The sequence below is a fragment of the Paraburkholderia kururiensis genome (assembly GCF_034424375.1).
Lineage (GTDB): Bacteria > Pseudomonadota > Gammaproteobacteria > Burkholderiales > Burkholderiaceae > Paraburkholderia > Paraburkholderia kururiensis_A.
The window spans coordinates 1,660,090-1,774,649 of record NZ_CP139965.1 but is presented as its reverse complement, the minus strand read 5'-3'; the positions used below and the strand labels follow the sequence as shown (position 1 = coordinate 1,774,649).

The window sequence follows — 114,560 nt, the reverse complement described above, 5'->3', positions numbered from 1 at the left end:
CGGCGCGCCCGACAGCAGCGCGCTGATTTCGGCGTGGCTCACCGCATCCGCTGCGTAGGTGAACGTGCCGCGTTCGTGCATCTCGCGCGCGGCGCGCAGGAACGCGCCGTATGCCGCGCGTGCAAGCGACCCGCCCACGCTGATCCGCTTCACGCCCAGGCCCTCCAGTTCGGCGACGCTGAGCACGGCGCCCTGCAGTCCCATCAACACGTTGACGGGCCGGCCGAGCGCGCCCACTACCGTCGCAATGTCCTCGCGCGAGCGCAGGCCCGGCGCGTAGAGCACGTCGGCGCCGGCTTCCTCGTAGGCCTGAAGGCGGCGAATCGTGTCGCGCAGATCGTCGCGGCCATGCAGATGATTTTCGGCGCGCGCCGTCAAGGTGAACGGGAACGGCAAGGCGCGCGCCGCCTCGACGGCCGCGCGCACGCGCTCGACGGCGAGGTCGAACGGGTAGATGGGATCGTCGGCACGGCCGGTGGCGTCTTCGATCGAGCCGCCCACCACGCCGGCGCCGGCCGCGAGGCGAATGGTCTGCGCCGCCGTTTCGGGCGCATCGCCGAAACCGTTCTCGAGGTCGGCGCTCACGGGAAGATCCGTGGCCGCGGCAATTTCCGCGAGGTGCACCAGCATCGGGTCGCGGCCTACGGCGCTGTCGGGCACGCCGCGCGAAAACGCGTAGCCGGCGCTGCTGGTGGCGAGCGCCTTGAAGCCCGTCACGGCCAGCAGCCGTGCTGAGCCGACGTCCCAGGGATTTGGGATCACGAACGCGCCCGGCGCTTCATGCAGGGCGCGCAGGCGCCGGCCTTTTTCCGCCTGGGTGACGGAGTCGTGTGCCGATAGATGAGCGGGGCGGCTCGCGGCCCCGTCTTCCGAAGGTCCGGTTGCCTCGGTCGTCATGATGTTTGTCCTTATGAAGTGAACGCCGCCGGCGCTTGCAGCGGCACGGCGGCAGTGGCACTGCATGCAGTCATGCACTTCCGTGCACGTTGGCCACGTTTCGTACGTCGGACGCGCTCAGCCTCAGCTCTCCAGTTTTGCGTCCATCGTGATGGTGGCGTTCAGCACCTTCGAGACCGGGCAGCCCGCCTTCGCGTCCGCCGTGGCCTTCTCGAATGCCGCCTTGTCGCCGCCTGGAATCTTCACGGTCACGTCGAGATGCACGGCGGTGATGGCAAAGCCCGCGTCGGCCTTGTCGAGCGTGACGGTGGCAGTCGTGCCGATGCGCTCCGGCTTGATGCCGGCCTTGCCGAGTTCCGCGGACAACGCCATCGAAAAGCAGCCGGCGTGCGCCGCCGCAATCAGTTCCTCAGGGTTGGTGCCGATGCCGTTTTCGAAGCGCGTCGAAAACGAGTACTGGGTGTCCTCGAGGACGCCGCTATCGGTGGAAATGGAGCCCTTGCCGTCCTGCAGGCCGCCTTGCCAGACTGCCGATGCCTTGCGCTTCATCGCACTCTCCAGTGTGTGCCGCGCCGGCGGGACCCGTCTCGCGCAAGCGATGCCCGCCGCAGCGGTCGCGCCCCAAAGAAGCGGCGCGGGCATCGATCGCAGGTACGCACGCCGGCGAGCGTGGGCGCGAACCGGACTTCATCATAGGCGGTTCTTCCCGATGCCGTGTTTTCGGTGCACGCTGCAAAATCTTTCCGGTCGGTCCGGCTTCGCGGGGTCCTGCACTATTCTGCGAACGGCAGTGCGTCCTGCCCCTGGGCGCGCATCTCGAAGACGTTCAGCGTCATCGCCACCAGCGCGTAATAGCCGAGCAGGCCGACCAGGTTGATCACCGCTTCATGGCCGAAGCGCGTCACCGCCTTCGCGTAGGTGGCATCGGACACGCGCTTCGTGTCGTAGAGTTCCGACGCAAAGGCGTGGACCAGCGCGTCGTCGGGATCGTCGAACGTGGGGGTTTCCCCCCGACGCAGTGCGTCGGCAAGCGCGGGCGGCACCCCGGCCTCGAGCGCGATCGGATAGTGGATGGACCACTCCGCCTGCGCACGCCAGCGCGCCGCCGTAACCAGAATCGCGAGTTCGGAAAGCCGCAGCGGCAGCCCTGTCCGATAACGGCAAAAGGCGCCGAGCCGCTGCGCATGTTGCGCCAGCTCCGGGCTGTGGATCCAGCCCAGAAACGGGCCGTTGAGATTGCCGCGCGGGCCGGAAAGGATCTCGTCGAGCACGGTGCGCTGTGCGGGCGTCGCTCGCGAGAGATCGAATGCAGGAAGACGTTCGCTCATGAATTGGAGTGCCTCGACTGGAAAGATTGGCTTCGCCTGAACCGCGCCACGTCCCATCCGCGAGCGGCCTGCCGCTGCATCATGCGCTGCGGTTCAGCAGGTGCCGGTCGCCATGCCGCTCTTTCGCAACGCGGCTTCGACTGCATCGGCGAGGCGCTCGACGATGGTGTCGATATCGGTGGCCGTGCAGATGAACGGCGGTGCCAGCAGCACATGATCGCCGCACCGGCCATCCACCGTGCCCCCCATGGGATACACCATCAGGCCGCGCGAAAATGCCTCGCGCTTGATCGCGGCATGCAGCTTGAGTGCAGGATCGAATGGCGCTTTCGATGCACGATCGTGCACCAGTTCGACACCCACGAACAGCCCGCGCCCGCGCACGTCTCCCACGTACGGATGCGCCGCGTAACGTTCGAGCAGCCGGGCGCGCAGTTGCTCGCCTCTCGCCTGCACGTTGTCGAGCAGGCGTTCCTCCGCAATCACGCGCTGCACTTCCAGTGCCGCCGCGCAGGCCGTGGCATGACCGATATAGGTATGGCCGTGCTGAAAGTAGCCGGTGCCGCCCACGATGGTTTCGTAAATGCGCTCGCTCGCGAGCAGCGCGCCGATGGGCTGATAGCCTGCGCCGAGCCCCTTTGCGATGGTGAGCAGATCCGGCGTGACGCCGTCTTCCTCGCAGGCGAACAGATGGCCCGTGCGGCCCATGCCGCACATGATCTCGTCGAGAATCAGCAGCACACCATAGCGGTCGCACACGGCGCGGATCTTGCGGAAATAGTCGCGCACCGGCGGCACGGCGCCCGCTGTGGCGCCCACCACCGTTTCCGCGACGAAGGCCGCTACCGTTTCGGGACCGAGTTCGAGAATCTTCTCTTCGAGTTCGTCGGCAAGACGCTGCGCGTAGGCGTCGTCGGTTTCGCCGTCGCGCCGTTCGCGGTAAGCGAAGCACGGGCTCACATGGTGGGACTCGATCAGCAACGGCAGGAACGGTTCGCGCCGCCAGGCGTTGCCGCCAATTGCGAGCGCGCCCAGCGTGTTGCCGTGATAGCTCTGGCGCCGCGCAATGAAGCGGCGCCGCGCCGGCTCGCCGCGTTCCACGAAGTATTGGCGCGCGAGCTTGAGCGCGGCCTCGATGGCCTCGGAGCCGCCGGACACGAAATACACGTGCCCGAGGCCTTGCGGCGCCGCGGCAACGAGCCGGTCTGCCAGCGCTTCGGCAGCCTCGTTCGTGAAGAACGAGGTATGCGCATAAGGCAGTTGCCGCGCCTGCTGTGCGATCGCTTCGATCACACGCGGATGACTATGGCCGAGGCACGAGACGGCTGCGCCGCCGCTTGCATCGATATAACGCTTGCCCGTGGAATCGATGATCTCGATGCCCTCGCCCGCCACGGCGACGGGCAATGGCTGCTTCGGCATGCGGTGAAAGACGGTCGACATGTGGCTCCTCCAGTGCATTCGCTCACTGTTTCACAACATTTGTTGCGAAACACAGCATAGTCTACAACACCGGAAAAAGCGAACGCACCTGTAAGCCGCCCAGCAAAAAACAGCGGCCGAGCGCGGTCATACCGCGAGCGGCAGCGCCGCCGCAAAGCGCGTATGAGAGAGGAAAGCGAAAACGGATGAAGTGCGAGGAAGGGAAAGTCGAACGCGCCCCGTCAGGGTACGTAGTCGCCCTTCGCGTGCAACGAACGTTCTGCCTGTTCGAGCTGCTCGACGGCGCCCGCACCTTCCAGCGCGAGCAGATGCGCCACCAGCGATTCGGCAATCGCGGTAGCCGCGACGAGCGACGGAAAGAACGAAGGGCTTTCGTGCGAGAAGATCAGCAACTTGTCGGCATTGAGCGCGATGGGCGACACCGCGCTGTCGGTAATCGCGACCAGCTTGCTGCCCTTTTCGAGCGCTGCCTCGGCCACGCGCACCGCTTCCACCGAATACGGCGCGAAGCTGATCACGACCGTCGCGCTGTCGCGATCGATGGCCCGCAGCTGCATGTCGAGCGTGCCGGCTTCGCCCGTGAGCAACGAGACCGACGAACGGAAGAACCGGTAGCCATACACGAGCCCGAACGCCACCGCGTAGCACGACCGGTAACCGGCCACGTACACGTGGCGCGCACGACGCAGAATGCGTGCGGCCTCGAGCAAGGTGCGCTCGTTCTGCGCGGCCGTGACCTCGAGATTGTGCTGCTGCGCGACGAGCAGATCGTGGGCGAGCGAGTGTTTGGCATTGCCCGCAACGAGCGAGCGCGCACGGCTCGTGAGCGGCTCGGGCCGCGTGCGCACGCGCGCCACGAAGAGCTCGCGCATCTCGTTCCAGCCCGGAAAGCCGAGCTGCTGGGCAAGCCGCACGAGCGAGGCCGGCTGCACCTGCGCGCGATCGGCGACCTTGCGCATGGAGAGCACAGCCACTTCGTCGGGATGATCGAGCAGAAACGCCGCGCCCGTCTGGAATTGCGGGCTCAGTCCGGCAAAGCGGGCACGGATCAGAACGGCGAGCTGGTCGAAGGTATCGGGCATGCGGCAATGGCGAGGTGGCGGCGGCAACGAATGGTATCACCGGGGCATCGGGCGGCACGCAACGCAAAGTGCGTGAGCGGCGTCGGGTTGCGCCGCCCGTTCCACCGGAATACGAACGCGCCGCTAGAGCACCGCGACCACCTTCACGTCGCCCTTGTCCGCCGATGCCACGACCTTGCCGTCCATCCGCCTGAACACGATGGAGACCGAGCCCTCGCCCACCTGCAGATCACCCACCTCGATCCAGTCGATGCCCTCGGGCAGCATGGGCTGCTCGATGCGCACCTCGCGGCTCGCCGCGTCGATCGTGATGCCCAGACACGCCTCGAGCATCATGAACGGCGAGCCGGCCGCCCAGGCCTGCGGCAGACACGCGACGGGGTAAGCGGTAGGCGGCTCGCCGCGGCGGCGCGGAAAGCCGCAGAACAGCTCGGGCAGCCGCATGTCGAAGGTAACCGCCGCTTCGAAGAGCGCCTGCAGCAGCCGCACGGCCACCGCCTTGCCGCCGTAGCGCACAAGGCCGCGCGCGCAGAGCGCATTGTCGTGCGGCCACACAGACCCGTTGTGATAAGCCATCGGATTGAAACGCGGCTGGCCTGCGGCCAGCGTCCGCACGCCCCAGCCTGTGTGGAACAGCGCGGAATCGAGCGCATCCACCACCTGCTTGCCGCGCTCGGGTGAAGGCAAACCGAACGCGAGCAGATGCCCCGCATTCGATGCGAGCACGCGGCACAGTTCGCCGTGGCCATCCAGCGCAATGCCGTAGAAGCCCGACTCGGGCATCCAGTAGCGTTCCTCCACGCACGCGCGAATCTTCGCGGCGCGCGCGGCCCACGCCGCAGCTTCTGCGCCGAGGCCGCGCAACGCGGAGAAGTGCGCCATCGTGTCGAATGCCGCGGCCGCGTAGGCCTGCACCTCGACGAGCGCGATCGGCCCTTCGGGAAAGCGGCCGTCCGCATGGAACACCGAATCGTGACTGTCCTTCCAGCCCTGGTTCGCAAGGCCGCCTTCGGACTCGCGCTGATAGTCGAGCAGCCCGTAGCGATTGCGCTCGCACACGCCGGCCACCCAGTTCGCCGCGCGTTCCAGTGCGGGCCACAGTTCGTCGATCAGCGCGAGGTCGTGGGTGCGGGCCGCATACGCGCCCGCCAGCACGATGAAGAGCGGCGTGGTGTCCACGCCGCCGTAGTACTGTGCGAACGGCACTTCGCCCGTGGCCGCCATCTCGCTCTTGCGCATTTCGTGGATGATCTTGCCGACCGCCGCGTCGCGAAACGGCGAGTTCTCGCGCGCCTGGTGCTCGGCCTGAAAGCGCAGCACGCCGCGCGCGAGCGCGGGCTGCATCCACAGGCTCTGCAACGCCGTGATGACAGCGTCGCGGCCGAACGGCGTGGAGAACCATGGAATGCCCGCATACGGATACGGACCGCTCGCGAGGTCGGTCGTGAGGAGGCCCAGGTCCGCGAGCGAACGTTCGATCCATGCGTTGAAGAGCGGATTGCTGGAGCGCACGCGCGCCGTCGTGCGCCTGCGCTCGCGCATGACGAGGTGGGCATCCACCATCGCCGCGCGTACCGCGGCGCGGCCCACGCGTGGGCGTGCGGCATCGATCTGCGAGAGATGCGCTTCGCTCACGAGATGCGTGGGCTGCACGGGTCCGGCGCTCGGCGTGTCGTGCGGCGCGTCGGGCAACGCCTCCACGTGCACGGAAACCGACAGGTAGATCGACACGCAGGCCTGCGCGGGCAGCCGCACCGAATAATCGGCGCGGTCGCCGAACAGCTTGTCGGGCGCAGGCGAAAACGCAATGCGCACGCGCCGCGCCACGCGGTCGAGCCCGATATAGTCGAGCCGCACTTCGTCGTTCTCGATGCGTGCGGGCTCGATGCTGCCGCGCTTCTCGCGCTTCAGGCCACGCACTTCGAACATGTCGCGAAAGTCGCTCGCGAACGAGATGGAGAGCGGCACGACAGCATCGCTCGTGCCATAGTTGGTGAGTTCGATTGCCTCGTTGAGCACCGTGCCCGAGAGCACGCGCACGCGCTGCACGTGGATCACGCCCTCGGGCGTGCTGCTGCCGCCGAGCGGCGGCAACGGACGGTTGGTGAGATGCGCGGTGAACGCCGTGTTGTCGTTGCTGACGCTGCCCGAGAGCAGCGACGGCGCGCGTCCGCCGAAGGTGAGGCGCAGCGACGAGAGTACGCGCGTGTCGTTGACGAAGAGGCCGTCGTCGTGGCCCGTGATGTCACCCAGCGAGTCGTTGACGATAAACGTGTCGCCGGACTTCAGCACGTGCTGGGTCATGCTCGCGACATGCGCGGTCTCTGTCGGGATGAACGCGCCGTCCGCATCCTGCTGGGGAGACGGGGCGTGGTCCACGCCCCCCGCGTGCGTTACACCGCCGAGTGCTTCTGGATCCTGCATTGCATCGCTCCTGTGCCGTGTCTGCCGGATAGGCCGCGTGCACCGCGTTGAGCGGGCGCACGCCGCCGATTGTAGAGGCTTCGAGCAGGAGGAGCGATTTTGGTTCAGAGCGCAGCGTTGCTGCCGCGATTACCGCTTCGCGATCGGCTTCGCTTCGCGCGGCGTTGCACCGACGAACAGCTGGCGCGGACGGCCGATCTTCTGCTCGGGGTCGGCGATCATTTCGTTCCACTGCGCAATCCAGCCCACCGTGCGTGCCATCGCGAAGATGCAGGTGAACATCGAAGTCGGAATGCCGAGTGCGCGCTGCACGATGCCCGAATAGAAATCCACGTTCGGGTACAGCTTGCGCGACACGAAGTATTCGTCTTCCAGCGCGATCTTTTCCAGCTGCATCGCGAGCTTGAAGAGCGGGTCGTCGTGCAGGCCCAGTTCTTCGAGCACTTCGTGGCACGTCTCGCGCATCAGCTTCGCGCGCGGGTCGTAGTTCTTGTAGACGCGGTGGCCGAAGCCCATCAGCTTCACGCCCGAGTTCTTGTCCTTCACCTGACGGATGAATTCAGGGATGTTGTCGGGCGAGCCGATCTCTTCGAGCATGTTGAGCGCCGCTTCGTTGGCGCCGCCGTGCGCGGGGCCCCAGAGACATGCGATACCGGCCGCGATACACGCGAACGGATTCGCACCCGACGAACCCGCGAGACGCACGGTCGAGGTCGACGCGTTCTGCTCGTGGTCCGCATGCAGGATCAGGATGCGGTCCAGCGCGCGCACCAGCACGTCGTTGACCTTGTACTCCTCGCACGGATTCGAGAACATCATGCGCATGAAATTCGCGCTGTACGAGAGGTCATCGCGCGGATACACGAACGGCTGGCCGATGCTGTACTTGTAGGCCATCGCGACGAGCGTAGGCAGCTTCGCGATCATGCGAATGGCCGACACGTCGCGATGACGCGGGTCATTGATGTCGAGCGAGTCGTGATAGAACGCCGACAGCGCGCCCACCGCGGCCACGAGAATCGACATCGGGTGTGCGTCGCGACGGAAGCCCCGGAAAAAGAGATGCATCTGCTCGTGGACCATCGTGTGGCTCGTGACGGTCTTCACGAACTCGTCCTTCTGGGCCGGGTTGGGCAGTTCGCCCTTGAGCAGCAGGTAGCAGGTTTCGAGGAAGTCGGCGTTTTGCGCGAGGTTGTCGATCGGGTAGCCGCGGTACAGCAGTTCGCCCTTGTCCCCGTCGATGTACGTAATCGCCGAATTGCATGCCGCCGTCGACATGAAGCCCGGGTCGTACGTGAACTTGCCGGTCTGGCCGTACAGTTTGCGGATATCGATGACGTCCGGGCCCATCGTGCCCTTGTAGACGGGAAGCTCGATGGTCTGGTCGCTATCGGAAAAGCGCAGCGTGGCGTGCATGTTCGATTCGTTCATCTTCGGAGTCCTTGGTTGCCGGGGCATGAAAGACGCGGTGTGCCGTCGCGCGGGTTGCGGCGACCTGCCGCGGCTCTGGCCTCGCATTCTAAGACGAGGGGCGGGTGAAATTGACGCTGTGCAACACAACAAACCGTCTCGGGACTCGCAATACTTGAAGCAAGCTGACTGTAAGCGTGTCGTGCCTTGAAGGGGAAGCGCGCGCCGGCGCTCACACGCCGTGCTCCGGCACCCTCGCCTTTACGTCCGCGATAAATGCATCGACGTAGCGATTGAACGCCGCGGGACGCGCGAGATTCATGCCGTGCGAGGCGCCCTGCACCGTCTCGCGCCGCGCATCGGGCAGCCATGCGTGGAGCGCGTTAGCGGTGCGCCGGAACATGTCCGGGCTCTTTTCGCCATCGATCAGCAGCACGGGACAACACACGCCCGCTGCGTCCGCAGGCGTATAGGCCGGCAGCGGATCGCGAAACTGGCGGGCGAGCGTGTGGGCATTGTCCGTGGCCATGGTGCGAAACGAGGGGGTGCTTTTGGCCCAGAAGCCCGGGCGGCTTACCGAATCGACGAACAGCTGCAGCCCGGCATCGACGTGGCCGTCCTCGATCAATTGTGCGGCGCGGGCCCGCAACGCATTGACCGTTTCCGGCAGTCGCGCGGGCGCGCGGCCCTCGATCTGCAACGGGCCGCCCGGGTCCGCGAGCGTCAGCGTGCGCACGTGCTGCGCATGCCTGCGCGCGAAATGAAACGACACGCAGCCGCCGCGCGAGTGGCCCACCACGTGGGCCGGGCCGGCACCGAGGCGCTCCACGAACTGCGCCAGTTCGTCCGCGTGGCCGCGCCAGCTGAAAGGCACGGCGCTCTGCCGGTCGGCGTCGGGCCAGTAATGCGTGAGACTCACTGCCACACAGCGATAGCGGGCGGCAAGGCCGTCCAGTTGCGGTTGCCAGTAGCGGTAATCGCAGAGCGAGCCGTGCACGAACAGCAGCAGCTCGCCCGTACCGGCCTCGACGTAGGGCATGCGAAGGCCGTTCGAAAGCGGAACGAAGGACGGCGCGAGCGCGGCGCGGGCAAAAACGGGACGTTGATTCACAGGCAAGAGAAACGGGGCCGCAGTGAGTGCAGCGAACGCAGTGGATGCAGTGGATTCAGACGCCCACTGAAAACGGCCGCCGGTACGATGAAGGAACCGCGGATTGTCCCATGGCAGCCTGCGGCGCGTGCGAAGCGGTTTTCGTCGTTCGTGCTTTCGTCGTTGTGTAGAGGCTTCTGTTGCGTGTGCCTGTGCCCTTGCCGGTGCGCCGAAGGCTTATTCGAACGCGTACTCGTCCAGCACCTGGCCGGCCACGCCGGCGCCGCGCACGGCGCAGGTCAGCGGCTCGTCGGCGATTCGCACCGCCACGCCCAGTTCCGCCGCGAGGCAACGGTCCAGGTTCGCGAGCAGTGCGCCGCCGCCCGTGAGCACGATGCCGGTACTCGCGATGTCGGTGACCAGCTCGGGCGGCGCATTTTCCAGCGCGTCCTTCACGGCGCCGATCACCTGCTTGAGCGGCGACACGATCGCGTCGGCCACGTCGTGATTGCTGAGCTCGACGGTGCGCGGCAGGCCATCGTCGAGGCTGCGGCCGGTCGCGTTCATGCGCTGCCGCGGCACGTCGCGCATCGCCGAACCGATGGTCTTTTTCACGTGCTCCGCCGTGGGTTCGCCGAGCAGCACGCCGAACAGGTTGCGCACGTAACTCACGATCGCCTGGTCGAACTGGTCGCCGCCCACGCGAATCGAGCCGCTGTACGCGAGTCCGCCCAGCGCCACGACGCCGACTTCCGTGGTGCCGCCGCCAATGTCCACGACCATCGAACCGGTGGCCGACGCCACCGGCAGCCCCGCCCCCACCGCGGAAGCGAGCGACTCGCCGATCAGGTTCACCCGCCCTGCGCCCGCCGCGACGGCGGCCTCGCGGATCGCGCGGCGCTCCACGTGGGTCGCGCCCGCCGGCACGCAGATCGTGAACGATGCGCGCCGCCCGAAGAGCCGGCGCTGCTGGGCCATGTCGACGAACTGGCGAATCATGTGTTCGGCCGCGGGAAAGTCCGCAATCACGCCGTGGCGCATGGGCCGCACCGTTTCGAGGTTGACGGGGGTTCGGCCAAGCAGTTGCTTCGCTTCGCTGCCCACCGCCGCCACGCGCGCTTCGCCGGGCGCCGCGTGTTTCTGGAAGCACACCACCGAGGGCTGATTGAGCACGACGCCTTCGTCGGGCGTGTAGATGAGCGTGTTGGCCGTGCCGAGATCCACGGCCACGTCGTGGCGGAACAACCGTTTCAGGAAGGAAGGGTGCGACGTTGTTCTGGCCATGTGTAGGCTCGGCTCGTGTCGTCGACCGCCCCGCCCGGGCGATCGGGATCGTCGCCGCCCTGGCGCGCCGCGTGGTGGCGAACGCCGCGCTACATCACACGCCGGGCGGTTCCTGCTGGCCATGACGGCCTATTGGAACCGTTAACGGCGCAGGGCGCGGCAAACTTTAGCCACGCCAAAATAATTTGGCATCCCGGAATGTTTCCGCGTATTTCCGTGGGGCGCACGGAGCACGTCTCCATGCGCGCCGCCCCCTTCCTACAGGGTCGAAAAGGCACGCGCCAACGCCTCGCGGCCCAGCATGGCGCCCTGCGACGAAATGGTGTGGCCGACGCCGGGCAACGCATAGGCGCCCACGGCGAAACCGGCGTCGCTGAACGCATTCGCGGCACGTTCGAGTTCGGCGATGGGAATGACGCCGTCCTCCATGCCGTGCACGAGCGTGAGCGGCGTACGGCTGCGAGCCGTCACCGGCACGGCGAGCCGCCCCGAGTAGGCAACCACGGCCGCCGCGCCTTCATCGTGCGTCGCAGCGTGATAGAGCGACATGATGGACCCTTGCGAAAAGCCGACGAGTGCAAGCTGACCGAAATCCTGCAATGCCCAGTGCGCGAGTTCCGCACGCAACATGCGCTCGAGTGCAGGCCAGGCGGCGGCAACACGCTCACCCCGGCTGCTTTCGTCGATGTCGCGCAGGCTGAACCACTGGCGCCCACCGAAGCCGCCGTCGAACGGCTCGCTGCCGTCGAACGACGCCCACGCGATGTCCGGCGGCAGCGCACCGCGCCATGCATCGGCGAGCGGCACCAGGTCCTGGCCGTTGCTGCCTACGCCATGCAGCAGCACGACGAGCGCCCGCGCGGGCGCATCGGCAGGCGCGAGGCGCCAGCCGTGTTCGAACGATTCCCAGTTCATTGCAATCCCCTGCATGTGATTTCGCAGCATGGTCTGCCGACTCATGCCGGGCTCGTGCCCCGAACGGAGCATACCGCGCGTTTCAGTGCAGGTGCCGTCTGCAGTCGCACGCCGCCGGCGACCTGACGTGTGCCGGCGGCGGTCCCCAGCGCTGCACACCACGCCGACGCGCATTTCCGAATGCAGGTAAGCTTGCCCCGATTCGCCTCTTTCGCAGCACCTTGCCGCATTCCGCTGCACGCCGTCGCGCGTTCATTGCGCATGGGCGCGTGTCGTGTCGGCGCTTTGTGTGGGCGTTCTGTGCCGATATTGCGCGTCAACCCACGCTTCTGACCGCTGTCGAGGCCGGCTTCCTGGTTCGGCTGCGCGCCGCGTTATCGGTGCGAGCCGCCGTCCGGCCCGTCGACACATGCGGCCCGATTTCCGGAGATTTCGCTTGAACTCGCCACGGACTGCGTCTGCCACGCCGGCCACGCCTTCGCCAGCTTCCGCGCCGGCCGCCCCACCGCCGCTCGCCGGCGGCCAGCTCGTGCTCGCGACGATTGCCGTCGCGCTCGCCACGTTCATGAACGTGCTGGACACGTCGATCGCCAACGTCGCGATTCCGACCATATCCGGCGACCTCGGGGTTTCCGTCGACGAAGGCACGTGGGTCATCACGGTGTTCGCCGCCTCGAACGCGGTGTCGATTCCGCTCACCGGCTGGCTCACGCAGCGCATCGGCCAGGTAAAGCTGTTCGTGGGCGCCATTCTCATGTTCGTGGTCGCGTCGTGGCTGTGCGGCGTCGCGCCCAGCCTGCCGGTGCTGCTCGCCGCGCGCGTGCTCCAGGGCGCCGTGGCGGGACCCCTGATCCCGCTCTCGCAGGCCATCCTGCTCGGCTCCTGGCCGAAGGAAAAATCCGCGACCGCGCTCGCGCTGTGGGCCATGACGGCGACCGTCGGGCCTATCGCGGGGCCCGCGCTGGGCGGCTGGATCACGGACAACTACAGCTGGGCCTGGATCTTCTACATCAACATTCCGGTCGGCATCTTCGCCGCGGCCGTTACGTGGTCCATCTACCGCAAGCGCGAATCGCCCACGCGGCAGCCGCCTATCGACGTGGTGGGGCTCGGGCTGCTCATCACCTGGGTGGCCTCGCTGCAGATCATGCTCGACAAGGGCAAGGACCTCGACTGGTTCAATTCGCCGTTCATCGTGGGGCTGGGCGTCACGGCGCTGATCGGCTTCGCGTTCTTTCTGGTCTGGGAGCTGACGGAGGCGCACCCCATCGTCGACCTGCGGCTCTTCGCGCAGCGCAACTTCCTGGGCGGCACGGTCGCGATCTCCGTCGCGTATGCCGTGTTCTTCGGCAATCTGGTGCTGCTGCCGCAGTGGATGCAGGAGTACCTGAACTATCGTTCCGTCGATGCCGGTCTCGTCACTGCGCCGCTCGGCATTTTCGCGGTGATTCTCGCGCCCGTCATGGGACGCGTACTGCCCCGCTCGGACGCACGCATCATCGCGACGCTCGCGTTCGTCGGCTTTGCCGTCGTGTTCTACATGCGGTCGCGCTACGTGATCGAGATCGACACGTGGCATCTCGTGCTGCCCACGCTGCTGCAAGGCATTCCGATGGCCATGTTCTTCGTGCCGCTCACCGCGATCATTCTCGCGGGGCAGCCGCCGAACAAGGTGCCGGCCGCAGCCGGGCTGTCGAACTTCGTGCGCGTGTTCTGCGGGGCCATCGGCACGTCCATTTCCACCAACGCCTGGAACAACCGCACCGTGCTGCACCACGTGCGTCTCACCGAACAGGCGACCGTGGACAATCCGCTCTTTCGCCAGCAGATCGAATCCACGCAGGCGCTGCTGAACCTGAGCCGGCCGTCGGCGAATGCGCTCTTCGAGTTCACGGTGAACACGCAGGCCGCGATGATGGGCCTGAACGACATCTTCTACGTCTCGGCCATCATCTTCGTGCTGATCATTCCGTTGATCTGGATTACGCGGCCGGCAAAAGGCGGAGGCGGCGGCGGGGACGCAGCCGGGGCGCATTGAGGTGCAGCTTCTCGCCGGCTCCGTGAAGTCGCGTGCCGGCACGCGACTTCAGCGGAAATATCGTGCAGGCGTCTCGCCCAGTGCATCGCGAAACACGGCGATGAACGACGACACGTCGTTGTAGCCCACTTCGAGCGCCACCTGGGTGACGCTGGCCCCCGCGCCCAGCTTCTCGAGCGCCACGAGCAGCCGCAACTGCTGGCGCCACTGGCCGAACGTGAGTCCCGTTTCCCGGGCGAAGAGACGCGCGGCCGTGCGCGCCGTCACGCCGGCCGCTTCCGCCAGTTCATCGAGCACGCGGGAATCTGCGGGATGTGCAACGAGCATGTCAGCCACGCGCCGGATGCGTGGATCGCGCGGCAGGAAGAGCGAAAGCGGCATGACGGCAAGCTGCGGCACGCGGTCCAGGATGACCTGCACGAGCCGCGCCTCGGCACCCTCTTGCGCATAGCCCACGCCGAAGATGGCCGCGGCTTGCAGCAATTCGTCGGTCAACCGGTCGATGGCGACCACGCAGCCCTGGGCCGGCACAAATGCCATGGGCGGCACCGCGGCGGCGCCCGGCACACGCGGCGGTTCGCCTTCGGCGTAGAGGGTGTGGAGAGACAGCGGCGCGGTGGACGAGAGCCGGTGCAGCACGCCCGGCGGCACCCAGACCGCGTGCCCGGGCGGCGCCACCCAGCGCGCGGACTGCGTGTGCACGGTTAACACGCCGCTGCCCGAGCGAATCAACTGGGCACGCGGCTCCGCACGCCACGGCACTTCGCTGCTCTCATGCCGTTGTTCGAGCACGTAGACGGCGCGCACTGGCGCCGGCTGATCGCGGCTTTCCATCATGCTGTCCGTTTCCCCGGATCAGGGCGGGAACAAACCAGATTAGCACAGCGCCCACAGGACGAAACCCCGCCGCAGCGGGCGGCAGCGACTGCTGCAGTGCGGTCCCGACTACAATGCCGTCCCACATTGTCTGCACTCAATTGCCTTGCGCTACGCTGCGCCCTGCCCTCAATGCAGGTGCCGAAGCGGCCTGCACGATCCAGCATCCGACTGTATTCGCCTTCGCCCGATCTTCGTCCTCATGAACTACACCCCGATCCTCGAGCAGATTCGCCACGACGTGCAGCCGTACCTCGGCACCGGACGCGTGGCCGACTACATTCCCGAACTCGCACGCGTCTCCGGCGACCGCTTCGGCATGGCCGTCGTGACGATCGACGGCGAGGTGTTCCGCACGGGGGACGCCGACACGCGCTTTTCGATCCAGAGCATCTCCAAACTCTTTGCGTGCACGCTCGCCTTCAAGCTGCTCGGCGATGACCTGTGGCGCCGTGTGGGACGCGAACCGTCGGGCACCGCGTTCAATTCGCTGGTGCAGCTGGAAGCCGAACATGGCAAGCCCCGCAATCCGTTCATCAATGCAGGTGCACTTGTGGTGACGGATGTGCTGTGCCGCCGCTTCGTGCAGGCGGAAACGGCATTGGTCGAGTTCATCCGCCGGCTTTCGGGCGAACCCGGCATCGATTACGAGGCCCGCGTCGCGGAATCGGAGCTGCAGCACGCGCACCGCAACCGCGCGATGGCGCATTTCATGGCGAGCTTCGGCAATATGGAAATGCCGCCGGAAGCCGTCATCGAGGCGTACTGCCGCCAATGCGCGATCTCGATGAACTGCGTGGAACTGGCGCGGGCGGCGCTTTTCCTCGCCAACGGCGGCGTAGTGCCGGCCACCGGCGAACGGATCCTGGACGCCAGCTCGGCCAAGCGCCTGTCGGCCCTCATGCTCACTTGCGGGACTTACGATGCGGCCGGCGACTTCGTCTACCGCGTGGGTCTGCCGGCAAAGAGCGGTGTGGGCGGCGGCATCGTCGCCGTGCTGCCGGGCGAGATGGCGGTATGCGTGTGGTCGCCCGGGCTGGATGCGAACGGCAATTCGCTGGCCGGCGTGCAGTCGCTGGAATGGCTGACCACGCTGACGGGTCGGTCGATCTTCTGACCGTTGAGGCGTAAGCGGTTCCGGTCGATCGATTGCGCCGGGTACAGGCGTTTGCACGCGCTTCGTTCAGCAGCACGCGCCGGGCGCTCATCGCGCCGAACACCGCGGCGCCCCTGGAGCCGACCGGCCGACGGGCGGGCCAGGCCGCCAGCTTGTTGCGCCGCTTCGCCCCGTTCACGCAGAGCGCCCAAAGCCCCGCGGTTCGAGGACATTCCCGCGCTCGCTTCAACCTGCCGCGATCACGAGCGTCCCTGTCGCCACGAGCGCACCACGCCAGAGCCAGTCGAAGTTGATCCAGCCGCGGCGCAATAGGCCGAGCCCGAGATACTCGTAGGCCGCGAGCGCGACTGCCGCTGTCGTGCCGAGCGTGGCGAGCGTATGAAGCGCCGTGAACTGCAGCGAGACTTCGAGCGGATCGAGTACGCCATGCAGCGTGCCGCACGTCGGCAGCAACGCCGGCATCAGCATGAGCCCTGCGCCATGCAGCGTCGCCATCACCGCCGACCACGCCGCGAGCCCGACGAAGCCAGCCGTCATGCCCACACGCACGCGATGCCGGTGGCCATATACCTGCTGCCACGCCGCCCACGCGATCAGCGCGGCGCCCAGCATCCAGTGCAGGCGCGAGAACGGCAGCCACGCATCGAGTGCGGCCGCCGAGCTCATGAACAGCAGGATCGACGCCGCATGGCCCAGTGCGATGGGCGGCAGCGCCATCAGCAGCGCACGGCGGCTGCCGCGCTGCAGCCCGAGCGCCGTCGCGAAGAGCCAGCCCATGGCGGGATTCACGCCATGAAAAACGCCGCTGCCGATCACGGCAGCCCAGATGGCCCAGTGCGTGGCGAACAGGCCGCTCACGATGCGCCCTGCACGCTCAGGGGTAGCAGTACGAATCGGACGAACAGTCGCCGCCCTCCAGCCGGATCTGGTGCGGCCGATGCGACTTCGGCCACTCCAGCAGGAAGCGCTCGTCGAACGCGATGCCGCCGTCGGGCGCGGCGTCGAGCTTCACCATCCAGCCGTCGATGCCCTCGGGATAGAACTGCTCGTCGATCGCGCCGTAGAGCGAGTTCGTGAAGTACACGCGGCGGCCGTCGCGGCTCACCTCGACCATCTGCGGCCCGCCGTTGAGTGCGCGGCCCGGCGCGCCCGGATGCGCCGCGCGCGAAACGATGCCGCCGATGCGCACGCTACCCGCAAGGCGCGCATTCTCCGGATCGGAAACATCGTACTGGCGCAACTCGCCCGTGCCCCAGCACGCGACGTAAAGAAAGCGGTCGTCGAGCGAAAGGGCGATGTCCGTGACGAGCGGAGGCACGGCCGCGAAGCTCTTCAGCATGGGTGGGAGCCGGTCGGGTTCGGCGGGTTCGGCCGGAATCTCGATGATCTTGCGCGCGGCCCAGCGGTCGCCGTCCAGATACCACTGCCAGATCGACGCGGACAGGTCTTTCAGACTGATCACGGAGTTCACGAAGCCATAGGGCCGCGTGGGATTGTGGGCGGGGCGCAGCTCGAAGACGAGCTGGTTTTCCACGCCGAAATCGAGCACCTGTTTGTGCTGCCGCGTATGCAGGTCCCAGAAATGCAGGCGATGGCCGTACTGGCCACCCAGCAGCACCTCGGGCACCAGACCGTTTTCGAAGCTTGCCGGCAGGCCCCATTCGCTCGAAACGAGCGTGTCGTAGCCGAGATGCCACCAGCCGTCGTAGGCAAGCTGCTGCGGTCCGCGATCGATTTCCCACTGGCCGAGAATCTCGAAGCTCTCGTGGTCCATCAGGAAGATGCCGCCCGGCGCCTCGCCCTTCGCATTCGCGAGCGCGGTGACATAGATGCCCTCGGGACCGCAATGCACGGTATGCGGACGCGTGTAGCCCGCGCGTTGCGCGACGGTGTCGGGTTCGTGCACGCGCACGATCTGCGGGCGACGTGCATCGGGCTTCGTATCGACGATATGAATGCGCGACGAACGCAGCCCCGGCACGACGAGATAACGCCGCTCCGAATGCGGATGCGGCGCGTTGGGGCACAGACACGAACTACAGGCGTTCCAGCCGAAGTGATGCAGTTCATCACCGACGTTGGGCATCGGCAACCGGTGCACGATCTGGCCGAACTGCGCTGAGCCGGGATCGAGATCCACGACGTCGAGCGTGTCGGGTACGGTACGCGTGGGATCGAAGGCCGCGACGTACGCCAGCGTTTCCTTCGGAGCGTCGCCTGCCATACGGGCGGATGGATAGAACGTCGGGTCCGGCTTCCAGGTTGCCATGTCAGTCCCCTCCTCATTGAGGCCCTATGATGCACCCGCATGCCGCGCAATGCCACGCACGCGCCGCTGGTTCCGCGAACGGAAATGCCTATACGCGAAGGCGGAATGGGGCGGCGCGACGACACGGCCGACCTCGCCGTCAGACGCGCCCTTTCCACGGCACGAGGCGCCGCTCCAGCGCCCGCATTCCAAGATCGAACAGCCAGGCAATGGCGCCGATCAGCACGATGCCCATCACCACCACGTCCGTGCGCAGGAAGCTCGATGCATTGAGCACCATCTGGCCGAGCCCCGCCGTGGCCGCCACCATTTCGGCGGCGACCAGCGTGGTCCAGCCGAAGCCTGCCGCAATGCGCAGGCCGGTCAGTATCTCCGGCAGCGCCGCGGGCAACACGACGTGGCGCACGATCTGCGCGAAGCTGCCGCCCAGCGAATACGCCGCGCCGATCTGCTCGGCCGTCGCGCTGCGCACGCCGGCGCGCGCGGCCAATGCGATCGGCGCGAAACAGGCGAGATAGATGACGATGATCTTGGCCGTCTCGTCGATACCGAACCAGATCACCACGAGCGGCAGATACGCGAGCGGCGGCAGCGGCCGGTAGAACTCCAGCGGCGGATCGAGCAGCCCGCGCGCAACGCGGCTCACGCCCATCAGAATGCCGATGGGCACGGCCGTGACCGCGGCAAGCGCGAACGCGCCGAACACACGCACGGTGCTCCACGCGAGATGCGTCGAGAGCGGCAGGCCGCCTTGAATGCGGCCGTGCCACGCGTCCGCAAAAGCGCGCAGCACGGCTTCGGGCGTGGGCAGAAAAAGCGGCGGCAGCCAGCCGAGATGCGTGGCGAGCCACCATGCGAGCGCGAGTGCTGCAACGGAGGCAGCGCTCAACGCCAGCGTCGGACCTTCGCCGGGCAAACGCCATGGGGTCGAGCGTCGCCGTGCCGGCCGCAGGCGCCCGATCTTCGCAGCGCGCCGCGCCGGCACGTCGCGATCCTGCACGCGATCAGCCTGCGCCCAGGCGGCCTGCCCATGCGTGGCGAGCATCACGTCGCCCGCTCGTTCGTTCGAAGCACTCACCACGCGCCCTCCTCCTGCTTCACGCCCGCATGCAGTTCGCGCACCAGCCGCTCGCGCCACGCGATGAATTCGGCCGACGACTTCACCGCCCGCGCATCGCGCGTTTCCAGATAGCGACGTGCGAACGGAAGCGTGTAGCTGTGCGCGATACGCCCGGGCCCCGCCGTCATCACGACGAGGCGCGTCGCGAGAAAGAGCGCCTCTTCGACGCTGTGCGTGATGAAGAACACCGTCTTGTGCGTGCGGTCCCAGACGTCGAGCACCAGCTCCTGCATCGACTCGCGCGTCATGGCGTCGAGCGCGCCCATGGGTTCGTCCATCAGCAGCACGCGCGGATTGCTTGCCAGTGCGCGCGCAATGCCCACGCGCTGCTGCATCCCGCCCGAAAGCGTATAGACGCGGGCATGGGCCTGTCGGTCGAGTCCGACGAGCGCGAGCATCTCGCGCGCCCTGCGTTCGCGTTCCGCTTTCGGCACGCCCTGAAAACGCAGGCCCAACGCCACATTGTCGAGTACGTCGAGCCACGGCATCAGCGCGTATTTCTGGAACACCACGCCGCGATCCGCGCCGGGCCCGTTCACCGGCTGGCCATCGATGAGCACTTCGCCCTCGGTCGGCGTAACGAAGCCCGCGATGCAGTTGAGCAGCGTGGTCTTCCCGCACCCGGACGCGCCCAGTGCCACGACAAATTCGCCCGTCTCGATGCGCAGATCGACGTCCGCCAGCGCCATCTCACTCTCGTCTTTGCGCGGGTCACCATAGGCCACGGCGAGGCCGCGAATCTCCAGCATGCTCATGGCGTGCTCCATGAAGACGCGTTCAATGCGCCACCGCCCGTTGCACGAACTGCGGATCGACGCCGGCCGAGTAATCGGGCAACACGTTCTGGATGGTGCCTTGCGTCTTCAGGAACGCCGCCGTCGCGGCCAGCGACTTCGCCGCGCCCGACTGTGCGCCGCCGCCCAGCCACGCATTCGAAGCCTGCTCCGCGGGCGACGGAAACGCGTAGAGCGCGAGGCTTGCGGGCACTTCGTCGGCATTGGCGCCGGACTCCTTCGCCACCGCGGCCACCTGCGGCGAGGCCGCATCCCACGTGTTGCGATGGGCGCGATAGTTCTCGTCGGCGGCGGCCAGCACCTTCACGAAGCGCGTCATGAATTCGGCGTTGTCCTTCGCGAAACGCCGGTCGACCACGAAGCCGTCGAAGGTCGCCTTGCCCGTGGACTGCGCCACCTGGCCCGACGTAATCAGCACCTTGCCGCTCTTCTTCACCTTGGCGAGCACCGGGTCCCAGATGTAGGTGGCGTCGATGTCGCCGCGCTCCCACGCCGCGGCCACTTCGGGCGGACGCAGGTTGACGATCTTCACGTCGGCGGGATTCACGCCGGCGTTCTGCAGCGCGACCAGCGTATGGAAGTGCGAGGTCGACACGAACGGCACGCCGATCTTCTTGCCCTTCAGCTGCGCGAGGCTCGTTACGCCCGAACCGTTGCGCACCACCAGCGCCTCGGCGTCGTTGATGTTGTCGAGAATCCAGAAGAGCGAAATGTCCACGCCTTGCGAGAGGCCCGCCGCCACCGGGCTGGACCCCGCTTCGCCGAGTTGCACGGAGCCCGACGCAAGCGCACGAATCACGTCGGCACCGCTCGCGAGCTTGCGATACGTGACCTTGTAGCCGGTCGCCTTCTCCACTTCGCCGGTGGCCTGCGCATAGCGCCACGGCACCACCATGTCCTGGTAGGCGATCACCACTTCGCGCGTGTCGGCTTGCGCCGCGGTCGTCAGGAAAGCCGGCAAGGCAACCAGCGAAACAAGCGCACCTGCACGCAGCAGGGCACGGACAATACGGTTCATCCATTCACTCCGAAAAATAGGTACAGGCGTGCAGGCCGTCGATTATGGACGGCTGCACGCGCGGCGCTTCTAACTTATTGTCAGTTGCTAATCAGCCCGCGAGGCGCTGCTCGCGATGCCCGTCAGGAGGCCGAAGCCGCACGCACGTCGAATGCGCCGCCGGTCTGAACGCCGCCGGACGTCGTCACCGGCGTCTTGCCCGGCAGCAGCGGAAACACGAGTTCCGCGAAACGCCAGGCTTCTTCCAGATGCGGATAGCCCGAGAGCACGAAACGCGTCGCGCCGAGCGCCGCATATTCCTCGAGCCGTGCGGCCACGGTTGCGGGGTCGCCCACCAGCGCGGTGCCGGCTCCGCCGCGCACGAGGCCCACGCCCGCCCACAGGTTCGGGCTGATCTCCAGCCGGTCGCGGCGCCCGCCGTGCAGTTGCGCCATGCGTCGCTGGCCCTCCGAATCCATGCGCGCGAAATTCTGCTGCGCACGCTGGATGTCTTCGTCGCTCAGCTTGCTGATGAGTGCGTCGGCCGCGGCCCATGCTTCCTCGTTCGTCTCTCTCACGATCACGTGTAGCCGCACGCCGAAGCGCACCTCCCTTCCGCGTCGCGCAGCACGTGCCCGCACGTCCGCAAACTTCTGCGCCACGGCGTGAGGCGGCTCGCCCCAGGTCAGGTAGGTATCGACGTGTTCGGCGGCAATCTCGTGCGCAGCCGGCGACGAGCCGCCGAAGAACAGCGGCGGACGCGACGGCTCCGCGAGCGCGAGGTGATTCTTCGCCTTCTCCACGCGGATGTATTTGCCCTCGAAATCCACCTGCTCGCCCGCGAACAGCCGTCGCCACACGGTGAGGAATTCGCCCGCGTGGGCATAACGTTCGTCGTGGTCCAGAAAGATGCCGTCCGCGGCCAGCTCCGTCGCGTCGCCGCCGGGCACGACATTGAGCAGCAGACGTCCGCCCAGCGCCTCGTCGAGCGTGGCGGCTTGCCGCGCGGAAGCCGTGACGTTGCCGAGCGACGTGCGCAACGCGACAAGCAGCTTGATGCGCCGCGTGACGGGCGCGAGGCTCGCCGCCGTCACCCATGGATCGAGGCAACTGCTGCCGGTAGGAATCAGCAGGCCGTCGTAGCCGAGTTCCTCGGCGGCCACTGCGATCTGCCGCATGTAGGCGTTCGAAGGCGCACGCCCCGAATCCGATTGACCCAGATAGCGCGTATCGCCTGAAGTCGGCAAAAACCAGAATATGTCGAGACTCATGAGGGGCTCCCCGAAAGATGTTGGACGCCTCCCACACGAGGAAGCGGTTCGGAAGCCATTAGATCAGCCGCAGGTAATGCGCCCTACTAACGATGTGGAAAATGCATATTCCGCGGGGCTTCTGCGGCCGCCGTACGGGGCGAGGCGGGCTCATGCGGCGTATGGTCGCGCACTGACGGCCCGTTGCGTTCGTCGCCTTGTCGCGAAGACGCCGTCAGTCGCGCCCGGCCTTGCCGATCCACGCCGCGCTCGCCGCGTCGCTCGCGCGAAAGGCGGGGAACCTGGCGCCCAGCTCCGCAATGGTATGGATGTCGTTCTTCACGAGGTCGTCGCGTGTGATCAAGGTCGGCTTCACCACGATGCGATGACCGGGGTCCTCGCCTGCGACCAGCAGCGCCGCGGCCCGCACGGACACGGCGCCCACCACGGCCGGGTTGGTCGCGGCGGTCGCCACCCACGGGCTGTTCGGCGCGCGGATGGCTTCGATGTCCGCCGTCGAGATGTCGGCACTGTAGATGCGCAGCTTCGTGCCGAGATTGGCTTCGTCGGCGGCCAGCTTCGCGCCGCGTGCGAACTCGTCGTATGGCGCGAACACGACGCGAATCTCCGGATGCGCACGATAGGCCGCGGCCGCCTGGTTCGCGACCGACTGCGCGATCGGGTTGTCCACCGTGCCCCAACGCGCCTTTTCCTGCACGCCGGGATGCGCGCTCTTGAACGCGCGCCATACGGCATCCCGCCGGTCGAGCGGCGCGAACCCCGCCACGTACACGTAGCCCGCGGAAAACGCCGCGCCGTTGTCCTTCACGGCCTGGTCGAGCAGCAGCGTGGCCAGATCGTGGTCGCTCTGTTCGATCTGCGGCACCTTCGGGTTGGCCAGATCGACATCGAACGCAACGACCTTGATGCCCTTGTCGAGCGCGCGCTGCACCACGTCCTTCAGCGACTCGGGCAAGCCGTGATTCACGATGATCGCCGCCACGCCGAGACTGATGGCCTGCTGGATCTGCTCGCGCTGCTCGGCCGCGTCCTGGCGCCCGTCGTAAATGCGCAGGTCGATACCGAGCGCCTTCGCCTGCTTCTGCGCGCCCGCTTCATACGCCTGGAAGAAATCGCCCGTCGAGAGATAGTTGACGAGCGCGATTTTCACGCCGCCCTTGTCGAACGGCGGCGGTGCCCCGGGAATGCCGGCGGCACGCGCGCCGGCCGTCCATCCGAGCGCCGCGGCCACCACCATCCACCCTGCTGCCGCACGCCATGTCTTGCGCACCACGCGCTGAGCCAGCCCGCTTGCCATGATCGGAATCCCCTTGTTGTTCGGCGTGTTTCGTTCGATCCATTCGACTGCTCAGACCACGGGCGCCACCTGCGCCGAGCGATAGCGGGCCCCCGGATGCGGCGCGGCGAGGCGTGCGCCGCCGCCGTGCAACTTCTCGCGCAACGTGCCGCGCGCATATTCGGTCTTGTAGGCGCCACGGCGCTGCAACTCAGGTACGACGAGTTCGACGAAGTCGCTGAACGTCTCGTGCGTGAGGGCATAGGCGAGGTTGAAACCGTCCACGTCGGTTTCTTCCACCCACGATTGCAATTCGTCTGCCACCTGCGCCGGGTCGCCCACCGTCAGCGGCCCGAGGCCGCCAATGCCGCCCCACTTCGCGATCTCGCGCACGGTCCAGACGCGCGTGGGGTCCGCGCTCGACAGCGCTTCCACCGCCGACTGCACGGCGTTGCTCTCCACATAGCGCAGCGGCTCGTCGAGGTCGTACTTCGAGAGATCGATACCGGTCCATCCCGACATCAGCGCAAGCGCCCCTTCGTCGCTTGCGTAGCGGCGATAGTCGGCATGCTTCGCATGCGCTTCGGCTTCGGTGCGGCCCGTAATCACGGTGTGGAGGTTGAAGATCAGCACGTCGTGCGGATCACGCCCGAAGCGCTTCACGCGCTCGCGAATGTCCGCGACGAATGCCTTGAGCACCGCGCGCGACGGCGCCGCAATGAAGATGCATTCGGCGTGCTGCGCGGCGAAGTCTTTGCCGCGCTTCGACGCGCCGGCCTGATAGAGCACCGGCGTGCGTTGCGGCGAGGGCTCGCACAGATGAATGCCCGGCACGTCGAAAAAACGCCCGCGATGCGCGATGGGATGGACCTTCGCGGGCTCCGTAAACACGTGCCGCGCGGCATCGCGCACCACGGCATCGTCATCCCAGGAAGACTCCCAGAGCTTGTAGCAGACTTCGAGGTATTCGTCCGCCAGCGCGTAGCGTTCGTCGTGATTCGCCTGCGACGGCAGACCGACATTGCGCGCCGCGCTGTCGAGGTACGACGTGACGATGTTCCAGCCCACGCGTCCGTTAGTGAGGTGGTCGAGCGTGGACATGCGACGCGCGAACGGATACGGGTGTTCGTACGAGAGCGAGCACGTCACGCCGAAGCCGAGATGCTGCGTGACGTGGGCCATCGCGGAAACGAGCAGGATGGGATCGTTCACCGGCACCTGCGTGGCCTGGCGAATCGCAGCCTCGCCGCTGCCCTGATAGACGTCGTAGACGCCCAGCACGTCGGCAATGAAAAGGCCGTCGAACAGGCCGCGTTCGAGCAGTTGCGCGAGTTCCGTCCAATAGCCGAGTTCGCGATAGCGCCACGAAGCGTCGCGCGGATGCGCCCAGAGGCCAGGCGACTGATGCCCGACGCAGTTCATGTCGAAGGCGTTAAGGCGAATCTGTCTGGTCATGTCTTGTCCATGCACGCGGATGCGACGGCTCGCATCAATTCCATGGATGCCGCGCGGGCTTCACGCCGTTGAGGTAGTAGTTGCCGACGAGGTGGTATTTCCAGCGCACCGGATCGTGCAGCGTGTGCGTGCGCGCGTTGCGCCAGTGGCGATCGAGGTTATGCTCTTCGAGCGTGGCTTGCGTGCCGGCCAGTTCGAACAGCTTTTCGCTCGCGAGCAGCGCGATTTCGGTGGTGAGCACTTTGGCCTCGCCCACCGCGACCGAGGCACGCGCCACGTCGTCTTCCGTCGTGACACGTTGCGCGGCGATCTCGTCGAGCGTGCGCGCGGCGCGTTCGAGCAGCGCATCGGCCGCATGCAGATCGATATGGAGCCGGCCGACCTCGCGCACCGTCAACGGGTCTTCGCTCGCACGCTCGACGTTGCTGTCGATCCACGGACGCGAGCGTTCGCGCACGAAGCGCAGCGTGTCGGCGAGCGCCGCGTGTGCAATGCCCGCATCGATGGCGGCCTGAATGATCTGCGAGAGCGGACCGTTCAGCGTCGGCTCGTCCGACACGCGATGCGCGGGAAACACGTGCGACGCCGGCACACGCACGTTATCGAGCACCACCGTGCCGCTTGCGGTGGTGCGCTGGCCGAAGCCCGACCAGTCGTCGATCACCGTGAGGCCCGGCGTGCCCTTCGGGATATACGCAAGCCATCCCTTGCGGTCCTCGTCGAGCCCCAGCACGGGCACGTAATGCGCGAAGAGCGCGCCGGTCGAATAAAACTTCGTGCCGTTCACGACGTAATGGCCGTCGTCGCCGTTCCTGTCGCGCGTCACGCGGGTCTTCAGGTCGAGCACGTTTTTCGTGCCCTTTTCGGAGAAGCCGTTGCCGAAGCGCTTGCCCGCGAGAATCTCTCCGAAGAAATGGCGCTTCTGTTCATCGGTGCCCGTGAGTGCAATCACGTCGACCAGGCCGAAATGATTTTGCGGCAGCTGCCCCAGCGACGGATCCGCCGCTGCAACGATTTTCACGACCTCGACCAGCGTCTGGTACGTCGCCCCGGCTCCGCCGTACGCCTTCGGTACCGTAATAGCCCACAGTCCCGACTGCGAGAACCATTCGATTTCCTCATGCGGCAGGCGCCGCTCGCGATCCCGTTGCGCAGCCTCTTGCGCAAGACGCTCTGCAAGCGCGTGCGCAACGGCCAGCGCTTCCGCGTCGCTGCCGATCACGTGTGCGCCGTTTGCCGCTTCAGCTACGGTGCCCGCGCGCAAGGCCTCCGTTTCGTCGATTGTTGCCATCGGTCGGCTCCGCTGCAATGAGTGTCCGCAGAATTTATCAGCGCGCCGCTCGCGGCCCAAACGAAGGTTTGGAACATCGTTATTCCTTCGGATAGCCAATGATCGTTTTCACCGCAGCCGATTTGCAAATCGTCGGAGTTTGCATATCGATAGCGTCAATCGTTGGTTTCAATCGCGGCGGATCGTTGCGTAGAGTCGTTCCGGATTGCGCATTCCTTCTCTGTGGCCTTTCACTCTCGCATCCGACATCACGACATGATTCACCGCACACGCTTCTCGCCCTATTCTTCTTCGCGCCGCACCCGTGGCGCCGTCGCGCCACTTGTGCGCCTCGTCACCGCCGCCGCGCTGAGCCTGATGGTCATCGCACTGCCCGCCCATTCCGAGGGCAACGCAAGCGCCGCAAGCAGCGATAGCGCGATACCGTCGCTCAAAGGCAAGCGCATCGGCATCACCGCCATCGGCACGGACCACTACTGGGATCTGAAGGCCTACCAGGGCGCGATCGACGAGGTGAAACGGCTGGGCGGCACACCCATCGCGCTCGACGCCGGCCGCAACGACAACCGCCAGATTGCGCAGATTCAAACGCTGATCGCGCAAAAGCCCGACGCCATCATCGAGCAGTTGGGCACCGCTTCGGTGCTGGAGCCGTGGCTGCAGAAAATCCGCCAGGCCAACATACCGCTCTTCACGATCGACACCGCGTCGCCCTCCAGCCTCAACGACACCACCTCGGACAACTTCTTCATCGGCGAGCAACTCGCGCTGAAGCTCGTCAACGACATCCACGGCGAAGGCAACATCCTCGTGTTCAACGGCTTCTACGGCGTTCCGGTTTGCGCGATCCGCTACGACCAGTTGAAGGCGGTGCTCAAGTACTACCCGAAGGTCCACATCATCGAGCCCGAGTTGCGCGACGTAATTCCGAATACGGTACAGAGCGCGTATGCGCAGGTCGGCCAGTTGCTCACGAAATACCCCAAGGGACAGATTGCGGCGATCTGGGCCGCGTGGGACGTGCCGCAGGTGGGCGCCACGCAGGCCGTGGACGCGGCGCACCGCAGCGAGATCAAGACCTACGCGGTGGACGGCAGCCCCGACGTCGTTTCGCTCGTGAAAGACCCGAAATCGAGCGCGGCCGCCGTGGTCGCGCAACAGCCCGCACTGATCGGCAAGACCGCGGTGGACAACGTCGCGCGCTACCTTGCCGGCGATCGCAGCCTGCCGCCGTACACCTACGTGCCGTCCATTCTCGTCACGAAGGACAACGCCGCGCAGTTGCAGCAGGCGCTCGGCCAGATCGCCGCGAAATGAACGCTGCAAAAGGAGCACTGCGATGAACCCGCCGAAGGGCTCGCCGAACGGCACGCCCGCTCACGCGCCGGCCCTCGCGCTGCGCGGCATCGTCAAGCACTTCGACGGCGTACCGGCGCTGCGCGGCGCGTCGCTCGAGGCGGCTCCAGGCACCGTGCATGGCCTGATCGGCCAGAACGGCGCGGGCAAGTCGACGCTCATCAAGATTCTTGCGGGCATCCACACGGCAGACGCGGGGACCGTCACCGTGCACGGCGAGCAGCAGCCCGCGGGCGTTGCGCCCAGGGGCATCGCGTTCATTCACCAGGAGCGCCTGCTGCCGCCTACCTCGACCGTGGCCGAAGCGCTCGCGCTCGGCCACGAGCCCGCGTTCGGCCCGCGCGCCGCGGGCGTGCTGCGCATGCTCGATACGCGCCGGCTGAAACGGCAAGCACGCGAGGCACTGCATACGCACTTCGGCATCGACCTGCATCCCGACCGCCTGATCGGCGAACTCACCGTAGCCGAGCAACAGATCGTGCAGATCACGCGGGCACTCGCGGGCGAACCGCGGGTGCTCGTATTCGACGAACCCACCGCGGCACTCGTGGCACGCGAAGTGGATCGTCTTCTGCACACCATCGCCACGCTGCGCGCGCGTGGCCTCACCATCCTCTACGTGTCGCATTATCTGGACGAAATCGCGTCGATCTGCGATACGGTCAGCGTGCTGCGCGACGGCATCGACGTCGCCCACGTCGATGCGCGTACGACGCCCACGGAATCGCTCGTCGAGGCGATGATCGGCGCGCAGCAGATCGCACCGGCGGCAGTCTCGGCGCGTACGCCGGGCGACGTCGCGCTCGACGTGCGCGGGCTCGGCGCGCCCGGCCGTTTCGAAGACGTGTCGTTCGAGGTGCGGCGCGGGCAGATCGTCGGCGTGACGGGGTTGCTCGGCTCGGGCGGCAAAGCGGTGCTGCGCGCGCTATTCGGCCTCGAGCGCGGCACGACGGGCACCGTGAGCGTGGCGGGACGCACCGTGCGACTACGCCGCCCACCCGACGCGGTACGCAGCGGCATCGCGTTCGTGCCCGAAGACAGGCGCGCGCACGGCGTGGCGGGCTCGCTCTCCGTGCGCGAAAACACGACACTCGCCAGCCTCTCGCGCATCAGCCGCTTCGGGCTGCTCGCGAGACAGCGCGAAACGCAGCTCGTGCAACGACTCATCGCCGCGCTCGCCATCCGCACGCACAGCGCGGAAACGCCGGTACGGCAGCTATCCGGCGGCAACCAGCAGAAGGTGGCGCTGGCGCGCTGGCTCAGCCGCGAATCGACGGTCTATCTGCTCGACGAACCGACGGTCGGCGTCGACGTGGGCGCGAAGGCGGAAATCTACCGGCTGCTCGACGAACTCGTGCGCAACGGCGCCTGCGTCCTGCTGTTTTCGAGCGACCTGATCGAACTTGTGGGCGTGACCGATCGCATCCTCGTCATGAAGCGCGGCCGCATCGTGCAGGAACTCGTCTCGCACGAAACTGACACACAAACCGTTCTTGCGTGGGCAAGCGGTGCGCGCGAGACGACCCTGCAAGAACGGGAGGCGGCATGAACGTGCCGTCCTCCCCTACCCGTTCGCTGGCCGATGGGCACACGTTGCCCGGCATCGGCCCCGGACGGGCACATCGCATTCGTGCGAGGCTGCGCGACCCGCAGTTCTGGCTGCGCGGCAGCGCGCTGCTCGCGTTCGCCATCGTGGTTACGGCATTCGCGCTCACGTCGCCGCTGTTTCTCACGGTCGCCAATCTCGCCAACGTGTTGCAGCAGTCGGTGGTAATCGGGCTGCTCGGCTTCGGCCTCACGATCGTGTTGATTGCAGGCGGCCCGGACCCGATCCGCGGCGGGCTGGACCTTTCGGTCGCGGCCAACCTCGGATTGTGCGCGGCCGTCTTCGCCGTCACGCAGCGCGACGGGTATCCGGCCCTGCTGTCGGTCGCGTTGACGCTTGCCACAGGCGCGACGGTGGGCGCGTTGAACGCGGTCGCCGTCATCGCGCTACGCATCGTTCCGCTGCTCGCGACGCTGACCACGATGAACATCGCGGCGGGCTTCGAACTCGTGCTGACGCAGAACACGCCGGTCCAGGCGAACGGCACTTTGCTCGCGTATCTGCTGCGCGACGGGCCCTTCGGCGTGCCGCATCTCGCGTATGCACTGCTGCTCGCCTGCGCGGCATTCACGGTACTCGTTCACGAAACGCCCTTCGGCTTGCGCCTTGCGGCCGTGGGCGCCCATCGCGACGCCGCACGGGCGGCCGGCATCCACAGCGCGCGTTATGTCGCCGCCAGCTACGTGCTGTGCGGTATCGCTGCGGCGCTGGCCGCGCTCGCGTCGGCGGCGCTGTTGAGCGGCAGTTCGCCCGGCGCCGGCGACAATCTGCTCGCAGTCGTGGCGGCTGCCTTGCTCGGCGTGGTGTTCTCGCGCCGGCTCGTGCCCACCATTCCGGGCACGCTGTGCGCGGTGCTGTTCATCGGCGTGATCGTCAACGGGTTCCAGCTCGACAACCTCTCGAGCTATTACGTCAACGGTGTGGAAGGCGTCCTGATCCTGTTCGTCGTTGCGACGACGGCAATCGTGCGCCGCCGGCATGGCAGGAGCAGTGCATATGATTGAGCGCCTCTCGCTCGCGTCGCGCCTCGCCGGCCTGCGACGCTTCGCGCTCGTGGGGGCGCTCGTCGTCGTGATCGCTTTTTTTGCCGTGTTCGCACCGGGCTTTGCGCGTGCCGGCAACCTCGCGGACGTGCTGCTGAACAACTTCGCGCTGCTCGCCATCGCGGCGCTCGGCATGACGCTCGCCGTCTCGCTGGGCGCGGTCGATCTGTCGCTCGGCACATCGATCGACGTAGCCAGCCTCGTGTTCGTGCTGCTGTGTGCGCACCACGTCGATCTGTTTGCCGCGGCGCTCGGCGCCCTTGCCGCTGCGCTCGCGACGGGCGCGCTGAACGCGGTGCTGGTGGCGCGCATCGGCATCGCGCCGTTCCTCGCCACGCTCGGTACGTTGTTCATCGGGCAGACTGTTCAACAACTGGCAACGGACGGCGGACAGCCGGTCTATCTGCTCAACGTGGCCCTGCCGCCGCTCTTCGGTGCACTCGCGCACGGCAGCATCGAAGGCGTACCGGTGCCGCTGTGCATTGTCGTCGTGCTAGCACTCGCGTTGCATGTTGCGCTCGCGCATTCGGTGTTCGGCCGCCAGCTCGCAGCGCTCGGCGCGCAGCCTGGCGTGGCACGTCACGCGGGTCTGCCGGTGCCGGCTATCGTGAGCGCGGCGTTCGTTGCGAGCGCATTGCTCTATGGCGTGGTCGGACTGCTCCTGTCTTCGATGGTGAAGGCGTACGTGCCGCTCGCGGGCAATGGCTATCTGATGAATGCCATTGGCGCCACGTTCATCGGCACCACGCTTTCCACGACGCATCGTCCGAGCGTGGCGGGCACGTTGCTGGGCGTGTTGCTGCTGAGTCTCGTGGCGAACGGGCTGCTCCTGATCGGCTGGAATTTCTATTGGCAACAGGTGGCCACCGGCGCCGTGATTCTTGCCGTGCTGGCGATCAGCTTTGCGCAACGAGGCGCACGGTACGCATGACGTGCAGACGCGATGCGGCGCTGACTGCGCCTCTTGCGCCCGTCATGCATGCGCGTCGTCGCGCTTGCCCACACCGAACGTAAACGCCAGCGCGCCGACCAGCAAGGCGCCCTTGATGAAGTCCTGCATGTAGTACGGCGCATTGAGCATGGTGAGTCCGTTGAGCAGCACGCCGACGAACACGGCACCGATCACCGTGCCGAACACATTCGGCCGCTTCGCGGCGCCCACCGCATAACCCACGAGCGCGGCCGCGACGGCATCGAGCAGCAGCGAGTGCCCGGCGCTCACGTCGCCGCGCCCCACGCGGGCCGCAATCAGCACGCCGCCCAGCGCCGCGATGGCCCCCGATGCCACATAGGCCGCCACGCGATAGCGCGCGGTGGGCGCACCGGCGAGCCGCGCCGCGGTCTCGTTGCCGCCGATCGCGTAAAGCACGCGCCCCCAACGAGTCGTCTCCATCACCACGCAGGCGAGCACCGTCAACACCGCGAGCACGATCACGGGCAGCGGCACGACGTCGAGCACACGCAAGCGACCGAGCGCGAGAAACGCGGCCGGAAACACGCCGCTCGTTTCGGTGCCGTCCGGCAAGACCGTGCCGGTGGAAAGCGAACGTCCACCGGTCGGAATGAGTTGCAGCCCCGCGAGCAGAAACAGCGTGCCGAGCGTGGCGAGTTGATCCGGCACGCGCAGCCGCGTAATCAACAGCGCATTGAAAAGCCCCGCCGCCATACCGAGCGCAATACAGGCCGCCACGGCCCACCACGCGCTACCGTGCCAGACGACGAGCACGTAGCTCGCGGCCATCTGCGCCGACGCCGCGATGCTGCCCACCGACAGATCGAAGCCGCCCACGGCCAGCGTGATCGTGACGCCGATGCCGAGCAGCGCGGTAATCGAAATTGCCTGGAGAATGCTGAAGAGATTGTCGACGTTGAGAAACGCGGGTTGGGCCATCGCGAACACGACGACAAGCGCCGCGAGTGCGCACAGCATGCCGCTTTTTTCCAGCTGTCTGCGCCATGTCTGCATGCGCGACACGGGTGTGACGGCAGCGGACGGCGGGGTGGTCGGGACAGTGGCGGCCGGGTCGCCGGCGGGCAAAGGGGTCTTCATGGGCTCACAGAGCGTGGACAGGAACGGAGGGCTCGGCGTGCACGACAGGCGAGCCGCGATCGAAATGCACGATGCGGTCGGCCACCTGAAGCGCTTCATCGAGATCGCTGACGAACACGAGCGTCGCGCGCGACGATGCTTCGCTGCGCAGCAGGCGAACGATGTCGGCACGCGCGCCGGCATCGATGCCCTGGAACGGCTCGTCGAGCAGCAGCAGACGCGCGGGCTCGGCATGCCAGCGCGCCAGCGCAACCTTCTGCTGATTGCCGCCGGACAGACGCGAGGGACGGTCGCCCGCGCCACGACAGCGAATGCCGAAACGTTCGATTGCCTCTACTGCCGCCTGTCGCTCGCGCCACGTGCGGACGAAGCCGTTGCGAAACCAGCGCGACATGAACGGAAAGCCGATCGTGCCTGCGATCGTGGCGAACGGAACGCTGTCGGGAAAGAGCGTGGTGCGGCGACGATCTTCGCCGAGCATGAAAACGCCTGCGCGGATGGACTGTGCAGGCGAACGCGGCTGCCAGCGCAGGCCGTCGAGCGTGATCTCGCCGTCGCTCGCATGCGCTGCACCGAACAGCGTGCGCGCAAGGCGTGACTTGCCACTGCCCACCGGTCCGACGATGGCGACGATCTCCCCGCGTCGTACGTCGAGATCAAACGGCGCACTCGCGGGCGTGAGACGCAGACCGCGCAGGCTCAATACCGCGCGCGTGTCGGCGCTGTTGGGCGTCTCATGCGTTTCATGCAAGCGTTGCAGCGGCCGCCCGAGCATCGTTTCGAGCGCCGCGTGAAAATCGATGGGGCGTCGCGCGTCGCCTACGACGCGACCGTCGCGCAGCACCACGACGCGATCGGCGATACGCCGCAGGTCGCGTTCGCGATGCGAGACGAGCAGCGTCGCGACGCCCTCGTCGCGCAGCCGTGCGATGAGCTCGAACAGACGATCCGCTTCTCCCGCGGAAAGACTCGCGGTGGGCTCGTCGAGAATCAGCAACGCCGGATGCGTCGCCATCGCGCGCGCGATCGTCACCTGCTGCTGGGCCGCAAGCGGCAGTGTTCCGAGCGGCGCATCGAGATCGACGGCGAGCCCGATACGCGCGGCCCGGCGCGCTGCCTCGGCACGCCGGACGCGCGCGGGCACATACCAGGCGGACGAGCCGCCGCAAAGCCGGTCGAGCAGCAGATTGTCCGCGACCGGCAGGTTCGGCACGACCGCGTCCGCGATGGACTGATGCACGGTGGCGACACCGCGTCGCGCCGCATCCTGCGGCGACGACGGATCAAACGGTGCGCCGCGCAGCGCAAGCGTGCCGCGATCCGGCAGATAAACACCGCTGAGAATCTTGACGAGCGTCGACTTGCCCGCACCGTTCGCGCCCATCAAAGCGACGACTTCGCCGGCGCCGATAGAAAGATCGACGTGATCCAACGCGATGCTGGCGCCGAAGCGCTTGCCGATACCGACGACATGCAGAACGGGAAATGGCATCACGCGGCGCAAGGGCGAACAAAAGAGAACGTCGTGGCACTGCAGCTGCGTGCGCAGACTGCGGCGATATCCGCGCACCCTACCGCGCTTCGCGGCCGGCGGACAACGAACGAATGCTGATAAAGATGTGATGGGCGGCGCGGTGCAGGCGCCGTCAAGACGCTCGCTCGCGGCCGGGAAAAATGGAAAAAGCCCCCTGCCGGTCTATCGGCCATGAAGTGCCTCAAAGGTTGGATCGGGCGGCAACTTTTTGGGGGCAGTCATTTCCGCGGGCCAGGTTGTGTGCGCCCACCGCCACGAAAAACAGTTTGACAGACGCTCTTACGATATATATCTTAAGATACGTTTTACGACACTCCTAAGGAGCAACCTCATGCGTCATCATCCGTTTTCCCGGCACGGCGGCGCCCATCCGCTTCGTGACGGCTTTTCGCTTCATGCACTCTGGCACGCCATGGGCCGTCATCATCACCGCCGCGGCGGCATGTTCTGGGGCGAAGGATTCGGCGGCCCGGGCGGCTTCGGCGGCGAAGGCGACGGCTTCGGACGTGCACGAAAATTCACGTCGGAAGACCTCCAGCTGCTGCTGCTCGCCCTGCTCGCGGAACAGCCCAGCCACGGCTATGAACTCATCAAGGCACTCGATGCGCGCTCGAACGGCTTCTATAGCCCGAGCCCCGGCATGGTGTACCCGGCACTCACGTACCTGGAGGAAGTGGGTTACGTCACGGTGCAGGTGGAAGGCAACCGCAAACGCTACGAGCTGTCCGATGCCGGTCGCGTCTATCTGGCCGAGAACCGCGAACGTGCCGACCTGATGCTCGCGAAACTCACGCATATCGCTCGCAAGATGGACATCATGCGCCGCGCGTTCGCGGGCGAAGAAGCACCCGACACCACCGAAGGCGGCTGGGTACCTGAACTGGTGGAAGCGCGCCGCGCGCTCAAACATGCACTATTGCGCCGCTCCGACGCGACGCCCGACGAACAGCGCCGCATTGCCGCCATCCTCACCCGCGCCACGGCGGAAATCGAGCAAGGCGGTCAGCGCGGCGGCCAGCAGGGCGGAAATCCTGCCGACGACATCTGAACGCCAATGCACCCACTCCGGAGCGCTTCATGCAAGAGAATGCAAATCTCGACGTAGTACGTGTCCGCTATCCCCTGAAGTTCCGTTTAGTGCAGGTCGCGCGAGTGCATGCGGTCACGCCCTCGCTGGTACGCGTCACGCTGACGGGCGAGGACCTGCACGGTTTCGAGTCCGCCTCGTTCGACGACCACGTCAAGGTCTTCTTCCCGGCACCGGGCGAAACCCAACCCGCCGTACCCTCCGCTGGACCTGAAGGCATCGTCTGGCCCGAAGGCGTACCCCGGCCTGTTGCACGGGACTACACGCCGCGCCGCTTCGACCGCGCGGCTCGTGAACTCGACATCGAATTCGCGCTGCACGACGCGGGGCCGGCCTCGGCCTGGGCGGCGCAGGCGAAAGCCGGCCAATACCTCGGCATTGGCGGTCCGCGCGGGTCGATGGTGATTCCAACGGGTTTCGACTGGCACCTGCTCGTCGGCGACGAGACTGCGCTGCCCGCCGTCGCCCGCCGGCTGGAAGAACTGCCGCAAGGCGCTCGCGCGGCAGTTGTGCTGGAAGTAGCTAATCCGTCCGCACGCATCGAGTTTCGTACGGCCGCCAACGTCTACACAGTCTGGCGTTACCGCGACGAGGCATGGCGCGGTGATGCATGCGGGCTGGTGGAAGCCGTGCGCGAAACTTATCTGCCGCCCGGCACCGGCTTCGTGTGGGCGGCGGGCGAGTCGTCGGCCATTCGCGCCGTGCGCGAATATCTATGCAACGAGCGCGGCATCGACAAGAAGCGCATTCGGGCGTCGAGCTACTGGCGCCGCGGCGCGCCAGCCGTACACGAGTCGATCAACGACTGAGGGTTCAGCGGCGCCCCCTATGTATTGAATGGCCTGAGCCATGCGCGCAGATGAACGCACGGCGCCAGGCCACGACACGCAGTAAAGTTCAGGCGCGACGGCGTGCCCGCACGGCCTCGGCGAGTTCCTGCAGCACCGGCTCCGTCTGGCTCCAGCCGAGGCATGCGTCGGTAATCGACACGCCGCGCTTGAGCGGCACGCCGGGCTTGAGGTCCTGGCGCCCTTCTTCCAGGTGGCTCTCGATCATCACGCCCACAATGCGACGCTCGCCCGGAGAGAGTTGCAGCGCCAGATCGTGAGCCACGTCGCGCTGACGCAGGTGGGACTTGTTCGAGTTGGCATGCGAACAATCCACCATGACCTGCTCGGGCAGTCCTGCCGCGCGCAGCACGGTGCAGGCTTCGGCAATCGATGCGCTGTCGTAGTTCGGCCCCTTCTTGCCGCCGCGCAGAATCACGTGCGTGTCTTCGTTGCCGCGCGTTTCGAAGATCGCGGCCATGCCCATCTTCGTCATGCCCATGAACGCGTGGCTCGCGCGCGCCGCGACGATCGCGTCCGCGGCGATCTGCACGCCGCCGTCCGTGCCGTTCTTGAAGCCGATCGGGCAGCTCAGGCCGGACGCCAGTTGCCGGTGACTCTGGCTTTCCGTCGTGCGCGCGCCAATGGCGCCCCATGCGACGAGGTCCGCGATGTATTGCGGGCTCAACAGATCGAGAAACTCCGTGCCCGTGGGCAGGCCCAGCGCGTCGATGTCGAGCAGCAGCCGGCGCGCGGCACGCAGGCCTTCGTTGATACGGAAGCTGCCGTCCAGCCGCGGGTCGTTGATGTAGCCCTTCCATCCCACCGTGGTGCGCGGCTTCTCGAAGTACACACGCATCACGATCAGCAGTTCGTCGCGCAGTGCGTCGGCGCTGCGCTTCAGCGCGTGCGCGTACTCCATGGCCTGATCGTGGTCGTGAATGGAGCACGGCCCCACCACGGCGATGAGACGATCGTCGCGCCCCTTCAGCACGTTCGCAATGGCCGCGCGGCTGGCTTCCACGAGCGTCTGCGTCGCCTCCGGCACCGGCAGTTCGTCGAGCAGCAGCGCCGGCGAAATGAGCGGACGCACCGCGCCGATGCGCACGTCGTCGATGCGGGTGGTGTCCTGGGTGGCGTCGGCCACGCCGGCTTCCTGATCGTGCTGCGGGTTGTCGATGCGCGTCACGGCATGCTCCTGCGGATACGAAGAATGGTGGAAAGCCCCGGATTATCTCACCTCGCGCGCCCCAAAGCGCCTCGCCGCGGCAACGCACGCAATGCGTGCGAAAACCGCTGCGACCACGCGTCCCACCCCTTCCGGCAATTCAAGGGCCGGAGCACGCGGGCGCACCTTGCCGGGCAACCCGGTATGCAGAGACGCAAACGCAGAAACACGCCGCATGGAAAATACTCACGCGATCACGCTTCAGCAACGTCGCGTTGCTGCCGATATCAAAGCCATACAACAACCATGGATATGCGCGACGTCCGCCTTGGAACACCTGTTTCAGTGCCATGCCGCAATCCGCTTTCTGGGAGCCAGCATGTTTGTCGCCATTGGATGGGTGGTCGTGATTGCGTCCGTCATCGGCAGTTTCGTGGGCGTGGGAGGGCATCTGCCCGCGCTCGTGCAACCGTTCGAATTCCTCTGCATCTTCGGTGCCGCCGTGGGTGCGTTCGTGGTCAGCAATCCTGTCTCCACGCTTCGCAAAACCTTGAAGAGCCTGCCCGCGTGTTTCAAGGGCCCCGGCTACTCGAAGGAAAAATATCTCGAACTCATTGCGCTGCTGTACGAGCTGCTTCAGAAGGCGCGCAAGGACGGCATGATGGCGCTCGAAGCGGACGTCAATGCGCCCGAGGAAAGCGCGATTTTCCAGAAGTACTCGCACGTGCTTGAAGACCATCATCTGCTCGACTTCATCGTGGACTATCTGCGCATGATGTCCACGGGCAACGTGAACGTGCTCGAAGTGCAGGACTTGATGGACGAGGAACTTGCCACGCATCACGCCGAGTCGTCGGTTGCGGCGCAGGCCATCCAGAAGATGGCCGACGGCCTGCCCGCGTTCGGCATCGTGGCCGCGGTGATGGGCGTCGTGCACACCATGGGGTCCGTGGGTGCGCCGCCGGCGGTACTGGGCGAGATGATTGCCGGCGCGCTCGTGGGCACCTTCCTCGGCATCCTGCTTTCGTACGGCTTCATCGGTCCGGTTGCGGACCTGCTCGGTGCGCGCGGACGCGCCGAAGCGAAACCGTTTCAGTGCGTGAAGGCCGTCCTGCTCGCGTCGTTGAGCGGCTATGCCCCCGCGATTGCCGTGGAGTTCGGCCGCAAAGTCCTCTTCACCGCAGACCGCCCGAGCTTCCAGGAACTCGAAGACGCCGTGCGTGCGACGAAGTCGCCCAAAGCGGCCTGACCTGCGCGGAGTCACGCATGGCGACGAAACCTTCCGGCGGCAACAAGACCTCGCAGCGCGAAGAGCTGGCGGCCATCATCGTGCGCCGCGGGCGGCGCCACGAAGAACACGCGCATCATGGCGGGGCATGGAAGATCGCCTATGCCGACTTCGTGACGGCGATGATGGCGTTCTTCCTGCTGATGTGGCTGCTCGGCTCCACGTCGAAGTACGAAAAGCAGGGTATTGAGGATTACTTCAATACGCCGCTCTCGGTCATGCTGGGCACGAGCGACGGCTCCGGCGCCTCGCGTCCCAATGTCGTGCAAGGCGGCGGCCGCGACCTCGCGAACACGAAGCCCGGCGACGGTGCACAACAGCAGCCGCAACCCGCTGCAGCCCGTGCGGCATCGGTTGCGATGCCCACGCAGGCCGATGCGGAAAAACTCAAACAACTGAAGGCGAAGCTGTCCGCATTGATCGAGCAAAGCCCTGCGTTGCGCGCGTTCAAGGACCAGATCCGCATCTCCATTACGAACGAAGGATTGCGCATCGAGATCGTCGATTCGCAGAACCGGCCCATGTTCGCCTCGGGCAGCGCGAAACCGGAAAGCTACGCGACCACGATCCTCATGCAGATCGGTTCCGCGCTCAACGACGTGGAGAACCGCATCTCGATTGCGGGCCACACCGATGCCGTGCCCTACAGCGGCGGCACGGCCGGCTATTCGAACTGGGATCTGTCGTCGGATCGCGCGAATGCGGCACGCCGCGCGCTCGTGGCCGGCGGCATGCGCGAGGACAAGTTGCTGCAGGTGCGCGGCCTCGCGGACGTGCTGCCGCTCGATCGCAACGTGGCCGACGAACCCACCAACCGTCGCATCAGCATTCTCGTGCTCAACCACGCGGCGGAGCAGGCCTTCTTCAGCGACGGCGGACGCACGACCGTCAGCGGCGGGCAACCGTTGAGCCTGCACGGCGCGAGCGCCCCGGCAGTCAGTACCGCCGCGGTCGCGCCGGCAACGACTCAATAAGTCTCCAGATGCAGGCGGCCTTCGCGGACAGGCGCGGCCATAGCGTGACCCACGCGAGGCCGTGCTGTCCCGCGATGTCTTGCAGCGTTTGCAGGACGCCTTGCTCCATGCCCTTCAGACCGCACACGTAGAGGTAAGTGTTGGCATCCCTGAGCAGTTGCGCGACGTCGGCGGCGGGCTCGTGAAAACGCAGGCTTTCGTTGTGCTCAAGCCCGGCATCGCACCGCTCGATGCGCTCGTCGACGAATTGAAGGCGTTCGTGAAGGAACGGCTCGCGCCTCACAAATATCCGCGCGACATCCCATTCGTGGACGACCTGCCGAAGACCGCAACGGGTAAGATTCAACGGTTCAAACTGCGCGAACTGCTTTGAGGTGCGTGTTCATGTCCGTTATGTCCGATCCCACGAGCGTCCTGCCCGGCGTCGCAGATCACGCGTTCGCGGCATTGCCGGCTACCCGCTCGCACGGCCCGCTGCGTATCGAATACCGTTGGCTCAATGCGGAGCGGCGCGATGCGCCGCTCGCCGTCTTTCTGCACGAGGGACTCGGCTCGGTCGCGATGTGGAAGCAGTGGCCGCAAATGCTCTGCGATGCACTGGGTTTTCGCGGGCTGGTCTACTCGCGGCCCGGTTACGGCAAGTCCACGCCGCGTCCCGCGGAAGTCAAATGGCCCGTCGAATTCATGCACCAACAGGCGCGCGAGATTCTGCCGGAATTGCTCGACACCCTCGGCGTCGGTGCCGCGCAGCGCGAACGCATGTGGCTCGTGGGTCATAGCGATGGAGGCTCCATCGCGCTGCTTTACGCTTCGGCTTTCCCGCAGGCGCTTGCCGGTGCGATCGTTATCGCGCCGCATGTGATCGTGGAGCCGGTTTCCGTCGAAAGCATCGCGAAAGCGAAGACCGAATACGACGAAGGCAACCTGCGCGACAAGCTCGCGCGTTATCACGACGACGTGGACTCGGCCTTCTTCGGCTGGAACGATATCTGGCTCGACCCCGCGTTTCGCGCATGGAACATCACGGCGGCGCTGCCGCGCATTCGCTGCCGCCTGCTCGCCGTGCAAGGCCACGACGACGAATACGGCACCATGGAACAGATCGATGCGATCCAGCGTAGCGTCGCGCACGCACGCCTCGTGAAGCTGTCCGACTGCGGACACTCGCCCCATCGCGACGCGCCTGCTGCGTTGAATGCCGCGATCGCGGACTTCGTGCGGCACGAGCACTGACAGGAACGCGCCATGCACCCCACTACGATCATCGAAACGCCGCGTCTCGTTCTACGCCCGCATACCGTCGACGACTTCGAAGACAGCCTTGCGATGTGGTCCGACCCGCAGGTGACGCGCTATATCGGCGGCAAACCGTTCAGCCGCGAAGAAGTCTGGGCACGGCTGCTGCGTTACGTGGGGCATTGGGCGCTGCTCGGCTTCGGCTATTGGGCCGTGCGCGAGAAGGCCACCGGAAGGTTCGTGGGCGAGGCAGGCTTTGCGGACTTTCAGCGCGAGATCGACCCGCCATTCGACGGCACGCCCGAGATCGGTTGGGCACTTGCGGCATGGGCACACGGGCAAGGTTATGCGACTGAAACCGTACGCGCCGCGCTCGCATGGGCCGACGAAAAATGGCCCAACGCACAGACCGTCTGCATGATCAGCCCTGCCAATACGGCATCGATTCGCGTGGCGAGCAAGTGCGGTTATCGCGAAAGCGGCAGCGTACTTTATAAGGAGCGGCCGGTCACCGTGTACCGGCGCGCGTCCGGAGCAACCTAGAACAGCGCGGCCTCAGCGCTGCCTTCACACTCCTTCTTCCAGCACGAGCAGGTTGTCGTGTGAAAAACCCAGCGCCACAGGTTGTCCGCGTTCGGGCAACCGGCGCCCTGGGTCGTTGAACACGTCGAGCGAGAGCACGGCCTCGTTCACGCGCGCGCGAATCCGCACGACAGAGCCGAGAAAGTTCACGTCTTCCACCGTGGCTGCCAGCGTATTGCGGCCCGGCGCAGGCGCTTCGAGCACGATGGCCTCGGGACGCAACGCGAGCAGCCGCTTCTTGCCCGCATCGTCCGAGGCGAGCGCGCGCGTCGTGATGAGTTCCTGGCCGTCCACCGCCATGCGGCCCGTCGCGGGATCCACCACGTGCCCTGTGAGGATGTTGAGCGTGCCCACGAACGAGGCCACGAAGCGCGTGCGCGGAAAGTTGTAGATCTGCGCAGGCGACCCCACCTGTTCGATGCGCCCTTCGTTCATCACGACGATGCGGTCGGAGATGGAGAGCGCCTCCTCCTGGTCGTGCGTGACGAAGATCGACGTAATGCCCAATTCGCGCTGCAACGTGCGAATGTCTTCGCGCAATGAGATGCGGATTTTCGCGTCCAGTGCCGAAAGCGGTTCGTCGAGCAGCAGCACTTCGGGCTTGCCGGCCAGCGCGCGGGCCAGCGCCACGCGCTGCTGCTGACCGCCCGAAAGTTGCCACGGGTAGCGCGCGGTGAGTGCGGGCAGCTTGATGAGCTGAAGCATCTCGTCCACGCGGCGGCGAATTTCATCGCCCGACTTGCCCGCCACACGCAACCCGAAGCCGATGTTCTCGGCCACGGTCATGTTCGGAAAAAGCGCGTACGACTGGAACACCATGCCCACGTTGCGCTGGCGCGTGCGCACGTGCGTCACGTCGCGACCGCCGATGCGAATCGTGCCGCGCGTGGGCGTCTCGAAGCCCGCGATCATGCGCAGCACCGTCGTCTTGCCGCAGCCCGACGGCCCGAGGAACGTGACGAACTCGCCGCGTTCGATCTGCATGTCGAACTGATGCAGCGCCGTGTTGGTGCCGAAGGTCTTGTGCAGGTTTTCGATTTCGAGAAATGCCATGACTCGTTGCCTTGCTGGATCGGTTGCGTTGCGGCGTCAATGGCCGGGTGCGCTTGCGGCGCGCGCCGAGCCGAACACCTGGATCAGGCCCATGGACGCCCACGTCACGACGAACGCGATGATGGCGAGCGCCGACGGTTCATACGCACGGTTCGCGCCGATCAACTGCAGATACGGACCGAACGCGGGCCGGTCGAGCAGGCTCGCAATCGTGAACTCGCCCATCACCACGGCGAACGTGAGGAACGCGCCGGAGAGAATGCCCGAGCGGATGTTGGGCAGGATCACGCGAAAGAGAATGGTGGGCCAGCCCGCGCCCAGGCACTCGGCGGCTTCGGTGAGCGACCGTACGTCCACGGCGCGCAGGCCGGTATCCACTGCGCGATACATGTAGGGCAGCGCAAGCGTCACGTAACCGCATACAAGCAGCAGGTCGGTGGCGCGTTCGTTGCCCGTGAGCGGCAAGATCGAACTGCTGTTGTAGATGCGCAGATAGCCGAACACGATCACGATGGCCGGCACCACGAGCGGCAACAGCGTGATGAACTCCACGACGGGCCGCAGCTTCGGCAGACGCAGCCGCACCCAGTACGCCGTCGGCACCACCAGCAGAATGCCCACCACGATGGTGAGCAGCGCCATCAGAATGGAATAGCCGAACGAGGCCTGAAAACGCGGATCGGCCAGCACCACGCGATACGCGTCGAGGCTATAGGTATCGCGCCGCATCCGCAGGCTGAATTCGAAGGTTGCGATGAGCGGCACGAGAAAGTACACGGCGCCGACGATCATCGCCGTCCATGCGCCTACGCGCGATTGCGTCTTCATCGGCGCCCCCTTTCTGCGCGTGAACGCAACCAGATATAGCCGCCGTTCGAAAGACCGGTGACGAGAATCATGCCGAGCGCGAGTGCATACCCGAGGTTCTGGTTATGCAGCACGTCCCCGCGAATCTGCGCATAGAGCAGGATGGTCACGATGTTGAGCGAGCTGCCTGTGAGCGCGTAAGCCGTGGCCACGGCACCAAACGAATTCGCGAAGAGCAGCAGCGTGGCGCCGAGCACGCTGGGCCACAGCACGGGCAGCGCGACGTAACGCCAGTACTGCCAGGCGGTGCCGCCCAGCGAATCGCAGGCCTCGCGCCATTCGCGTTTCAGGCCGTCGAGCGCGGGCGTGACGATCAGCACCATCAGCGGAATCTGGAAATACAGGTACGTGAGCGTGAGCCCCCAGAAACTCAGGATGCTGAAGCCCGTGGCGTACAGATTGATGCCCACGTATTTCTTGAGCAGAAACGTGACGAGACCCACGCGGCCCAGCGTGCAGATGAACGCGAACGCGAGCGGCACGCCGGCGAAGTTCGACGCGACGCCGGAAAACGTCATGAGCGTAGGCCGAATCCAGCGCGGCAGCTTGCCGTGCACCGCGGCCCACGCGAGCAGCGAGCCGAGCACGGCCCCGCCCGCGGCCGACGCCGCGCTGACCTTGAAGCTGATCCAGTAGGCGTCGAGCACGCCTTCCTGAAACAGCTGCCTGAAATTGTCGAGCGTGAAATGGCCCTGCGCGTCCTGGAACGCACCGACCATGAGAAACGCGGTCGGCAGAATCAGAAACAGCACGGCAAAGACGAAAAACGGCACTACGCCGATCCAGCCCAGCAGCCCCGAGGCCTGTGCCGGACCGACCTGCGGCGCCGGCGCAGGCACGCCCGGAACGACGAGTTCCGGCGACCCCGGGCCGAGATCCTGTGAAGCAGCCATCAATGTTCCCCGAGAAGGCGGCCCCGCGTGTGCGGCGCCGCCTGGTCGCAACGTCGGTTACTCCGGTTACTTCACGTTGGCGCCGACAGCCGCGTCCCACTGCTTCGTGATCGTGTCCTTGTACGCGTCCTGTTCGGCGAGCGTCGGGAACACCGCAGCCTTATAGGCGGCAGCCGGCGGCAGCTTGTCGAGCAGCGCCTGCGGTACCTTCTTCGCCGCCACCAGTTCGTTGTAGCGGATGGGGTGGCAGTAACCCGTGAGCCAGCCGATCTGGCCTTCGTCGGAGTACAGGTACTCCATCCACAGCTTCGCGGCGTTCGGGTGCGGCGCGTAGGCGCTGATGGCCTGCACGTAGACGCCGGCCACGACGCCCGTCTTCGGCACCACGACGTGCACCTTCGGATTGCCCTTGAGCGTGTCGCGGTCAGCCAGCGCGTTGTAGTCCCAGCGCACGATGATGGGCGTAGTGCCCTGCGCGAGCGAGGCCGCCTTGCCGATCACCGGCACGAAGTTGCCGCTCTTGTTCAGGTCGGCGAAGAATTTGAGGCCGGCCTTGTCGGCGGCGGCCACGTTGCCCTTCGTCTGCGAGAGGCCCGCCGCGAACACGGCCTGAATGGCCTGGTTCGCCGTACGCGGATCGCCCGCGAGCGAAACGGCATTGCGATAGTCGGGCTTGAGCAGATCGCTCCAGTCGGCCGGCACCTTGTCGATCATGTCGCCGTTCACTTCGAACGAGAGGACGCCGTAATAGTCGCCGTACCAGTAGCCTTCGGCGTCCTTCGCCGAATCGGGAATCGACTTCCACGTGGACACCTTGTACGGCTGCAGGAGGCCCGCGGCCTTCGCCGTAGGACCGAAGGAGAGGCCCACGTCGATCACGTCCGGCGCCTGCGGTCCCTTGTTGCCCTTGTTGGCCTTGATGGCTTCGACCTCGTCGCCCGAGCCGGCATCCGGGTTCAGCTCGTTGATCTTGATGCCGTACTTCGCCTGGAAGGCGCTGATCATGGCGCCGTAGCCGCACCAGTCATGGGGCAAGGCGATCACCGTCAGTTGCCCTTCCTGTTTCGCTGCGGCGACGAGCGCGTCGGGCGGCGCAGCCCATACCTGCGTCATGCCCGTGGCCGCAACCAGTGCGGCGGCCGCTACAGCCGACATCGAAACAAAACGGCTTGACCTCGTGCGGTTCATGGTGTTTCCCATCCTCTGCCGAAATTGCTGCGTTATGAAAAATTGCAGAAAGACCGCAGGCGGCTCCCCTCGCCGCGTCTGCGCGTCTCCGCCCGCCTGGTGTTCTGTCAGGACGTTGCGGGCGGCGCGCCCGATGGTAGCGGCGGAATGCGTCAAATTCGTGTCACGCAGGGACAAATGCGCGATGCACAGAGGTCGTGCTCACAGCACGGTGCCCGGTGTGAGCGAAGGCTAATTTCAAATGCACAAATATGCAAGTCCACAAAAAAATACAACGAAAAAACGCGGCTCGTACAGGTAAGCTACGCGTGCTGCGGCCCGCTGTTCGCCGCCCCACTTCAAGACAGAGTACCCACCCAATGTGGCAGGAAGACCGTCATCAGAGAATTCGCACGCTGCTCTCCACGCTGCACCGCGTTTCGACGGAACGCATCATGGCGGAGCTGGGCGTTTCGCGCGAAACCGTGCGGCGCGATCTGCTCGACCTCGAAGCCATGGGCGAGCTGCGCCGCGTGCATGGCGGCGCAGTGCGCCCCGCTGACGAAGCGCCCATCGACGAGCGCGCCCATACGCGCGTGAAAGCGAAGAGCGCCGTGGTGAAGGCGGCGACGGGCATCGTAGCGAGCGGGCAGACGCTCTTCGTGGATGCGGGCACCACGACGTCGCTGCTCGCCGAGCAATTGGCGAAGCTCGCCAACCTGACGGTGGTCACCAACTCGATCGACGTGGCGCTCAAGATGCGCGGCGCAAGCGGCGAGGCCGAAGCACCCAATGAAGTGATTTTGCTGGGCGGGTCCATCAGCAATCGTGCCGCTGCCACCATGGGGGCCGCCACCGTGCTCGATATTCACCGCTTTCGCGCAGACCTCGCCCTGCTCTCGCCCGTGGGCATCGACGCGCGGCACGGCGCGACCAACTACGATCAGGGCGAAGCGGACGTGGCCCGTGCCATGGTGGCCAATGCGGACCGCGTGGTCGTGCTCGCCGACTACAGCAAGATCGGCCAGCGCAGCCGCATTACGTGGTGCCCGCTCGAAAGAATCGACCTGCTCATCACGAACGCAAAAGCCGCGGAGGCAGCGGGCTTTGCGTCGTTGAAGCGAAAGTTGAGGCGCGTGCTGCTGGCCTAGTGTCTGAACCCGGCGCCTACGTTTCGCCCAGGTCCGCAAGCGGATGCACGTCGCGGCGCCACGGCGACGAAATGAAGTGACGCACGCGTTCGGGCCGAACTTCGACAAGCGTGGCCGGTGCCCAGCGCGGGCGCCGGTCCTTGTCCACCAGATGCGCGCGCACACCTTCGCAGAAGTCGCCGTCTTCGATAGCGCGCGTCACGATGCCCAGCTCCATGCGAAAGCACTCGGCCAGCGTCATCTGCCGTCCGCGCAGCAGCGCCTCGCGCGTCACGTAGAGCATGGTGGGCGAATGCGTCGTCAACGCGTCGTAGGTCGCTTGCAGCCACTGGCGTATTTCGCGCGGTGCCTCGCGCGCCAGGTCCTGCTTCAGTGTGGCGACGATGCGGTCCACGCCCGAACGCCGGTCGAAGTGCCGCAGGATCGACTGCGTGTACGGCGTGAGCGCCGCGTGCGGAACGATGTTGCAAGGCGGCTCGAACACCCGCCGCAGCGCATGAAGCAAGTCGCCGTCGTGCGGCATGCGCTGTAGCCTCTCTTCGAACGAGGCGAGCCATTCCGCAGGCACGCAGAGATCGGCCAGTTGCAGGCGCAACGCATCGGCGCCCGAAAGCGTCGCGCCCGTGAGGCCCACGTACAGTTCCATCTCCGCCGGCATCACGGCGAGAAAGCGCGTAGCGCCCACGTCGGGCAGAAAACCGATGCGCGTTTCCGGCATCGCGAGCTTCGAGCGGTCCGTGACGATGCGCAAACACGCGCCCTGCCCGAGTCCCATGCCCCCGCCCATGACGATGCCGTCGAGCAACGCGACCACGGGCTTCGCAAACGTGTGGATCGCGTAGTCGAGCCGGTATTCGTCGATGAAAAACTGCTGCCATGCGGCGCTGGTGTCGGCATCGCGTTGCCTCGCGAGCGCATACAACGCGCGCACGTCGCCGCCCGCGCAGAAGCCCTTTTCGCCCGCGCCCCGCAGCACGACGGCAACGATCGCGTCGTCGTTGCGGCAACGCTCCAGCAGCGCGGCGAGTTCGCGAACCATCGCATGCGAGAGCGCATTGATGGCGGCCGGCCGGTTCAATGTGATCACCGCGACGCGATTCACCACGCGCAACGCCACCTCGGGTTCAGCGTCAGGTGCGCAATTCAAAGGACTCGTGGCCTGCACCGAAGCCTCGCGAAGTGCGCTCATCGTGCCGTCTCCGCTGTACTGTCCCTCACGCCGCTCCAGCGCGGCTTGCGCTTTTCGAGAAACGCATTCACGCCCTCGCGTTGATCGGGATGATCGAACAGGTCGACGAAGCGCTCGCGTTCCACGGCCAGCGCCGCCGCGCGCGGCACGCCGTTGCGCGCCTGGTGGATCAGCTGCTTGCTGAACGTGACAGCCTGCGGACTCAGCGTCGTAACGCGCGTGCCCATCGCCAATGCCGCTTCGCGCGCCGCGCCCGTTTCCACCACCTCTTCCACGAGACCGATACGCAACGCGGTCTGCGCGTCCACGCGTTCGCCCGTGAGGATCATTCGCTTCGCCCAGCCTTCGCCCACGAGCCACGGCAACGTCTGCGTGCCGCAGCCGCAGCACAGCAGACCCACCGCGGTCTCAGGCACGGCGAGTTGCGCATGCTGTTCGGCGATGCGCACGTCGCAGGCCAGCGCGCATTCCAGTCCGCCGCCCATCGCATAGCCGTTGATCGCCGCAATCACGACGGGTCGCGCGTTCTGCAATGCTTCGAATGCCGCGCCGAAACGCGCGGCCGCTTCGTGTGCCACGTGCCTGTCGCCGTCGGCGAACGTGTTGAGGTCGGCGCCCGCGCTGAAGAAGCGCGGGCCATCGCCCGTGATGACGAGCGCACGTACGCGTTCGTCGGCATTCAGCGCTTCCACGGTTCGCTGCAATTGCAGCAGGCCTTCAGGCGTGAACGCGTTCGCAGGCGGGCGCTTCAACGTAACGAGCGCGACGGCACCGTCGTGGACGTAATCGAGCTCGATCATCACGCGTCCTCGCCGGTGCGATACAGCTTGATGATGGACGAGAAGTCGAGCCGCCCTTCGCCGCGGCTGCTCATCGTCTGATAAAGCTGCTGTGCGAGCGCCCCCAGATACACCGGTTGATGCGCCGAACGCGCGGCGTCCGTGGCGAGGCCCAGGTCCTTGAGCATGAGGTCCGTGCCAAAGCCGCCCGTGTAGCCGCGCGACGCGGGCGCGGTTTCAATCACGCCGGGAAACGGGTTGTACGTGTCCGAACTCCAGCAGCGCCCCGTCGACGTATTGATGATGCCCGCGAGCACCCCGGTATCGATGCCGAGCGCCGCGCCTAGCGACATGGCCTCCGCCACGCCCGCCATGGTGATGCCGAGCAGCAGGTTGTTGCAGATCTTCGCGACCTGCCCCGTGCCCGTGTCGCCGCAATGCACGAGGTTCTTGCCCATCGCCGACAAGACGGGACGCACGGCTTCGAACGCGGCGGCGCTGCCGCCCACCATGAAGGTCAGCGTGCCCGCAGCGGCGCCGCCTGTGCCGCCCGAGACCGGCGCATCCACGAACGGGTTGCCGTGCTCCGCGGCGAGCGCCGCGAACGCCTTCGCGCTTTGCGGATCGATCGTGCTCGAATCGATGATCGTCACGCCCTTCGCAATGCCGGCCAGAACGCCGTCCTTTCCCGCGAGCACTTCGCGCACATGTGCGGCGGCGGGCAGCATCGTGATCACGCATTCCACATCCGTAGCTGCGAGCTTCGGCGACGCCGCCGCCTTCGCGCCCGCATCCACGAGCGACTGCACCGCCTGCGCGTTGAGGTCGAACACGTTGAGCGCGTGCCCCGCTTTCAGCAGATTGCGCGCCATGGGCGCGCCCATGTTGCCGAGCCCGATAAAGCCTGTTTTCATGGCCTTTTCTCCTGTTTGCGGTTCAGCGCAGGCTGATGGTGGTGTTCACGCCGTCGCTCGTGGTGGCGTCGTCGAACCAGCGCGCGGTCACGGTCTTGGTCTGCGTGTAGAACTGCACCACCTGCTTGCCGTAAGGGCCGAGGTCGCCCAGCTTCGAGCCGCGCGAACCTGTGAAGCTGAAGAACGGCACGGGCACCGGAATGGGAATGTTGATGCCCACCTGCCCCACGTCGATTTCGCTCTGAAATTTGCGCGCCGCCGCCCCACTCTGCGTGAAGAGGCCCACGCCGTTGCCGAACGGATTGCTGTTCACCAACGCGATGGCCTCGTCGAGCGTGGGTACCGTCATGACGAGCAACACCGGGCCGAAGATCTCGTTGCGGTAGATGTCCATGCTCGTCGTGACGTTTGAGAAGACCGTTGGGCCGATGAAGTTGCCGTCTTCGTAGCCCTTCACGCGCACGCCGCGCCCATCGAGCACAAGCGCTGCGCCCTGCTTCACGCCCGATTCGATCAGGCCCAGAACACGCGCCTTCGCCGCACGCGACACAACAGGCCCAACGTCCGTGCCCGGTTCGTGGCCCGCGTTCACCTTCAACGCCCTGGCCTTTTCCACGAGATCGGGCAGCCAGTCTTTCGCCGCGCCTACGAGCACGGCCACCGAGGTCGCCATGCAGCGCTGACCCGCCGCGCCGAACGCAGCGCCCACGAGCGCGTTGATCGACTGCTCGCGATTCGCATCGGGCAGCACCACGGCGTGATTCTTCGCGCCCATCATGGACTGCACGCGCTTGCCGTGTTCGCTGCCGAGGCGATAGACGTGCGTGCCCACCGCCGTGGAGCCGACGAACGAAATCGCCTTCACGAGTTCGTGCGTGCAGAGCGCATCGACCACTTCCTTGCCGCCGTGCACGACATTGAGCACGCCCGGCGGCACGCCCGCTTCGAGCGCGAGCTCGACGAGTTGCATGGTGGAGAGCGGGTCCTGTTCCGAGGGCTTCAACACGAACGTGTTGCCGCAGACGAGCGCCATCGGGAACATCCAGAGCGGAATCATCGCCGGGAAGTTGAACGGCGTAATGCCCGCGCACACGCCGAGCGGCTGGCGCAGCGTGTAGGTGTCCACCGTGCCCGCCACGTTTTCGAGGAACTCGCCCTGTTGCAGCGTGCCGACCGAGCACGCGTGCTCCACCACTTCGAGCCCGCGGAAGATGTCGCCTTCGGCATCGGGCAGCGTCTTGCCCTGCTCCGCCGTCAGCGTCTTCGCGATGCGCGGCATGTGCTCGCGAATCAGCGCCTGGTACTTGAGCATGATGCGCATGCGCGCACCCACCGGCGTGTTTTTCCATGTGGCAAACGCGGCGTGCGCGGCGCGAATGGCGGCGTCCACTTCGTCCGTCGTCGCGAACGGCACGCGTGCCAGCACATCCTGCGTGGCCGGATTCACCACGTCGCGCCATTCGGTGGTTTTCGAGTCGACGAACTCGCCGCCGATTAGCAGTTTGACGGCGGGCGGTGCATCGGATGACGAAGCAAGCGAAGCGGAAGATGCGGAAGGAACGGCGCTCATGCGGTGTCTCCTGTGCGAGAGTGGTCGCCGCGCATCGACTCGCATGCGGCGGCGCCTGAAGATGAAACGATGTGAAGTCGTGACGAAGCCGCGCGAGCACGGCCGTGCGCCGCTTCGTCAAGCATCAACGCAGATCGGGAAAGTCTTCTTCCCAGTACTCGCCGGGCAGGCGTTCTGGTTCGGCGGGTCGCTCCTGCTCGCGGCGCCGCAGCTCCACGCGGCGGATCTTGCCGGAGATGGTCTTCGGCAGATCGCTGAACTGCAGGCGACGAATCCGCTTGTACGGTGCGAGTTTTTCGCGCGAGAAGCGAAATACGCTGCGCGCCAGTTCGGGCCCCGCCTCGAAGCCCTGGCGCACAGTGACGAACGCCTTGGGCACGGAAAGGCGCAACGGGTCAACGCTCGGCACCACAGCCGCCTCGGCAATCGCCTCGTGCTCGATCAGCACGCTTTCGAGTTCGAACGGGCTCAACCGGTAATCCGACGACTTGAACACGTCGTCGGCGCGGCCCACGTAGACGTAGTAGCCATCGTCGCGGCGCAGTGCCACGTCGGACGTGTGGTAGTAGCCGTTGCGCATCGCGTGGTCCGTCGCGTTCGCGTTGTTTGCGTAGCCCGTCATGAGACCGAGCGGACGCTGCGCAAACGGCAATGCGGGCAGCGCGATTTCGCCTTCGCTCACGGGCTGATCGTCGGCATCGACGAGTTCCACCTTATAGCCCGGCAGCGGACGGCCCATGGACCCCGGCACCACGGGCTGCCCCGGCGAATTGCCGATCTGGCAGGTGGTTTCGGTTTGCCCATAACCGTCGCGGATCGTGATGTTCCAGGCGCGGCGCACGCGCTCGATGATCTCGGGATTGAGCGGCTCGCCCGCGCCCACGATCTCGCGCAGCTTCACGTCGTACGACGCGAGCGGCTCCTGCACGAGCATGCGCCACACGGTTGGCGGCGCGCAGAGCGTCGTCACGTTGAAACGCACGAGCACCTCGAGCGTTTCGCGCGGCACGAAGCGCGCGTAGTTGTAGACGAACACGCACGCCTGCGCATTCCACGGCGCAAAAAAGCAGCTCCACGCATGCTTGGCCCAGCCCGGCGAACTGATGTTCCAGTGCACGTCGCCCGGCATGAGGCCGATCCAGTACATCGTGGAAAGATGCCCCACGGGGTAGCTCTGATGCGTGTGTTCGACAAGCTTCGGCTTGGACGTGGTGCCCGACGTGAAATAGAGCAGCAGCGGGTCGGTCGCGCGCGTGGGGCCGTCTGGCACGAAATGCGGCGAGGCCTCCCCGGCATCGGCCAGATCGAGCCAGCCTTCGCGCCGCGCACCCACGGCAATGCGCTTCACGCTCGCGTCGATCGAATCGAACTTGGCAAGCTCCGCGCCGTCCACGACCACGTATTGCGCGCCGCCCAGCTGCACGCGGTCGCGCACGTCGTCGGACGAAAGCTGCGTGGTGGCGGGCAGCACCACGGCGCCCAGCTTCATGGCTGCGAGCATCACGTCCCACAGCTCCACGCGATTGGGCAGCATCAGCAGCAGACGGTCGCCGCGCCCCACACCCACGCCGCGCAGATAGTTCGCCATGCGCGAAGAGCGCTCCGACATCTGCGCATACGAGAGCTTGAGGCCCTCGCTGTGCGGGTCGTCGACGATCCACAACGCCGGCTGGTGATTGCCGCGCGCGACGACGTCGAAGTAGTCGAGCGCCCAGTTGAATGCGTCCATCGCCGGCCATGCGAACTCGCGATACGCGCGGTCGTAATCGGTGCGATGGCGCAACAGCAGATCGCGCGCCTCGATAAACTGCTTCGCTGCAGCTCCGTCGTTCATCGTCGTCTCCTGATCGGCGCGAATGTGCGCTCTGTGCCGCTTATTGTGCGCCCGCGTGGGGTCGTTTAGGGTGGCTAAGGTCTATTTTGAGGCCTTTTTTCAAGGCTCTTTCTTCTATACGTGGCGCGCGATCACCATTCGCTGCACCTCACTCGTGCCTTCGTAGATCTGCGTGATGCGCGCGTCGCGATAGTGACGCTCCACCGGATAGTCGGCGAGATAACCGTAACCGCCGTGAATCTGCAGCGCCTTCGAACACACCTCTTCGGCCAGTTCGGACGCATAGAGTTTCGCCTGCGACGCCTCCGAAAGACACGGTTTGCCGGCCGTGCGCAAGCGTGCCGCGTGATGCACGAGCAACCGCGCGGCGTTGAGGCGCGTGGCCATGTCCGCGAGCATGTTGGCGATGGTCTGATGCTCGCGCAACGCCTTGCCGAACTGGATGCGCTCGCTCGCGTAGGCACGGGCCGCGTCGAATGCGGCGCGTGCAATGCCCACGGCCTGCGCCGCGATGCCGATACGCCCGCCCTCCAGATTCGCGAGCGCGATCTTGAGCCCCTCGCCACGCTCGCCCAGCAGGTTCGCCTGCGGCACCGCACAATCGTCGAGCGAAACGGGACACGTGTCCGATGCGCGAATGCCCAGCTTGTGCTCCGGGCGGCCCACGTTGAACCCCGGCGTGCGGGTGGGCACGATGAAGGCCGAGATGCCGCGCTTGCCGAGGTCCGGGTCCGTCACCGCGAACACGATGGCCACGCTCGCGCGCGCACCGTTCGTGACGAACTGCTTGCTGCCGTTGAGCACCCACTGGCCGTCGCGCAACACGGCGCGCGTGCGCAGGTTGTTGGCTTCGGAACCCGCCTGCGGCTCGGTCAGGCAAAACGCGCCGATGGTGCGTCCCGTGGCCAGATCGTGCAGGTAGCGGTCTTTCTGCGCCGGCGTGCCGAAATTCAGGATGGGCCCGCAGCCCACCGAGTTGTGCACGCTCATCATCGTGGCGCACGCGGCGCAGCCGGCGGCGATCTCTTCGAGCGCGAGCGCATACGCCACGTAGTCGGTGTACGAGCCGCCCCATTCCGCAGGCACCATCATGCCGAGCAGGCCCAGTTCGCCCATCTGCTCGACCACCTCGTCGGGCAACGCGCCGTCGCGATCCCATTGCGCCGCGTGAGGCGCGAGACGTTCGGCAGCGAATTCGCGCGCGGCGTCGCGGATCATGCGTTGCTCGTCGGTATAGAAATCGTCCATCGGCTGGCTCCTGTCTGTTCGATGCCGGTGCGGCGTGCTTGATGCCACGCCGGATGCCACGCTGAATGCCGCGCATGCGCGAACATGGCGCGCGCTGTGCCGGCGCTTTAAACTGTCTCGCCCTCGCGCGGGCCGCCGTGTTCGCGCCGTGGCGCCGCTTGATGTGGTTCCGGTTGGGAAGGAGTGTAGGCACGCGCGTGCGCCGCTTCGATGCCCGCTTCGATCAATCGGCGTGAGCGGATTTGCCATGCCGCGGGCGCCCGGCGCGCCCATGCAGACCTTGACCCGAAGACGATGAAGAAAAACGAAAAAGGCACGATCTCGATGAGCCTCGTGGAGGAAACGCTGGCGCTCGCGCGCGCACGCGGACTCGACGTGCTGCCGCTCGTCGCGGCCGCCGGGATCGCCCCGCAGATGCTGGCGTCGCCGAAGAGCCGCGTGTCGTCGGCGCAGTACGGCGCGCTGTGGGTGGGCATTGCGCGTGCGCTCGACGACGAGTTCTTCGGCCAGGACGCGCATCCCATGCGTTACGGCAGCTTCATCGCGATGACGCACGCGGCGCTCACGGCGAGCACGGGCAAGCAGGCGTTGCAGCGCGCGGTGAACTTCATGCGGCTCGTGCTCGACGACCTCGCGGTGCGCGTGGAGCCCGACGCGGCCCGCGTGCGTCTCGTTTTCGCGCACCGGCCCGGCACCGCGGAGCCGAAGATGTTCGCGTATGCCACGTGGTTCATCATGGTCTATGGGCTCGTCTGCTGGCTCGTGGGCCGGCGCATTCCGCTTCTGTGCGCGCGCTTTCGCTGCGCGGCGCCGCCCGCCGAGCACGAGTACCGCCTGATGTTCTGCGACGACATGGCGTTCTGCCAGGAGGCGTCGTACGTCGACCTTTCGCCTGCGTTTCTCGAATTGCCCGTGATCCAGACGGCGCGCTCGGTCAAGACGTTTCTGCGCGACGCGCCGGGCAGCTTCGTCGTGAAGTATCGCAATCCGGGGTCGTTTGCCGCGCGCGTGCGCAAGACGCTGCGCGCGTTGCCCATGTCCGCGTGGCCCGACGCCGGGTCCATGGCCGAGCGCCTCAACGTGGCCGAAGCCACGCTGCGCCGGCGCCTCAAGCAGGAAGGCCATACCTATCAGTCCATCAAGGACGACCTGCGCCGCGACATCGCCATCGGCGAACTGCAGGACACGTCGCGCACGATCGCGGACATTGCCGCCGCCGTGGGCTTCGCGGAACCGAGCGCCTTTCACCGCGCGTTTCGCAAATGGACCGGCATGCGGCCCACGGATTACCGGCTGGCACGCACGCAACGCGCCGAATCGGACTAAGCTTTAGAACGTCATCCCTTTTCCGGCCGGCGCCGCCAAAAACGCGTGCCGGCCGCCAGCGATGCGCACGCTGCCCGTCTCTTCGCGCCGTTCGCCGCGCCTCGCGCATGAAGCGCGCGGGGCCGCTTTCCGGTGTTTCCTGCGTGTCGAGCATCTGTCACGCTGCGTTGGGTTCGCGCTATGTGTGCTGGCTGCGCCCTTCGCGCGGCTCGCGCGCATTGCGTCGTCGCGCCGCACGCCGCGGCTCGCCCGGCTCCTCTACGGGTTTTCACTCACGGCGCCATTGTTGATCGGTGCCCCTGCGAATGCGGCCATCGATACGAACGTCGCTGCGGCCACAGCACCCGCGCCTGTCGTCGTGATTCCCGTGGCCGGCGCCATCGGCCCGGCCAGTGCGGACTTCATCGTGCGCGGGCTCGCCCGCGCCGCGCACGACCACGCCCAGCTCGCCGTCATTCAGCTCGACACGCCGGGCGGCCTCGACACATCGATGCGGCAGATCATCAAGGCGATCCTCGCCTCGCCCGTGCCCGTTGCCACCTTCATCGCGCCCGGCGGCGCACGCGCGGCGAGCGCGGGCACCTACATCGTCTACGCGAGCCACATTGCGGCCATGGCGCCCGGCACCAACCTGGGCGCGGCCACACCCATCCAGATCGGCATGGGCGTCACCGAGCCGCAGCGCCAGCCTCCGAGCGACGCGAAACAGCCGCTCGCCACCGACGAACGCGCAACCGAAACACGCAAGCAGGTTCACGACGCAGCCGCCTACATCCGCGGGCTCGCCCAGCTGCGTGGGCGCAACGCCGACTGGGCCGAGCGCGCAGTACGCGAAGCGGTGAGCCTTTCCGCGAACGAGGCGCTCGCGCAAAAAGTAGTCGACGTCACCGCGCGCGACGTGCCCGAGCTGCTACGCGTACTGAACGGCCGTCGCGTGCCCACGGCCACGGGCGAGGTCACGCTGGCCACGGCAAACGCGCCTCTGCTTACGCTCGCGCCCGACTGGCGCAGCCGTTTCCTCTCCGTCATCACGGACCCGAACGTCGCCCTCATCCTGCTCATGATCGGCATGTACGGGCTCTTCTTCGAGTTCGCGAACCCCGGCTTCGTGCTGCCGGGCGTGGCCGGGGCCATCAGCCTGCTGGTGGGGCTCTTCGCGTTGCAACTGCTGCCCATCAACTACGTGGGCCTCGGGCTCATTTTTCTGGGGCTCGCGTTCCTGATTGCCGAAGCCTTTCTGCCGACGTTCGGCACGCTCGGCTTCGGCGGCATCGTGGCCTTCGTCATCGGCGCGCTGATGTTGATGGACACCGAGGCGCCCGGCTTCGGCATTCCGTTGCCCATGATCGCCGCGCTCACCGCGTTCAGCGTGCTCTTCGTCTTCACGGTATCGAGCGTCGCGCTCAAGGCGCGGCGACGGCCCGTGGTGACGGGTTCGGAAGCATTGATCGGCAGCGTCGGCGTGGTGCTGGACGAGGGCCTCGCAACGAAGGACATGGACGGGACGGGAGCGGCGGCCGAAGGCTGGGCGCGCATTCATGGCGAGCGCTGGCGCGTGCGCTGCACCGAACCGCTTGCCGCGGGAAGCGAAGTGCGCGTGACGGGCCGCCAGGGACTCATGCTCACGGTGGAGCCTGCGCGCGAAGCGTCGCACACGGCGGGACCATCGCCGTCACCGGGCAGGAACACGGGTGTCGGGTCCATGCAAGCCAGCGCGCACGCGCAGGCACCGACATCGGCACCCCATGCATCGCCTCTACAACAAGGAGAACGTTCATGATGGGATTCACCTTCGGCTTCGGCAGCATCCTGATCGTGCTGCTGATCCTGCTCGTTGCTTCGTCGATACGCATCTTCCGCGAGTACGAACGCGGCGTCGTATTCCTGCTCGGGCGCTTCTGGAAAGTGAAGGGACCGGGGCTCGTGCTGATCGTCCCCGTCGTGCAGCAGGTCGTGAAGATCGACCTGCGCACCGTCGTGTTCGACGTGCCGCCGCAGGACGTCATTACGCGCGACAACGTGTCCGTGAAGGTCAACGCGGTGGTCTACTTTCGCGTGGTGGACCCCGAACGCGCCGTGATTCAGGTGGCGCGCTACTTCGAGGCGACCAGTCAGCTTTCGCAGACCATTCTGCGCGCCGTGCTCGGCAAGCACGAACTGGACGAACTGCTGGCGGAACGCGAGCAGTTGAACGCGGACATCCAGAAGGTGCTCGACGCGCAAACGGACGCGTGGGGCATCAAAGTATCCAACGTCGAGATCAAGCACGTGGACATCAACGAAACGATGATCCGCGCCATCGCACGCCAGGCGGAGGCGGAGCGCGAACGCCGCGCCAAGGTGATTCATGCCGAAGGCGAATTGCAGGCTTCCGAAAAGCTGCTGCAAGCCGCACAGATGCTCGCGCAGCAACCGCAGGCCATGCAGCTGCGCTATCTGCAGACGCTCACCACCATCGCCGCGGACAAGAATTCGACCATCGTATTTCCCCTGCCCATCGACGTGCTGCAGCACGTGCTGGACCGCTGGGGCCCGAGGCCGCCGCAAGGCTGAGCGGGCCCGCGTTCAAGGCGGCACTCACGGCCGTGTTGCGCGCGTTGCCAACATATCCCGCACGCCGCACGCAATCCTGATTACAATGCCGCCCGTGACAGGGCGGCGCGCGCCGCCGCGCATGCGGCCGGCCGCAACGGCCGTGCCCGGCCAGGCGTTCCGGCTGGCTGACGCACGCCGCACGACACGTTCGCATGGCCACATCAAGCATCCACGAAACCCATCCAAGAGGCCTTTCTTCATGGACTCCATCAAGCGCTATTTCGGCTTCGACGAAGCGGGCACCACCCTGCGCACCGAATTGCTCGCGGGCTTCACGACCTTCCTCACGATGGCCTACATCATCTTCGTGAACCCGGCGATTCTGGGCGACGCGGGTATGCCGAAAGAGTCCGTGTTCGTGGCCACCTGCCTCGTGGCGGCGCTCGCTTCGCTCGTGATGGGCCTCTACGCGAACTACCCCATCGCGCTCGCGCCCGGCATGGGCCTCAATGCGTACTTCGCCTACACGGTGGTGAAGGGCATGGGCTTCACGTGGCAGGCCGCGCTGGGCGCCGTGTTCATCTCGGGTTGCCTCTTCATGATCGTCACGCTGATCCGCGTGCGCGAGGTGATCGTCAATGGCATTCCCCATTCCATACGCGTGGCGATTACGGGCGGCATCGGCCTCTTCCTCGCCATCATTTCGCTGAAGACCTCGGGCGTCGTGGTGGGCAACCCGGCCACGCTGGTAGCGCTCGGCGACCTGCACAACCCGCATGTGGTGCTCGCGATCATCGGCTTCTTCGTGATCGTGACGCTCGACTTCCTGCGTGTGCGCGGCGCGATCCTGATCGGCATCGTGGGCGTCACGGTGCTTAGCTTCTTCTTCGGCGGCAACCAGTTCCACGGCGTGTTCTCCGCACCGCCCTCCATTTCGCCCACGCTCTTTCAGCTCGATATTCGCGGCGCGCTTTCGTCGGGCATCCTGAACGTGATTCTCGTGTTCTTCCTCGTCGAGCTCTTCGATGCAACGGGCACGCTGATGGGTGTCGCGAATCGTGCGGGCCTGCTCGTGCACGGCAAGATGCACCGCCTGAACCGCGCGTTGCTCGCGGACAGCACCGCGATTCTCGCCGGATCCGTGCTCGGCACGTCGTCCACCACGGCGTATATCGAAAGCGCTTCGGGCGTGCAGGCCGGCGGCCGCACGGGCATGACGGCCATCACGGTGGCCGTGCTGTTTCTCGCATGCCTCTTCGTGGCACCGCTGGCGGGCGTCGTGCCGGGTTACGCGACCGCGCCTGCGCTGCTCTACGTGTCGTGCCTGATGCTGCGCGAAATGGTGGAACTGCCCTGGGAAGATGCGACGGAAGCCGTGCCGGCCTCGCTCACAGCGCTGCTCATGCCCTTCACATACTCGATCGCCAACGGCGTGGCGTTCGGCTTCATCTCGTACGCAGGGCTCAAGCTGCTGACGGGCCAGGCGCGGCAGGTCAAGCTGGTGGTGTGGATCATCGCCGCGGTGTTCCTGTTCCGCTTTTTCTATCTTGGAGCGGAGTAGCCGACCGGCGTGTACCGAAGCGCGCGCGATAAACGGAAGCACCCCAAGGGGTGCTTCTTTTTTTTGCCGCACGGCATTCGGGCAACAGGCAACGGCGCTGCAACGCCGATCAGGACGGCCGCACGTTCGCCTCGTAAAACCGCACGTAGCCGCTGCGCAGCACGGCGCACCGCCCACGCGTTTCGGAGAGCAGCCGGCGCGTGGCCGCCTCGATGCGTTCGCGGTGCGCGTCGAAGGCGCCCAGCATGTCCTCGGCACGCGTGGACTCTGCACCAAAGTGATCTTCCAGCGCCTCGGCCGTAATCACGCATTCCAGCCGCTCGCCATCCACCATCGCAGCAAACGCCAGCGTGAGTTCAGGCCCGCAATACTCAGGAGGTTCTTTCGGGAAAATGATCTGCATGGTGAGGTCGCCTTCGATTCACGGGTCATCGGGGCTGCGCGCATGCGCCTTCAAGACCGGGCGACAGACGGACGCCCGTCGCTCGATCCATTCACTTTAGACGAGTTGCAGCAACCCGCAAGTTTTGCGTGATGGCCTGGCGAAAGGCCTCGGTGGCCCACCGGAGCCATGCCGGGAACGTGCACTGCACGGGCGATGCAATCGAATGCAGCTTCGGTGCGGGCACCCTGTCGCACGCCCGAACCAGGGCATACCCCGACGCGCCACGGCGCCCAGCGGGGCCGTGCGCGGCGACCCGTCCTGTAAGATGAACGCTGACCTGCGCGCGCCTTTGCCGCACCGACATTGCGCGGTGCAGCACGCGAGACCGGACGCAGCCATGCACTTCGCTGCCGCGCGCCGCACGAACTGGAGACACGCAGTGACACAACCTTTCGCGATATCGGCCCGCCGTACCGACGTCATCGCGCAGGCGCACGCGCGTTCGCGCGAAGTCGGCCTGCATACCGGCGAAACGCCCGACTTCCAGCCCCTTGCGCCGCTCGCGCTGCGCGAGTTGATCGAGCGTAATCAGTCGCTCTATGCGCATGCACTGCCGGTCATGGAAACGCTGCATGCGCAGATCGTCGACACGCAAAGCATGGTGCTGCTCACGGACCGCCACGGCGTGATCCTGCACAGCCTCGGCGACAACGACTTCATCGAGAAAGCCCGGCGCGTCGCGCTCTGCCCCGGCGTTTCGTGGGCCGAAAGCGACCGCGGCACGAATGCGATCGGCACGGCGCTCGTGGACGGGCAGCCCACCATCGTCCACGGTGGCGAGCACTTCCTGCGCGCCAACCACATCCTCACCTGCTCCTGCACGCCCATCGTGGACCCGTTCGGCGAGGCCATCGGCGCACTGGACGTGAGCGGCGACACGCGCGGCGCCCACAAGCACACGCTGGCACTCGTGCGGATGTCGGCGCAGATGATCGAGAACCACCTGTTCGCCAACCAGTTCGCCGACGCCGTGCGCGTGCGCTTTCATGCGCACGCCGAATTCATCGGCACCCTGTATGAAGGGCTGGCCGCGTTCACGCCGGACGGCACGCTGCTTTCCGCGAACCGCAGCGCCCTGTTCCAGCTGGGCCAGCCGCTCGCGGCGCTGCAGCGGCAGCCGTTTGCCGCCCTGTTCGGCGTGCCGTTTCCGGTGCTGCTCCAGCACGCGGCGCAGGCGCCCGGCGCCTGCCTCACGTTGACGCTGCCGAGCGGCGTGCGCGTGATCGCGCGCGGCGAGTTTGCCGTGCCACGCGCAACGGCGACGGCACCGCGCGTCGTCTCGCGCGAGGCCGCGGTGCGGCCCGTTGCATCCGCGGCGCAGGGCACGCCGGGTGGCCCAGCGGTAACACTCGCCTCGCTCGACACGGGCGACGCCCGCATGGCCGATGTCCTGCGCCGCGTCGAAAAGGTGCGGGGACGCGACATTCCGGTGCTGGTGCTCGGCCGCACCGGCACGGGCAAGGAATGGCTGGCCCGCGCCATCCACCAGGATTCGCCGCGCGCGGACGGCCCGTTCGTCGCGGTGAACTGCGCGTCGCTGCCGGACACGTTGATCGAAGCCGAGCTGTTCGGCTACGAAGACGGCGCGTTCACGGGCGCGAAGAAGCGCGGCAACACCGGCAAGATCGTGCAGGCCGACGGCGGCACTTTATTTCTCGATGAAATCGGCGACATGCCGCTCGCCCAACAGGTACGCCTGATGCGCGTTCTGCAGGAACGCACCGTCGTGCCGCTCGGCGGCACCCGCGCGGTGCCCGTGGACCTGCGCATCGTCTGCGCCACGCACCGCAATCTGCGCGAGATGATCGCGGCGGGCACGTTCCGAGAAGACCTCTATTACCGGATCAACGGCCTTGCCGTGACGCTGCCGGCCCTGCGCGAACGCACGGATCTGCCGGTGCTCGTCACCCGCATCCTGGAAAACCAGTGCACTCACCCGCATGCACCGAAACGCGTCAGTGCAGATGTACTGGACTGCTTCGCACGCTGCCGCTGGCCCGGCAACCTGCGCCAGCTCGCCAACGTGCTGCGCACGGCGAGCATCATGGCCGAGGGCGAAGACGCGATCGGCCTCGAGCACCTGCCCGAAGACTTCTTCGAGGACTGCGAGCCTGCGACCCTCGCCGTTGCGGACCCCCTTCACGCTGCGCCCGCCGCCGAGGTCCGCGCGGCGAACGATCAGGCGCATCAGGCATTGGCGTCCGGACGTCTGCAGGACTGGCAGGCGGCGCTCGTCGAAGCCACGCTGGCGCGGCTGGGCGGGAACGTGTCGGCGGCGGCACGCGAACTCGGGCTCGCAAGAAATACGGTCTACCGGCATCTGCGCAAGCGCACGGCCCACTGAAGCGGCGGCCACGTGCAGCGCTCGTTGGGGCGCGCGCTGCACGTACGAAGCCGTACGAGGCCGCACGCAGCGGGGCCGGCCCCGCACGCCCGGACGAGGCAAGGCCACGTGCAGGCAGGGGCAAGGCAGCACAGGGCGCAGGGCCCAAGCCGCCCGGCCGCAAATCAGCCCGAACGCCGACAGCGCCGACGCAGAGGGGCACCACCGCATACACGCAGTTCCGGGCGTGAAGCGACAGCCTGGTCAAACGGAAACCATGCCACGCCCCGGCACGGCACGGCACGGCACGGCACGGCACCGTAGCAGCGGGTTTGCCGCACGTGCGTTAAGCTTGCGCCCGAACCTGCCCGAACCCAAGCCATGGCCTCCCGACACGAACTCAAGCGCTATCGCCGGAACCTCGCCGACGAACTCGACAGCGCCGCCGTCTACGAAACCCTTGCCCAGGTCGAAAAAGACCCCGCGCGCCGCAGCGTGTTCGAACAGCTCGCGGCCTCCGAGCGCGAGCACGCGCAGGTCTGGTCCGACAAGCTGCGGGCCAACGGCGTGCGCGTGCGGGCGCATCGGCACAGCATCAAGACGCACCTGATGCGCACGCTCACCCGCACGTTCGGCCCGGCCTTCGTGTTGCCGACGCTGGCCGCCGCGGAGTACGCCGACCGCAACAAGTACGCGCACCAGCCCGGCGCCGAAAAGCTCTCGGCAGAAGAACAGCACCACGCCGACGTCGTGCGCGCCGTGGTGGACGGTCAGAACGCGGAGGGCATGTCGAAGGGCGCGCAGATTGCGGCCGCCGAGTCGTGGCACAAAGGCGTGACCTCCGGCAACGATCTGCGCGCCGCCGTGCTGGGCGCCAACGACGGCCTCGTCTCGAACTTCTGCCTCATCATGGGCGTGGCCGGCGCAGGCGCGGCGAACCGCACGATCCTGCTCACCGGCCTCGCCGGCCTGATCGCGGGTGCGTGTTCGATGGCGCTCGGCGAATGGCTGTCCGTCACGAACGCGCGCGAACTGGCGCGCACGCAGATCGCGAAGGAGTCCGACGAAATCGAGCAGACGCCCGACGCCGAACGGCACGAACTCGCGCTGATCTACCAGGCCAAGGGCGTGGACGCCGACGAAGCCCGCCGCGTGGCCGCGCAGATCATGCGCGACAAGGACAAGGCGCTCGATACGCTCACGCGCGAAGAACTCGGGCTCGACCCTGCGGAACTGGGCGGCAATCCGTGGACGGCGGCGGGCGTCTCGTTTTGCCTCTTTTCGCTGGGCGCCATCTTTCCGGCCATGCCTTTCCTGTGGGCGCACGGCATGTCGGCCATCGTGCAATGCGTGGCGCTGGCGGGCTTCGGGCTCGCCGCCGTGGGCGTGTTCACTTCGCTGTTCAACGGACGCGGCGCGCTCTTTTCGGCGGGTCGCCAGATCGTGATCGGGCTGATTGCAGCCGCCTTCACGTTCGGCGCGGGGCGGCTGCTCGGCGTGTCGATTTCGTGACCGGATTTCGTGAGCAGGCCAGGCGTAATTGAACAGCAACGACGTGAAGCACCGCATGAATCCGCATGACACCGACGGCGCCACAAGCGGAGCCCCAAAAAGCGCAAACGCAAACGAAAGCGCGCCCGCTCCTGCCGATCGAACAGACGAGCATCGCGACGCGGCCGTCCCACACGTTCGCGTGGAACCGCTCGGCCGCGTCTTCGAGGCGCCGGACACGCTCACCGTGCTCGAAGCCGCCGGCTTCGCGAATCTGCGGCTGCCGCGTTCGTGCCGCAACGGCACGTGCCGCACGTGCCTGTGCCGCGTGATCGAAGGCAAGGTGCGCCATACGATCGAATGGCCGGGTCTTTCGGCCGAAGAGAAGGCCGAAGGCTACATCCTGCCTTGCGTGGCCGTTGCAGAGACCGATCTCGTGATCGAGGCGCCCGGCGCCGTGGACCTCGATGCGAGCCCACCCGGCAAGCGAAACGAAAACGGGCGCTAGCGCCGGCGCGCGTCGTTGCCGCTTTCCGTCTAACGCCGTTCAGAAGCGGCGCGGCCCGCGAACAAAGTCCGCTGCCCTATCGCGACGGCCCGCGCCTGGGCACCTCCCCCCACGTTCAACGACCCAAGGCGCCGCCCACTTCCGCCGGTCGCCTGCGCGACCCCGTCCCGGCTGTTTGGTACAGCCATGCTGTTCTTTGCGACAGGCGTGTTCAAACGCCGACGACATGCGTCATCGTTACGCTGCTCGCCGCGATGCCGCCGGTCCTCCGGCCGAACCGGCAATCACCGGACAAGAGGAGTCGAATGAACAGCGAGGGCCTCACGAATGCCTGCGTGCATTTCGCTCGAAGCATCATGGTCGGCGTACTGGGTCTGCTGCCCTTCGCGCCCATCCAGGCGCAGCCAGTCGCAACGCCGACAGCCACAGCCAGAACCATCGTCGACGGTCTGCAATTTCCCGAAGGCACGGTGTTTGTCGGCACGACGCTCTATTTCGTCGACTACGGCCGGTCGGAAGTGCTGCGCATCGTCGGCGGCGAGGCGCAGCGCGTATGGCAACGCGACGGTTGCGGCGCGAACGGTCTCGCTCCGAGCGGCGATGGCCTGCTGGTGGCGTGCTACGACAGCGGCGCCATTGTCGAGATCACCACGGACGGGCGAACCCTCCGCGAGATAAATACCGACGACGCCGGCAACCCGCTCATCCACCCGAACGACCTGACGGCGGACCACCACGGCGGCGTGTACTTCACGGCATCGGGCTCGGCCGATACGCCCGGCAAGGTGTTCTACCGCGATACCGCGCATCACGTGCGCGAGGTAGCGACCGGCATCCGCTATGCCAACGGCGTGGCCGTGTCCCCTGACAACGGCACGCTCTACGTGGCGGAGAGCGACGCGGCACGCGTTCTCGCGTTCACCATCCGCGGCTCCGCACAACTCTCGCATCGCCGCCTGTTCGCGGCGCAAACCGCGTTCGGCCCGCTCGCGGCCAACACGCGGTTCACACCCGACGGCGTACGCACCGACGCCCACGGCAACGTATTCGTCGCGCAATACGATGGCGGCGGCTTTGCCGTCTTCGCCGCCGACGGCCGACTGCGCGAAGCCGTGCGACTCCCGCTCGCCCATCATTCGAATCTTGCGATCGCGCCGGACGGCAGGTCAGTATTCGTCACCGCAATACCGGACGAAGCCGACGGCGCGAAGCGCGGCGCATTGCTGCAAGTCCCGAATCCGGTCGGCCCGTGAGCGCAGCGCGACCGCACTGCGCAATGGACCGCCGCTGTCGTCAATGTCCCATCAAAGGAGTTCGCATCATGAATCGGAATGGCTTCAGGTCTGCCGTTTTTTCGCTGCTCGTCGCCGCGCTTCCCGCGACATACGCGCAAACCGCGGCAGCGGCCCAGCACTTCACCGACGGCGATCAGCAGGAAATCAGAACGCTCTTCCTGCGCCAGGCCCATGCCGCGACCACGCACGACCTCACGGAGTTCGCGAGCGTCTTCGTCTCTTCTTCGCCGGGCGAATCCGATCCCGTGGCACTCGTCGCGCGTCCCTACCGCATCTGGGGCAGAACCGCCTTGCTGGATCACTTCCGCGAGACCTTCAAGGGCGTCTGGAAATTCGAACCGGAGACCGGCAACATCAAGATACTTCCCCTCAGCGACGACGTCGCGCAGCTCTACGCGCCCGCCCTGATCACGTCCGGAAAGTCGCCGGCCTCCGCCACGACGGGCCGATTCCTCATGTACGAAGTGGCGCTTCGTACCGGCATGGGCTGGCGCATCTCTTCGATTGTTCCCGTGCCTGCGGAGTAGAGGGCCGCATAGTCGCTAGTCGGATTCGGCGTGCGGCGTGGAATGAACGTCCTCGAACACGCCCACCCACCGGCACATTCGCGGGCGCCTGATTTTTTTCCGTTTGTCTCCCGACTATTGACGTGCGATAAAGCGCGGATCGCATCACGGTCCGCGCGCACGCTCATGACCTTCATTCGCCTGCGCGTGGCCCCAACAGCAACAGGAGCAACGACCATGGCCACGCTCGAAGCGTTCCGTGCGGTGCTAGACGACCAGCGCACGCCCGAGATCATCCGCAATCACATCATCGATTCGCTGCAGTACGCCCTGCGCAACTACGGCCAGGTCTTCACCGCGCGTGAAGTGGAATGGCTGCGCGAGTGGGACGACGCGCGCATTCCGCTCGCCGCCTCGAACGAACTGAAAAAGCGCATGCCCGAGACGACGAGCTGACCGACGGCACCTCGCGGCCCATCCCCGCGCGCGACGCATCATCGTGCCGCGCGCTTCCCGCTTCCCCTCTTTTCGCTGCATCCGGTGCCTCTCACGGCAACGGAACGCACGTCCTCCTGCTTCATCCCGCTCCCCGTTTTCCCCGCGCTTCACGCAGCACCGTTCATGTTTCGAGGCAACCGGCCCTGCAGGCGCTCGCCTGCACTTCACTGCAACGCATCGCACCGCAGGAGTGCCTCTCGCCGGTGCCGCGCACTGCTGCGGTGCAATATCCGGTTCCGGGCCGATATGCGCGAACCCTTATGGAATAAGGCTCTGAGGGGTTTCGTGCAAGATGGCACGGCCGTTGCATAGCGATGCGCGTCCCCTGCAACGGCGCAGGGCGGCATGAGCCCACACGCGACGCAGCACGCAGGCGCGCGGCTCATCCAGAAACACTTCGGTCGGGCAATGGCGTTCGACGTTCGTCGCAACCGGTGCAGCGCGTTCAACAGTCTGAACACGCACACGGCGAGCGATCCAACGACGGAACTCACATGGACCGCAGCTTCTGGCGCAATGGCCACACCCCCACGCTCCTCTCGGCGTTCCTGTACTTCGATCTGAGCTTCATGGTCTGGTATCTGCTCGGACCGCTGCAGATCCAGATCGCTCAAACCCTCGCACTCTCCACGCAGCAACGCGCGCTGATGGTCGCCACGCCGATTCTGGCGGGCGCGATTCTGCGCGTGTTCATGGGCCTGCTCGCGGACCGCATCGGCGCGAAGCGCGCAGGTCTGCTGGGCCAGGCTATCGTGATCGCGACGCTCGTGGGCGCCTGGCAGATCGGCGTGCATTCGCTCGGTCAGGCGCTCTTCCTCGGCGTGCTGCTCGGCGTGGCGGGCGCGTCGTTCGCCGTCGCGTTGCCGCTCGCCTCGCGCTGGTATCCGCCGCATCAGCAAGGCACGGCGATGGGCATTGCCGGTGCGGGCAACTCCGGCACGGTGCTCGCGGCCCTCTTCGCGCCCGCGCTCGCCGTGGCGTTCGGCTGGCAGAACGTGTTCGGCATCGCGTGCATTCCCGTCGCCGCCGTGCTGATCTACTACACGGCCTTCGCGAAAGACGCGCCGGGCGTGGTCGTGAAGAAGCGACTGGGCGACTACGCGCGCATGCTCGGCAACCGCGACTCGTGGTGGTTCATGTTCTTCTACTCGCTCACGTTCGGCGGCTTCTCCGGCTTCGCGAGCGCCCTGCCCGGCTACTTCCACGACCAGTTCGCCTTCGACCCGAAGATCGCCGGCTGGGCTGCGGCCGCGTGCGTGTTCGCGGGCTCGGTCATGCGCCCCATCGGCGGACTGATGGCCGACCGCATCGGCGGCACGCGTTCGCTGCTCACGGTGTTCGCATCCGTCGCCGTGCTGATCGGCACGGCGGGCTTCAATGTGGGCGGCCCGCTGCCCACGGTGCTGCTGTTCATCGCCGCGATGCTGTGCCTCGGCGCCGGCAACGGCGCGGTGTTCCAGCTCGTGCCGCAGCGCTTCGGGAAGGACATCGGCGTGATGACAGGCCTGATCGGCATGGCGGGCGGCGTGGGCGGCTTCGCGCTCGCCGCGAGCCTCGGCACCATCAAGCAGGCCACCGGTTCCTACTCCGCGGGCCTCTGGCTCTTCGCGTGCCTTGCCGCACTCGGCTGGGCCGGCATGAGCAACGTGAAGCACCGCTGGCGCAACGCGTGGTCGGTGGCCGCCGCGCGCGTCTGATGCAGGCCTCATACACATAGACACGCAGTGGAGTGCATGCGCCTCGATACGCGGCACCTGCACTCCGCCGCTGCACCCCATTGCATTCCGTCAAGCATCGAGCCGTTCCACCCGCTCTACCCGCACTCGCAGGAGATTCAGCATGAACAAGCCCCGACTCGTCGTGATCGGCAACGGCATGGCCGGTATCCGCACGCTCGAAGAGCTGCTTGCGATCGCCCCCGACCAGTACGACATCACGGTGTTCGGCGCGGAGCCGCATCCGAACTACAACCGTATCCTGCTTTCGCCTGTGCTCGCGGGCGAGCAGACGTTCAAGGACATCGTGCTCAACCCGCTCGAATGGTATGCGGAGCAAGGCATTCGCCTGCATCTGGGCAAGACCGTCGAGCGCATCGATCGCGTGCGCCGCGTCGTGCTGGCGGACGACGGCACCGAAGCGCCGTATGACCGCCTGCTGATCGCAACGGGTTCCGTGCCGTTCATCCTGCCGGTGCCGGGCAACACGCTCGAAGGCGTGATCACCTATCGCGACATTCACGACACGCAGGCCATGATCGACGCCGCCGAAGTGAAGCAGCGCGCGGTGGTGATCGGCGGCGGCCTGCTGGGGCTGGAGGCCGCCAACGGCCTCAAGCTGCGCGGCATGGACGTGACCGTGGTGCATCTGGCCGACACGCTGCTCGAACGCCAGCTCGACGCCACCGCAGGCAAGCTGCTGCAACGTTCGCTGGAAGCGCGCGGCTTGCAGTTCATGCTCTCGAAGGCCACTACGGAGATTCTCGGCAACGAAGCGGGCCACGTGAGCGGCGTGAAGTTCAAGGACGGCGAAACGATTGACGCCGACCTCGTCGTGATGGCCGCCGGCATTCGGCCCAACACGACGCTGGCCGAATCGTGCGGCCTGCACTGCCATCGCGGCATCGTGGTGAACGACACGCTGCAAACCTACGACCCGCGCATCTACGCCGTGGGCGAATGCGTGAGCCATCGCGGCATCGCCTACGGTCTCGTCGCGCCGCTCTTCGAGCAGGCGAAGGTCTGCGCGAACCATCTCGCGTTGATGGGCATCGGCAGCTACAAGGGCTCGGTGCTGTCGACCAAGCTGAAGGTGACGGGCATCGACCTCTTCTCCGCCGGCGAATTCAACGGCGGCGACGGCTGCGAGGAAATCGTGCTCTCCGACCCCGCGGGCGGCGTCTACAAGAAGCTCGTCATCAAGGACGATCAACTGGTGGGCGCGTGCCTTTACGGCGACACGGCGGACGGCGCCTGGTACTTCAAGCTGCTGCGCGAGGGCCGCAAGCTGGGCGAGTTGCGCGACCACATCATGTTCGGCGAATCGAGCGTGGGCGATGCGGGCGTGCAAGGCCAGAGCCGCGCCAGCGCGATGGCGGACAGCGACGAAGTGTGCGGCTGCAACGGCGTGTGCAAGGGCACCATCGTCAAGGCGATCACCGAAAAGGGCCTCTTCACCGTGGACGACGTGAAGAAGCACACCAAGGCCGCGAGTTCGTGTGGCTCGTGCACGGGCCTCGTCGAGCAGATTCTGATGAACACGGTGGGCACGAACTTCCAGGAAACGCCGAAGACGAAGGCCGTCTGCGGCTGCACCGACCACAACCACGGCGAAGTGCGCAAGGCAATTCGCGAGCACCGCCTGCTCACGCACCGCCAGGTCTACGATTTCCTCGAATGGCGCACGCCCAACGGCTGCGCCACGTGCCGCCCCGCCATCAACTACTACCTGATCTCCACCTGGCCGCGCGATGCCGTGGACGATCCGCAAAGCCGCTTCGTGAACGAACGCGTCCACGCGAACATCCAGAAGGACAACACGTTCTCCGTGGTGCCGCAGATGAAGGGCGGCGTGACGAACCCGAGCGAACTGCGCCGCATCGCCGACGTCGCCGAGAAATACAACGTGCCGATGGTCAAGGTAACGGGCGGCCAGCGTATCGACCTGCTCGGCGTGCGCAAGGAAGACCTGCCGAACGTGTGGCGCGACCTCGGCATGAAGTCGGGCCACGCGTACGGCAAGTCGATCCGCACCGTGAAGACCTGCGTGGGCAGCGAGTTCTGCCGCTTCGGTACGCAAAACAGCACGCAGATGGGCATCGATCTCGAAACGATGCTTGCCAACATGTGGTCGCCGCACAAGGTGAAGCTCGCGGTCTCCGGTTGCCCGCGCAACTGCGCCGAGGCCGGCATCAAGGACGTCGGCGTAATTGCCGTGGATAGCGGCTGGGAACTCTACGTGGGCGGCAACGGCGGCATTCGCACCGAAGTGGCGCAGTTCCTCGTCAAGGTGAAGAACGCCGAGGAAGTGAAGGAGTACACGGGCGCATTCCTGCAGCTCTATCGCGAAGAGGCGTATTACCTCGACCGCACGGTGCACTACATCGCGCGCGTGGGTCTGGACTACGTGAAGAAGAAAGTGGTGGAAGACGAAGCGAGCCGCAAGGCGCTCTACGAGCGGCTGCTGTATTCGCTGGAAGGCTTGCCCGATCCGTGGGAAGCGCGCATCGGCGGCGCCCGCAAGCACGAATACATTCCGCTCAAGGTGGTTGCTTGAGCAGCACCATGAGCCCCACCACGAGCAGCGCAATGACGTACAAGGAACACACGATGGAAATCCAGATCATGGCGCGCGAAGCAAGCGAACACGGCCAGCGGAACGGCCCGGCATGGACGCCCGTCTGCCGCGTCGAAGACATTCCGCCACTGGGCAGCCGCGTGCTGCAACGCGATGAAAGCCTGGGCGGCAACATCGCCCTCTTTCGCACCGCGAGCGACAAGGTCTTCGCGCTGCGCGACCGCTGCCCGCACAAAGGCGGCGCGCTGTCCGAAGGCATCGTGCACGGCGAAACGGTGACGTGCCCGCTGCACGCATGGAACATCGACCTTGCGAGCGGCGAAGCACGCGCGCCGGACGAAGGCTGCGCGGGACGCTTTCCGGTGAAGGTGGACGCAGACGGGCTCGTGCATGTCGATCTCGGCCGCGCCTGAGCGCGTACACGTCATGAAGACCGTCACCCGTTCCACCTGCTGCTACTGCGGCGTCGGCTGCGGCGTGCTCATCGAGTCGGAAGGCGGCCGCATCACGGGCGTGCAAGGCGACCCCGAGCATCCCGCCAATTTCGGCAAGCTCTGCACGAAGGGGCTCTCGCTCGCGCTCACGGCGCAAAGCGAAACGGGCCGCGCGCTCGTGCCCGAAATGCGCGAGCATCGCTCCGAAGCGCGCCGTCAGGTCAGTTGGGACGTGGCGCTCGACACCGTGGCCGAGCGCTTCGCGCACGTGGTGGAACGGCATGGCCCGGACGCCGTGGCGTTCTACGTCTCGGGCCAGTTGCTCACCGAGGACTACTACGTCTTCAACAAGCTCGCGAAGGGGTTGATCGGCACCAACAACATCGATACGAACTCGCGGCTTTGCATGTCGAGCGCCGTGAGCGCCTACAAGATGGCGCTGGGTGCGGACGGTCCGCCCACCTGCTACGAAGACCTCGAAGCGGCGCGCACGGTGCTCTTCGCGGGCAGCAACATGGCGTGGGCGCACCCCGTGCTGTTTCGGCGGCTCGAAGCGGCGAAGGCCGCGAACCCGGCGATCCGCTGGATCGTCGTCGACCCGCGCCGCACCGACACGGCGGCGTCGGCCGACCTGCATCTCGCCATCCAGCCCGGCACCGACGTCGCGCTCTTCAACGGCATGCTGCATCACCTCATCTGGGAAGGGTTGATCGACCGCGCGTACATCGAGCGCCATACCGAAGGCTTCGCCGCGTTGAAGGCGATGGTGCGCGAGTACACGCCGCGCGTGGCCGCGGGCCTGTGCGGCATCCGCGAAGAAGACCTCATGCAGGCCGCCGAATGGTTCGGCGCGAGCGAGGCCGCGCTCTCGCTCTATTGCATGGGCCTCAACCAGTCGAGCCACGGCACCGACAAGAACCTCGCCCTCATCAACCTGCATCTGGCCACGGCGCAGATCGGCCGGCCCGGCGCCGGTCCGTTCTCGCTGACGGGCCAGCCCAACGCGATGGGCGGCCGCGAAGTGGGCGGCATGGCGACCATGCTCGCGGCGCATCGCGAGATCGGCAACGCGGCGCATCGCGAGGAAGTGGCGCGGCTGTGGGGCGTGCCCTCCGTGCCCGCCACGCCGGGGCTGCCCGCCGTCGAGCTGTTCGAGGCCGTGCGCAGCGGCAAGATCAAGGCCGTGTGGATCGTCTGCACGAACCCCGTGCATTCCATGCCCGACATCGCGAAGGTGCGCGAAGCGCTCGCCAAGGCGGAGTTCGTCGTCGTGCAGGACGCATTCACGCAGACCGACACGGTGCCCTTCGCCGACGTGCTGCTGCCCGCGGCCACGTGGGGCGAGAAGTCGGGCACGGTGACGAATTCGGAGCGGCGCATCTCGCGCGTGCGGGCCGCCGTGCCCGCGGCGGGCGAAGCGAAGCCCGACTGGTGGATCGCCGATCAGGTGGCGCAACGCATGGAGCAACGCCTCGCGAACAGACGTGAAGCACGGGGCGCGAACGCCTCGCCGCTCTTCGGTTTCGCCTCGCCCGAAGCGGCGTTCGACGAGCATCGCCGGCTCACGGTGGGGCGCGATCTCGACATCGGCGGATTGAGCTACGCGGTGCTCGAAGACGAGGGGCCGCAGCAATGGCCGTTTCCGGCGGGCCGCACGCAAGGCGCCGCGCGCCGCTACACCGACGGCGTGTTCGCCACCGCCGACGGCCGCGCGCGTTTTCATGCGCCGCGCTACCAGCCCGTGGCCGAGCCCACGGACGCGCGCTTCCCGTTCCGGCTCATCACGGGCCGGTTGCGCGACCAATGGCACGGCATGAGCCGTACGGGCCGCGTCGCCAGACTGCTCGCGCACGCGCCCGAGGCCGCCGTCAACCTCTCGCCCGCCGACGCCGCGCGGCGCGGCTTCGCGGAAGGCGATCTCGTGCGCGTGAAGAGTCGTCGCGGCAGCCTCGTGCTGCCCGTGCAGCTCTCGGAAGACGTGACGTCCGGCACCGTCTTCGTGCCGATGCACTGGAACGGCCAGTTCATTTCGAGCGGCGGCATCAACGAGGCCACCATCGGCGCCACCGATCCGCATTCGCGCCAGCCCGAACTCAAGCACGCCGCGGTGCGCATCGAAGCCGCGCCGCTGCCCTGGCGGCTCGTGGCCGCGCGGCGCGGCAACGTGCTCGCGTTGCAGGCGGCGCTTCAGCCGCTGCTCGCCGCGTGCGCGTACGCGTCCATCCGCATCGAGGCCGACGACGTGATCGTGCTGCGCGCCGCGCACACGGCGGCGCCCGCTTTTGCCTCGCCTTCCGGGGAGAGCGCTGAAACGCCCGCGACGTGGCTCGACCGTCTGCATGCCGCGCTCGATCTGCCCGCGGGCGAAGACGTGCTCGAATACCGCGATGCGCGGCGCGGCCTCGACAAGCGCGTGCTGTGGCGCGACAACGTGATCGACGGTTTCGTGCTGGCGGGCGACGCAACGGGCGGCGACGCGCTGCTGGCGCGGCTCGTGGATGCCCAACCGTGGACCGGCCCGCGCTTTGCCGTCTTCAGCGCGCAGCGCGAAAACGCCGCGCCGCGCGACCCGATGGTGTGCACCTGCATGCAGGTGCCGCGCTCGCGCATCGAAGCGGCCATCGGGCGCGGCGCCACGGTGGTCGAGTTGAAGGCAACGCTGGGCTGCGGCACGGTGTGCGGGTCGTGCGTGCCGGAATTGAAGCGGCTGTGCGAAAAGCCCGCGGCAACGGCCGTGCCTTCCAGCGACACACAGCACGCAGCCGCATGGCAAACGCCGCCACGCGCCGGGCTGCGCTAAACTCGCCTCCACCATGCTGCGTGTACTGCTCGTTACCGACACCGAAAAGCCCATCGGCGATCTGCGCGACGCGCTCGCGCGGCTCGGCTACGAGATGCTGCCCGCCACCGCGACCCCGCAGGCGCTGCACCACGTGGTCGCCACGGAACGGCCGGACGTCATCATCATCGACACCGAATCGCCTTCGCGCGACACGCTCGAACAGCTCGCCGTCATGAACGCCACGGCACCGCGGCCCGTGCTGATGTTCAGCAACGACGGGAACCAGCAGTTGATTCGCGACGCCGTGGGCGCGGGCGTGACGGCCTATCTCGTGGAAGGACTCGCGAGCGAGCGCATCGCGCCCATTCTCGAAGTCGCGCTCGCGCGCTTCGCCCAGGAGGCGCAGTTGCGCGAGCGCCTCGCGCAGGCCGAAACCGAACTGGCGGAGCGCAAGTTGATCGACCGCGCCAAACGTCTCTTGATGGATCGCCGCAAGATGACCGAGCACGCCGCCTACGCCACGCTCAGAAAGCGCGCGATGGACCAGGGCGTGAAGATGGCCGAGGCGGCGCGCCAGATCGTCGATGCAGACGGCCTGCCGACATGACGGAACCGCAATGAACGAACCCTCCTCCCTCGCCGCGAACGCGAAGCCACGCGCGGCGGGCGCGCCCGAAAAGACGCATCTGCGGCTGGGCTACGTCGCGCTCACCGACGCGGCGCCGCTCGTGGCCGCGAAGATGCTCGAATTCGGCCACGCCTATGGCCTCACGCTCGAACTGTGCCGGCAGCCTTCGTGGGCCGCCGTGCGCGACAAGCTGCTGTGCGGCGAACTCGATGCAGCGCATGCGCTCTACGGCCTCGCCTATGGTGTGCAACTGGGCATCGGCGGCCCGCAGGCCGACATGGCGGTGCTGATGGTGCTCAACCGCAACGGCCAGGCCATCACGCTGTCGAACCGCCTGGCCGACGCCCTCGACGAGCACCGCACGCTGCACGATGCGCTCGCCACGCTGGGCCGCAAGCCCGTCTTCGCACAGACGTTTCCTACCGGCACGCATGCGATGTGGCTGTACTACTGGCTCGCGTCGGAGCGTGTGCATCCGTTGCGCGATATCGAAAGCGTGGTGATTCCGCCGCCGCAGATGGGCGATGCGCTCACGGCGGGGCAACTCGACGGCTTCTGCGCCGGCGAGCCGTGGAACGCGGCGGCGCAGGCGCGTCATGCGGGACGTACCGTACTTTTCACGAGCGAAATCTGGCCCGACCATCCGGAGAAAGTGCTCGCGGCAACGCGTGAATTCGTGACGCGCCATCCGCGTACGGCACGCGCGCTCGTGCAGACCATGCTCGATGCGTGCCGCTGGCTCGACGACCCAGGGCATCGCGACGACACGGCTCAATGGCTCGCACAGCCGGAGTTCATCGGCGTGCCGCACGAACTGATTGCGCCGCGCCTTGCGGCCGTGCTGCCCGACGACGTGCGCGAAGGCGTCTACGGCAAGCGCCTGCCCGTGCGCTTCTTCGACGGCGGCAACGTGAACTATCCGCGTCCGTCGGACGGTGCGTGGTTTCTTACGCAATACCGGCGCTGGGGGCTGATCGATACGGTGGACTATCTGGCGGTGGCGGCTGCGATCAACCAGACCGCGCTTTATCGCGAAGCAGCGGCGGCCATGCAGATCGCCGTGCCCTCGCACGACGCGTCACCGGTACTGGTGGACGGCCGGCTCTGGGACGACAGCGATCTGGAGGCGTACGCGCAGGGGTTCGATATTCACGTTTGAGCGCGCAATTTCGGACGTATAGCCGGACGTATAGCGTGTGAGGCACACGGCATCGCAGCCGTGCGCCTCCGCTACAGACTCAATGTGCCGCGATTCAATGTGCCGCGATTCAATGTGCGGAGATATAAGCCTTCACTGCAGGCAAACCGTCTTTGCCGTCGAACGTCTTCACGCCCGCCAGCCACTGGTCGAGTACTTTCGGATTCGCCTTCAGCCACTCGAGCGCGGCCTTGTTCGCGTCTTCCTTGTTCATGATGGGCATCATCACGCGGTTCTCGATCGTCGTGGTGAACTGCAGGTTCGACACGAGCTTCGCCGCGTTCGGGCAGCGCGCCGCGTAGTCGGGCGGCGTGGCCGTGAAGACCTTCGCTTCGCCGTAGTTCGGGCCGAATACGTCGTCGCCGCCCGCAAGGTAATCGATCTTCATCTGCACGTTCATGGGGTGCGGCTCCCAGCCGAGGAACACGATCCATTGCTTGTCGCGAATGGCGCGGTTCACTTCCACGAGCATGCCCGCCTCGCTCGATTCCACGAGCTTGAACTTGCCGAGCCCGAACTGGTTGCCGTCGATCATCTTCTTGATGAGCGCGTTGCCGTCGTTGCCGGGCTCGATGCCGTAGATCTTGCCGTTGAGCTTGTCCGCGAATTTCTGGATGTCCGCGAACGACTTCAGCCCGCCGTTATAGACGTAGTCCGGCACGGCCAGCGTGTATTTCGCGCCCGTGAGGTTCGGCGTGGCGAGCACCTTGATCGTGCCGGCCTTCACGAACGGCGTGATGATGGGGTCCATGGTGGGCGACCAGTAGCCGAGAAACACGTCGATCTGCTTGCTCTTGATGCCCGCAAACGTGATGGGCACCGACGCGATGGTCTTCGTCGGGTGGTAGCCGAGCCCCTCGAACACCGTCGACGCGAGGCCCGTGGTGGCCGCGATGTCGGTCCAGCCCACGTCCGCAAAGCGCACGTTTCGGCAGGCGGCGGGCTCGGCCGCGTGAACCATCGTGACGGCTGCGGCGAGTGCCCCGGCGGCAGCAAACAGCTTGAGTTTCATTGTGATTCTCCTCGGGTGATCGATTGGTCTGTCGTGAAATCGGTTATTGGGCTGGTATTGATGTCTCAGCTTGCCAGCCGCCGTTCGGCGCTCGGCGCGTGGCCGAATTGCGCGCGATAGGCCTTGCTGAAGTGGCACGGCGAGTGAAAGCCGCACACGGTGGTCACGCGCGCAATGGTGGCGTCGGTGGTGCGCAGCAGGTCGCGCGCGCGTTTGAGGCGCAACGACAGGTAGTAATGCGTGGGCGACACGTTCAGATACACCTTGAACATGCGCTGCAAATGCCGCGTGGAAAGCTGCACGAGCCGCGCGAGTTCTTCGAGCGAAAGCGGCTCTTCGATGTTGGCTTCCATGAGCCGCACCACTTCGACCAGCTCCGCGCGCGAGAAGCCCACGCGTGCGTCGACGGGAATGGGCTGCGGGTCGCTCGCGCTGCGAATGCGCTCCAGGATGAACTGCTCCGAGACCTGCGCGGCAAGCCGCTGCCCGAGGCGCGCTTCCACGAGGTTCAGCATGAGGTCGAGCGGCGCGGTGCCGCCCGTGCAGGTGAGCCGGTCGCGATCGATCACGAAGAGTTCGTCGGCGAAATGCACGCGCGGAAATTCCTTGTGCAGCGCCGAGAGGTCTTCCCAATGCACCGTGCAGCGGTAATCGTCGAGCAGGCCCGCGGCCATCAGTGCATAGGCACCGGTGCAGAAACCGCCGAGCGGCACGTCGCTTTCGGCTACTTCACGCAGCAGCGTGGTCACGTTCGTGTTCACCGCGTTGCGGATCTGCGTGCCGCCGCAAACGATCAGCACGTCCGGCATGCCCGTCTCTTCGATGGTGCGCGTGGGCCGCACGCTGATGCCGTTGCTCGATCGCACCGGCACGCCGTCGGGCGTAATCACGGACCAGCGGTAGTGCTGCTCGCGGCTCACATAGTTCGCCATGCGAAGCACTTCCACCGCGCTCGTGAACGCGATCATGGAAAAGCTGGGCAGCGTGAGAAAACCGAAATGCGCAGCGCGCGACAACGGCGCGGTACGGGTGGCCAGCTCCATCACTGCGGTCGTCACGTCGCTCTCCTCGGGCACGTACAGGCACGGGTTGGGCCACGCGCCGCACGGAAGGGTGCGGCGCGCTTGTCTGCTGGAACGATCTTCTATTGCGAAATGGCTGGGGTGGGCGGGCCAGGCGGGCCGGGTGCCGCCTGCCGGCGTTCAGCTCTGCGCGGCCATCGGCGGCTCGCGGCGCACACGCATCACGTTACGCAGGCCGGCGAAGCGCGGCGCGGGTGCGGAGCCCGGCGTGCGGCCGAAGCTTTCCGTGATGCGGTCGAGAATGATGGCGAGCAGCACCACCGAGAGCCCGCTCTCGAAGCCGAGCCCGATGTCGAGACGCTGAATGCTCGCGAGCACGTCGTTGCCGAGGCCGCCCGCGCCCACCATCGAAGCGATGATCACCATGGAAAGCGCCATCATGATGGTCTGGTTGACGCCCTGCATGATGGAGGGCAGCGCGCTCGGGAATTGCACCTTGTAGAGCAGTTGCCACGGCGTGCAGCCGAACGCCTGGCCCGCTTCCACGATCTCGCGGTTCACGTGGCGAATGCCGAGGCTCGTGAGGCGCACCGCAGGCGGCATCGCGAAAATGACCGTGGAGAGAATGCCCGGCACGCGGCCCAGACCGAACAGCATTGCGGCCGGAATGAGGTAGACGAAGGCCGGCATGGTCTGCATCAGATCGAGCACGGGGCGCACCACGAGGGCGACGTGCCGGTTCTTCGCGGTCCAGATGCCGAGCGGAACGCCGAACACGAGACTGATGAGCGTGGACGACAGCGTGAGGCCCAGCGTCACGACCGTCTGATCCCAGAAGCCCGTGGCATAGATCAGCAACAGCGACAGCGTGACGAAGATGGCGAAGCGCCAGCCCACGCGCCACAGGCCGATGCCGATGAAGAAGGCCATCATCGCCCACATCGGCACGGCCTGCAGGCCGTGTTCGATCAGCGCGGCGAAGCTCTCGATGCCCTTGCCGATAGCGTCGAACGTGCTGGCGTCGTGGTCGAGCAGATAGTGGACGGAGTCGTCCACCCAGCGGCCAAGCGGAATGATCTCAGACATGGGAACCTCGACTGCGCGTGAGCACCTTCAACACAACGGACTGATTGACGGAGCCGCAATAGCAGCCCTCGTCGTCGACCACGGGGAGCGCCGTGGCGCTCGCGCACACGCGCGAGACGACCTGTTCGAGCGACGCGCCGCGCGAAATGGGTTCGAGCTGACGCAGCGCGGGGGTCGCGGCACCCAGCGCGTCGCGCGTGACGAAACCGCGAATCTTGCGCGACTCGTCGAGCACGAACGCGTAGTCCGCGCTGCCGTTGAGCGACTCGGCCACGCTCGACGCATCGAGATTGCGCACGAGCGGCACCGCGTTGGTCTGCATGAGATCGCCCGCGGTGAGATAGCGGCTTGTGTCCACGCCTTCGAAGAACGCGCGTACGTAGTCGTCGGCGGGCTGGCTGATGATTTCCTGCGGCGTGCCGATCTGCACCACGCGGCCGCCTTCCATGATGGCGATGCGGTTGCCGATGCGCAGCGCCTCTTCGAGATCGTGCGAAACGAACAGGATGGTGCGCCGCTGCTCCTTTTGCAGTTGCAGCAGCACGTTCTGCATTTCCTTGCGCTTGAGCGGATCGAGCGCGGAGAACGCTTCGTCCATGATCATCAGCGACGGATTCACGGCGAGCGCGCGGGCGAGGCCCACGCGCTGCTGCATGCCGCCCGACAGCTCCGAAGGCAGCTTCTGCGCGAAAGCGGCAAGGCCCACCTGCTCGAGCACCTCGAGCGCGCGCTTTTCGCGTTCCTTGCGCGACACGCCGGCCACTTCCAGACCGAACGACGCGTTGGCAAGCACGGTGCGCTGCGGCATGAGCGCGAACGACTGGAACACCATGCTCATGTCGGTGCGGCGCAGCGCGATGAGCTCCGAGCGGCGCACGGCGGCCACGTCGCGGCCGTCGATCAGCACCTTGCCCGCGGTCGGCTCCACGAGCCGGTTGATGAGACGGATCAGCGTGGACTTGCCGGAACCCGACAGGCCCATCAGCACGAAAATCTCGCCTTCCGGCACCTCGAACGAGACGTCCTGCACGCCGACCACCTGACCGGTCTTCGCGAAGATCTCGTCCTTCGTGGCACCGCCCGAGAGCATGTCGAGCGCGAGTTTCGGATTGTTGCCGAAGACCTTGTACAGCCCTTCGACCACGACTTTTGGGGAATTCATCGAATTCATCTCCTCGTCGGGCAGGCGTCGGCCCGCTCACAGTGTGCATACATGGTTGCCAGAAAAAACCCCTGTGGGCCGACGATTTACGACAAACGCTTGCGCAAATGCGACACATGCGTAAAGCGAATAGCCGTGCGGCCCGGCGCAAAGGCTTGCCAGGCAAGGCTCCGGCGGCTCTGCGCCGAACGCGGCGCGCGGCCGCCGCGCGAGCGGCGCGATGGCGGCCAATGTCGGAAATTGTCGGATCGGCGTCCGATTGGGGACACCGGCGGGCAGGCTGGATAGAGGGATGGGGGCAGGGTTGTCCCTGGTCTGTCAGATCCACCTGGCCTGCGCGGCATCGCGGTTGCCCCACCGCCCCCTGCCCCGCACACGAAAACTACCACTCAATGCCCGGCGGTCCATGAAACCCCGCGACATAGTTTTCGCATGGTTTTTAACGCAGCCGATGGCTACATTGCCGCTCATGGGACGCGAACGGTGCCGCGCGCTATGCAGCAAACGGCCCGTTACGCCAGTCCATGAGCCGGCACGCTACGACACGACACGTGCCGCCCGCATCGATTTATCGTAGTCCGTCAGGTCGACATCATGCTCTCTACCCAGTCATTCACGCTTCTCGGTCTTGCCGTTTCCGGGGTCGTGGTCAGCGCCTCGCTCGTCGAGGCATGCGTGCTCAGCGCGCGGAAACGGCACACCGATACGCCGTTCGACTGGCACGAATTCGCGCTCTCGCTCGCGGACCTGGTGGGCCGCAAGCTGCTCGCGCTGTTGCCTGTGCCGCTCACCACGGCGGTCTTCAACGTCGTATGGCATTACCGCATTCATACGCTGGCGCTCGACAGCGCCCTCGCGGTGCTGCTGCTCTTCCTCCTCCAGGAGTTCTGCTACTACTGGTACCACCGCGCGTCGCATCGCATCCGCTTCCTTTGGGCCACGCACGCGGTGCACCATTCGCCGAACCAGCTCACGCTTTCCACCGCGTTCCGGCTTGGCTGGACCGGCCGGCTCACGGGCGCCGCGCTGTTCTTCACGCCGCTCGTGTGGCTTGGCGTGCGGCCCGAAGTCGTGTTGGCAACGCTCACGCTCAACCTGCTCTATCAGTTCTGGCTGCACACCACGTGGATACCAAAGCTCGGCTGGCTGGAGTACGTGTTCAACACGCCGTCCGCGCATCGCGTGCATCACGCGTCGAACCTGGCGTATCTGGATGCCAACTACGGTGGCGTGCTGATCGTGTTCGACCGCCTGTTCGGCACCTATGTGGAAGAACGCGCGGAGGAGCCGTGCCGCTACGGGCTGGTTACGCCCACGCGCTCGCACAACCCGTTCGTCGTGGAACTCGAACATTGGGCGAGCCTCGCACGCGACATCGCGTCGGCAAAGGAAGGGGGTACGGCGATGAACTATCTGCTGCGCCCGCCCGGCTGGAGACCAGGCGGTGCGAGCGAAACGACGGAAGATCTGCGCCGGCGTGCCGGCATGAAAGCGGGCATGAAAACAACTGCGGCGGCCGGCGCGGATTGAGCGGCGCGTGCGTCTACACGGGGTCGCGAGAGCGCGTGGCCGCAACCACCACGCGCTGAGAAGCCCCGCGATCAGAAGTTGTAGTTGTCGATGTTGGCCGCGTCGAACGTGGTGGGCGGCCCGAGAATGACCTCGCCGCTCTTGCCGATGGTCCGCTTGCCGAGCTTGCCCGCTTCGAACGATTCGCCCTCCTTACCAGTGATCGTGCCCGAAGCCAGGTTCGCCGCGGCATAGGCGGCGAGGTAGCCGAGTTGACCCGGATCCCACAACTGGAAGGCCTTCACGGTGCCGTTCTTCACGAACGCGCGCATCTGGTTCGGGGTGCCGAGGCCCGTTACCGCCACCTTGCCCTTGCTCGACGACGACGAGATGTAGCGCGCCGCCGCGGCAATGCCCACCGACGTGGGCGCGACGATGGCCTTGAGGTTCGGGTACGCCTGAAGCAGCCCCTGGGTCTCCACGAACGACTTCTGGTCGTCGTCGTTGCCGTAGGCGATCTTCACGAGCTTCATCTTCGCGTACTCGGGCTTCTTCAGTTCCTCCTGCATCCACTTGATCCACGTGTTCTGGTTCGTCGCGTTCGGCGTGGCCGAGAGGATCGCGAACTCGCCCTCCCCGCCCATCAATTTCGCGACGAGTTGAATCTGCCCGCGCCCGATGCTCTCCGCGTTCGCCTGGTTCACGAACACCGTGCGGCCTTCGGGCGCCGTATCCGAATCGAACGTGACCACCTTGATGCCCTGAGACATGGCGCGTTTCAGATACGGGACGAGCGCGTTCGCGTCGTTGGCTGCAATCACGATGGCGTCCTGATGCTGCGTGGTGAGCGTGTTGATGTACTGCACCTGCGACGACGCGCCCGCGTCCGACGGACCCACCACCTTGCCGTCGCCCTTGAACTCCTTGATGGCGGCCATGCCGCCGTCGTCGGCAATGACCTCATACGGGTTGTTGATCTGCTTCGGCACGAACGCGATCTTGAGCCCTTCCTTGATGCCGGCAGCGCTGGCCAGCGCGCTGGTTCCGAGAAGCGCCGCGCAAAGCAACGCGGCACCGGCCTGACGTAACGATCTCGACATGAAGCGTCTCCTTTATTGACCGGACGGGTGTCCGGCGTTGTTGATGTTTCTGTGCGGCACGTCGTGTTGCGGCGGCGTATTGAAGCTGCGCATTGAGGCGGCGCATCGCCTCTCTTCAGATAAGCCCTTCAATTCGAGCGCGCGAGCAGCCGCTTGTCGCGCATCGCCCGCATCCGTGCGGCAAGATTCGGCACGAGCACCGATGCGAGCAGCAGTGCGCCCGTCACGATGGTGAGCGTTTCGCTCGATACGTCGACGAGCGTCAGCGCATTGCGCAGCACGCCTACGATCAAAAGCGAGAGCAGCACGCCGTACATCGATCCGCGTCCGCCGAAGATGCTCACGCCGCCGAACAGCACGGCCGCGATCACGGCAAGCTCGAAGCCTTCGCCGTTGTCGCCGCGCGCGCTCGTGAAGCGCAGCGTGTAGACCACGCCCGCGAGCGCGCTCATGGCGCCGGAGAGCACGAAGAGGCGCAGCCGGATTGTCGCGACGTCGATACCCGAAAACGCCGCCGCGGTGGCATTCGCGCCGATGGCGAAGAGGCTGCGGCCGAACGCGGTGGCCTGCAACAGCACCGTGAACAGCACGGCCGCGACGATCACGATCAGAAACGGCAGCGGAATGAACGTGCCGCCCAGCGTGTTCATGCCGAACAGCGTCCACGCCGGCGGAAAATCGGCCACGGCCTGGTCGCCCAGCAGCACGTAGGCGAGCCCGCGAAAGAGCGCGAGCGTGCCGATCGTCACCGCCAGCGAAGGCAGGTTCAGCTTCACGATGACGAGCCCGTTGAAGAGCCCCGCGAGTGCGCCGAACACGATGACGAGTGCGACTACCGCCGGCATCGGCAACCCCATGTGCCAGAGCACGCCCATCAGTGCACTCGATGCGCCGAGCACGGACGCCACGGAAAGATCGATCTCGGCAGCCACGATGATGAGCGTCATCGGCAACGCCATCAGCGCCACTTCGGTCAGGTCCGCCAGCACGTTGCTGAGATTCGCGCCGGAGAGAAACACCGGCGACAGCACACGCCCCAGCACGAGGCACAGTACGAGAATCACGGCGAGCAGCGTTTCCCAACTCAGCGGAACGGCGCGGCTGCGCGTGAGCAATGCAGAGTCGGGCTTGACCCCGGGCTTAGCCATGATCGCGTTTCCTCATCATGCGTTTGGCGACGGAACGGGCGAGCAGCGTATCCGCGGCGATGGCGGTCACGATCAACGCGCCTTCGATGGCCTGCTCCCAGAACGGCGAGACGTGCAGCACGACGAGCGCAATGCTGATCACGCCCAGCACGAGCGCGCCGAGCGTGGCACCGAGTATCGTGCCCACCCCGCCCGTAATCGCGACGCTGCCCACCACGGCGGCGGCCACGACCTGAAGCTCGATGCCCTTCGCGGTGCTGGCGTCCACCGTGCCGAAGCGTGCGAGCCACAGCGCGCCGGCGAGTCCCGCAATGCTTCCCGAGATCAGGAAGCCCGTCATCACGCGCCGCTCCACGTTCACGCCGGCAAGGCGCGCGGCCTCGGGGTTCGAGCCGATCGCGTAGTACTCGCGGCCGGGGCGGAACTGCTTGAGATACACGGCAAGCGCGAGCAACACGAGCGCGGAGAGCAACACCAGCGTGGGCAATCCGAATACGGCACCCGTGGCGAGCCGCGAGAACGCGTCCGGCAGACTCGTGGCGTTGATCTGTCCGCCGTGCACCCACGCGTAGTCCGCGCCGCGAAAAATGTAGAGCGTGGAAAGCGTGGCAACGAGCGAAGGAACGCGCCCCACCGCAATGAGCAACGCGTTGATGGCGCCGCCCACGAAGCCGATGCCGAGCCCCGCCGCGAGCGCAACGACCACCGGCATGTGCGGAAAAGCCACGTAGAGGCTGCCCACCGCATACGCGCTGATGCCGACCACCGACCCCACCGAGAGATCGATATGACGCATCAGGATCACGACGGTCATGCCTGCCGTAAGCAGCGCCACAATGGAGACGTTGAGCAGTACGTCGCGCAGATTCTGCAGATTGAGGAACTGCGGCCGCGCCAGCGCCGTGCCGACAATCAGCAGCACGAGCACGATGAAGAGCGTGGTCTCGCGGCTCTTCGCGAGCATGCCGACGATGCCGCCGGGCGCACTGCGGCCGGCAATCGCAGCGGTCGTGCCTTCGGTCTGCGGCAGCGCGTGGCTGTGCGTAGTCGAGTGGCGCATCATGCGGCCCGCCCCAGATGAATGTCGCGCTCGCCCAGCGCCGCGCTCATGATCCGCTCTTCGGTTGCTTCCGCACGCGCGATGGCGGCCGTGATGCGCCCTTCGTGCATCACGAGCACACGGTCGGCCATGCCCAACACTTCGGGCAGTTCGCTCGAAATCATGAGCACCGCCATGCCCTCGCGCACGAGTTCGGCGAGCGCGCCGTACACCTCGGCCTTCGCGCCCACGTCGATGCCGCGCGTGGGTTCGTCGATGATGAGCACGCGCGGCCCCGTAGCGAGCCACTTGCCAAGCACCACCTTCTGCTGGTTGCCGCCCGAGAGCGTGCCCACTGGTGCGTTGAGGTCGCCGGCCTTGAGTTGCAGCCGCTTGCCCCACTGGCTCGCGAGTTGCACCTCGCGGCCCGCCGATATCAGGCCGTGGCGCACGAGCCGCCCAAGCACGGTCATCGATGCGTTGCGCGCAATGCTCAGTTCCAGCGCGAGTCCCTGCTGCCGGCGGTCTTCAGGTACGAGCGCGAGGCCCGCCTTCACGGCCGCCGCGGGCCGGCCCGGCGCGAGCGGCTTGCCCGCAATGCGAATCTCGCCGGCATCGAGCGGATCGATGCCGAAGATCGCACGCGCCACCTCACTGCGCCCTGCGCCCACGAGGCCCGCGAGCGCCACGATCTCGCCTGCGCGCACCTCGAACGAAATGTCCTTGAACACGCCGATACGCGTAAGCCCGCGCACCGCGAGCAGCACCTCGCCAGGCGTCACGTCGGCCTTCGGATAGAAGCTCTCCAGATCGCGGCCCACCATCTTCGCGACGATCGCGCCGGTGGAAAGTTCGCTGGTGGGCGCGTCGAACACCTTTTCGCCGTCGCGCATGATGGTGACGTGCTGCGTGAGCGCGAACACCTCTTCGAGCCGGTGCGTGATGAACAGAATGGCCACGTCACGCTCGCGCAGCTTGCGCACGATGGCGAAAAGCCGTTCGACTTCGGGCAAGGAAAGCGCGGCAGTGGGTTCGTCCATGATGAGCACGCTCGCGTTCAGCGAGAGCGCCTTGGCGATCTCCACCACCTGCTGGTCCGCAATGGAAAGTCCGCGCACGAGCCGTTCGGCCGTGAGTTCGACGCCGAGCGACGCGAGCAGCGCATCCACTTCGCGATGCATGGCGCCGTAGTCGATACGCCCCAGGCGATCCACGGGCTGGCGCCCCATGTAGATGTTCTCGGCAATCGAGAGATCGAAAAATAGTGTGGGTTCCTGATAGATCACTGCGATGCCGGCATCGCGCGCTTCGCCGGGGCTCGCAAAGCGGCGCGCGGTGCCGTCCATGCGCAGCTCGCCGCCGTCGGGCTGATGCACGCCCGCGAGAATCTTGACGAGCGTCGATTTGCCCGCGCCGTTCTCGCCGAGCAGCGCGTGCACTTCGCCGGGCCACAGCACGAGGCTGCCGTCGATCAGCGCGCGCACGCGGCCGAACGACTTGCTCGCGTGGCGCAGCTCGAGGCGCGGCACGCCGCGGTCATGTGCTTTCGTCTCCAAACCGTGTCTCCGTGTTGGGGCCGCCGTGTTGCTGTCGTGTTATGTGCGGCCCGGGTGTGCTGCTCAGATCCGGTAGAACTGCTCCGCGTTGGTGCGAAAGAGCGCGGCCTGCTCGCTATCGCTCGCACCGCTCACGATGTCCGCATACGCATGCCACAACGCACCATATGAACCGAACAACCGGTCCACCGGAAAATTCGAGGCGAACATGGCGCGCTCCACGCCGAACGTGTCGAGCGTTTGCAGCACATACGGGCGCAGGCTTTCCACGGTCCATGCGTGATCGAACATCGCCAGGCCGCTGATCTTCACGGCCACGTTCTGGCACGCCGCCAGCGCGCGCATGCCTTCGCGCCAGGCGCGATAGCCGGCCACGCTGTTGCGGTCCACGAACATGCCCGCATGATTCACGATGATCCGGATGTCGGGATGCGCCCGCGCAAGGGCCGCGGCCTCTTCCATCTGTGACGGATACAGTTGCAGATCGAACGAGAGCCCGTACTTAGCGAGCAACGCGAAGTGGCGACGCCAGGTGTCGTCGCGCAGGTAGTGGCGTCCCACGTAGTCGTAGAGCGGATTCCCGTGCACGTTGAGAATCTGCCGGATGCCGCGCGTGTTGGCGAACGCGGCGTGGGCGGCGAGAATCTCCGGTGCGTCAGGCCGGCTCAAATCCGCGGCGGCCACGATGCCGTTGGGCCAGCCGCCGCCCGCGCTCGCCTTCTGTTCGCGCGAACCGTCTGCGAGCGATTGCAGCCAGCGCGTTTCCTCCACCGGGTCCGCAGGGTCGTGATTCGCCTCGACGTGCACGACCTTCAGCACGTCGACATCGCCGGCCTCGCTCGCATCGCGCACAAGGTCCGCCACGACGTAGTTGTGCGCGAGTTCACGCGCGTCGCCTACGAACGAAACGCCCGGTTTCGCGAGCCACGGGTAATGGTGCGTGTCGATGTTCCAGAAGTGAACGTGCGGATCGACGACCTGCAAGGTCTGCGGCATGGCGCTCTCCGTTGGCCGGTTCAGGGCAGATGGAACAGCGGTTCGAGCGACTTTTGCAGCGGCGCGCCGTCGGGCGCGGTCTGCATGATGTCGGCCATGTAATCCCACCATTTGCGCATGATGGCGAGTTGCGGAAGCTCGTTCATGGTGTGGCCGGCGCGGCGCTTGAGCACGGCGAAGAGATAGTGCGTGCTGTCGTCGAAGAAGATCCAGTAGTCGCTGATGCCGGTTTCACGCAGTGCGTCGGCCAGCGCGGGCCAGATCTCGCGATGGCGACGCTCGTACTCGTCGCGTTGACCCGGGTTGAGCACCATCCGGAAGGCGATTGTCTCCATGCTCCGTTTCTCCTCGCGTGCGGGTTTTGGCGGGCCCGGCGCCGTATTTGAAGCGACTATAATTCGTGCACCGATAGCCAACCAATCCGTTGTTGGGATCGGTCGATCCACAAACCGAATCGCACATGGCCATGAACCCTCAGGCAGTGGCAGTCGCGCTCGTCAACCGGCTCAAATTCAAACACCTTGCACTGCTCGTCGCACTCGACGACGCACGCAACGTCCATCAGGCCGCCGAGTCCATCAACGTGGCGCAACCCAGCGCCAGCCGCATGCTGAGCGACATCGAAGAGGCCTTCGGCTTTCGTCTCTTCGAACGCAGCGCGCGCGGCATCGAACCCACGGCGCTCGGCACCGTGACGCTCGCCTACGCGCGGCGCGCGCTCGCGGAACTCACGCGCTTTGCCGAAGACCTCGACGTGAAGCGCAAGGGCGGGCACGGGCAGCTCACGGTGGGCGCCATCATGGGCGCGGCCCCCGACGTGCTGGCCATGGCCGTGGCCGCGCTGAAAACCGAACGGCCGCTCCTCAACGTGCGCATTCTGGGCGAGACCAGCGACCAGCTCGTGCAGCTGCTGCATCGCCGCGAAGTGGATCTCGCCTTGGGGCGTCTCACCACGCCGCTGCAACACAACGACTTCCATTTCGAACCGCTTGCGCGCGAACCGCTGCTGCTCGTGGTGCGCGCGCGCCATCCGCTTGCGCGCAACACGAGCGTGACGCTGCAGGAACTGGTGGACTGGCCCTGGGTCGCGCAGCCCATCACGAGTCCGGCACGCGTGCTGTTCGAAGAAGAGCTTGCGCGTGCGGGGCTCGCCACGCCGGTGAATCTGACCGAATGTGCGTCCGTGTTCGCCACGCTTCAACTGCTCGAAAAATACGATGCGGTTGCGATGCTGCCGGAATCGGTGGTGCGCGACCACATGCGCGGCAAGCTGCTCGTGGCCCTGCCGCTCGAAATCGGCAAGAGCCTGCCGGGCTTCGGCGTGCTCACGCGCAAAAACGAGCCGCTCGCCGAACCGGCCGAACACTTCGTGAGCCTGCTGCGCCGCTTCTCGCAGCCGCTTGCCGAGGCACGCGCGGGCAGCCATTCCGCTGCTTCTGCCGCAGACGGCTACGAAGCGGCCGCGGCGCCTGGCGCATCTTCGCTGCCGGTTCATCGAACGTTCACTGCAGGTTGACGAAGAGGCCGCCGTCCACGAGCAACGCGGCGCCGGTCACATAACGCGCGCGGTCCGAGGCGAGAAACACCACGCAGTCGGCCACGTCCTCCGGCGTGCCGAGGCGCCCCAGCGGAATGCGCTTTTCGAAGTACGCGCGCTTCGTCTCGTCGGCAAGATCTTCCGCGTTCAGGTCCGTTGCAATGGTGCCGGGCATGACGGAATTGCATCGGATTCCGAACGGACCCAGTGCGATGGCGCACGACTGCATTAGCGAATGCACGCCGGCCTTGGTGGGCGTGTAATGCGTCTGCATGCCGCCGCCCACGAGCGCGCTGATGGAACTGGTGGCGACAATGGCGCCGCCCGTGCCCTGCTCCTTCATCTGCCGTGCCACGGCCTGCGTCACGTAGAACGCGCCGTTCAGGTTCACGCCCACGGTGCGTTCCAGCACCGAAGGCGGCATGTCGAGGAACGCATGGAACGGGCAGATGCCGGCATTGCTCGCGAGCACGTCCACCTTGCCGAACGACTCCACGGTATGGCGCACGAGATCGATGCCCGTTTGCGGCGCGGCCACGTTCCCTTCGATGGCAATTGCGCGGCGGCCCAGTTTTTCGATCTCGGCCACCACTTCCGAGACGGCCGTGCGGCGGCCGTATGAAGCGTCGTTGTCGCCCCAGTAGTTGATCGCGACATCGGCGCCTTCGCGCGCACTGGCTATCGCAATCGCACGGCCGATGCCGCGCGAACCGCCGGTGACGATCACCACCTTGTCCTTGAGCAGCACGTTGTTCTCCTTACGGGGATGGGCATTTCAGGCCCTATCTGAAGGCCTCATTGCAATGCACTTCGACACACCCGTCAATGCGTATGCGGCCGTTCGAGCGCGCATTCCGGATTCAGCCGCACGCCGAACCCCGGCGTGTCGGGCACCTTCATGCGGCCGTTCACGGGCACGGGTTCGTCGAGCAGGAGCGGCGTGAACATCGGCACCACCTGATCGGCCTTCGGCGCCATCATCAGGAACTCGGAGAACGGCGAGTTGTGGCGCGTCACGACGAAGTGATAGCTGTACACGGACGACCCGTGCGGCACCACCATCACATTGTGCGCGTCCGCCAATGCCGAAATCTTGATGAGTTCCGTGATGCCGCCGCACCAGCCCACGTCGGGCTGGATCAGGTCGCAGCAGCCCATTTCGAGCAGCATGCGAAAGCCCCAGCGCGTCGCCTCGTGCTCGCCCGTGGAGACGAGCATGCCGCGCGGCACGTTGCGGCGCAGTTCCGCGTAGCCCCAGTAGTCGTCGGGCGGCAGGCATTCCTCGATCCATTTGAGACCGTATTCGTGCGCGGCCTGCGCGAGGCGCGTGGCGTAGCGCACGTCGAGACTCATCCAGCAGTCGTACATCAGCCAGAAATCGTCGCCCACGCGGTTACGCATTTCTGCGAGCTTCTCGATGTTCTGCCGCAATCCCTCCTCGCCTTCCGCGGGGCCATGCTGCAACGGCAGCTTGCCGCCGATAAAGCCCATCTGCTTCGCAAGGTCCGGGCGCGCGCCCGTGGCGTAGAACACGAGTTCGTCGCGCACGGGGCCGCCCAGCAGTTGATAGACGGGCTCTTCGCGCACCTTCGCGAGCAGGTCCCACAGCGCGAGATCCACGCCCGAGATCGTATTGAGCACCACGCCCTTGCGGCCGTAGTAAAGCGTGGCGTAGTACATCTGATCCCACATCTTCTCGATGTCGGTCACAAGCTGGCCTTCCAGAAAACGCGCGAGGTGCTTTTCGACGATGAACGCGCCAATCTCGCCGCCCGTCGTCACGCCGAAGCCGACCGTGCCGTCGCTCGCCTCGATCTCCACCACGAGCGTGCCGAGCACGTTGATGCCGAACGACTGCCGGCTCTGCCGGTACTCGGGATAGCGCGCCATCGGCGTGGCGATGTGATCGTCGATCCAGTGCCCGTCGCCCTGGTCGTGATAATCGGCGCCGCCGCCGCGAACGATGAAGGCACGCACATGCTTGATGGTGGGCATGGCCATGGGTAATCGCTCCCTTTGCTTGATGAGCGTGCTCGACGAGCCCGCTGGATTGAATCAGCGCGCGCGGTGTGCACGCGGCTCGAAGGTATCGGCGCTGGGCGCGGCTTCGCGCGGCACCCGCGTGCCGACCAGCAGCGCCGCAACGAGGCTCGCCGCGCCGAGCATGGCAAGACCTGCGGCTGCGCCGCTCGTGGCCGTACCCGTTGCCGCGAGGTGCTGGACCAGCGCACGCAGACTGGGCGCGATGAAGCCGCCCAGGCTGCCCAGCGAATTGATGAGCGCGATGCCGCCGGCCGCTGCCGCGCCCGTGAGATAGCGCGTCGGAAACGTCCAGAAAAGCGGCTGGGCAGCAATAAAGCCGCTCGCGGCACAGCACAGTGCGAGAAGCGCGAGCAACGGGCTTTGCGTCATGCCCGAAAGCGCAATGCCGAGTCCCGCAAGAACGAGCAGCATGACGGCCCACGCGCGATGCGTGCCGGTGCGATCGGCATGGCGCGGCACGCACCACGTCACCGCGAGTGCGCACAGCCACGGTACCGCTGTCACGAGCCCCACCTTCAGACCCACGCGCGTACCGAGCAACGATGCCACCTGTTGCGGCAAAAAGAAGATCACGCCATACACGCTCACCTGGATCAACGCGTAGATGGCGGCGAAGAGCAGCACGCGTGCATTGAACAGCGCATCGATCACCTGCTGTGGACCGTGCGCGGCGGCATGGCGCGCGTCGCGCTCCACGGCTTCCGTCAGCACGCGGCGCTCGGCGTCGTCGAGCCAGCGCGCGTTGGCGGGCTTGTTGTCGAGATACCAGAACGCCCACACGCCTACCGCTGAGGCAAGCCCGCCTTCGATCAGAAACAGCCACTGCCACCCCGCGAGTCCGAACAGGCCGTGCATGTCGAGCAACAGCCCCGAGAGCGGACCGCCGAAAATAAACGCGAGCGGCGCGCCGAAATAGAAGACGCCAATGGCACGGCCGCGGGCCGCCTGCGGAAACCAGTGCGTGAGGTAATAGATGATGCCGGGAAAGAAACCCGCCTCGGCCACGCCCAGCAAAAAGCGCAGCACGTAGAACGACCCAGGTGTGCTCGCCAGACACATGGCGCTCGAGACAAGGCCCCACGTCACCATGATGCGGCACATCCATGCGCGGGCGCCCACGCGATGCAGCAGCAGATTGCCTGGCACTTCGAACAACGCGTAGCCCGCGAAAAACACGCCCGCGCCAAACGCGAACGCTGCGTCGGACAGGCCCGTATCGTGTTGCAGCGCCTTCTGCGCGAAGCCGATATTCGCGCGGTCGAGAAACGCCAGCACGTACATGAGCAGCAAGAACGGCAGCAGACGGCGCATCGCCTTGCTCACGATGCGATCTACGGAAGGCATTGAAGTCGTCGGGTTCATCTTGTTTCCCCTGGGACGTCCGATTCGCGACGCAGCCCGTCAGTACGTGGCGCGGCCACCCGACAGATCGAATACGGAACCCGTGCTGAACGCGCAGTCTTCCGACGAGAGCCAGACGATCAACGAGGCCGCTTCTTCCGGCATCAGGAAGCGATTCATCGGAATCTTCGAGAGCATGTAGTCGATGTGCTGCTGCGACATCGAATTGAATATCTCCGTCTTCGCCGCCGCGGGCGTCACGGCATTCACCAGAATGTTCTTCGTCGCGAGTTCCTTGCCGAGCGACTTCGTGAGGCCGATGAGGCCCGCTTTCGATGCGCTGTAGTGCGAGGCGTTCGGGTTGCCCTCCTTGCCCGCCACCGACGCGATGTTCACGATGCGGCCATAGCCTTGTTTCAACATGTGGGGCACCACGGCGCGGCACGTCAGATAAGGGCCGATCAGATTCACGTCGATGACGCGGCGCCACACCTCGGGCTCCAGTTCCCACGTCACGCCATTGCCGCCCGTAATGCCGGCGCAGTTGATGAGTACGTGAATGCCGCCATGCGTCTGCACCGTCTGCTGCGTCGCGGCGTCGACAGAACGCTCGTCGGTCAGTTCGACGGTAACGGCCGATACGGTGCCCAGCTCGGAGAGTTCGCGACGGCTGCTTTCGAGGCGATCGGCGTCGATGTCCCACAGCGCGACCGCCGCACCCGAACGCAGCGCGCGCTCCGCGACGGCATAACCGATGCCGCGCGCGCCGCCCGTAATCACCATGACCCGGCCGTTCAAGTCGATCTGATTCATTGCTCCTCCAATAGGGCGGCACGTGGGACGTGCGCGGATGTCTCGTTCGTTTTTGGCCGGCCGCGTGAAGGCACGGAGGTCCATCACGGCCGCGTTGCAGAGCACTATAGGCGAGCGGTGATAGCCGAACAATCCGGAAGCGGCATAGGGTGATAGCAAAGATGGATCGCACGCAGGTTGGACGGCATGCGCCGGATCATCGACAATCCGGTCTGGCGCAAGAGCGAAACGGACATTCGCTCGTGCCGGGATCTCGCCCACGCGCCACCCACCCCACTCGAAGAACAGACGAACGCCCATGATCGAGCGTCACAGCGCGTTAGCGCTTCGTAAAGTAACGGCCGTGATGGTGAGCTTGGGCGCGAGCCTCGGCGCATGGCATGCGGAGGCGGCCGGCTTGCCCGCCGCCGTCGTCGCGCAATTGCCGGCCGGTTACGTGCCGATGGTGTATCACGCGGGCCCGCGCATCGAAGGCGGGCAGCAAAGCCTGCTCGTCGTGGCTCACCGGCCCGACGACTCGGCAGACCAGCCGTCACCGCGTCCCCTCTTTATCTTCGAGGAACAGGCGGGCGGCCAATACCGGCTCTCGGCGCGCAACGATACGGTCGTATTGCGGGCCAACGAAGGCGGTCAGTGCGATCCGTTCGAAGACGGCTACGACGGGCTCGCGGTCAAGGGCCGCTACTTCACGGTGCAGAACGCCGTGGCGTGCGGCGCGCATTGGACCGACTTCATCACGTTCCGCTACGACGCCGCACAACGGGCGTGGCTTTTCGACAGCGACATCTTCACGTCGTCCGATCCGCTCAACGGCACGCCGGACAAAACCGACATGACCCGTGCAAATCGCGCGAAGCCGGTCACGTTCGACGCCTGGCGTCCCGCTCGCTGAGACGGCGCGGCTGAGGTCATGCAATGAGAGACAACATTGCCGTGCTGAAACGAAGCACGCTCGCCACGTTCCTGTGCCTCGCTTTACTCGCGGGCCGTGCAGCGGCGGAACAAACGCGGGAGCCCCCGGGGCCCGTCATGATGGTCCACTTCGACTATTACCCGAAGGACCGCGCGCGAATCCACGCGCTGGAACAGCGACTCGCGACGGCAATCAAGCGTGCGGGCGCAGGCGAGCTTGGCGAGACCGAGTTGCACGCCGACGGCAACGACGGCTATCTGTATCTGTATGGGCCGGATGCGGACAGACTCTATGCCGTGACGCGGCCCATTCTGAGATCGTCCCCGCTGATGGCAGGCGCCGAAGTCACGACGCACTACGGAGCGCGCGCGCAAACGTTCGGCCTGAACGATCACCGCGCGCCCTAAAAAGGGCATGGCGAATGTCGCCATGCCGTAAATCACACCTTCTTGACGAACTCCGATTTCAGGCTCATCGCGCCGAAGCCGTCGATCTTGCAATCGATATCGTGGTCGCTGTCCACGAGCCGGATGTTCTTCACCTTGGTGCCCATCTTGATCACGCCACCCGAACCCTTCAGTTTCAGGTCTTTGATGACGGTGACGGTATCGCCGTCCTGCAAGACGTTTCCTGCGGAATCGCGATAAACGCGCGCGGCCGTTTCGGCGGATGCGGCAGAGGCAGCCGCTTCTGCGGACCATTCGTGTGCGCATTCCGGGCAGATATAGACGCCCCCGTCTTCATACGTGAACTCGGAATGGCATTTTGGACAGGGCGGTAACGTACTCATATGTAATCCTTGGTACCTGACAAAATCGATGAAAAGCGCGCCAGTATAGCGCCCCGCACTGCCCCGATTCGATCCTGTCGTCTGATGATCGACTGTCGATAACGAACCGCGGGTTATCGAACAGGGCCTCGCGACCTAAGATGCCTCTATGGTTTGGCACATCAAGAAAGGGAGCATCGCCATGCACATTCAGACCAGCGGCACGACCATTCACGTAAAACAACAGGGCGACGGCGACCTCGCGCTCGTGTTTCTCCACTATTGGGGCGGCTCGTCTCGCACGTGGGATGGCGTCGCCTGCGAACTGAAGCGCCGCTACAGGATCATCGCAACGGACCATCGCGGCTGGGGCGAGTCAGGCGCGCCCGAGCACGGCTACGCGCTCGCCGATCTCGCCAACGACGCGGAGGAAGTGATCGAAGCGTTGAGCCCGAGCCGCTATGTCGTGGTGGGTCATTCGATGGGCGGCAAGGTCGCGCAATTGCTGGCATCGCGTCGGCCCGCGGGGCTACAGGGGCTCGTGCTGGTGGCGCCGTCCCCGCCTTCGCCGATGGCGCTTGCCGATGAACAGCGCGCCGCGATGACTGCGGCGTACGACTCGCGCGAATCGATCGAGTGGGTACTGGACCATGTGCTCACGGCGAAGCCGCTTGCGCCTGAGCTTCGCGAACAGGTCATCGCGGATAGTCTGCGCGGCGCGCCGCAGGCCAAGGCCGCGTGGCCCAACGCCGCGATGCTGGAAGACATCACCGCCAATGTCGCTTCCATCGACGTGCCGGTGCTCGTCATTGCAGGCGAGCGCGACCAGGTGGATCGCGTCGAGACATTGCAGCACGAATTGCTGCCGCGCCTTCACGGTGCGCGTCTACATGTATTGCCGGACACGGGGCACCTGTCACCGCTCGAAGCACCGTATGAACTGGCGAGCGTGATTGAAGCATTCGTTCGCGAGCGGTGACGGCGATCCGGACTTCACGGCGCGAACCGCGAGCGTAGCGATTCAACGCGGCTTCATGCCAGGCCCGCTCAGGCGTCTACGAGCCAACCCGAGCCGCGCTGCCGCGCGAGCGCTTCGGGGCCGCCTTGCGCGGCCGCGCGCCGCGATCCCAGGGCGGCTCGTCCCCGAATGCCGCCACGAGATGATCGATCAGGCTTCGAACCTTCAGCGGCATGTGGCGCGCGCTCGGATAAACCGCCTGAATCGCCAGTTCGGTCGTCCTGTATTCGGGCAGCAACGCAACCAGGTGCCCCTCTGCAATCTGTTCTCCGAACACGAATGTCGGACCATAGACGATGCCTGCGCCGGCAAGCGCCGCGTCGAGCAGCATCTGCGTATTGTTTGCCGCCATCCGGCAAGGGCCATCGATGACGTGCGTACGGCCCTTTGCATCCACCAGCGTCCAGTCTCCGACGGAAACGGCCTCGCTGAACGTGAGGCGGGGCGCCTGCCGCAAGTCGCGCGGCGTACGCGGCGTACCGTGTCGCTCGAGATACGCCGGTGACGCACAGATCACCATGCGACACGGCGCGAGGCGCCGCGCAACGAGTCCCGAATCGGGCAGGCGTCCAATTCGTATCGCCACGTCGACGCCCGCTTCGAGCAGGTCGACATAGCGGTCGCTCAGCGACACTTCGACGTTGACGTGCGGATGCGCTTCCAGATAGCGCGCCAGCACCTTGCCAAGATGCATTGCGCCGAACGTGACAGGAGCGGCAATCCGCAGCACGCCGCGTGTCGTTCCTTGCGCGTCGCTGGCTTCGCGGTTGGCCTCGTCCCAGGCGTGCAGAATCTGTTTGCAGCGCTCGTAATAGCGCGCACCGATATCCGTGAGACTCAGGCGGCGCGTGGTGCGCTGGAGCAGCCTCGCGCTGAGTTCCGACTCGACGGCACTCACGTACTTGCCCGCCATCGCGGCGGACAAACCAAAGCGCCGCGCGGCCGCGGCAAGGCTGCCTTCCTCGACCGCGGCGACGAACACTCCCAGGGCAGTCAGCCGGTCCATTCGTTCCTCGATTCGATCGTATCGTGACGGGAGCCGTGAGCATAAACCAGTCGCTGCATGGGACAAAGACGTAAAGGGCTCAAGGGACGGCGTCAATAGCTGCGCGGCGTCAGCAGTTCCGACAGGCCCACACGGTGTAACATCTCGGCCCTCAACCGGTCGAGCACGGCAAAGCCTACGTCGGCACCGTCTTGCGTCGGGTCCACGTGCACGCGGAACGGACGCTGACCAAACGGCGCGTTCACGATATCGACCAGCGCCTGTGCGACGAGCGCTGCGGCGGCGTGCGGCGGCACGATCGCGGCAAAGGCCTTCTGGATACGCTCGCCCAACCCGGCGTTCGGCCCGGCCTCATACGCTTCGAGCACCTGCTCATCCGCGGGACGGCCCGCATGGGCGAAGTGATTCGTGCCGGACGTGAAGGCACCGGGCACCACGATGGAGGTCTCGATACCCCAGCTCGACAGCTCACGCGCATATTGAACCGCGATGGAATCCATCGCAGCCTTCGCGGCGAAATAAGGCGCGAGATACGGCGGCGTGCCGCCCGCCGAACTGCTGCTCGACACCCATGCAAGCAGGCCGCGCCTCTGCTTGCGCATCTGCGGCAGCACCGCCCGGTTCACGCGCTGCGTACCCAGCACGTTGATGTCGTAAAGCTCGGCGTATTGCTCCGGCGTGAACGCTTCCGCGGGTCCGAACGCCATGTGGCCCGCGTTATGAACCATGACGTCGATACGGCCGTGTTCGCGAATCACGTGTGCAATGCCCGCGTCCACGGAAGCCTGCGACAGCACATCGAGTTCGACGGTGCGCAGATCGACGCCATGTTCCGAGGAAAACCGCGCCATCTGCGCGACGACCGGCGCGTTGCGCCCCGCTGTGTCGCGCATCGACGCGTAGACAGTGTGGCCGGCTTTTGCCAGCGCTTCGGCACCCAGGCGGCCAAAGCCGCTCGACGCACCGGTCACTACGATGACGTGTTGCATGTCGACTCCTTTGATTGCGATGGGTTCGATTGAGGGGACCAGGTTGCGCGTCACACAATGCCGCCGTTCACGCGCAGCGTTTGGCCGTCGATCCAGTCGGCCGCGCTGCTCACCAGAAACGCCACCACAGACGAGATGTCCTCGGGCTGCCCCAGACGTTCGAGCGGCGGCATTTTGGCGAGCCGTTCCACCTGCTCGGGCGTCTTGTCCTTGAGAAAGAGTTCGGTGGCCGTGGGCCCCGGCGCCACCGCGTTCACGGTGATGTTGCGGCCACGCAGTTCCTTCGCGAAGATGTTCGTCATCGTCTCCACCGCGGCCTTTGTGGCGGCGTAGACGGAGTAGCCCGGCGTCGCGAGTTCCTTGATGCTGCTGCCGAAATTCACGATGCGCCCGCCGCTGCGCAGCTTCTTCGCTGCCACACGCAACGTGTTGAACGTTCCCTTCAGGTTGATGGCAACGAGCCGGTCGAACAGCGTGTCGTCGGTATCGACCAGCGGCACGAGGCCCGGCTGCATGATGCCGGCGTTGTTCACGACGATATCGACGCCGCCGAACAGCGTGATGGCCTGATCGAACATCGCCGCCACCTGGGCCGGCACAGCGACGTCGGCCTGAACCGCCGCGGCGCGACCGCCCGCGGCTTCGATTTCCGCGACGACCGCTTGTGCGTCGGCCGCACGGCCCGCGTAATTCACGACGACGGCGATGCCGTCCGCGGCGAGACGCCTGGCAATGGCCGCGCCGATGCCGCGCGAGGCGCCGGTGACGATCGCCACTTTCGATGCGTGGTGCACTGTGTTTGCGTTGGCTTGCGTGCTCATGGTGACGCTCCTTTCGAGTAGGGGGTGAGGCGATGGGTCCATCATCGTCCCGGCCTACCTCTAACGGAAGTCGCATAGCCGGCATATCGCTTATACTCCGCGCGTATGAGCATCTTCGACGACCTCACCCTGCTGCGTACCTTCGTCGCCATCGTGGAGAGCGGCAGTCTCTCCGCGGCGGCGCGCAAGCTGCATCTGACCCAGCCCACCTTGAGCCGTCAGTTGCGCGCGCTCGAAGACCTGTGCGGCGCCGCGCTGCTACGCCGCGACACGCACCGCATGAGCCTCACCGACATGGGTCATCAATTCCTCGCGGACGCACAGGCGCTGCTGGCGCTGGCAGAGGAATCTGAACAGCGGCTGCGCAACGACCAAAGCGAGTTGAGCGGCAATATCCGCATGTTTTCGACCATCGACTTCGGTCAGTCGGCGGTGAGCCGGCTGATCAGCAGCTTCATCCAGGCGCATCCGGGCGTGCGCATCGAACTGGGCTATTCGAATCGCCCGCTGCACATGATCGAGGAAGGCTGCGACGTGGGCATTCTCGCGGGCACGCTCGCCGACGACCGCGTGGTGGCTCGCCCGCTCGGCGAGATCGCGCGATATGTCGTCGCGTCGCCGTCGTTTCTGAAGGATCACAAGATTCGCGGCACGCCGGAATCGCTCGGCAAGCTGCCGTGGATCGCGCTGTCCAGCCGGCAGTTCGGCGGTTCGCGAGACGTCACGCTGCACTCGGGCAATGCAACGCACACGCTGCCAATCGAGCCCGTGTTCGTGACCGAGGGCGTGACGAGCATTCGCGAGTCGGTACGCATGGGACTGGGCATTGCAGTACTGCCGGAATGGTTGGTCGAGGAAGACCTGATATCGGGGCGCCTCGTGCGAATCGTGCCGAAGTGGCACGCAAAGCCCCTGCCCGCACAGATCATTTTCCCGGTGCAACGCCGGCTGCCGTTTCGCGTGCGGGCGTTTATCGAATTTGCTACGGAATATATGCGGACGGTTTTGAAGCCGACGGGCAACAAGCGGTAGCGTGGCGAATTCCGGCGCGGCGACTCGCCGATGCGCGCTACGCAGCGTGCGAACTCACGCGCGCGTCATTCGCCGCAAGCGCATCGCGTGCAACCGCTGGCTGAGCCCCTTGAACACGCTGCGCTCGTGCGGGTCGCCGAAATGCAGCAGCACGGTGCAGCGAACACGGGAAGGCGCGCAGGCCTGGTTCGCATGCAGCGAACGCATACCCCAGAAGAAGTACAGATTCCCCGGCGTCAACGTGACGACCTTCGCCGACAGCGCTTTCTGGACAAACGCTAAACGCCACATGGGCGCGAGCAGTTTCTCGATCAATAGCTTTTCGAAAATGTTGACGACTGGTGATCGCCTTGCGTTGCGCAAGTTCGGAAACATCACGAGGTGGCCCGGCGGCTCGCCCGGGTCGCACGGAATCAATACCGGCAGCAGGATGGAAACGACGTACGAGTCGTAGTGGAAGTTGCACGAGTGACGCCGCCCCTGCGTGCCGGCCAGCACGCGCATGACGGGCAAGATCCGGTCACTGGGCGGCGGCACGCCCATCTTGAGCATATAAAGCTGGCGTAACAGGGCGAGCAGCTCGACGTCGTCGAAAAGCGGGCCGAGGCAGGTATTGACGCACCACGCTGCGCCGTTGAGGGCGAAGTATTTGAAGCCGTCGTGTTCGATCAGTTCGGATACCGTGCGGCGCAGCGTTGCCAGTACGGACGCCGGCACGATGTCGTTCAGTACGCCGAACCCGGATTCGTCCATCGACACGGCGAGCGCGCGAGCGCTCTGCGCACTAATGGGGGCGAAGTCGCCACGCTCAGGGTATTCATCTAACGCGGTCATCGCAGTTCTCGTCTGTTGTTTTGAATATCGGCCCACCCGCCATACGAAGCACACTAAAGGGAAAATCTGTCGTATTCCGTTCGCCCGCGTACAGTAATCGAAATAATCAGATTGCTTAAAAACGCATTAAAAGCGCTTTAAAGCCGTCATGCCGGATAAATAAAACCCCTGTCCCGATTGATTCAGGTCAACGGCAACGGCGCACGCGTGGCATAGGTTCCGATAGCGCAGAACGAACCAGCCACCACCACGCACGGGGAAGCGAACATGAACAGGCGTACCTTTTTCCTCGGCGCAGGCGGTGGCGTGGTGCTGGCCGCCGGCGCGACCGCCTGGATGTCGTCTACAGGATCGATGGCCGATTACGACGCCTACGCTGAAAGCCTGCGTACAGCGCCCGCTGTGCCGCCCAGCATGCGCGACGTCATTCGCTACGCCACGCTTGCCGCCAACAGCCACAACACGCAGCCCTGGCGGTTTCGCATCGGCAACCGGTTCATCGAGATTGCGCCGGATGTCTCGCGCCGAACGCCCGCGGTCGACCCCGACGATCATCATCTGTTCGTGAGCCTCGGCTGCGCGGCAGAAAACCTCGCTATCGCGGCGACCTCGCTGGGATGGCCCGGGGAACTCCAGATCGCGCCGGACGGAAACCTCATACGCTATGCCTTCGTCAACGGACCGACGATCGCGAGTCCGCTCTACGCAGCCATTCCGAAACGGCAATCCACGCGCGCCGAATACGACCGACGCTCCGTTCCCGCCGCGCACCTTGCGCTCCTGAAACACACGGCCGATACCGCCGGCGTTCACCTGGCTATCCTGACTAATCGCGCGGATATCGACAGACTCAAGGAACAGGTGGTTGCCGCCAACAGCATTCAAATGGCGGACATGGCGTTCATGCGGGAGCTGAAGCAGTGGGTCCGGTTCAATCCACGCAGCGCGATGACGTCAGGCGATGGCCTGTTTTCGGCCACAAGTGGCAACCCGGCGCTGCCGGACGCCATTGGACGGTTCGCGTTCGAGCGTTTTTTCAATGCGCGCAGCGAAAGCGACAGGTGCGCACGTCAGGTCGATTCTTCATCCGGCGTCGCGGTATTTGCCGGCGACCGCGAAGACAAGGCGCACTGGATCATGGTGGGCCGCGCCTGCCAGCGCTTCGCGTTGACTGCGACGAGCCTCGGCATCAAGGTGGCCTTCATCAATCAGCCCGTTGAAGTGGCGCGGTTCCGTGCTGACCTGGCAGGTCTTGTCGGAATAGCGGGGCGGCGGCCCGACATCGTCCTGCGCTTCGGCTATGGGGCGACGCTGCCGCTCTCTCTCCGCCGGCCCGTGGAAGCGGTGCTGACTCGATAACGCGAGGGATCTAAAGCGGCCGGCGCAGCGGCATCACGCAAGGTGGCGTGAAGGCACGCCGGCCGCGTGTGAGACGTGCGCGAGCGAACCTCACGCCCCGCTCACCACCTCGATACGCAACGCCTCGCCACCCGCCACGATCGCCAGCAACCGGTCCACGTTCGGATGCGCGCCTGGCCGCTTGCGTGCGTCGTCGGTGTGTTCGGCGAATACGGCCAGTCCGTGCTGCGCGGCCCCGGCGTCCAGCGTGCCGAACGTCGCTTGCAGGTAGTGGTAGACGGCAAGCGATCCCTGCTTGCCGGGCACGTTGTCGATGCTGGCCACCACCGCGCCGTTGCCGTCGATCAGATCGATGCGCGCGATGCCTTCAATGCCCGGCAGGCGGGCGAGGTTGTCCTTGAATACGTTGCCTGGTTGAATCACTGACTACACTCCGTGGGTCTGGAAACTGAAAAGGAAGCGGAGAACATCGAACCGCGGCGTCTCACTGCGCCGCGCGCGGCGCCAGCGCCCGCAGCACGTCGCGCCAGCTCACGATGCCGACTGGCCGCAACCCGTCGCGCACGATGGGAATGCACGACACGCCCTTGTCGAGAAATATCTCGACGGCCGCTGAAACGTCCGCATCCGGCGGCAGCGTAACGGGCTTCCTGCCCATGATCTGGTGCACGCGCCGGTTCAGCGTCGCCACGTCGCGCGGCGCTTCCACCACGCTGTCGATGAACGGGCTCAGCGCGCGCAGCAGGTCGCGGTCGGAGACGACGCCCTGCAATTCGCCGTCTTCCACCACGAGCAGGTGATGAAATTTGGCCGAATCGAAGATGTGTTTGACGGTCGCGAGGGTGTCGTCGAAGCTCACCATCACGACGCGTGTGGTCATGATTTCCCTGATTTCCATGAATGGTCCCCTGTGCCGCCGATGCTCGCCGCGCCTCTCGCCGTGCGGGCGCATCGCGATGGCGCGAATAATAGCGCGTTCCGGGCCGGCTCAAACAGGCCGCGTTCCAGAAAAGAACGCGCGGCGGGATGTCGATTCCCGCCCGGCTCGTTCGTCGTCCATGAGAAGCGGCTGATCGAATCCGTCGATGCCGCGCTCCCTGAACCCGACACGGTGAACCGCCATGCCCCTGGAACTCTACGCCCACCCTTTTTCTTCTTATAGTCAGAAGGTGCTGATCGCGCTCTACGAGAACGGCACGCCCTTCGAATGGCGCCCGCTCGGGCCCGAGCATCCCGAGAACGGTCACGCGCTCGCCAGGCTATGGCCCATGCGGCGCTTTCCGCTGCTCGTGGACGGCGAGCGCGTGGTGACGGAAGCCACCATCGTCGTCGAGTATCTGCAGCTCAACTATCCGGGCCCGGTCCGGCTCTTGCCCGACAATCCGCATGAGGCGCTGGAAGTGCGCAGCATGGACCGCTTCTTCGACAACTACGTTTCCACGCCGCAGCAGAAGATCGTCCACGACAGCATGCGGCCCGAGGCGGAACGCGATGCGCGCGGCGTGGCGGATGCGCGCGCGATGCTCGAAACGGCTTACGCCTGGCTCGACAAGCTCATGGCCAGACGCGAATGGGCGGCGGGCGACGCGTTCAGCCTCGCGGATTGCGGCGCGGCGCCGTTCCTCTTCTACGCCGACTGGACGCATCGCATCGATGCGACGTTCGCGAACGTGATTGCCTACCGGAAGCGGCTGCTCGCGCGGCCCTCGTTTGCGCGCGCCGTGGACGAGGCGCGGCCGTACCGGCCGCTGTTTCCGCTTGGGGCGCCGGACCGCGATTGAAGGAAGAGAGAACGACGCGGCCGCCACGCGAGAGGAAACGAACGCGGGCGGCCACCGCAACTGGAGTGCCAGGAAGGCGGAAATCCAGAACGCGGCAAAACGACAATCAACGCCGGTTCGACCCCGACACCACGTCGATCCACACGGCGAGCACGAGGATGGTGCCCTTCACGATCATCTGCCAGTACGCGTCGACGTCGAGCATCGACATGCCGTTGTCGAGGCTCGCCATCACGAGCGCGCCGATCAGCGCGCCATAGACGGTACCCGAGCCGCCTCGCATCGACGTGCCGCCGATGAAGCACGCCGCGATCGCATCCAGTTCGCCCATCGAGCCCGCCGACGGCGACCCGGCCGCGAGGCGCGCGGTGTTGATGATGCCGCCGAACGCGCACATCAGGCCCATCAACGCGAAGATGGCGAGCTTGACGCGGTCGGTGTTCACGCCCGACAGACGCGTGGCTTCGAGGTTCGAGCCCACCGCATAGATGCGCCGGCCGAACACGGTCTGCGTGGCGATCCACGTGAAGATGCCGAGCAGCGCGAGCAGCAGCAGCACCGGCACCGGAATGCCGCCGTACTGGTCGAGCATGGCGACGAACGCGAGCAGCACGGCACCCGCTGCGATCACCTTCGTCACGTCCTGCCACATCGGCACCACGGCAAGCTGATAGTGCTGCCGATTGCGCCGGTTGCGCACCGTGAGCAGCGCCACCACGACGAACAGCACGACCGCGAGCGTGTCGCCCACCACGCGCGGCAGGTAGCCCTGGCCGATGAACACGAGGTTGTCGGACACCGGCGCGATGGTGGACCCGCCCGTGATGCCGAGCAGAATGCCGCGATACGCGAGCATGCCGCCCAGCCCCACGATGAACGACGGCACGCGCCGCCATGTGGACCACCAGCCGTTGAACATGCCCACCAGCACGCCGAGCACCATCACGGCGGGCACGGTCGCGGCCACGGGCCAGTGGTGGTTGACGTCGAGAATCGCGGCCACGCCGCCCAGGAGACCGAGCAGCGACCCGACAGAAAGATCGATCTCGCCCGCGATGATGACGAACACCATGCCGCACGCGAGCATGCCCGTAATCGACATCTGCCGCAGCAGGTTCGACACGTTGCGCGGCGTGACGAACGCACCATGCGTGAGCACCGAGAAGAAGATCCAGATGGCCGCCACCGCGAGCAGCAGCGCGAGCACCTTGTAGCGCGCGAACAGTTGCTTGACGCGTTCGGCGCCGTACGGCGACGGCGCAGGCGATGAAGTGAGGTCGGGAGTCATGCTGCACTCGCTCCGGTATGAGTGATGAACGGACCGGCGCCGGCCGTTTCAGCGGGGCGCCGCGCGGGCTGAATGGCCGCGGTGAGAATGCGTTCCTGCGTGAGGCCGTCGTTGACGAAGTCGCCGCGCAACTCGCCTTCGCCGATCACGAGCACGCGGTCGCTGATGCCGAGCACTTCGGGCAACTCCGACGACACCATCACGATGGCCATGCCGCGCTTCGCGAGTTCGAAGATGAGCCGGTAGATCTCGTACTTCGCGCCCACGTCCACGCCGCGCGTGGGCTCGTCGAGAATCAGCACCTTCGGCTCGGTCATCAGCATTTTCGTGAGCACGGCCTTTTGCTGGTTGCCGCCGGAAAGGCTCGCAATGGAAAGCATCGGGTGCGCCGTGCGGATCGACAGGCGCCGGATCTGCGCGTGGATGGCGTCGAGTTCGGCCGCGGCGTCGATACGTCCGCGCTTCGAAAAGCGCTCCAGCACCGCGAGCGTGATGTTGTGGCCCACACCGAGCGCAGGCACGATGCCGTGACGCTTGCGGTCCTCGGGCACCATTGCAATGCCGGCGCGAATGGCGTCGAGCGGCGCGCGCACCTTGAGCGGCTTGCCTTCCAGCATCACGGTGGCACTGCTCGTGCCCGGATACGCGCCGAACACGGCCTGCATGAGTTCGGTGCGCCCCGCGCCCACCAGACCCGCCACGCCCAGAATCTCGCCACGCCGCACCGCGAACGACACGTCGTCCACGCGTTTTCTGCGCGGGTTCGTCACGTCGAAGCACGTGACGTTGCGCGCTTCGAACACGACCTCGCCCACGGTGTGTTCTTCACGCGGAAAGAGCTGCGTGATCTCGCGGCCCACCATCATCTGGATAATGCGTTCAGTGGTGAGCGTGCTCATGGGCGCCGTGCCCACGTGCCGGCCGTCGCGGATCACCGTGATCGTGTCGCACACGGCCTCCACTTCGTCGAGCTTGTGCGAGATGTAGACGCACGCCACGCCGCGCCGTTTCAGGTCGCGCACGATGTCGAGCAGAATGCGCGTTTCCGATGCCGTGAGCGACGACGACGGCTCGTCGAGAATCAGCAGCTTCGCGCGCTTGTTGAGCGCCTTCGCGATCTCGATCAACTGCTGGTGGCCGCCGCCGTAGTTCATGACGGGCTGCGCCACGTTGATGCCTTCGATGTTGAGGCTGCGCAGCAGTTCGTCGGCCCGTTGATACATGGCCGCGTAGTTCATGCGGCCGCCGGGCAGCGTGATTTCGTTGCCCAGAAAAATGTTCTCGGCCACCGAAAGCTCGGGCACGAGCATGAGTTCCTGGTGAATGATGACGATGCCCGCGTGCTCCGTATCGCGCACGTTCGCGGCTTTGAGCGGCTTGCCTTCCCAGAGGATCTCGCCTTCCCATGTGCCGTGCGGATACACGCCCGAAAGCACTTTCATCAGCGTCGATTTGCCGGCGCCGTTCTCGCCGCACAGGCCCACGCATTCGCCGGCATGCACGGTGAGGTCGATGCCCGACAGCGCCTTGACGCCCGAAAAAGCCTTGACGATGCCGCGCATCGTCAGCAGTGGTTGCTCCATTCGCTTTTGCCTCACTGAGGGGATACGACAGCAGCATCAGGCTCGCAGCAGGCGCGCGAAGGCGGCCCGCTGCGAGTGCCTGCCCCCTGCCCGCTTATTGGCTCGCGAGTTGTGCCTGCGTGTAGAAGCCGTCCTTCACCACCACATCCACGTTGCTCTTCGTGAGCAGCGTGGGTTGCAGCAGGACCGTGTCCACCTTCTTCTTGCCGTTGTCGTATTGCGCGTTGTACGCGGGCTTTTCGCCCTTCGCGAGCTGCACGGCGAGCTTCGCGGCTTCGCCCGCAATCAGCTTGAGCGGCTTGTAGACCGTCATGGTCTGCGTGCCCGCGATCACGCGCTTCACGGCGGCGAGGTCCGCGTCCTGGCCCGAGACGGGCACCTTGCCCGCCAGGTGCTGCGCGGCCAGTGCCTGGATCGCGCCGCCCGCGGTGCCGTCGTTCGAGGCCACCACGGCGTCGATCTTGTTGTTGTTCGCCGTCAGCGCGTCTTCCATGATGCGCAGCGCAGTGGACGCGCTCCACTCCGGTACCCACTGCTGACCCACCACCTTGATGTCGCCGCGGTCGATGGCGGGCTTCAACACCTTGAGCTGCCCTTCGCGCAGCATCTTCGCGTTGTTGTCGGTGGGGGCGCCGCCCAGCAGGAAGTAGTTGCCCTTCGGCTTCGCGTTATAGACCCCCTGCGCCTGCAGTTCGCCCACCTTCTCGTTGTCGAACGAGATGTAGGCGTCCACGTCGGCATCCAGAATCAGGCGGTCGTACGACACCACCTTGATGCCCGCTTTCTTCGCTTCGGCCACCACGTTGCCGAGCGTCTTCGAATTGAACGGCACGATGACGATCACATCGACGCCGCGCGAGATCAGGTTTTCGATCTGCGAAATCTGGCGCTCTTCGCTGGCATCCGCGGACTGCACGGAGACGGTTGCGCCCAGCTTCTGCGCGGCGGCCACGAAGTAGTCGCGGTCGCGCGACCAGCGCTCCACACGCAGGTCGTCGATGCAGAAGCCGATTTCGGGATGGTCCTTGCTCGCATGCGCAAGCGGTGCGACAAGCGAGAGGCTCGCGGCCATGGCGGTGCATAGCAGCGAAGCCAGAACGGAACGACGGGTAGCACGCAGTACGGGTTTCATGTCTCACTCCTGTTTATGGTCGTTGATGTAATGCCGTCTTGCGACGCCGCGCGGCCCTTCGCGCGACGCGTTACTGCTTCTCTTCTGCTGCCTTGGTGCCGGCTTCCTTGCAGCGTTTTTTCCGCCAGATACCGCTAGGCCGATGCGGCGAACACCGGTTCCAGCGCGCGATACAGCGCCCGGAACACCGGCCGGCGCGTATCGCCATACCAGGCGTGGCGGCCCGCGTCGGGCTCACGCACGGCGGTGACAGGCGGCGTGGGGCACACCGCTTCGAGCGATGCGCCCGGCTCCACGGCAAGATGCGCAAGACGCGCCGCGCCCAGCGCCGGGCCCACTTCGCCGCCCGCACGCAGCGTGAGCGTGCGACCCGCGATGTCGGCGAGCATCTGCGTCCAGTACGGGCTGCGCGAGCCGCCGCCCACGAGCGTGATCTCGTCGGGCACGAGGCCCGCCGCATGCAGCGCATCCATGCCGTCGAGCAGCGCGAACCCGACGCCTTCCAGTGTGGCGTTGGCGAGGTCGGCGCGGCTCGTGTCGGGCGTCATGCCGTGATACACGCCACGCGCGTTCACGTTGTTCCAGGGCGTGCGTTCGCCGCTCAGATACGGCAGGAACCAGGGGCGCGCGCGGCTCGCCTGTGCTTCGGCATCGACGAGTAGCGCCGCCACGTCGGCGTAGCCCGTCAGGCGCGCGCAGAAATCGAGGCAACCCGCCGCGTTGAGCATCACGGACATGAGGTGCCACGTGCGCGGCAACGCATGACAGAAGCTGTGCACGGCCGAGGCGGGGTTCGCGAGAAAGCCGTCCGACACCGCGAAGTAGACGCCCGAGGTGCCGAGCGAGAGCATGGCCTGCCCCGGCTTCACGATGCCCACGCCCACCGCGCCCGCGGCGTTGTCACCGCCGCCCGCCGCCACCGGCACTTCGCGAAGGCCCCACGCGCGCGCAAGGTCGGGCGTGAGCGTGCCCGTCACGCAATTGCCTTCGAACACATCCGGCATCTGCTCGCGCGAAAGTCCGCACGCAGCGAGCAACACGTCGCTGTAATCGCGCTTCGCCACGTCGAGCCAGAGCGTGCCCGCCGCATCGGAAGGGTCGGTCGCAAAGCCGCCCGTGAGGCGATAGCGCAGATAGTCCTTCGGCAACAGCACTTTGGCGATACGCGCGAAGCAATCGGGCTCGTGCTTGCGCACCCACAGCAGCTTGGGCGCCGTGAAGCCCGGCATGGCGAGATTGCCCGCGATCTGATGCAACTGCGGCACCGCGGCTTCGAGTTCGACGCATTCGGTATCCGAGCGGCCGTCGTTCCAGAGAATGGCGGGGCGCAGCACCTCGCCGTTCGCATCGAGCAACGTGGCGCCGTGCATCTGGCCCGTGAGCCCGATGGCTTCGACGCCGGAGCGTTCGATACCGGCCGCATGCGCCTGTGCGAGCAGGTCTTCCATCGCGGCCGTGGTGGCGGTCCACCAGTCGTGCGGCGACTGCTCGGACCAGCGCGGGTGCGGTCGCGACACGGCGAGCGCATGCGTCGCCGTGCAACGCACGTGCCCTTCGCGATCGAGCAGCACGACCTTTACGCCCGACGTGCCGAGATCGATGCCGATGAACATGGTGTCTCGCCCTGTGTCTTGTTTTGCCGCGCGAGTCCCGCGCAGGGTGCGTGAATCGCGCGCAGATAACCTGCGGATAATCCGCGGGTCAGCTCAACGCACGCCGTAGATGGCCTGGTTCACGATGTTCTCGAGCTGCTCCTGGCGCCCGCTCGCGTGCACGGGGTGAATGCCGCGCTGCTGCGCCTCGGCGGCGAGGCTTTGCAGCGTGTAGCCGCCCGAGAGAATCTTGCGGCCGAACTCCGTGTCCCAGCCCGCGTAGCGCTGCTGCCTGAACTGTTCGAGCCGGTCGTTTTCGACGAGCGCCGCGGCGCGTTCCAGCGCGAGGGCGAGCAGGTCGATGGCGCCCACGTGGCCGTGAAAGAGGTCTTCGGCGTCCACGCTCTGGCGGCGCACCTTCGAATCGAAGTTCATGCCGCCCGTGGTGAATCCGCCATGGCGCAGGATCTCGTAGAACGCGAGCGTCATTTCTTCCACGCTGTTCGGGAACTGATCCGTGTCCCAGCCGTTCTGCGGATCGCCGCGGTTCGCATCCACGCTGCCGAAGATGCCGAGCGCGAACGCCATCGCAATTTCGTGATGGAACGAGTGGCCCGCGAGCGTGGCGTGATTCGCCTCGATGTTCACGCGAATTTCGTTCTGCAATCCGTACTGTGTGAGGAAGCCGTGCACCGTGGCCACGTCGTAGTCGTACTGATGCTTGGTGGGCTCCTGCGGCTTCGGCTCGATCAGCAGCGTGCCCTTGAAGCCGATGCGATGCTTGTGCTCCACCACCATGTTGAGAAAGCGCGCGAACTGCTCGCGCTCGCGCACGAGGTCGGTGTTGAGCAGCGTGTCGTAGCCTTCGCGACCGCCCCACAGCACGTAGTTGTCGCCGCCCAGTTTGTGCGTGGCGTCGAGCGCGTGGCTCACCTGGGTCGCGGCATACGCGAACATCTCGGGGTTCGGATTCGTCGCGGCGCCCGCGGCATAGCGCGGGTGCGAAAACAGGTTGGCCGTGCCCCACAGCAGTTTCATGCCGCTGTCCTGCTGCTTGTGCGCGAGGTAGTCCGTCATGCGCGCGAAGTTTTCCACGTAGTCGCGAATGCTGTCGCCTTCGGGCGCGACGTCGGTGTCGTGGAACGTGTAGTACGGCACGCCGAGCTTCGTGAAGAACTCGAAGGCATGGTCGGCCTTCTGCTGCGCGCGCTCCATGGCGTCGCCCGGCTGCTGCCACGGGCGATGAAACGTGCCCTGCCCGAAGATGTCGACGCCGGGCCACACGAAGGTATGCCAGTAGCAGACGGCGATGCGCAGATGCTCTTCCATCGTCTTGCCGAGCACGCGCTTTTCGCGGTTGTAATGCCGATAGGCGAGCGTGCTCTCGGACTGCGGACCTTCGTAACGGACGGGAGGGATGTGCTCGAAGTAGGACATGGTGTCTCCATTGTCATGTTGCGCCGCAGCGGTTACAGCATGTGCGGCACGGCGCGCGTCGAGCATGAAGGGGACATGCTGCGGCCGCCGTTGGATAAGGTGCGGCCATGCTGCCAGCGCAGACCTGCCGCCGACAATTGCGAAATTTCACAGCGCCCGTGATGTTTCCCGCCAAACGTCATCGCGAAGTTCGGCACGAACGCACGAGGCGCCTAAAATAGCCAGACGCTTAAAACCGCCGGACGCTTCGCTTGATCCCTTCCGTGCAAAGGGCGCGCAACGGATCAGCCGAAGCCGCAAACCGGCCAAAGACAGGAGACAAGGGTGAGCCGCGCGCTTTGCTTGACCTCGCGCCGCGCCCATCCGCCACCATGCCGAGCACGATCCGACAACCCACGCCCCAGAAGACGCACCGCATCGCGCTGCTGTTCAATGCGAACAAGGTGTACGACCGCGAGATCATCACGGGCATTGGCGACTATCTGCGCTCCACGCGCGTGGCGTGGGATCTCTTTCTGGAGGAGGACTTCCGCTGTCGCCTTGCGGGCATCGAGCACTTCGACGGCGACGGCATCATCGCGGACTTCGACGACCCCGCCGTTTGCGAAGTGCTCGCGGAGTGCACGCTGCCGCTCGTCGCAGTGGGCTCGTCCTATGAAGACCCGGCGCAGTACCCGCCGAACCTGCCGTACATCGCCACCGACAACGCCAAGCTGATCTCGCTCGCGTTCAATCATCTGCTGGGCGCGGGGTTGCAGCATATGGCCTGCTACAGCCTGCCCGAGTCGCCCACCAACCGCTGGGCGCAGCAGCGCGAACTCGCTTTCGAGCGGCTCGCGCAGGCCGAAGGCATGGAAGCGGAAATCTATCGCGGCCTCGCCACGAGCGCGCCCGACTGGAACCACGCCACCGAGCAACTGGCCGCGTGGCTCGAAAGCCTGCCGAAGCCGGTGGGCATTCTGGCCGTCACGGACGCCCGCGCGCGGCACCTGCTCCAGGCGTGTCTGATCGCGGGCATTCCGGTGCCCGAGGAAGTGGCCATCATCGGCATCGACAACGATCCGCTCACGCGCACATTGACGCGCATCCAGCTTTCGTCCGTGATTCAGGGCACCGAGGAAATGGGCCGCACCGCGGCGCACCTGCTGCACAAGATGCTGCACGGCGCGCGCTTTCCGGGACACCGCGTGCTCGTGCCGCCCGTGGGCATCAACGTGCTCGAATCGACGAAGTACCAGCCGCTCGCGAGCCAGTACGTGAAGCGCGCGCGCCACTTCATCCGGCAGTACGCGTGCCAGGGCATTCGCACCGAACAGGTGGCCGACCACGTGGGCGTGTCGCGCTCTTCGCTGGAGGAATATTTTCGGCGCGAGATGCAGTGCACGGTGCACCAGGAGATACTGCGCTACAAGCTCGACGCGGCGAAGGCGATGCTCGTGAAGGGCGATGCATCGAGCGCGGAAGTGGCGGTGCGTTGCGGGTTCACGTCGCTGCAGTACATGTATGCCGTGTTCCGCCGCGAGCTGGGCTGCACGCCGCGCGAGTATCAGGAACGCGCGAGGTCGGCGGTGGCGCCGTAGCCGTTCAGCGCGCTTGCAACCCACCGCCCGTATCCGTCTTATCCGAATCCGCAGACTCCATGATCCGAACCGCGCAACTGACTTCCGAACCCTGGGGCACGCTGCCCGACGGCGAGCCGGTCACGCTCTTCACGCTGCGCAACGCGCACGGCATGAAGGTGGCCATCAGCGACCTGGGCGCCACGCTCGTCTCGTGGCACGTACCCGACCGTACCGGCCGCCTCGGCGACATCCTGCTCGGCCACGACACGCCCGCCGACTATCTCGCGAGCGGCGCGTACATGGGCGGGCTCGTGGGCCGCTGGGCCAACCGCATCGCCCACGCGCGCTTCACGCTGGACGGCATCGAATACGCGCTCGACCGCAACGAGGGCAACAACCTGCTGCACGGCGGCTCGCACGGCTTTCATCGGGCCATGTGGGACGTGACGGAAGACAGCGACGCGCTCGTCATGCGCCTCGATTCGCCCGAAGGCGACGCCGGCTTTCCGGGCAACGTGAGCGTGCAGGTGCGCTACACGTTCGACGACGACGGCACGCTCACCATCGACTACGAGGCGCTCACCGACGCGCCCACGCCGCTCAACCTCACGAGCCACGGCTACTTCAACCTGACGGGCCAGCCCGGCACGGACATTCGCGGCCACGTCATGACCATCGACGCCGACGCGTTCTTCGAAGTGGACGCGGAGCTGATTCCCATCGAGCGCGCCGACGTCGCGGGCAACGCGTTCGACTTCCGCCACAGCGCGCCGCTGGGCGCGCGGCTCGACTGGCCGCATGCGCAGCTGGCCCGCGCGGGCGGCTTCGACCACTGCTACATCCTGCGCGAACCCGCGGGTGCCGATGCCGGCAACGCGAACGCCTTCACGGTGCGCGAGGTGGCGCGCGCCTACGACCCCGGCAGCGGACGCGAACTCGTCGTGTCCACCAACGAGCGCGGGCTGCAGTTCTATACGGGCAACTATCTGGAAGGCGAGCCGGGGCGCAACGGCACGGTGTATCGGCGCCACGCCGGCCTGTGCCTCGAGGCCGCCGCGTTTCCGAACGAGATCAACATGGACAGCCGCGAACGCGTCGTGCTGCGGCCCGGCGAAACGTACCGGCAGACCACCTGTTATCGCGTGGGCGTAGTGGACTGACGCTCAACGTCCCGCGCCGGCGGACCAGGCGGATTCCGCGTCGGCTTCCGAGATCGCCGGCCCCTGGCCCGCGCCCCACCCGTCCTTCTTGCGCTTGCGCTTCGCGTCGTACATCGCGGCATCGGCGAGGCGCAGTACGGCGTCGATGTCTGTGGCGTCGTCAGGAACGGTCGCCATGCCGATGCTTGCGCCCACCTGCGCCGTGATGCCCGGCGCAAGCTCGAACGGCTTCGCGATCTCGCGCGCCATCGCGTGGGCGAACTGGAGCGCGCCGTCCTTGCCCGAGTACGCGGCGCCGTCGTCGAGAATCACGAATTCGTCGCCGCCAAGGCGCGCCACCAGTGCATGCTTGCCCACCAGCGCGCGCAGCCGTTCGGCCACCTGCGCGAGCAGCGTGTCGCCGGCTTCGTGGCCGTAGGCGTCGTTGACGGGCTTGAAGCCGTCGAGGTCCAGATACAGCAGCACCATGCCCGGGCGCATGCGGGCGCCCGTCCCCCAGCCGTTGCGCGCGGCGTGAAAGAGACCGGTGCGGTTGAGCAGGCCCGTGAGCCCGTCGTGACGCGCGCGCCGGTCGTTTTCGCGCTCGGCCTTCATGGTGGTGATAAGCATGGCGTTGAGGCGCCGCGCCGCCGCGCTCATCGCGAAGAGGTAGAACGGAATCTGCACGAGCGTGAGCAGCAGCACCTTCTGGCCCGCGAGCAGCGCGCCGATGCAGCACGGCCCGAGCGAGAGGAAGATCATGACGGCCACGAGGCGCGGCGCCGCGAAGTTGCGAAAGCAGATGCCGCCCACCATGGCGGCCGCGGAAAGGAACGACAGCGTGGCGGCCACCCAGTCGCCGCTGATCGCGCTCACGAACGCGCCGTAGCCCACGGTCGCACCCCAGAGCGGCGCGAGGCTGATGTAGAAGTCGGTGGGCGTGGGTTTGCCTTGCCTTGCGCGCTGCCGCGCGATCACGAGCACGGCCCAGCGCGTCGTGCACACGACGATTTCAGCGGCGAGCCACAGGCGGAACAGGACGGTGGGATGGCGCGCGGCGAGCGCCCAGGCCACGGCGATGGTGTTGAACACGCCGCCGAAGAAAATGGGCATCGTGCCGAACAGCGTGCCGACCAGTTCGACGCGGATGTCGCGCGGCGTCTCCTGCCCCGTCTCGGTCAGCCACCTCGCCAGCCGGCCTCGCGGCAGCGTGTAAGTTTCGTTCGCGTTCTTCACCTGAGCTTCACCTGATGCACCCTGATGCGATGGCGCGACGTCCTGCCGTCGTCCCGCTGCGGTTGGGGAAAGCCGGTGGTCCACTGACG

Annotated in this window: 99 protein-coding genes and 3 pseudogenes (1 of these 102 running past the window's edge); 40 read left to right on the top strand and 62 right to left on the bottom strand. The window is 66.1% G+C overall.

Features of this window, described 5'->3' with window-relative positions:
* From U0042_RS07995 to U0042_RS07950, 10 genes are all read right to left on the bottom strand, one after another.
* Positions 1–897 carry the 5' portion of an isocitrate lyase/PEP mutase family protein gene (locus tag U0042_RS07995; RefSeq protein WP_232833320.1) on the bottom strand. It extends 21 nt beyond the left edge of the window, so 897 of the gene's 918 nt are visible here — the first part of the coding sequence; the start codon lies at positions 895–897; its stop codon lies beyond the left edge, outside the window.
* A 123-nt stretch (positions 898–1,020) separates the two neighbouring features.
* A complete protein-coding gene (locus tag U0042_RS07990; protein WP_114810486.1) occupies positions 1,021–1,446 on the bottom strand; it encodes an OsmC family protein in 426 nt (141 codons plus the stop codon).
* 224 nt (positions 1,447–1,670) lie between these two features.
* Positions 1,671–2,225, bottom strand: a complete 555-nt coding sequence (locus U0042_RS07985) for a carboxymuconolactone decarboxylase family protein (protein ID WP_114810485.1) — start codon at positions 2,223–2,225, stop codon at positions 1,671–1,673.
* Positions 2,226–2,318: 93 nt separating this feature from the next.
* Entirely contained in the window at positions 2,319–3,668 is a 1,350-nt protein-coding gene (locus U0042_RS07980) for an aspartate aminotransferase family protein (RefSeq protein WP_114810484.1), read from the bottom strand.
* 221 nt (positions 3,669–3,889) lie between these two features.
* On the bottom strand, positions 3,890–4,750 hold the full coding sequence (locus U0042_RS07975; RefSeq protein WP_114810483.1) for a MurR/RpiR family transcriptional regulator: 861 nt from the start codon (positions 4,748–4,750) through the stop codon (positions 3,890–3,892).
* 123 nt (positions 4,751–4,873) lie between these two features.
* On the bottom strand, positions 4,874–7,174 hold the full coding sequence (locus tag U0042_RS07970; RefSeq protein ID WP_114810482.1) for a glycogen debranching N-terminal domain-containing protein: 2,301 nt from the start codon (positions 7,172–7,174) through the stop codon (positions 4,874–4,876).
* 129 nt (positions 7,175–7,303) lie between these two features.
* Positions 7,304–8,605 (bottom strand): citrate synthase, encoded by a 1,302-nt coding sequence (gltA, locus tag U0042_RS07965; RefSeq protein ID WP_114810481.1) that lies wholly within the window; start codon positions 8,603–8,605, stop codon positions 7,304–7,306.
* Between the two features lie 211 nt (positions 8,606–8,816).
* Complete coding sequence (locus U0042_RS07960) at positions 8,817–9,623, bottom strand: alpha/beta fold hydrolase (protein WP_114810698.1); 807 nt, start codon at positions 9,621–9,623, stop codon at positions 8,817–8,819.
* A gap of 288 nt (positions 9,624–9,911) precedes the next feature.
* Positions 9,912–10,958, bottom strand: a complete 1,047-nt coding sequence (locus U0042_RS07955; RefSeq protein WP_114810480.1) for a rod shape-determining protein — start codon at positions 10,956–10,958, stop codon at positions 9,912–9,914.
* A gap of 258 nt (positions 10,959–11,216) precedes the next feature.
* Positions 11,217–11,873 carry an alpha/beta hydrolase gene (locus tag U0042_RS07950; RefSeq protein WP_114810697.1) on the bottom strand — a complete coding sequence of 219 codons (657 nt, stop codon included), beginning with the start codon at positions 11,871–11,873 and terminating at the stop codon, positions 11,217–11,219.
* A 409-nt stretch (positions 11,874–12,282) separates the two neighbouring features.
* Between U0042_RS07950 and U0042_RS07945 the strand changes: the two genes are divergently transcribed.
* Entirely contained in the window at positions 12,283–13,911 is a 1,629-nt protein-coding gene (locus tag U0042_RS07945) for a DHA2 family efflux MFS transporter permease subunit (protein WP_114810479.1), read from the top strand.
* A 48-nt stretch (positions 13,912–13,959) separates the two neighbouring features.
* On the opposite strand, the gene U0042_RS07940 is transcribed toward U0042_RS07945, so the two are convergent.
* Positions 13,960–14,748 (bottom strand): AraC family transcriptional regulator, encoded by a 789-nt coding sequence (locus tag U0042_RS07940; RefSeq protein ID WP_114810478.1) that lies wholly within the window; start codon positions 14,746–14,748, stop codon positions 13,960–13,962.
* A gap of 241 nt (positions 14,749–14,989) precedes the next feature.
* On the opposite strand from U0042_RS07940, the gene U0042_RS07935 reads away from it, so the two are divergent.
* Entirely contained in the window at positions 14,990–15,904 is a 915-nt protein-coding gene (locus U0042_RS07935) for a glutaminase (protein ID WP_114810477.1), read from the top strand.
* Positions 15,905–16,129: 225 nt separating this feature from the next.
* On the opposite strand, the gene U0042_RS07930 is transcribed toward U0042_RS07935, so the two are convergent.
* The 9 genes from U0042_RS07930 to U0042_RS07890 all read right to left on the bottom strand — a co-directional run bounded on the left by U0042_RS07930 (position 16,130) and on the right by U0042_RS07890 (position 26,377).
* Complete coding sequence (locus U0042_RS07930) at positions 16,130–16,762, bottom strand: hypothetical protein (protein ID WP_198665275.1); 633 nt, start codon at positions 16,760–16,762, stop codon at positions 16,130–16,132.
* 16 nt (positions 16,763–16,778) lie between these two features.
* Positions 16,779–18,173: a selenium-binding family protein gene (locus U0042_RS07925; RefSeq protein ID WP_114810476.1), complete on the bottom strand. Its 1,395-nt coding sequence runs from the start codon at positions 18,171–18,173 to the stop codon at positions 16,779–16,781.
* Between the two features lie 139 nt (positions 18,174–18,312).
* Entirely contained in the window at positions 18,313–19,218 is a 906-nt protein-coding gene (locus U0042_RS07920) for an ABC transporter permease subunit (RefSeq protein ID WP_232833345.1), read from the bottom strand.
* A 29-nt stretch (positions 19,219–19,247) separates the two neighbouring features.
* Positions 19,248–20,048: a taurine ABC transporter ATP-binding protein gene (locus tag U0042_RS07915; protein ID WP_114810695.1), complete on the bottom strand. Its 801-nt coding sequence runs from the start codon at positions 20,046–20,048 to the stop codon at positions 19,248–19,250.
* A 22-nt stretch (positions 20,049–20,070) separates the two neighbouring features.
* Complete coding sequence (gene tauA / locus U0042_RS07910) at positions 20,071–21,105, bottom strand: taurine ABC transporter substrate-binding protein (protein ID WP_114810474.1); 1,035 nt, start codon at positions 21,103–21,105, stop codon at positions 20,071–20,073.
* A 122-nt stretch (positions 21,106–21,227) separates the two neighbouring features.
* On the bottom strand, positions 21,228–22,355 hold the full coding sequence (gene ssuD / locus U0042_RS07905; RefSeq protein WP_114810473.1) for an FMNH2-dependent alkanesulfonate monooxygenase: 1,128 nt from the start codon (positions 22,353–22,355) through the stop codon (positions 21,228–21,230).
* 214 nt (positions 22,356–22,569) lie between these two features.
* Positions 22,570–23,592: a substrate-binding domain-containing protein gene (locus U0042_RS07900; RefSeq protein ID WP_232833344.1), complete on the bottom strand. Its 1,023-nt coding sequence runs from the start codon at positions 23,590–23,592 to the stop codon at positions 22,570–22,572.
* 111 nt (positions 23,593–23,703) lie between these two features.
* Positions 23,704–25,086 (bottom strand): LLM class flavin-dependent oxidoreductase, encoded by a 1,383-nt coding sequence (locus U0042_RS07895; protein WP_114810471.1) that lies wholly within the window; start codon positions 25,084–25,086, stop codon positions 23,704–23,706.
* A 34-nt stretch (positions 25,087–25,120) separates the two neighbouring features.
* Entirely contained in the window at positions 25,121–26,377 is a 1,257-nt protein-coding gene (locus U0042_RS07890) for an SfnB family sulfur acquisition oxidoreductase (protein WP_232833319.1), read from the bottom strand.
* A 324-nt stretch (positions 26,378–26,701) separates the two neighbouring features.
* On the opposite strand from U0042_RS07890, the gene U0042_RS07885 reads away from it, so the two are divergent.
* Genes U0042_RS07885 through U0042_RS07870 form a run of 4 tightly spaced genes read left to right on the top strand, consistent with a single transcriptional unit; the run spans position 26,702 to position 31,313 of the window.
* Positions 26,702–27,694: a sugar ABC transporter substrate-binding protein gene (locus tag U0042_RS07885; RefSeq protein ID WP_198665284.1), complete on the top strand. Its 993-nt coding sequence runs from the start codon at positions 26,702–26,704 to the stop codon at positions 27,692–27,694.
* 22 nt (positions 27,695–27,716) lie between these two features.
* Positions 27,717–29,282, top strand: a complete 1,566-nt coding sequence (locus tag U0042_RS07880; RefSeq protein ID WP_114810469.1) for a sugar ABC transporter ATP-binding protein — start codon at positions 27,717–27,719, stop codon at positions 29,280–29,282.
* Positions 29,279–30,343: an ABC transporter permease gene (locus tag U0042_RS07875; protein WP_114810468.1), complete on the top strand. Its 1,065-nt coding sequence runs from the start codon at positions 29,279–29,281 to the stop codon at positions 30,341–30,343. Before U0042_RS07880 ends, U0042_RS07875 begins: the two co-directional genes overlap by 4 nt.
* The gene (locus U0042_RS07870) at positions 30,336–31,313 is read left to right on the top strand and encodes an ABC transporter permease (RefSeq protein ID WP_114810467.1); all 978 of its coding nucleotides are present in this window, start codon (positions 30,336–30,338) and stop codon (positions 31,311–31,313) included. Before U0042_RS07875 ends, U0042_RS07870 begins: the two co-directional genes overlap by 8 nt.
* A 42-nt stretch (positions 31,314–31,355) precedes the next feature.
* Here the strand turns inward: U0042_RS07870 and U0042_RS07865 are convergent, their stop codons facing one another.
* A complete protein-coding gene (locus U0042_RS07865; protein ID WP_114810693.1) occupies positions 31,356–32,348 on the bottom strand; it encodes an ABC transporter permease in 993 nt (330 codons plus the stop codon).
* 88 nt (positions 32,349–32,436) lie between these two features.
* Entirely contained in the window at positions 32,437–33,924 is a 1,488-nt protein-coding gene (locus U0042_RS07860; RefSeq protein WP_114810692.1) for a sugar ABC transporter ATP-binding protein, read from the bottom strand.
* 373 nt (positions 33,925–34,297) lie between these two features.
* Here U0042_RS07860 and U0042_RS07855 point away from each other — a divergent pair, with 373 nt between their 5' ends.
* Positions 34,298–35,014: a PadR family transcriptional regulator gene (locus U0042_RS07855; protein WP_114810466.1), complete on the top strand. Its 717-nt coding sequence runs from the start codon at positions 34,298–34,300 to the stop codon at positions 35,012–35,014.
* Between the two features lie 29 nt (positions 35,015–35,043).
* Positions 35,044–35,862 carry a siderophore-interacting protein gene (locus U0042_RS07850; protein WP_114810465.1) on the top strand — a complete coding sequence of 273 codons (819 nt, stop codon included), beginning with the start codon at positions 35,044–35,046 and terminating at the stop codon, positions 35,860–35,862.
* A gap of 88 nt (positions 35,863–35,950) precedes the next feature.
* Here U0042_RS07850 and U0042_RS07845 read toward each other — a convergent pair whose 3' ends face one another.
* Positions 35,951–37,069: a 3-deoxy-7-phosphoheptulonate synthase gene (locus U0042_RS07845; RefSeq protein WP_114810464.1), complete on the bottom strand. Its 1,119-nt coding sequence runs from the start codon at positions 37,067–37,069 to the stop codon at positions 35,951–35,953.
* A 358-nt stretch (positions 37,070–37,427) separates the two neighbouring features.
* Between U0042_RS07845 and motA the strand changes: the two genes are divergently transcribed.
* A complete protein-coding gene (gene motA, locus U0042_RS07840; RefSeq protein ID WP_114810691.1) occupies positions 37,428–38,297 on the top strand; it encodes a flagellar motor stator protein MotA in 870 nt (289 codons plus the stop codon).
* A 17-nt stretch (positions 38,298–38,314) separates the two neighbouring features.
* Positions 38,315–39,310 carry a flagellar motor protein MotB gene (gene motB, locus U0042_RS07835; RefSeq protein ID WP_114810463.1) on the top strand — a complete coding sequence of 332 codons (996 nt, stop codon included), beginning with the start codon at positions 38,315–38,317 and terminating at the stop codon, positions 39,308–39,310.
* Here motB and U0042_RS07830 read toward each other — a convergent pair.
* A pseudogene (locus U0042_RS07830) lies at positions 39,304–39,491 on the bottom strand (benzoyl-CoA oxygenase); the annotation flags it as partial. The gene motB and the pseudogene U0042_RS07830 overlap by 7 nt on opposite strands.
* Here U0042_RS07830 and U0042_RS07825 point away from each other — a divergent pair.
* The 3 genes and pseudogenes from U0042_RS07825 to U0042_RS07815 all read left to right on the top strand — a co-directional run.
* Positions 39,483–39,683 (top strand): annotated as a pseudogene (locus U0042_RS07825) (AMP-binding enzyme); the annotation flags it as partial. The pseudogenes U0042_RS07830 and U0042_RS07825 sit on opposite strands and share 9 nt — an antisense overlap.
* Positions 39,684–39,703: 20 nt before the next feature.
* A complete protein-coding gene (locus U0042_RS07820; protein WP_419150521.1) occupies positions 39,704–40,543 on the top strand; it encodes an alpha/beta fold hydrolase in 840 nt (279 codons plus the stop codon).
* Positions 40,544–40,555: 12 nt separating this feature from the next.
* On the top strand, positions 40,556–41,089 hold the full coding sequence (locus U0042_RS07815; RefSeq protein ID WP_114810461.1) for a GNAT family N-acetyltransferase: 534 nt from the start codon (positions 40,556–40,558) through the stop codon (positions 41,087–41,089).
* A gap of 24 nt (positions 41,090–41,113) precedes the next feature.
* On the opposite strand, the gene U0042_RS07810 is transcribed toward U0042_RS07815, so the two are convergent.
* From U0042_RS07810 to U0042_RS07795, 4 genes are all read right to left on the bottom strand, one after another.
* The gene (locus U0042_RS07810) at positions 41,114–42,181 is read right to left on the bottom strand and encodes an ABC transporter ATP-binding protein (RefSeq protein WP_114810460.1); all 1,068 of its coding nucleotides are present in this window, start codon (positions 42,179–42,181) and stop codon (positions 41,114–41,116) included.
* Positions 42,182–42,217: 36 nt separating this feature from the next.
* Positions 42,218–43,009, bottom strand: coding sequence for an ABC transporter permease (locus U0042_RS07805; RefSeq protein ID WP_114810459.1), 792 nt, complete (start codon positions 43,007–43,009; stop codon positions 42,218–42,220).
* The gene (locus U0042_RS07800; protein ID WP_114810458.1) at positions 43,006–43,941 is read right to left on the bottom strand and encodes an ABC transporter permease; all 936 of its coding nucleotides are present in this window, start codon (positions 43,939–43,941) and stop codon (positions 43,006–43,008) included. Before U0042_RS07800 ends, U0042_RS07805 begins: the two co-directional genes overlap by 4 nt.
* 66 nt (positions 43,942–44,007) lie before the next feature.
* Positions 44,008–45,129: an ABC transporter substrate-binding protein gene (locus U0042_RS07795; protein WP_114810457.1), complete on the bottom strand. Its 1,122-nt coding sequence runs from the start codon at positions 45,127–45,129 to the stop codon at positions 44,008–44,010.
* A 359-nt stretch (positions 45,130–45,488) separates the two neighbouring features.
* Here U0042_RS07795 and U0042_RS07790 point away from each other — a divergent pair, with 359 nt between their 5' ends.
* Positions 45,489–46,259: a DeoR/GlpR family DNA-binding transcription regulator gene (locus U0042_RS07790; RefSeq protein WP_114810456.1), complete on the top strand. Its 771-nt coding sequence runs from the start codon at positions 45,489–45,491 to the stop codon at positions 46,257–46,259.
* Between the two features lie 16 nt (positions 46,260–46,275).
* On the opposite strand, the gene U0042_RS07785 is transcribed toward U0042_RS07790, so the two are convergent.
* From U0042_RS07785 to U0042_RS07760, 6 genes are all read right to left on the bottom strand, one after another.
* A complete protein-coding gene (locus U0042_RS07785; protein ID WP_114810455.1) occupies positions 46,276–47,448 on the bottom strand; it encodes an enoyl-CoA hydratase/isomerase family protein in 1,173 nt (390 codons plus the stop codon).
* Complete coding sequence (locus tag U0042_RS07780) at positions 47,445–48,248, bottom strand: enoyl-CoA hydratase (protein WP_114810454.1); 804 nt, start codon at positions 48,246–48,248, stop codon at positions 47,445–47,447. Before U0042_RS07780 ends, U0042_RS07785 begins: the two co-directional genes overlap by 4 nt.
* Positions 48,248–49,141, bottom strand: coding sequence for a 3-hydroxyisobutyrate dehydrogenase (mmsB, locus tag U0042_RS07775; RefSeq protein ID WP_114810453.1), 894 nt, complete (start codon positions 49,139–49,141; stop codon positions 48,248–48,250). Before mmsB ends, U0042_RS07780 begins: the two co-directional genes overlap by 1 nt.
* Before the next feature lie 22 nt (positions 49,142–49,163).
* On the bottom strand, positions 49,164–50,711 hold the full coding sequence (locus U0042_RS07770) for a CoA-acylating methylmalonate-semialdehyde dehydrogenase (RefSeq protein WP_114810452.1): 1,548 nt from the start codon (positions 50,709–50,711) through the stop codon (positions 49,164–49,166).
* Between the two features lie 124 nt (positions 50,712–50,835).
* Positions 50,836–52,545 (bottom strand): AMP-binding protein, encoded by a 1,710-nt coding sequence (locus U0042_RS07765; RefSeq protein ID WP_114810451.1) that lies wholly within the window; start codon positions 52,543–52,545, stop codon positions 50,836–50,838.
* A gap of 114 nt (positions 52,546–52,659) precedes the next feature.
* Complete coding sequence (locus U0042_RS07760) at positions 52,660–53,793, bottom strand: acyl-CoA dehydrogenase family protein (protein WP_114810450.1); 1,134 nt, start codon at positions 53,791–53,793, stop codon at positions 52,660–52,662.
* Between the two features lie 294 nt (positions 53,794–54,087).
* Here U0042_RS07760 and U0042_RS07755 point away from each other — a divergent pair, with 294 nt between their 5' ends.
* From U0042_RS07755 to U0042_RS07740, 4 genes are all read left to right on the top strand, one after another.
* Positions 54,088–55,119 (top strand): AraC family transcriptional regulator, encoded by a 1,032-nt coding sequence (locus U0042_RS07755; RefSeq protein WP_114810449.1) that lies wholly within the window; start codon positions 54,088–54,090, stop codon positions 55,117–55,119.
* A gap of 61 nt (positions 55,120–55,180) precedes the next feature.
* Positions 55,181–56,899, top strand: coding sequence for an NfeD family protein (locus U0042_RS07750; protein WP_419150502.1), 1,719 nt, complete (start codon positions 55,181–55,183; stop codon positions 56,897–56,899).
* Positions 56,896–57,672 (top strand): slipin family protein, encoded by a 777-nt coding sequence (locus U0042_RS07745; RefSeq protein WP_114810448.1) that lies wholly within the window; start codon positions 56,896–56,898, stop codon positions 57,670–57,672. Before U0042_RS07750 ends, U0042_RS07745 begins: the two co-directional genes overlap by 4 nt.
* 241 nt (positions 57,673–57,913) lie before the next feature.
* Positions 57,914–59,215, top strand: coding sequence for an NCS2 family permease (locus tag U0042_RS07740; protein ID WP_114810447.1), 1,302 nt, complete (start codon positions 57,914–57,916; stop codon positions 59,213–59,215).
* Positions 59,216–59,324: 109 nt separating this feature from the next.
* Here U0042_RS07740 and U0042_RS07735 read toward each other — a convergent pair whose 3' ends face one another.
* Positions 59,325–59,618: a DUF1488 domain-containing protein gene (locus tag U0042_RS07735; protein WP_114810446.1), complete on the bottom strand. Its 294-nt coding sequence runs from the start codon at positions 59,616–59,618 to the stop codon at positions 59,325–59,327.
* A 379-nt stretch (positions 59,619–59,997) separates the two neighbouring features.
* Between U0042_RS07735 and U0042_RS07730 the strand changes: the two genes are divergently transcribed.
* The 12 genes from U0042_RS07730 (at position 59,998) to U0042_RS07675 (ending at position 75,577) form a co-directional block, all read left to right on the top strand.
* Positions 59,998–62,004, top strand: coding sequence for a sigma-54-dependent Fis family transcriptional regulator (locus U0042_RS07730; protein WP_114810445.1), 2,007 nt, complete (start codon positions 59,998–60,000; stop codon positions 62,002–62,004).
* Positions 62,005–62,364: 360 nt separating this feature from the next.
* Positions 62,365–63,495, top strand: a complete 1,131-nt coding sequence (locus tag U0042_RS07725; RefSeq protein WP_114810444.1) for a VIT1/CCC1 transporter family protein — start codon at positions 62,365–62,367, stop codon at positions 63,493–63,495.
* Between the two features lie 55 nt (positions 63,496–63,550).
* Positions 63,551–63,982, top strand: a complete 432-nt coding sequence (locus tag U0042_RS07720) for a 2Fe-2S iron-sulfur cluster-binding protein (RefSeq protein ID WP_114810689.1) — start codon at positions 63,551–63,553, stop codon at positions 63,980–63,982.
* A 305-nt stretch (positions 63,983–64,287) separates the two neighbouring features.
* Positions 64,288–65,235, top strand: a complete 948-nt coding sequence (locus U0042_RS07715; RefSeq protein ID WP_157977804.1) for an SMP-30/gluconolactonase/LRE family protein — start codon at positions 64,288–64,290, stop codon at positions 65,233–65,235.
* Between the two features lie 68 nt (positions 65,236–65,303).
* Entirely contained in the window at positions 65,304–65,804 is a 501-nt protein-coding gene (locus tag U0042_RS07710) for a nuclear transport factor 2 family protein (RefSeq protein ID WP_114810442.1), read from the top strand.
* A gap of 216 nt (positions 65,805–66,020) precedes the next feature.
* Complete coding sequence (locus U0042_RS07705) at positions 66,021–66,239, top strand: hypothetical protein (protein ID WP_114810441.1); 219 nt, start codon at positions 66,021–66,023, stop codon at positions 66,237–66,239.
* Between the two features lie 536 nt (positions 66,240–66,775).
* Positions 66,776–67,978 carry a nitrate/nitrite transporter gene (locus U0042_RS07700; protein WP_114810440.1) on the top strand — a complete coding sequence of 401 codons (1,203 nt, stop codon included), beginning with the start codon at positions 66,776–66,778 and terminating at the stop codon, positions 67,976–67,978.
* Positions 67,979–68,120: 142 nt separating this feature from the next.
* Positions 68,121–70,553: a nitrite reductase large subunit NirB gene (nirB, locus tag U0042_RS07695; RefSeq protein ID WP_114810439.1), complete on the top strand. Its 2,433-nt coding sequence runs from the start codon at positions 68,121–68,123 to the stop codon at positions 70,551–70,553.
* Between the two features lie 68 nt (positions 70,554–70,621).
* Positions 70,622–70,987 carry a nitrite reductase small subunit NirD gene (nirD, locus tag U0042_RS07690; RefSeq protein ID WP_114810688.1) on the top strand — a complete coding sequence of 122 codons (366 nt, stop codon included), beginning with the start codon at positions 70,622–70,624 and terminating at the stop codon, positions 70,985–70,987.
* Between the two features lie 13 nt (positions 70,988–71,000).
* Positions 71,001–73,808: a molybdopterin-dependent oxidoreductase gene (locus U0042_RS07685; RefSeq protein WP_114810687.1), complete on the top strand. Its 2,808-nt coding sequence runs from the start codon at positions 71,001–71,003 to the stop codon at positions 73,806–73,808.
* A gap of 13 nt (positions 73,809–73,821) precedes the next feature.
* Positions 73,822–74,397, top strand: a complete 576-nt coding sequence (locus U0042_RS07680) for an ANTAR domain-containing response regulator (RefSeq protein WP_114810438.1) — start codon at positions 73,822–73,824, stop codon at positions 74,395–74,397.
* A 10-nt stretch (positions 74,398–74,407) separates the two neighbouring features.
* The gene (locus U0042_RS07675; RefSeq protein WP_114810437.1) at positions 74,408–75,577 is read left to right on the top strand and encodes a CmpA/NrtA family ABC transporter substrate-binding protein; all 1,170 of its coding nucleotides are present in this window, start codon (positions 74,408–74,410) and stop codon (positions 75,575–75,577) included.
* 109 nt (positions 75,578–75,686) lie between these two features.
* Here the strand turns inward: U0042_RS07675 and U0042_RS07670 are convergent, their stop codons facing one another.
* The 4 genes and pseudogenes from U0042_RS07670 to U0042_RS07655 all read right to left on the bottom strand — a co-directional run.
* The gene (locus U0042_RS07670) at positions 75,687–76,628 is read right to left on the bottom strand and encodes a choline ABC transporter substrate-binding protein (RefSeq protein ID WP_114810436.1); all 942 of its coding nucleotides are present in this window, start codon (positions 76,626–76,628) and stop codon (positions 75,687–75,689) included.
* A gap of 65 nt (positions 76,629–76,693) precedes the next feature.
* Positions 76,694–77,671 (bottom strand): GlxA family transcriptional regulator, encoded by a 978-nt coding sequence (locus tag U0042_RS07665; protein ID WP_114810435.1) that lies wholly within the window; start codon positions 77,669–77,671, stop codon positions 76,694–76,696.
* 159 nt (positions 77,672–77,830) lie between these two features.
* Positions 77,831–78,736: a choline ABC transporter permease subunit gene (gene choW / locus U0042_RS07660; RefSeq protein WP_114810434.1), complete on the bottom strand. Its 906-nt coding sequence runs from the start codon at positions 78,734–78,736 to the stop codon at positions 77,831–77,833.
* Positions 78,729–80,124 (bottom strand): annotated as a pseudogene (locus U0042_RS07655) (quaternary amine ABC transporter ATP-binding protein); the annotation flags it as partial. The gene choW and the pseudogene U0042_RS07655, both read right to left, overlap by 8 nt.
* Positions 80,125–80,492: 368 nt before the next feature.
* Here U0042_RS07655 and U0042_RS07650 point away from each other — a divergent pair.
* On the top strand, positions 80,493–81,428 hold the full coding sequence (locus U0042_RS07650; RefSeq protein WP_114810433.1) for a sterol desaturase family protein: 936 nt from the start codon (positions 80,493–80,495) through the stop codon (positions 81,426–81,428).
* A gap of 71 nt (positions 81,429–81,499) precedes the next feature.
* On the opposite strand, the gene rhaS is transcribed toward U0042_RS07650, so the two are convergent.
* From rhaS to U0042_RS07620, 6 genes are all read right to left on the bottom strand, one after another.
* Positions 81,500–82,507: a rhamnose ABC transporter substrate-binding protein gene (rhaS, locus tag U0042_RS07645; RefSeq protein WP_114810432.1), complete on the bottom strand. Its 1,008-nt coding sequence runs from the start codon at positions 82,505–82,507 to the stop codon at positions 81,500–81,502.
* A 128-nt stretch (positions 82,508–82,635) separates the two neighbouring features.
* Positions 82,636–83,655 carry an ABC transporter permease gene (locus U0042_RS07640; protein WP_114810431.1) on the bottom strand — a complete coding sequence of 340 codons (1,020 nt, stop codon included), beginning with the start codon at positions 83,653–83,655 and terminating at the stop codon, positions 82,636–82,638.
* Positions 83,648–84,718, bottom strand: coding sequence for an ABC transporter permease (locus U0042_RS07635; RefSeq protein ID WP_114810430.1), 1,071 nt, complete (start codon positions 84,716–84,718; stop codon positions 83,648–83,650). The genes U0042_RS07640 and U0042_RS07635 overlap by 8 nt, the downstream gene beginning before the upstream one ends.
* Positions 84,715–86,250: a sugar ABC transporter ATP-binding protein gene (locus tag U0042_RS07630; protein WP_419150501.1), complete on the bottom strand. Its 1,536-nt coding sequence runs from the start codon at positions 86,248–86,250 to the stop codon at positions 84,715–84,717. The genes U0042_RS07635 and U0042_RS07630 overlap by 4 nt, the downstream gene beginning before the upstream one ends.
* 63 nt (positions 86,251–86,313) lie before the next feature.
* Positions 86,314–87,234 (bottom strand): amidohydrolase family protein, encoded by a 921-nt coding sequence (locus U0042_RS07625; RefSeq protein ID WP_114810684.1) that lies wholly within the window; start codon positions 87,232–87,234, stop codon positions 86,314–86,316.
* A 32-nt stretch (positions 87,235–87,266) separates the two neighbouring features.
* Positions 87,267–87,581: an L-rhamnose mutarotase gene (locus U0042_RS07620; RefSeq protein ID WP_114810429.1), complete on the bottom strand. Its 315-nt coding sequence runs from the start codon at positions 87,579–87,581 to the stop codon at positions 87,267–87,269.
* Between the two features lie 131 nt (positions 87,582–87,712).
* Here U0042_RS07620 and U0042_RS07615 point away from each other — a divergent pair, with 131 nt between their 5' ends.
* Entirely contained in the window at positions 87,713–88,762 is a 1,050-nt protein-coding gene (locus U0042_RS07615) for a LysR family transcriptional regulator (RefSeq protein ID WP_114810683.1), read from the top strand.
* On the opposite strand, the gene U0042_RS07610 is transcribed toward U0042_RS07615, so the two are convergent.
* The 4 genes from U0042_RS07610 to U0042_RS07595 form a co-directional block, all read right to left on the bottom strand.
* Positions 88,749–89,531, bottom strand: coding sequence for an SDR family NAD(P)-dependent oxidoreductase (locus U0042_RS07610; RefSeq protein ID WP_114810428.1), 783 nt, complete (start codon positions 89,529–89,531; stop codon positions 88,749–88,751). The two genes, U0042_RS07615 and U0042_RS07610, sit on opposite strands and share 14 nt — an antisense overlap.
* Positions 89,532–89,605: 74 nt before the next feature.
* A complete protein-coding gene (rhmD, locus tag U0042_RS07605) occupies positions 89,606–90,784 on the bottom strand; it encodes an L-rhamnonate dehydratase (protein ID WP_114810427.1) in 1,179 nt (392 codons plus the stop codon).
* 54 nt (positions 90,785–90,838) lie between these two features.
* Positions 90,839–92,170, bottom strand: a complete 1,332-nt coding sequence (locus tag U0042_RS07600; RefSeq protein WP_114810426.1) for an MFS transporter — start codon at positions 92,168–92,170, stop codon at positions 90,839–90,841.
* Between the two features lie 57 nt (positions 92,171–92,227).
* Positions 92,228–92,980, bottom strand: a complete 753-nt coding sequence (locus U0042_RS07595) for an SDR family NAD(P)-dependent oxidoreductase (protein WP_114810425.1) — start codon at positions 92,978–92,980, stop codon at positions 92,228–92,230.
* 346 nt (positions 92,981–93,326) lie between these two features.
* On the opposite strand from U0042_RS07595, the gene U0042_RS07590 reads away from it, so the two are divergent.
* Both U0042_RS07590 and U0042_RS07585 read left to right on the top strand, forming a co-directional pair.
* Positions 93,327–93,872 (top strand): hypothetical protein, encoded by a 546-nt coding sequence (locus U0042_RS07590; RefSeq protein WP_114810682.1) that lies wholly within the window; start codon positions 93,327–93,329, stop codon positions 93,870–93,872.
* Between the two features lie 23 nt (positions 93,873–93,895).
* Entirely contained in the window at positions 93,896–94,300 is a 405-nt protein-coding gene (locus tag U0042_RS07585; RefSeq protein WP_232833317.1) for a hypothetical protein, read from the top strand.
* A gap of 32 nt (positions 94,301–94,332) precedes the next feature.
* Here U0042_RS07585 and U0042_RS07580 read toward each other — a convergent pair whose 3' ends face one another.
* A complete protein-coding gene (locus U0042_RS07580) occupies positions 94,333–94,683 on the bottom strand; it encodes a zinc ribbon domain-containing protein YjdM (protein ID WP_114810424.1) in 351 nt (116 codons plus the stop codon).
* Between the two features lie 181 nt (positions 94,684–94,864).
* Between U0042_RS07580 and U0042_RS07575 the strand changes: the two genes are divergently transcribed.
* Complete coding sequence (locus U0042_RS07575) at positions 94,865–95,641, top strand: alpha/beta fold hydrolase (protein WP_114810680.1); 777 nt, start codon at positions 94,865–94,867, stop codon at positions 95,639–95,641.
* Positions 95,642–95,717: 76 nt separating this feature from the next.
* Here U0042_RS07575 and U0042_RS07570 read toward each other — a convergent pair whose 3' ends face one another.
* The 3 genes from U0042_RS07570 to U0042_RS07560 form a co-directional block, all read right to left on the bottom strand.
* The gene (locus U0042_RS07570) at positions 95,718–96,686 is read right to left on the bottom strand and encodes a LysR family transcriptional regulator (protein ID WP_114810423.1); all 969 of its coding nucleotides are present in this window, start codon (positions 96,684–96,686) and stop codon (positions 95,718–95,720) included.
* Positions 96,687–96,778: 92 nt separating this feature from the next.
* Entirely contained in the window at positions 96,779–97,675 is an 897-nt protein-coding gene (locus tag U0042_RS07565; protein WP_114810422.1) for an SDR family oxidoreductase, read from the bottom strand.
* A gap of 50 nt (positions 97,676–97,725) precedes the next feature.
* Positions 97,726–98,496, bottom strand: a complete 771-nt coding sequence (locus U0042_RS07560; protein ID WP_114810421.1) for a glucose 1-dehydrogenase — start codon at positions 98,494–98,496, stop codon at positions 97,726–97,728.
* Positions 98,497–98,601: 105 nt separating this feature from the next.
* Between U0042_RS07560 and U0042_RS07555 the strand changes: the two genes are divergently transcribed.
* Positions 98,602–99,528, top strand: coding sequence for a LysR family transcriptional regulator (locus U0042_RS07555; protein WP_114810420.1), 927 nt, complete (start codon positions 98,602–98,604; stop codon positions 99,526–99,528).
* 54 nt (positions 99,529–99,582) lie between these two features.
* Here the strand turns inward: U0042_RS07555 and U0042_RS07550 are convergent, their stop codons facing one another.
* Positions 99,583–100,362 carry a hypothetical protein gene (locus U0042_RS07550; RefSeq protein ID WP_114810419.1) on the bottom strand — a complete coding sequence of 260 codons (780 nt, stop codon included), beginning with the start codon at positions 100,360–100,362 and terminating at the stop codon, positions 99,583–99,585.
* A gap of 306 nt (positions 100,363–100,668) precedes the next feature.
* Between U0042_RS07550 and U0042_RS07545 the strand changes: the two genes are divergently transcribed.
* Positions 100,669–101,721: an Acg family FMN-binding oxidoreductase gene (locus U0042_RS07545; protein ID WP_232833316.1), complete on the top strand. Its 1,053-nt coding sequence runs from the start codon at positions 100,669–100,671 to the stop codon at positions 101,719–101,721.
* Positions 101,722–101,811: 90 nt separating this feature from the next.
* Here the strand turns inward: U0042_RS07545 and U0042_RS07540 are convergent, their stop codons facing one another.
* Together U0042_RS07540 and U0042_RS07535 are read right to left on the bottom strand one after the other, a co-directional pair.
* Entirely contained in the window at positions 101,812–102,144 is a 333-nt protein-coding gene (locus U0042_RS07540) for a DUF2322 family protein (protein ID WP_114810417.1), read from the bottom strand.
* 61 nt (positions 102,145–102,205) lie between these two features.
* Positions 102,206–102,619 (bottom strand): CBS domain-containing protein, encoded by a 414-nt coding sequence (locus U0042_RS07535; protein ID WP_114810416.1) that lies wholly within the window; start codon positions 102,617–102,619, stop codon positions 102,206–102,208.
* A gap of 223 nt (positions 102,620–102,842) precedes the next feature.
* Between U0042_RS07535 and U0042_RS07530 the strand changes: the two genes are divergently transcribed.
* The gene (locus tag U0042_RS07530) at positions 102,843–103,502 is read left to right on the top strand and encodes a glutathione S-transferase family protein (protein WP_114810415.1); all 660 of its coding nucleotides are present in this window, start codon (positions 102,843–102,845) and stop codon (positions 103,500–103,502) included.
* A 106-nt stretch (positions 103,503–103,608) separates the two neighbouring features.
* Here U0042_RS07530 and U0042_RS07525 read toward each other — a convergent pair whose 3' ends face one another.
* The 5 genes from U0042_RS07525 to xylA all read right to left on the bottom strand — a co-directional run bounded on the left by U0042_RS07525 (position 103,609) and on the right by xylA (position 110,534).
* On the bottom strand, positions 103,609–104,790 hold the full coding sequence (locus tag U0042_RS07525) for a sugar ABC transporter permease (protein WP_114810414.1): 1,182 nt from the start codon (positions 104,788–104,790) through the stop codon (positions 103,609–103,611).
* Entirely contained in the window at positions 104,787–106,373 is a 1,587-nt protein-coding gene (xylG, locus tag U0042_RS07520; protein WP_114810413.1) for a D-xylose ABC transporter ATP-binding protein, read from the bottom strand. Before xylG ends, U0042_RS07525 begins: the two co-directional genes overlap by 4 nt.
* Positions 106,374–106,467: 94 nt before the next feature.
* Complete coding sequence (gene xylF, locus U0042_RS07515) at positions 106,468–107,505, bottom strand: D-xylose ABC transporter substrate-binding protein (protein WP_017775541.1); 1,038 nt, start codon at positions 107,503–107,505, stop codon at positions 106,468–106,470.
* Between the two features lie 134 nt (positions 107,506–107,639).
* Positions 107,640–109,118: a xylulokinase gene (xylB, locus tag U0042_RS07510; protein ID WP_114810412.1), complete on the bottom strand. Its 1,479-nt coding sequence runs from the start codon at positions 109,116–109,118 to the stop codon at positions 107,640–107,642.
* 93 nt (positions 109,119–109,211) lie between these two features.
* Positions 109,212–110,534, bottom strand: coding sequence for a xylose isomerase (gene xylA, locus U0042_RS07505; RefSeq protein WP_114810411.1), 1,323 nt, complete (start codon positions 110,532–110,534; stop codon positions 109,212–109,214).
* A gap of 371 nt (positions 110,535–110,905) precedes the next feature.
* Between xylA and U0042_RS07500 the strand changes: the two genes are divergently transcribed.
* Positions 110,906–112,114, top strand: a complete 1,209-nt coding sequence (locus tag U0042_RS07500) for a XylR family transcriptional regulator (RefSeq protein ID WP_114810679.1) — start codon at positions 110,906–110,908, stop codon at positions 112,112–112,114.
* 59 nt (positions 112,115–112,173) lie between these two features.
* On the top strand, positions 112,174–113,256 hold the full coding sequence (locus U0042_RS07495) for an aldose epimerase family protein (protein WP_114810410.1): 1,083 nt from the start codon (positions 112,174–112,176) through the stop codon (positions 113,254–113,256).
* A gap of 3 nt (positions 113,257–113,259) precedes the next feature.
* Here U0042_RS07495 and U0042_RS07490 read toward each other — a convergent pair whose 3' ends face one another.
* On the bottom strand, positions 113,260–114,471 hold the full coding sequence (locus U0042_RS07490) for a sensor domain-containing diguanylate cyclase (RefSeq protein WP_114810409.1): 1,212 nt from the start codon (positions 114,469–114,471) through the stop codon (positions 113,260–113,262).
* Positions 114,472–114,560: the final 89 nt, after the last annotated feature.

What these genes read in the sequence shown, in the direction of transcription:
- U0042_RS07860 (WP_114810692.1), bottom strand. Translation starts at nt 33,924, where the DNA reads ATGCCATTTCCCGTTCTGCATGTCGTCGGTATCGGCAAGCGCTTCGGC.
- xylB (WP_114810412.1), bottom strand. Translation starts at nt 109,118, where the DNA reads ATGTTCATCGGCATCGATCTCGGCACGTCGGGCGTAAAGGTCGTGCTG.
- U0042_RS07990 (WP_114810486.1), bottom strand. Translation starts at nt 1,446, where the DNA reads ATGAAGCGCAAGGCATCGGCAGTCTGGCAAGGCGGCCTGCAGGACGGC.
- U0042_RS07665 (WP_114810435.1), bottom strand. Translation starts at nt 77,671, where the DNA reads ATGGAGCTGGCCACCCGTACCGCGCCGTTGTCGCGCGCTGCGCATTTC.
- nirD (WP_114810688.1), top strand. Translation starts at nt 70,622, where the DNA reads ATGGCGCGCGAAGCAAGCGAACACGGCCAGCGGAACGGCCCGGCATGG.
- U0042_RS07550 (WP_114810419.1), bottom strand. Translation starts at nt 100,362, where the DNA reads ATGACCGCGTTAGATGAATACCCTGAGCGTGGCGACTTCGCCCCCATT.
- U0042_RS07575 (WP_114810680.1), top strand. Translation starts at nt 94,865, where the DNA reads ATGCACATTCAGACCAGCGGCACGACCATTCACGTAAAACAACAGGGC.
- U0042_RS07680 (WP_114810438.1), top strand. Translation starts at nt 73,822, where the DNA reads ATGCTGCGTGTACTGCTCGTTACCGACACCGAAAAGCCCATCGGCGAT.
- U0042_RS07785 (WP_114810455.1), bottom strand. Translation starts at nt 47,448, where the DNA reads ATGAGCGCACTTCGCGAGGCTTCGGTGCAGGCCACGAGTCCTTTGAAT.
- U0042_RS07915 (WP_114810695.1), bottom strand. Translation starts at nt 20,048, where the DNA reads ATGAGCATGCTGGAGATTCGCGGCCTCGCCGTGGCCTATGGTGACCCG.
- U0042_RS07985 (WP_114810485.1), bottom strand. Translation starts at nt 2,225, where the DNA reads ATGAGCGAACGTCTTCCTGCATTCGATCTCTCGCGAGCGACGCCCGCA.
- U0042_RS07755 (WP_114810449.1), top strand. Translation starts at nt 54,088, where the DNA reads ATGAAGAAAAACGAAAAAGGCACGATCTCGATGAGCCTCGTGGAGGAA.
- U0042_RS07495 (WP_114810410.1), top strand. Translation starts at nt 112,174, where the DNA reads ATGATCCGAACCGCGCAACTGACTTCCGAACCCTGGGGCACGCTGCCC.
- U0042_RS07670 (WP_114810436.1), bottom strand. Translation starts at nt 76,628, where the DNA reads ATGAAACTCAAGCTGTTTGCTGCCGCCGGGGCACTCGCCGCAGCCGTC.
- U0042_RS07815 (WP_114810461.1), top strand. Translation starts at nt 40,556, where the DNA reads ATGCACCCCACTACGATCATCGAAACGCCGCGTCTCGTTCTACGCCCG.
- mmsB (WP_114810453.1), bottom strand. Translation starts at nt 49,141, where the DNA reads ATGAAAACAGGCTTTATCGGGCTCGGCAACATGGGCGCGCCCATGGCG.
- U0042_RS07730 (WP_114810445.1), top strand. Translation starts at nt 59,998, where the DNA reads ATGCACTTCGCTGCCGCGCGCCGCACGAACTGGAGACACGCAGTGACA.
- U0042_RS07615 (WP_114810683.1), top strand. Translation starts at nt 87,713, where the DNA reads ATGAACCCTCAGGCAGTGGCAGTCGCGCTCGTCAACCGGCTCAAATTC.
- choW (WP_114810434.1), bottom strand. Translation starts at nt 78,736, where the DNA reads ATGTCTGAGATCATTCCGCTTGGCCGCTGGGTGGACGACTCCGTCCAC.
- xylA (WP_114810411.1), bottom strand. Translation starts at nt 110,534, where the DNA reads ATGTCCTACTTCGAGCACATCCCTCCCGTCCGTTACGAAGGTCCGCAG.
- U0042_RS07955 (WP_114810480.1), bottom strand. Translation starts at nt 10,958, where the DNA reads ATGGCCAGAACAACGTCGCACCCTTCCTTCCTGAAACGGTTGTTCCGC.
- ssuD (WP_114810473.1), bottom strand. Translation starts at nt 22,355, where the DNA reads ATGAGTCTCGACATATTCTGGTTTTTGCCGACTTCAGGCGATACGCGC.
- U0042_RS07530 (WP_114810415.1), top strand. Translation starts at nt 102,843, where the DNA reads ATGCCCCTGGAACTCTACGCCCACCCTTTTTCTTCTTATAGTCAGAAG.
- U0042_RS07720 (WP_114810689.1), top strand. Translation starts at nt 63,551, where the DNA reads ATGAATCCGCATGACACCGACGGCGCCACAAGCGGAGCCCCAAAAAGC.
- U0042_RS07580 (WP_114810424.1), bottom strand. Translation starts at nt 94,683, where the DNA reads ATGAGTACGTTACCGCCCTGTCCAAAATGCCATTCCGAGTTCACGTAT.
- U0042_RS07710 (WP_114810442.1), top strand. Translation starts at nt 65,304, where the DNA reads ATGAATCGGAATGGCTTCAGGTCTGCCGTTTTTTCGCTGCTCGTCGCC.
- U0042_RS07935 (WP_114810477.1), top strand. Translation starts at nt 14,990, where the DNA reads ATGAACTACACCCCGATCCTCGAGCAGATTCGCCACGACGTGCAGCCG.
- U0042_RS07865 (WP_114810693.1), bottom strand. Translation starts at nt 32,348, where the DNA reads ATGCAGACATGGCGCAGACAGCTGGAAAAAAGCGGCATGCTGTGCGCA.
- U0042_RS07925 (WP_114810476.1), bottom strand. Translation starts at nt 18,173, where the DNA reads ATGGCAACCTGGAAGCCGGACCCGACGTTCTATCCATCCGCCCGTATG.
- U0042_RS07555 (WP_114810420.1), top strand. Translation starts at nt 98,602, where the DNA reads ATGAGCATCTTCGACGACCTCACCCTGCTGCGTACCTTCGTCGCCATC.
- U0042_RS07735 (WP_114810446.1), bottom strand. Translation starts at nt 59,618, where the DNA reads ATGCAGATCATTTTCCCGAAAGAACCTCCTGAGTATTGCGGGCCTGAA.
- U0042_RS07945 (WP_114810479.1), top strand. Translation starts at nt 12,283, where the DNA reads ATGCGGCCCGATTTCCGGAGATTTCGCTTGAACTCGCCACGGACTGCG.
- U0042_RS07795 (WP_114810457.1), bottom strand. Translation starts at nt 45,129, where the DNA reads ATGAACCGCACGAGGTCAAGCCGTTTTGTTTCGATGTCGGCTGTAGCG.
- U0042_RS07590 (WP_114810682.1), top strand. Translation starts at nt 93,327, where the DNA reads ATGGTGAGCTTGGGCGCGAGCCTCGGCGCATGGCATGCGGAGGCGGCC.
- U0042_RS07740 (WP_114810447.1), top strand. Translation starts at nt 57,914, where the DNA reads ATGGACTCCATCAAGCGCTATTTCGGCTTCGACGAAGCGGGCACCACC.
- U0042_RS07790 (WP_114810456.1), top strand. Translation starts at nt 45,489, where the DNA reads ATGTGGCAGGAAGACCGTCATCAGAGAATTCGCACGCTGCTCTCCACG.
- rhaS (WP_114810432.1), bottom strand. Translation starts at nt 82,507, where the DNA reads ATGTCGAGATCGTTACGTCAGGCCGGTGCCGCGTTGCTTTGCGCGGCG.
- U0042_RS07525 (WP_114810414.1), bottom strand. Translation starts at nt 104,790, where the DNA reads ATGACTCCCGACCTCACTTCATCGCCTGCGCCGTCGCCGTACGGCGCC.
- U0042_RS07805 (WP_114810459.1), bottom strand. Translation starts at nt 43,009, where the DNA reads ATGAAGACGCAATCGCGCGTAGGCGCATGGACGGCGATGATCGTCGGC.
- U0042_RS07850 (WP_114810465.1), top strand. Translation starts at nt 35,044, where the DNA reads ATGCAAGAGAATGCAAATCTCGACGTAGTACGTGTCCGCTATCCCCTG.
- U0042_RS07820 (WP_419150521.1), top strand. Translation starts at nt 39,704, where the DNA reads ATGTCCGATCCCACGAGCGTCCTGCCCGGCGTCGCAGATCACGCGTTC.
- U0042_RS07685 (WP_114810687.1), top strand. Translation starts at nt 71,001, where the DNA reads ATGAAGACCGTCACCCGTTCCACCTGCTGCTACTGCGGCGTCGGCTGC.
- U0042_RS07570 (WP_114810423.1), bottom strand. Translation starts at nt 96,686, where the DNA reads ATGGACCGGCTGACTGCCCTGGGAGTGTTCGTCGCCGCGGTCGAGGAA.
- U0042_RS07770 (WP_114810452.1), bottom strand. Translation starts at nt 50,711, where the DNA reads ATGAGCGCCGTTCCTTCCGCATCTTCCGCTTCGCTTGCTTCGTCATCC.
- U0042_RS07900 (WP_232833344.1), bottom strand. Translation starts at nt 23,592, where the DNA reads ATGGTGGTGGCCGCGGCGCTCGGATGGACGGCCGGCGCGCGTGCCGCC.
- U0042_RS07700 (WP_114810440.1), top strand. Translation starts at nt 66,776, where the DNA reads ATGGACCGCAGCTTCTGGCGCAATGGCCACACCCCCACGCTCCTCTCG.
- U0042_RS07855 (WP_114810466.1), top strand. Translation starts at nt 34,298, where the DNA reads ATGCGTCATCATCCGTTTTCCCGGCACGGCGGCGCCCATCCGCTTCGT.
- U0042_RS07980 (WP_114810484.1), bottom strand. Translation starts at nt 3,668, where the DNA reads ATGTCGACCGTCTTTCACCGCATGCCGAAGCAGCCATTGCCCGTCGCC.
- U0042_RS07635 (WP_114810430.1), bottom strand. Translation starts at nt 84,718, where the DNA reads ATGATGCGCCACTCGACTACGCACAGCCACGCGCTGCCGCAGACCGAA.
- motB (WP_114810463.1), top strand. Translation starts at nt 38,315, where the DNA reads ATGGCGACGAAACCTTCCGGCGGCAACAAGACCTCGCAGCGCGAAGAG.
- U0042_RS07725 (WP_114810444.1), top strand. Translation starts at nt 62,365, where the DNA reads ATGGCCTCCCGACACGAACTCAAGCGCTATCGCCGGAACCTCGCCGAC.
- U0042_RS07595 (WP_114810425.1), bottom strand. Translation starts at nt 92,980, where the DNA reads ATGAATCAGATCGACTTGAACGGCCGGGTCATGGTGATTACGGGCGGC.
- U0042_RS07750 (WP_419150502.1), top strand. Translation starts at nt 55,181, where the DNA reads ATGCGCACGCTGCCCGTCTCTTCGCGCCGTTCGCCGCGCCTCGCGCAT.
- U0042_RS07675 (WP_114810437.1), top strand. Translation starts at nt 74,408, where the DNA reads ATGAACGAACCCTCCTCCCTCGCCGCGAACGCGAAGCCACGCGCGGCG.
- U0042_RS07920 (WP_232833345.1), bottom strand. Translation starts at nt 19,218, where the DNA reads ATGCTCGCCACGCATGGGCAGGCCGCCTGGGCGCAGGCTGATCGCGTG.
- U0042_RS07895 (WP_114810471.1), bottom strand. Translation starts at nt 25,086, where the DNA reads ATGACCAGACAGATTCGCCTTAACGCCTTCGACATGAACTGCGTCGGG.
- U0042_RS07780 (WP_114810454.1), bottom strand. Translation starts at nt 48,248, where the DNA reads ATGATCGAGCTCGATTACGTCCACGACGGTGCCGTCGCGCTCGTTACG.
- U0042_RS07705 (WP_114810441.1), top strand. Translation starts at nt 66,021, where the DNA reads ATGGCCACGCTCGAAGCGTTCCGTGCGGTGCTAGACGACCAGCGCACG.
- rhmD (WP_114810427.1), bottom strand. Translation starts at nt 90,784, where the DNA reads ATGGCCATGCCCACCATCAAGCATGTGCGTGCCTTCATCGTTCGCGGC.
- U0042_RS07870 (WP_114810467.1), top strand. Translation starts at nt 30,336, where the DNA reads ATGATTGAGCGCCTCTCGCTCGCGTCGCGCCTCGCCGGCCTGCGACGC.
- U0042_RS07880 (WP_114810469.1), top strand. Translation starts at nt 27,717, where the DNA reads ATGAACCCGCCGAAGGGCTCGCCGAACGGCACGCCCGCTCACGCGCCG.
- U0042_RS07560 (WP_114810421.1), bottom strand. Translation starts at nt 98,496, where the DNA reads ATGAGCACGCAAGCCAACGCAAACACAGTGCACCACGCATCGAAAGTG.
- gltA (WP_114810481.1), bottom strand. Translation starts at nt 8,605, where the DNA reads ATGAACGAATCGAACATGCACGCCACGCTGCGCTTTTCCGATAGCGAC.
- U0042_RS07810 (WP_114810460.1), bottom strand. Translation starts at nt 42,181, where the DNA reads ATGGCATTTCTCGAAATCGAAAACCTGCACAAGACCTTCGGCACCAAC.
- U0042_RS07715 (WP_157977804.1), top strand. Translation starts at nt 64,288, where the DNA reads ATGAACAGCGAGGGCCTCACGAATGCCTGCGTGCATTTCGCTCGAAGC.
- U0042_RS07975 (WP_114810483.1), bottom strand. Translation starts at nt 4,750, where the DNA reads ATGCCCGATACCTTCGACCAGCTCGCCGTTCTGATCCGTGCCCGCTTT.
- U0042_RS07745 (WP_114810448.1), top strand. Translation starts at nt 56,896, where the DNA reads ATGATGGGATTCACCTTCGGCTTCGGCAGCATCCTGATCGTGCTGCTG.
- xylG (WP_114810413.1), bottom strand. Translation starts at nt 106,373, where the DNA reads ATGGAGCAACCACTGCTGACGATGCGCGGCATCGTCAAGGCTTTTTCG.
- U0042_RS07875 (WP_114810468.1), top strand. Translation starts at nt 29,279, where the DNA reads ATGAACGTGCCGTCCTCCCCTACCCGTTCGCTGGCCGATGGGCACACG.
- U0042_RS07620 (WP_114810429.1), bottom strand. Translation starts at nt 87,581, where the DNA reads ATGGAGACAATCGCCTTCCGGATGGTGCTCAACCCGGGTCAACGCGAC.
- motA (WP_114810691.1), top strand. Translation starts at nt 37,428, where the DNA reads ATGTTTGTCGCCATTGGATGGGTGGTCGTGATTGCGTCCGTCATCGGC.
- U0042_RS07950 (WP_114810697.1), bottom strand. Translation starts at nt 11,873, where the DNA reads ATGAACTGGGAATCGTTCGAACACGGCTGGCGCCTCGCGCCTGCCGAT.
- U0042_RS07640 (WP_114810431.1), bottom strand. Translation starts at nt 83,655, where the DNA reads ATGGCTAAGCCCGGGGTCAAGCCCGACTCTGCATTGCTCACGCGCAGC.
- U0042_RS07960 (WP_114810698.1), bottom strand. Translation starts at nt 9,623, where the DNA reads ATGCCCTACGTCGAGGCCGGTACGGGCGAGCTGCTGCTGTTCGTGCAC.
- U0042_RS07760 (WP_114810450.1), bottom strand. Translation starts at nt 53,793, where the DNA reads ATGGACGATTTCTATACCGACGAGCAACGCATGATCCGCGACGCCGCG.
- U0042_RS07765 (WP_114810451.1), bottom strand. Translation starts at nt 52,545, where the DNA reads ATGAACGACGGAGCTGCAGCGAAGCAGTTTATCGAGGCGCGCGATCTG.
- U0042_RS07600 (WP_114810426.1), bottom strand. Translation starts at nt 92,170, where the DNA reads ATGCCTTCCGTAGATCGCATCGTGAGCAAGGCGATGCGCCGTCTGCTG.
- U0042_RS07940 (WP_114810478.1), bottom strand. Translation starts at nt 14,748, where the DNA reads ATGATGGAAAGCCGCGATCAGCCGGCGCCAGTGCGCGCCGTCTACGTG.
- U0042_RS07890 (WP_232833319.1), bottom strand. Translation starts at nt 26,377, where the DNA reads ATGGCAACAATCGACGAAACGGAGGCCTTGCGCGCGGGCACCGTAGCT.
- tauA (WP_114810474.1), bottom strand. Translation starts at nt 21,105, where the DNA reads ATGAACCGTATTGTCCGTGCCCTGCTGCGTGCAGGTGCGCTTGTTTCG.
- U0042_RS07650 (WP_114810433.1), top strand. Translation starts at nt 80,493, where the DNA reads ATGCTCTCTACCCAGTCATTCACGCTTCTCGGTCTTGCCGTTTCCGGG.
- U0042_RS07500 (WP_114810679.1), top strand. Translation starts at nt 110,906, where the DNA reads ATGCCGAGCACGATCCGACAACCCACGCCCCAGAAGACGCACCGCATC.
- nirB (WP_114810439.1), top strand. Translation starts at nt 68,121, where the DNA reads ATGAACAAGCCCCGACTCGTCGTGATCGGCAACGGCATGGCCGGTATC.
- U0042_RS07565 (WP_114810422.1), bottom strand. Translation starts at nt 97,675, where the DNA reads ATGCAACACGTCATCGTAGTGACCGGTGCGTCGAGCGGCTTTGGCCGC.
- xylF (WP_017775541.1), bottom strand. Translation starts at nt 107,505, where the DNA reads ATGAAACCCGTACTGCGTGCTACCCGTCGTTCCGTTCTGGCTTCGCTG.
- U0042_RS07535 (WP_114810416.1), bottom strand. Translation starts at nt 102,619, where the DNA reads ATGGAAATCAGGGAAATCATGACCACACGCGTCGTGATGGTGAGCTTC.
- U0042_RS07970 (WP_114810482.1), bottom strand. Translation starts at nt 7,174, where the DNA reads ATGCAGGATCCAGAAGCACTCGGCGGTGTAACGCACGCGGGGGGCGTG.
- U0042_RS07800 (WP_114810458.1), bottom strand. Translation starts at nt 43,941, where the DNA reads ATGGCTGCTTCACAGGATCTCGGCCCGGGGTCGCCGGAACTCGTCGTT.
- U0042_RS07585 (WP_232833317.1), top strand. Translation starts at nt 93,896, where the DNA reads ATGAGAGACAACATTGCCGTGCTGAAACGAAGCACGCTCGCCACGTTC.